The organism is Microlunatus kandeliicorticis, from assembly GCF_014137855.1.
Lineage (GTDB): Bacteria > Actinomycetota > Actinomycetes > Propionibacteriales > Propionibacteriaceae > Microlunatus > Microlunatus kandeliicorticis.
This window is the reverse complement of record NZ_JACGWT010000004.1, coordinates 1-115343: the sequence shown is the minus strand read 5'-3', so window position 1 is coordinate 115343 and position 115343 is coordinate 1. Positions and strand designations below refer to the sequence as shown.

107 protein-coding genes, 4 tRNA genes, 1 pseudogene and 1 riboswitch (1 of these 113 running past the window's edge) are annotated in these 115343 nt (G+C 73.0%); of the genes and pseudogenes, 51 read left to right on the top strand and 61 right to left on the bottom strand.

The genetic code is table 11. The features are described from left to right. Positions 1–390: the end of an MFS transporter gene (locus tag FHX74_RS12855; protein WP_220483908.1), read on the top strand. 1098 nt of this gene lie to the left of the window's left edge; 390 of the gene's 1488 nt are visible here — the last part of the coding sequence; the start codon falls outside the window, past its left edge; the stop codon is at positions 388–390. 30 nt (positions 391–420) lie between these two features. Here the strand turns inward: FHX74_RS12855 and FHX74_RS12850 are convergent, their stop codons facing one another. The 3 genes from FHX74_RS12850 to FHX74_RS12840 are packed head-to-tail and all read right to left on the bottom strand — an operon-like array spanning position 421 to position 2598. Next, a complete protein-coding gene (locus FHX74_RS12850) occupies positions 421–1041 on the bottom strand; it encodes an L-threonylcarbamoyladenylate synthase (protein WP_182560588.1) in 621 nt (206 codons plus the stop codon). A 22-nt stretch (positions 1042–1063) separates the two neighbouring features. Beyond that, a complete protein-coding gene (locus tag FHX74_RS12845; protein WP_182560587.1) occupies positions 1064–1741 on the bottom strand; it encodes an HAD family hydrolase in 678 nt (225 codons plus the stop codon). A 23-nt stretch (positions 1742–1764) separates the two neighbouring features. Further along, a complete protein-coding gene (locus FHX74_RS12840; protein WP_182560586.1) occupies positions 1765–2598 on the bottom strand; it encodes an SDR family NAD(P)-dependent oxidoreductase in 834 nt (277 codons plus the stop codon). Positions 2599–2707: 109 nt separating this feature from the next. Between FHX74_RS12840 and soxR the strand changes: the two genes are divergently transcribed. Both soxR and FHX74_RS12830 read left to right on the top strand, forming a co-directional pair. Then, a complete protein-coding gene (soxR, locus tag FHX74_RS12835; RefSeq protein WP_182560585.1) occupies positions 2708–3166 on the top strand; it encodes a redox-sensitive transcriptional activator SoxR in 459 nt (152 codons plus the stop codon). A 133-nt stretch (positions 3167–3299) separates the two neighbouring features. Next, a complete protein-coding gene (locus tag FHX74_RS12830) occupies positions 3300–4520 on the top strand; it encodes a pyrophosphate--fructose-6-phosphate 1-phosphotransferase (protein WP_182560584.1) in 1221 nt (406 codons plus the stop codon). A 237-nt stretch (positions 4521–4757) separates the two neighbouring features. Here the strand turns inward: FHX74_RS12830 and FHX74_RS12825 are convergent, their stop codons facing one another. The 5 genes from FHX74_RS12825 to FHX74_RS12805 form a co-directional block, all read right to left on the bottom strand. Further along, the gene (locus FHX74_RS12825; protein WP_182560583.1) at positions 4758–5948 is read right to left on the bottom strand and encodes a YhjD/YihY/BrkB family envelope integrity protein; all 1191 of its coding nucleotides are present in this window, start codon (positions 5946–5948) and stop codon (positions 4758–4760) included. Positions 5949–6033: 85 nt separating this feature from the next. Beyond that, positions 6034–6462 carry a VOC family protein gene (locus tag FHX74_RS12820; RefSeq protein WP_182560582.1) on the bottom strand — a complete coding sequence of 143 codons (429 nt, stop codon included), beginning with the start codon at positions 6460–6462 and terminating at the stop codon, positions 6034–6036. Between the two features lie 82 nt (positions 6463–6544). Further along, positions 6545–7621 (bottom strand): ArsB/NhaD family transporter, encoded by a 1077-nt coding sequence (locus FHX74_RS12815; RefSeq protein ID WP_182560581.1) that lies wholly within the window; start codon positions 7619–7621, stop codon positions 6545–6547. A 91-nt stretch (positions 7622–7712) separates the two neighbouring features. Next, a complete protein-coding gene (locus tag FHX74_RS21130; RefSeq protein ID WP_220483907.1) occupies positions 7713–8378 on the bottom strand; it encodes a CPBP family intramembrane glutamic endopeptidase in 666 nt (221 codons plus the stop codon). A 92-nt stretch (positions 8379–8470) separates the two neighbouring features. Then, positions 8471–9445: an NAD(P)H-binding protein gene (locus tag FHX74_RS12805; RefSeq protein ID WP_182560580.1), complete on the bottom strand. Its 975-nt coding sequence runs from the start codon at positions 9443–9445 to the stop codon at positions 8471–8473. Between the two features lie 168 nt (positions 9446–9613). On the opposite strand from FHX74_RS12805, the gene FHX74_RS12800 reads away from it, so the two are divergent. Further along, the gene (locus FHX74_RS12800) at positions 9614–9895 is read left to right on the top strand and encodes a 4a-hydroxytetrahydrobiopterin dehydratase (protein WP_182560579.1); all 282 of its coding nucleotides are present in this window, start codon (positions 9614–9616) and stop codon (positions 9893–9895) included. Positions 9896–10014: 119 nt separating this feature from the next. Here the strand turns inward: FHX74_RS12800 and gcvP are convergent, their stop codons facing one another. The 16 genes from gcvP to FHX74_RS20760 all read right to left on the bottom strand — a co-directional run bounded on the left by gcvP (position 10015) and on the right by FHX74_RS20760 (position 26925). Then, positions 10015–13050: an aminomethyl-transferring glycine dehydrogenase gene (gene gcvP / locus FHX74_RS12795; protein WP_182560578.1), complete on the bottom strand. Its 3036-nt coding sequence runs from the start codon at positions 13048–13050 to the stop codon at positions 10015–10017. An 84-nt stretch (positions 13051–13134) separates the two neighbouring features. Next, positions 13135–13224: riboswitch (glycine riboswitch) on the bottom strand. Positions 13225–13295: 71 nt separating this feature from the next. After that, positions 13296–13817 carry a MerR family transcriptional regulator gene (locus FHX74_RS12790; RefSeq protein ID WP_235970712.1) on the bottom strand — a complete coding sequence of 174 codons (522 nt, stop codon included), beginning with the start codon at positions 13815–13817 and terminating at the stop codon, positions 13296–13298. 363 nt (positions 13818–14180) lie between these two features. Next, positions 14181–15146 (bottom strand): aminoglycoside phosphotransferase family protein, encoded by a 966-nt coding sequence (locus tag FHX74_RS12785; protein WP_328823804.1) that lies wholly within the window; start codon positions 15144–15146, stop codon positions 14181–14183. A gap of 61 nt (positions 15147–15207) precedes the next feature. Beyond that, positions 15208–15735: a bifunctional nuclease family protein gene (locus FHX74_RS12780; protein WP_182560577.1), complete on the bottom strand. Its 528-nt coding sequence runs from the start codon at positions 15733–15735 to the stop codon at positions 15208–15210. A gap of 106 nt (positions 15736–15841) precedes the next feature. Continuing rightward, a complete protein-coding gene (ftsR, locus tag FHX74_RS12775; protein ID WP_182560576.1) occupies positions 15842–16624 on the bottom strand; it encodes a transcriptional regulator FtsR in 783 nt (260 codons plus the stop codon). Between the two features lie 98 nt (positions 16625–16722). After that, positions 16723–17235 carry an FHA domain-containing protein gene (locus tag FHX74_RS12770; RefSeq protein ID WP_182560575.1) on the bottom strand — a complete coding sequence of 171 codons (513 nt, stop codon included), beginning with the start codon at positions 17233–17235 and terminating at the stop codon, positions 16723–16725. Continuing rightward, the gene (gene gcvH / locus FHX74_RS12765) at positions 17235–17627 is read right to left on the bottom strand and encodes a glycine cleavage system protein GcvH (protein ID WP_182560574.1); all 393 of its coding nucleotides are present in this window, start codon (positions 17625–17627) and stop codon (positions 17235–17237) included. Before gcvH ends, FHX74_RS12770 begins: the two co-directional genes overlap by 1 nt. Before the next feature lie 136 nt (positions 17628–17763). Next, entirely contained in the window at positions 17764–18660 is an 897-nt protein-coding gene (locus FHX74_RS12760; protein WP_182560573.1) for a DUF881 domain-containing protein, read from the bottom strand. Beyond that, the gene (locus tag FHX74_RS12755; RefSeq protein WP_182560572.1) at positions 18653–18985 is read right to left on the bottom strand and encodes a small basic family protein; all 333 of its coding nucleotides are present in this window, start codon (positions 18983–18985) and stop codon (positions 18653–18655) included. Before FHX74_RS12755 ends, FHX74_RS12760 begins: the two co-directional genes overlap by 8 nt. Next, a complete protein-coding gene (locus FHX74_RS12750) occupies positions 18982–19800 on the bottom strand; it encodes a DUF881 domain-containing protein (RefSeq protein ID WP_182560571.1) in 819 nt (272 codons plus the stop codon). Before FHX74_RS12750 ends, FHX74_RS12755 begins: the two co-directional genes overlap by 4 nt. Beyond that, positions 19797–21206 (bottom strand): glycosyltransferase family 4 protein, encoded by a 1410-nt coding sequence (locus tag FHX74_RS12745; protein WP_182560570.1) that lies wholly within the window; start codon positions 21204–21206, stop codon positions 19797–19799. The genes FHX74_RS12750 and FHX74_RS12745 overlap by 4 nt, the downstream gene beginning before the upstream one ends. Then, positions 21203–22204 carry a phosphatidylinositol mannoside acyltransferase gene (locus tag FHX74_RS12740; protein WP_182560569.1) on the bottom strand — a complete coding sequence of 334 codons (1002 nt, stop codon included), beginning with the start codon at positions 22202–22204 and terminating at the stop codon, positions 21203–21205. Before FHX74_RS12740 ends, FHX74_RS12745 begins: the two co-directional genes overlap by 4 nt. Then, positions 22197–22823 carry a phosphatidylinositol phosphate synthase gene (gene pgsA, locus FHX74_RS12735; protein WP_182560568.1) on the bottom strand — a complete coding sequence of 209 codons (627 nt, stop codon included), beginning with the start codon at positions 22821–22823 and terminating at the stop codon, positions 22197–22199. Before pgsA ends, FHX74_RS12740 begins: the two co-directional genes overlap by 8 nt. Then, positions 22823–23380 carry an HIT family protein gene (locus tag FHX74_RS12730; RefSeq protein ID WP_182560567.1) on the bottom strand — a complete coding sequence of 186 codons (558 nt, stop codon included), beginning with the start codon at positions 23378–23380 and terminating at the stop codon, positions 22823–22825. Before FHX74_RS12730 ends, pgsA begins: the two co-directional genes overlap by 1 nt. Continuing rightward, positions 23380–25404: a threonine--tRNA ligase gene (gene thrS / locus FHX74_RS12725; RefSeq protein ID WP_182560911.1), complete on the bottom strand. Its 2025-nt coding sequence runs from the start codon at positions 25402–25404 to the stop codon at positions 23380–23382. The genes FHX74_RS12730 and thrS overlap by 1 nt, the downstream gene beginning before the upstream one ends. A gap of 117 nt (positions 25405–25521) precedes the next feature. Further along, the gene (locus tag FHX74_RS20760; protein WP_182560566.1) at positions 25522–26925 is read right to left on the bottom strand and encodes a glycosyltransferase 87 family protein; all 1404 of its coding nucleotides are present in this window, start codon (positions 26923–26925) and stop codon (positions 25522–25524) included. A 153-nt stretch (positions 26926–27078) separates the two neighbouring features. Between FHX74_RS20760 and FHX74_RS12715 the strand changes: the two genes are divergently transcribed. Further along, positions 27079–27933: an NAD-dependent epimerase/dehydratase family protein gene (locus tag FHX74_RS12715; protein ID WP_182560565.1), complete on the top strand. Its 855-nt coding sequence runs from the start codon at positions 27079–27081 to the stop codon at positions 27931–27933. A gap of 182 nt (positions 27934–28115) precedes the next feature. Here the strand turns inward: FHX74_RS12715 and FHX74_RS12710 are convergent, their stop codons facing one another. Genes FHX74_RS12710 through FHX74_RS12700 form a run of 3 tightly spaced genes read right to left on the bottom strand, consistent with a single transcriptional unit; the run spans position 28116 to position 31210 of the window. Beyond that, entirely contained in the window at positions 28116–28871 is a 756-nt protein-coding gene (locus FHX74_RS12710; protein WP_182560564.1) for an SDR family NAD(P)-dependent oxidoreductase, read from the bottom strand. A gap of 28 nt (positions 28872–28899) precedes the next feature. After that, positions 28900–30117 carry an MFS transporter gene (locus FHX74_RS12705; protein ID WP_220483906.1) on the bottom strand — a complete coding sequence of 406 codons (1218 nt, stop codon included), beginning with the start codon at positions 30115–30117 and terminating at the stop codon, positions 28900–28902. Between the two features lie 10 nt (positions 30118–30127). Then, positions 30128–31210 carry an acyltransferase family protein gene (locus tag FHX74_RS12700; RefSeq protein WP_182560563.1) on the bottom strand — a complete coding sequence of 361 codons (1083 nt, stop codon included), beginning with the start codon at positions 31208–31210 and terminating at the stop codon, positions 30128–30130. 398 nt (positions 31211–31608) lie between these two features. Between FHX74_RS12700 and FHX74_RS12695 the strand changes: the two genes are divergently transcribed. The 11 genes from FHX74_RS12695 (at position 31609) to FHX74_RS12645 (ending at position 42286) form a co-directional block, all read left to right on the top strand. Next, positions 31609–32715, top strand: a complete 1107-nt coding sequence (locus FHX74_RS12695; RefSeq protein ID WP_182560562.1) for a tyrosine-type recombinase/integrase — start codon at positions 31609–31611, stop codon at positions 32713–32715. A gap of 332 nt (positions 32716–33047) precedes the next feature. Then, complete coding sequence (locus FHX74_RS12690) at positions 33048–33236, top strand: helix-turn-helix domain-containing protein (RefSeq protein ID WP_182560561.1); 189 nt, start codon at positions 33048–33050, stop codon at positions 33234–33236. Continuing rightward, entirely contained in the window at positions 33233–33628 is a 396-nt protein-coding gene (locus tag FHX74_RS12685) for a hypothetical protein (RefSeq protein ID WP_182560560.1), read from the top strand. Before FHX74_RS12690 ends, FHX74_RS12685 begins: the two co-directional genes overlap by 4 nt. Then, positions 33625–33873 (top strand): hypothetical protein, encoded by a 249-nt coding sequence (locus FHX74_RS12680; RefSeq protein WP_182560559.1) that lies wholly within the window; start codon positions 33625–33627, stop codon positions 33871–33873. Before FHX74_RS12685 ends, FHX74_RS12680 begins: the two co-directional genes overlap by 4 nt. After that, positions 33870–34910: an AAA family ATPase gene (locus FHX74_RS12675; RefSeq protein WP_220483905.1), complete on the top strand. Its 1041-nt coding sequence runs from the start codon at positions 33870–33872 to the stop codon at positions 34908–34910. Before FHX74_RS12680 ends, FHX74_RS12675 begins: the two co-directional genes overlap by 4 nt. Before the next feature lie 364 nt (positions 34911–35274). Further along, the gene (locus FHX74_RS12670) at positions 35275–35658 is read left to right on the top strand and encodes a hypothetical protein (protein ID WP_182560558.1); all 384 of its coding nucleotides are present in this window, start codon (positions 35275–35277) and stop codon (positions 35656–35658) included. After that, entirely contained in the window at positions 35655–36629 is a 975-nt protein-coding gene (locus FHX74_RS12665) for a hypothetical protein (protein ID WP_182560557.1), read from the top strand. The genes FHX74_RS12670 and FHX74_RS12665 overlap by 4 nt, the downstream gene beginning before the upstream one ends. Positions 36630–36736: 107 nt before the next feature. Further along, entirely contained in the window at positions 36737–36913 is a 177-nt protein-coding gene (locus FHX74_RS12660) for a hypothetical protein (protein ID WP_182560556.1), read from the top strand. Next, complete coding sequence (locus FHX74_RS12655) at positions 36910–37293, top strand: hypothetical protein (RefSeq protein ID WP_182560555.1); 384 nt, start codon at positions 36910–36912, stop codon at positions 37291–37293. Before FHX74_RS12660 ends, FHX74_RS12655 begins: the two co-directional genes overlap by 4 nt. A gap of 198 nt (positions 37294–37491) precedes the next feature. Then, on the top strand, positions 37492–41838 hold the full coding sequence (locus FHX74_RS12650; protein WP_182560554.1) for a phage tail tape measure protein: 4347 nt from the start codon (positions 37492–37494) through the stop codon (positions 41836–41838). A gap of 4 nt (positions 41839–41842) precedes the next feature. Further along, entirely contained in the window at positions 41843–42286 is a 444-nt protein-coding gene (locus FHX74_RS12645; RefSeq protein ID WP_182560553.1) for a hypothetical protein, read from the top strand. A 536-nt stretch (positions 42287–42822) separates the two neighbouring features. Here FHX74_RS12645 and FHX74_RS21125 read toward each other — a convergent pair. From FHX74_RS21125 to FHX74_RS12620, 5 genes are all read right to left on the bottom strand, one after another. Further along, complete coding sequence (locus FHX74_RS21125; RefSeq protein WP_182560552.1) at positions 42823–43509, bottom strand: DUF4145 domain-containing protein; 687 nt, start codon at positions 43507–43509, stop codon at positions 42823–42825. A 23-nt stretch (positions 43510–43532) separates the two neighbouring features. Continuing rightward, positions 43533–43739, bottom strand: coding sequence for a helix-turn-helix domain-containing protein (locus tag FHX74_RS12635; protein ID WP_182560551.1), 207 nt, complete (start codon positions 43737–43739; stop codon positions 43533–43535). Positions 43740–43758: 19 nt separating this feature from the next. Continuing rightward, positions 43759–44058, bottom strand: a complete 300-nt coding sequence (locus FHX74_RS12630; RefSeq protein WP_182560550.1) for a hypothetical protein — start codon at positions 44056–44058, stop codon at positions 43759–43761. A 168-nt stretch (positions 44059–44226) separates the two neighbouring features. Then, a tRNA-Val gene (locus FHX74_RS12625) sits at positions 44227–44298 on the bottom strand. A gap of 96 nt (positions 44299–44394) precedes the next feature. Beyond that, entirely contained in the window at positions 44395–45321 is a 927-nt protein-coding gene (locus FHX74_RS12620; protein WP_328823803.1) for an aminotransferase class IV, read from the bottom strand. Between the two features lie 125 nt (positions 45322–45446). Here FHX74_RS12620 and FHX74_RS12615 point away from each other — a divergent pair. From FHX74_RS12615 to FHX74_RS12605, 3 genes are all read left to right on the top strand, one after another. Next, positions 45447–45519 (top strand) — tRNA-Gly (locus tag FHX74_RS12615). Between the two features lie 37 nt (positions 45520–45556). Further along, positions 45557–45627: transfer RNA gene (locus FHX74_RS12610), tRNA-Cys, on the top strand. 46 nt (positions 45628–45673) lie between these two features. Continuing rightward, positions 45674–45745: transfer RNA gene (locus tag FHX74_RS12605), tRNA-Val, on the top strand. 71 nt (positions 45746–45816) lie between these two features. Here the strand turns inward: FHX74_RS12605 and FHX74_RS12600 are convergent. The 3 genes from FHX74_RS12600 to FHX74_RS12590 form a co-directional block, all read right to left on the bottom strand. Next, positions 45817–46740 carry a phosphotransferase family protein gene (locus FHX74_RS12600; protein WP_182560549.1) on the bottom strand — a complete coding sequence of 308 codons (924 nt, stop codon included), beginning with the start codon at positions 46738–46740 and terminating at the stop codon, positions 45817–45819. A gap of 31 nt (positions 46741–46771) precedes the next feature. Next, positions 46772–47344: a dihydrofolate reductase family protein gene (locus tag FHX74_RS12595; RefSeq protein ID WP_182560548.1), complete on the bottom strand. Its 573-nt coding sequence runs from the start codon at positions 47342–47344 to the stop codon at positions 46772–46774. A 120-nt stretch (positions 47345–47464) separates the two neighbouring features. Continuing rightward, positions 47465–50005 carry a hypothetical protein gene (locus FHX74_RS12590; RefSeq protein WP_182560547.1) on the bottom strand — a complete coding sequence of 847 codons (2541 nt, stop codon included), beginning with the start codon at positions 50003–50005 and terminating at the stop codon, positions 47465–47467. A gap of 209 nt (positions 50006–50214) precedes the next feature. Here FHX74_RS12590 and FHX74_RS12585 point away from each other — a divergent pair, with 209 nt between their 5' ends. After that, the gene (locus FHX74_RS12585; RefSeq protein ID WP_182560546.1) at positions 50215–52122 is read left to right on the top strand and encodes a beta-L-arabinofuranosidase domain-containing protein; all 1908 of its coding nucleotides are present in this window, start codon (positions 50215–50217) and stop codon (positions 52120–52122) included. Between the two features lie 27 nt (positions 52123–52149). On the opposite strand, the gene FHX74_RS12580 is transcribed toward FHX74_RS12585, so the two are convergent. The 3 genes from FHX74_RS12580 to FHX74_RS12570 form a co-directional block, all read right to left on the bottom strand. After that, entirely contained in the window at positions 52150–53427 is a 1278-nt protein-coding gene (locus tag FHX74_RS12580; protein WP_220483904.1) for an MFS transporter, read from the bottom strand. Positions 53428–53558: 131 nt separating this feature from the next. Further along, positions 53559–54314 carry a class I SAM-dependent methyltransferase gene (locus FHX74_RS12575; RefSeq protein ID WP_182560545.1) on the bottom strand — a complete coding sequence of 252 codons (756 nt, stop codon included), beginning with the start codon at positions 54312–54314 and terminating at the stop codon, positions 53559–53561. A gap of 110 nt (positions 54315–54424) precedes the next feature. Then, the gene (locus FHX74_RS12570; protein WP_182560544.1) at positions 54425–55597 is read right to left on the bottom strand and encodes a sialidase family protein; all 1173 of its coding nucleotides are present in this window, start codon (positions 55595–55597) and stop codon (positions 54425–54427) included. A 164-nt stretch (positions 55598–55761) separates the two neighbouring features. Here FHX74_RS12570 and FHX74_RS12565 point away from each other — a divergent pair, with 164 nt between their 5' ends. Further along, a complete protein-coding gene (locus tag FHX74_RS12565; RefSeq protein WP_182560543.1) occupies positions 55762–56403 on the top strand; it encodes a DNA-3-methyladenine glycosylase family protein in 642 nt (213 codons plus the stop codon). A gap of 4 nt (positions 56404–56407) precedes the next feature. Then, positions 56408–57163 carry a glycoside hydrolase family 16 protein gene (locus FHX74_RS12560; protein ID WP_182560542.1) on the top strand — a complete coding sequence of 252 codons (756 nt, stop codon included), beginning with the start codon at positions 56408–56410 and terminating at the stop codon, positions 57161–57163. Positions 57164–57206: 43 nt separating this feature from the next. Here the strand turns inward: FHX74_RS12560 and FHX74_RS12555 are convergent, their stop codons facing one another. After that, entirely contained in the window at positions 57207–57935 is a 729-nt protein-coding gene (locus FHX74_RS12555; protein ID WP_182560541.1) for an MgtC/SapB family protein, read from the bottom strand. Positions 57936–57993: 58 nt separating this feature from the next. Next, positions 57994–58671, bottom strand: a complete 678-nt coding sequence (locus FHX74_RS12550) for a serine hydrolase (protein ID WP_182560540.1) — start codon at positions 58669–58671, stop codon at positions 57994–57996. Between the two features lie 498 nt (positions 58672–59169). Here FHX74_RS12550 and FHX74_RS12545 point away from each other — a divergent pair, with 498 nt between their 5' ends. Further along, entirely contained in the window at positions 59170–59946 is a 777-nt protein-coding gene (locus FHX74_RS12545) for a hypothetical protein (protein ID WP_182560539.1), read from the top strand. 23 nt (positions 59947–59969) lie between these two features. Here the strand turns inward: FHX74_RS12545 and FHX74_RS12540 are convergent, their stop codons facing one another. Next, the gene (locus FHX74_RS12540) at positions 59970–60569 is read right to left on the bottom strand and encodes a DUF6197 family protein (protein WP_182560538.1); all 600 of its coding nucleotides are present in this window, start codon (positions 60567–60569) and stop codon (positions 59970–59972) included. A 117-nt stretch (positions 60570–60686) separates the two neighbouring features. Here FHX74_RS12540 and FHX74_RS12535 point away from each other — a divergent pair, with 117 nt between their 5' ends. From FHX74_RS12535 to FHX74_RS12500, 8 genes are all read left to right on the top strand, one after another. Then, on the top strand, positions 60687–61646 hold the full coding sequence (locus FHX74_RS12535; protein ID WP_182560906.1) for a DUF389 domain-containing protein: 960 nt from the start codon (positions 60687–60689) through the stop codon (positions 61644–61646). A gap of 135 nt (positions 61647–61781) precedes the next feature. Next, the gene (locus FHX74_RS12530; RefSeq protein WP_182560537.1) at positions 61782–63713 is read left to right on the top strand and encodes an alpha/beta hydrolase; all 1932 of its coding nucleotides are present in this window, start codon (positions 61782–61784) and stop codon (positions 63711–63713) included. Positions 63714–63982: 269 nt separating this feature from the next. Further along, complete coding sequence (locus FHX74_RS12525; RefSeq protein WP_182560536.1) at positions 63983–65794, top strand: alpha/beta hydrolase; 1812 nt, start codon at positions 63983–63985, stop codon at positions 65792–65794. A 353-nt stretch (positions 65795–66147) separates the two neighbouring features. Then, on the top strand, positions 66148–67308 hold the full coding sequence (locus tag FHX74_RS12520) for a YihY/virulence factor BrkB family protein (protein WP_220483903.1): 1161 nt from the start codon (positions 66148–66150) through the stop codon (positions 67306–67308). A 262-nt stretch (positions 67309–67570) separates the two neighbouring features. After that, positions 67571–69268, top strand: a complete 1698-nt coding sequence (locus FHX74_RS12515; protein ID WP_182560535.1) for a nitrite/sulfite reductase — start codon at positions 67571–67573, stop codon at positions 69266–69268. A 196-nt stretch (positions 69269–69464) separates the two neighbouring features. After that, positions 69465–70268 (top strand): phosphoadenylyl-sulfate reductase, encoded by an 804-nt coding sequence (locus tag FHX74_RS12510; RefSeq protein ID WP_182560534.1) that lies wholly within the window; start codon positions 69465–69467, stop codon positions 70266–70268. After that, positions 70265–70900, top strand: a complete 636-nt coding sequence (gene cysC / locus FHX74_RS12505) for an adenylyl-sulfate kinase (protein ID WP_182560533.1) — start codon at positions 70265–70267, stop codon at positions 70898–70900. Before FHX74_RS12510 ends, cysC begins: the two co-directional genes overlap by 4 nt. A gap of 15 nt (positions 70901–70915) precedes the next feature. Then, entirely contained in the window at positions 70916–71734 is an 819-nt protein-coding gene (locus tag FHX74_RS12500; RefSeq protein ID WP_182560532.1) for a sirohydrochlorin chelatase, read from the top strand. Between the two features lie 127 nt (positions 71735–71861). Here the strand turns inward: FHX74_RS12500 and FHX74_RS12495 are convergent, their stop codons facing one another. Beyond that, positions 71862–72740: a PPK2 family polyphosphate kinase gene (locus FHX74_RS12495; RefSeq protein WP_182560531.1), complete on the bottom strand. Its 879-nt coding sequence runs from the start codon at positions 72738–72740 to the stop codon at positions 71862–71864. 84 nt (positions 72741–72824) lie between these two features. Between FHX74_RS12495 and FHX74_RS12490 the strand changes: the two genes are divergently transcribed. After that, a complete protein-coding gene (locus tag FHX74_RS12490; RefSeq protein ID WP_182560530.1) occupies positions 72825–73628 on the top strand; it encodes a dihydrofolate reductase family protein in 804 nt (267 codons plus the stop codon). A 4-nt stretch (positions 73629–73632) separates the two neighbouring features. On the opposite strand, the gene FHX74_RS12485 is transcribed toward FHX74_RS12490, so the two are convergent. The 3 genes from FHX74_RS12485 to FHX74_RS12475 form a co-directional block, all read right to left on the bottom strand. Beyond that, positions 73633–74529, bottom strand: a complete 897-nt coding sequence (locus tag FHX74_RS12485) for a VanW family protein (protein WP_182560529.1) — start codon at positions 74527–74529, stop codon at positions 73633–73635. Positions 74530–74708: 179 nt separating this feature from the next. Next, positions 74709–75263 (bottom strand): RNA polymerase sigma factor, encoded by a 555-nt coding sequence (locus FHX74_RS12480; protein ID WP_182560528.1) that lies wholly within the window; start codon positions 75261–75263, stop codon positions 74709–74711. A gap of 16 nt (positions 75264–75279) precedes the next feature. Then, positions 75280–76080: a hypothetical protein gene (locus tag FHX74_RS12475; protein ID WP_182560527.1), complete on the bottom strand. Its 801-nt coding sequence runs from the start codon at positions 76078–76080 to the stop codon at positions 75280–75282. A 222-nt stretch (positions 76081–76302) separates the two neighbouring features. On the opposite strand from FHX74_RS12475, the gene FHX74_RS12470 reads away from it, so the two are divergent. Then, positions 76303–77463 (top strand): serine/threonine-protein kinase, encoded by a 1161-nt coding sequence (locus tag FHX74_RS12470; RefSeq protein ID WP_220483902.1) that lies wholly within the window; start codon positions 76303–76305, stop codon positions 77461–77463. A 143-nt stretch (positions 77464–77606) separates the two neighbouring features. Here FHX74_RS12470 and FHX74_RS12465 read toward each other — a convergent pair whose 3' ends face one another. After that, entirely contained in the window at positions 77607–78689 is a 1083-nt protein-coding gene (locus tag FHX74_RS12465) for a DNA polymerase domain-containing protein (RefSeq protein WP_182560526.1), read from the bottom strand. A 113-nt stretch (positions 78690–78802) separates the two neighbouring features. Here FHX74_RS12465 and msrB point away from each other — a divergent pair, with 113 nt between their 5' ends. Continuing rightward, positions 78803–79240 (top strand): peptide-methionine (R)-S-oxide reductase MsrB, encoded by a 438-nt coding sequence (gene msrB, locus FHX74_RS12460; protein WP_182560525.1) that lies wholly within the window; start codon positions 78803–78805, stop codon positions 79238–79240. 120 nt (positions 79241–79360) lie between these two features. Here msrB and hemQ read toward each other — a convergent pair whose 3' ends face one another. The 3 genes from hemQ to hemE are packed head-to-tail and all read right to left on the bottom strand — an operon-like array spanning position 79361 to position 82710. Then, positions 79361–80059: a hydrogen peroxide-dependent heme synthase gene (gene hemQ / locus FHX74_RS12455; RefSeq protein ID WP_328823802.1), complete on the bottom strand. Its 699-nt coding sequence runs from the start codon at positions 80057–80059 to the stop codon at positions 79361–79363. 37 nt (positions 80060–80096) lie between these two features. Then, positions 80097–81566, bottom strand: coding sequence for a protoporphyrinogen oxidase (gene hemG, locus FHX74_RS12450; RefSeq protein WP_182560524.1), 1470 nt, complete (start codon positions 81564–81566; stop codon positions 80097–80099). Positions 81567–81585: 19 nt separating this feature from the next. Beyond that, a complete protein-coding gene (gene hemE, locus FHX74_RS12445) occupies positions 81586–82710 on the bottom strand; it encodes a uroporphyrinogen decarboxylase (protein WP_182560523.1) in 1125 nt (374 codons plus the stop codon). A gap of 107 nt (positions 82711–82817) precedes the next feature. Here hemE and FHX74_RS12440 point away from each other — a divergent pair, with 107 nt between their 5' ends. The 6 genes from FHX74_RS12440 (at position 82818) to FHX74_RS12415 (ending at position 90033) form a co-directional block, all read left to right on the top strand. Beyond that, positions 82818–83426 (top strand): DUF3000 domain-containing protein, encoded by a 609-nt coding sequence (locus tag FHX74_RS12440; protein WP_182560522.1) that lies wholly within the window; start codon positions 82818–82820, stop codon positions 83424–83426. After that, complete coding sequence (locus FHX74_RS12435; RefSeq protein ID WP_235970687.1) at positions 83423–84781, top strand: HRDC domain-containing protein; 1359 nt, start codon at positions 83423–83425, stop codon at positions 84779–84781. Before FHX74_RS12440 ends, FHX74_RS12435 begins: the two co-directional genes overlap by 4 nt. A 75-nt stretch (positions 84782–84856) precedes the next feature. After that, on the top strand, positions 84857–86050 hold the full coding sequence (locus tag FHX74_RS12430) for a thiolase family protein (protein WP_182560521.1): 1194 nt from the start codon (positions 84857–84859) through the stop codon (positions 86048–86050). Continuing rightward, positions 86047–88200 carry a 3-hydroxyacyl-CoA dehydrogenase NAD-binding domain-containing protein gene (locus tag FHX74_RS12425; protein WP_182560520.1) on the top strand — a complete coding sequence of 718 codons (2154 nt, stop codon included), beginning with the start codon at positions 86047–86049 and terminating at the stop codon, positions 88198–88200. Before FHX74_RS12430 ends, FHX74_RS12425 begins: the two co-directional genes overlap by 4 nt. A 118-nt stretch (positions 88201–88318) precedes the next feature. Next, positions 88319–89191: an alpha/beta fold hydrolase gene (locus FHX74_RS12420; protein ID WP_328823801.1), complete on the top strand. Its 873-nt coding sequence runs from the start codon at positions 88319–88321 to the stop codon at positions 89189–89191. 71 nt (positions 89192–89262) lie between these two features. Beyond that, complete coding sequence (locus tag FHX74_RS12415) at positions 89263–90033, top strand: RibD family protein (RefSeq protein ID WP_182560519.1); 771 nt, start codon at positions 89263–89265, stop codon at positions 90031–90033. Positions 90034–90287: 254 nt separating this feature from the next. On the opposite strand, the gene FHX74_RS12410 is transcribed toward FHX74_RS12415, so the two are convergent. From FHX74_RS12410 to FHX74_RS12400, 3 genes are read right to left on the bottom strand one after another with little or no spacing between them, the layout of a single operon-like run. Then, a complete protein-coding gene (locus tag FHX74_RS12410; RefSeq protein WP_328823800.1) occupies positions 90288–90704 on the bottom strand; it encodes a GNAT family N-acetyltransferase in 417 nt (138 codons plus the stop codon). A 13-nt stretch (positions 90705–90717) separates the two neighbouring features. Further along, positions 90718–92661 (bottom strand): 1-deoxy-D-xylulose-5-phosphate synthase, encoded by a 1944-nt coding sequence (dxs, locus tag FHX74_RS12405; protein WP_182560518.1) that lies wholly within the window; start codon positions 92659–92661, stop codon positions 90718–90720. Positions 92662–92686: 25 nt separating this feature from the next. Beyond that, positions 92687–93073, bottom strand: coding sequence for a hypothetical protein (locus FHX74_RS12400; protein ID WP_182560517.1), 387 nt, complete (start codon positions 93071–93073; stop codon positions 92687–92689). 174 nt (positions 93074–93247) lie between these two features. Here FHX74_RS12400 and idi point away from each other — a divergent pair. From idi to FHX74_RS12375, 5 genes and pseudogenes are all read left to right on the top strand, one after another. Further along, positions 93248–93857: pseudogene (gene idi / locus FHX74_RS12395) on the top strand (isopentenyl-diphosphate Delta-isomerase); the annotation flags it as partial. A gap of 63 nt (positions 93858–93920) precedes the next feature. After that, positions 93921–95138 carry a polyprenyl synthetase family protein gene (locus tag FHX74_RS12390; RefSeq protein ID WP_182560516.1) on the top strand — a complete coding sequence of 406 codons (1218 nt, stop codon included), beginning with the start codon at positions 93921–93923 and terminating at the stop codon, positions 95136–95138. 175 nt (positions 95139–95313) lie between these two features. Beyond that, positions 95314–96792, top strand: a complete 1479-nt coding sequence (locus tag FHX74_RS12385) for a phytoene desaturase family protein (RefSeq protein WP_182560515.1) — start codon at positions 95314–95316, stop codon at positions 96790–96792. Next, positions 96789–97790 (top strand): phytoene/squalene synthase family protein, encoded by a 1002-nt coding sequence (locus FHX74_RS12380; RefSeq protein ID WP_328823799.1) that lies wholly within the window; start codon positions 96789–96791, stop codon positions 97788–97790. The genes FHX74_RS12385 and FHX74_RS12380 overlap by 4 nt, the downstream gene beginning before the upstream one ends. Next, positions 97787–98836: a DUF5914 domain-containing protein gene (locus FHX74_RS12375; RefSeq protein WP_328823798.1), complete on the top strand. Its 1050-nt coding sequence runs from the start codon at positions 97787–97789 to the stop codon at positions 98834–98836. Before FHX74_RS12380 ends, FHX74_RS12375 begins: the two co-directional genes overlap by 4 nt. Positions 98837–98840: 4 nt before the next feature. Here FHX74_RS12375 and FHX74_RS12370 read toward each other — a convergent pair whose 3' ends face one another. After that, positions 98841–100499 carry an FAD-dependent oxidoreductase gene (locus FHX74_RS12370; protein ID WP_182560514.1) on the bottom strand — a complete coding sequence of 553 codons (1659 nt, stop codon included), beginning with the start codon at positions 100497–100499 and terminating at the stop codon, positions 98841–98843. Beyond that, entirely contained in the window at positions 100496–101266 is a 771-nt protein-coding gene (locus FHX74_RS12365; RefSeq protein ID WP_182560513.1) for a class I SAM-dependent methyltransferase, read from the bottom strand. Before FHX74_RS12365 ends, FHX74_RS12370 begins: the two co-directional genes overlap by 4 nt. A 310-nt stretch (positions 101267–101576) precedes the next feature. Between FHX74_RS12365 and FHX74_RS12360 the strand changes: the two genes are divergently transcribed. The 3 genes from FHX74_RS12360 to FHX74_RS12350 all read left to right on the top strand — a co-directional run bounded on the left by FHX74_RS12360 (position 101577) and on the right by FHX74_RS12350 (position 104192). Beyond that, positions 101577–102047, top strand: coding sequence for an HIT family protein (locus tag FHX74_RS12360; protein WP_328823797.1), 471 nt, complete (start codon positions 101577–101579; stop codon positions 102045–102047). 148 nt (positions 102048–102195) lie between these two features. After that, positions 102196–103866: a sodium:solute symporter family protein gene (locus tag FHX74_RS12355; RefSeq protein ID WP_182560512.1), complete on the top strand. Its 1671-nt coding sequence runs from the start codon at positions 102196–102198 to the stop codon at positions 103864–103866. A gap of 26 nt (positions 103867–103892) precedes the next feature. Next, the gene (locus tag FHX74_RS12350; RefSeq protein WP_182560511.1) at positions 103893–104192 is read left to right on the top strand and encodes a hypothetical protein; all 300 of its coding nucleotides are present in this window, start codon (positions 103893–103895) and stop codon (positions 104190–104192) included. On the opposite strand, the gene FHX74_RS12345 is transcribed toward FHX74_RS12350, so the two are convergent. Then, positions 104164–104679: an AAA family ATPase gene (locus FHX74_RS12345; RefSeq protein WP_220483901.1), complete on the bottom strand. Its 516-nt coding sequence runs from the start codon at positions 104677–104679 to the stop codon at positions 104164–104166. The genes FHX74_RS12350 and FHX74_RS12345 overlap by 29 nt on opposite strands. A gap of 101 nt (positions 104680–104780) precedes the next feature. On the opposite strand from FHX74_RS12345, the gene FHX74_RS12340 reads away from it, so the two are divergent. Next, a complete protein-coding gene (locus FHX74_RS12340; RefSeq protein ID WP_182560510.1) occupies positions 104781–105005 on the top strand; it encodes a hypothetical protein in 225 nt (74 codons plus the stop codon). 122 nt (positions 105006–105127) lie between these two features. Here the strand turns inward: FHX74_RS12340 and acnA are convergent, their stop codons facing one another. Continuing rightward, complete coding sequence (gene acnA, locus FHX74_RS12335; RefSeq protein WP_182560509.1) at positions 105128–107917, bottom strand: aconitate hydratase AcnA; 2790 nt, start codon at positions 107915–107917, stop codon at positions 105128–105130. Between the two features lie 150 nt (positions 107918–108067). On the opposite strand from acnA, the gene FHX74_RS12330 reads away from it, so the two are divergent. Beyond that, entirely contained in the window at positions 108068–109042 is a 975-nt protein-coding gene (locus tag FHX74_RS12330) for a formylglycine-generating enzyme family protein (protein ID WP_182560508.1), read from the top strand. 24 nt (positions 109043–109066) lie between these two features. Here the strand turns inward: FHX74_RS12330 and FHX74_RS12325 are convergent, their stop codons facing one another. From FHX74_RS12325 to FHX74_RS12305, 5 genes are all read right to left on the bottom strand, one after another. Next, the gene (locus tag FHX74_RS12325) at positions 109067–110542 is read right to left on the bottom strand and encodes a threonine/serine exporter family protein (RefSeq protein WP_182560507.1); all 1476 of its coding nucleotides are present in this window, start codon (positions 110540–110542) and stop codon (positions 109067–109069) included. After that, positions 110514–111224: a Pr6Pr family membrane protein gene (locus FHX74_RS12320; RefSeq protein WP_182560506.1), complete on the bottom strand. Its 711-nt coding sequence runs from the start codon at positions 111222–111224 to the stop codon at positions 110514–110516. The genes FHX74_RS12325 and FHX74_RS12320 overlap by 29 nt, the downstream gene beginning before the upstream one ends. A 10-nt stretch (positions 111225–111234) precedes the next feature. Further along, complete coding sequence (locus FHX74_RS12315) at positions 111235–111528, bottom strand: hypothetical protein (RefSeq protein WP_182560505.1); 294 nt, start codon at positions 111526–111528, stop codon at positions 111235–111237. A gap of 234 nt (positions 111529–111762) precedes the next feature. Beyond that, complete coding sequence (locus FHX74_RS12310; protein ID WP_182560504.1) at positions 111763–112989, bottom strand: class I SAM-dependent RNA methyltransferase; 1227 nt, start codon at positions 112987–112989, stop codon at positions 111763–111765. Then, positions 112986–114995 (bottom strand): APC family permease, encoded by a 2010-nt coding sequence (locus tag FHX74_RS12305; RefSeq protein WP_182560503.1) that lies wholly within the window; start codon positions 114993–114995, stop codon positions 112986–112988. The genes FHX74_RS12310 and FHX74_RS12305 overlap by 4 nt, the downstream gene beginning before the upstream one ends. 162 nt (positions 114996–115157) lie before the next feature. Here FHX74_RS12305 and FHX74_RS12300 point away from each other — a divergent pair. After that, positions 115158–115343, top strand: a 186-nt coding sequence (locus FHX74_RS12300; RefSeq protein WP_182560896.1) for an NAD-binding protein, incomplete at its 3' end; no start/stop codon positions are given.

Here is a 115343-nt window from a genome sequence, read left to right as displayed (position 1 = left end):
GTCGGGCTCAAGCTGGCCCCGGCCTTCTTCGTCGCCGGCTTCGGCGGCGGTCTGGTCGTCTCGCCCAACGTCACCCTGACCCTGGCCGAGGTCAACCCGGCGCAGGCCGGCTCGGGCGGCGGGATGCTGCAGACCGCCCAGCGGGTGGGCTCGGCGATCGGCGTGGCCATCGTGCTGGCCCAGTTCTTCGCCCAGTTGGCGGGCAACCGCGGGAACTTCGCCGACGCGCTGTCGATCTCGCTCCGCACCACCGTGGCCTTCGTGCTGGTGGCCCTGGTGCTCGCGCTGGTCGACCTGTTCCGCCGCCGGACGCCGAAGGCCCGGGCCGAGCACGTGGCCGACGAGGTGGTCCGGGTGCCCGACGCCGCCCCGCGGCACGCCGCGAGCTGACCCTCGGGGTCGGCCGCGGGTGGGCCGGTCCTACTCGAACGGCGTGGCGTCGCCGGCGCCGAGCCGGGTCACCACCGGTTCGCCACCGGACAGGTCGACCACCGTGGTCGGGTCCGGACCGCAGTCTCCGGAGTCGAGCACCAGGTCGACCTGGTGGTCGAGCGCGTCCTTGATCTCCCAGCCCTGGGTCATCGGCTCCTCCTGGCCCGGGAGCAGCAGGGTGCTGGAGAGGATCGGCTCACCCAGCTCGGCGAGCAGGGCCTGGGTGACCACGTGGTCGGGGATCCGCACCCCGACGGTCTTCTTCCGCGGGTTCTGCAAGCGCCGCGGTACCTCCCGGGTGGCCGGCAGGATGAAGGTGTAGCGCCCCGGCGTGTTCGCCTTGATCAGCCGGAACACCGCGTTGTCGATCTGCACCAGCTGGCCCAGCTGGGCGAACTCGGCGCAGACCAGGGTGAAGTGGTGCTTGTCGTCGAGCCGGCGGATGGCCCGGATCCGGTCGAGGCCGTCGCGGTTGCCGATCCGGCAGCCCAGCGCATAGCAGGAGTCGGTCGGGTAGACGATCAGTGCGTCGTCCCGGAGCGCCTGGACCGCCTGGCCGATCAGCCGCGGCTGCGGGTTGTCGGGGTGGACGTCGAGGTACCGCGCCATGCCCGGATGCTAGTCCGGGACGTCAGCGGCGGGCCTGCGGCCGCCCGGTCCGTGGCCCGCGCGCCAGCACCGCGGCCACCGCCTCGGCGAAGGTGTCGGCGGTGACGTCCGGCTCCGGACCCGGGCCGGTCCACCGGCGGCCCATCCGGATCCAGGCGGTGCGCAACCCGGCATTGCGCCCGCCGGCGATGTCGGCCTCCGGGTTGTCGCCGATCATCCAGCCACCGGCCAGCCCGTCGCGGGCTCGGTTGGCGGCCGCCGCGAACATCCGCAGGTCCGGCTTGGCCGCCCCGATCTCCTCGGAGATGCAGACCGCGTCGAGCACCGGATAGATCGCGCAGGCGTCGAGCTTGGCCAGCTGCACCCGCTCGCGGCCGTTGGTCACCACCCCGATCTTCCAGCCGGCCGCCCGGGCCGCGTGGAGCGCCGCCACGGTGGCCGGTTCGAGCCGGTAGCGGGCGGCGAAGTCGGTGCGCCAGCGGTCCAGCTGCTCGACCGGGTCGAGGTCGAGACCGCAACGCTCGGCGACGTCGGCGAAGAAGGCGATCCGGTCCCGACGACCACCGGCGTCGTGCTCGCGGAGCCAGTCGACCGTGGCCGGAGCGAGCCGGTGCCGGTCGGCGAAGTCCGCGACCCACTGCTCGAAGACGACGGCGCGCTGCACCAGCGTGTCGTCGAGGTCGACCAGCAGCAAGGGCATCGCGCCATCATGACAGCCGGCGCTCAGCCGTCTCCGGCGCCGGCGTCGAGCAGCCGCCGCGGGCCGGTCGAGCCGCCGCCGTCGACCGGCAGCGTGACCCCGGTGATCCAGGACGCGTCGTTCGAGGCCAGGAAGGCGATCGCGGCGGCCACCTCGGCCGGCTCCCCCACCCGACCGAGCGGGTAGGCCCGGGCCAGCCGCTTGAGGTCGTCGGGGCGGCCGTCCCAGACCCGGGTGCGGACGGTGCCCGGCGCGACGACGTTGATCCGGATCCCGCGCGGCCCCCATCGGACCGCCAGGTTCGCGGCGAGGTTGACCAGCCCGGCCTTGGCCACGGCGTAGGGCTCCTCACCCCAGGCGGCCAGACCGTTGACCGAGCCGACCAGCACCGCCGTCGCGCCCCGGCCGGCTGCCGCCGCAGCGGTCAGAGCCGGCTCGGCGGCCCGGAGCACCCGGGTCGCGCCGAGCAGGTTGAGCTCGAACATGGCCCGCCAGACGTCGTCGTCCGTCGCCGCGAGGTCCGCGGTGCCCGCCGAGGCCCCGGCGACGCAGACCACGTGGTCGAGCCCGCCGAACCGCTCGACGGTGCGGGCGACGGCGGTCTCCACCTGGCTGCGGTCGGTGACGTCGCACCCGAGGGCCAGCAACCGTGCGCCGCGGGCCCGGTCCGGACCGTCCGCCGGGTCGGCGCCGGCGGCCAGAGCGACGACGGTCTGCTCCGCCTGGTCCGCGTCCCGGTCGGCGACCGCCACCCGGGCACCCTCGTCGAGCAGTCGCGCGACGGCGGCGCGGCCGATGCCGTGCGCTCCGCCGGTCACCAGCGCCGTGCGGTCCTCGAACCGGCCGTTCGTGGCCATCGCGCTCCCCTTCCGGTTGCGCCGCACCCTAGCCCGGCGTGCACCCGGTGCGCGGCGCGGCCGCCGCGACGACCTCAAGTTCACTCCAGGTTGTCTTAGGCTCGCGGTCATGCACAGCACCGACCTGCTGACCATCGGCGACGTCGCCGCCCGCTCCGGGGTGGCGCCGTCGGCGATCCGCTTCTACGAGAGCCACGGACTGGTCAGCTCCGAGCGCACCGGCGGCAACCAGCGCCGGTTCCGTCGTTCGACCCTGCGCCGGCTGGCGTTCATCCGGTCGGCGCAACGGGTCGGACTCAGCCTGGAGGAGATCACCGAGGCGCTGGCGCGGCTGCCGAACGGGCGGACCCCGACCAAGGCGGACTGGGCCCGGCTGTCCCGGGGCTGGCGCGGGCGGATCGACGAACAGATCGAACGGCTGGAGCGGCTGCGCGACAACCTCGACGGCTGCATCGGGTGCGGCTGCCTCAGCCTGCAGCGCTGCGTGTTGCAGAACCCGGGTGACCGCGCTGCGCTCAGCGGCACGGGCGCCCGGTTCCTCGAGCCCGGCGACCGCGGGACCGCCTGAGCCGGGTCCGGCCGGGCGTCACGGAGGTGCCGACGGGACGCCTCGCGCGAGCCGCGTGGGGGCCTGCGTGAGCACTGTCCACCGCTTCCCCGGCCGGACGGGTGCACCCGGGGGCGCCGATAGGCTGCCGGTCATGAACCGAGTCGCGTTGCTGACCGCCGGCGGATTCGCCCCGTGCTTGTCCTCCGCCGTGGGCGGGCTGATCGAGCGGTACACCGAGATCGCCCCCGACGTCGAGATCATCGCCTACCGCCACGGCTACCAGGGCCTGCTGAGCGGCGACTCGATCACCGTCACGCCGGCGGTGCGCGAGAACGCGGCGCTGCTGCACGCGTTCGGCGGTTCGCCGATCGGCAACTCGCGGGTCAAGCTCACCAACGCCAAGGACCTGGTCAAACGCGGCCTGGTCGCCGAGGGCGTCGACCCGCTGGAGGCGGCGGCGCAGCGGCTGACCGAGGACGGGGTCGACGTCCTGCACACCATCGGCGGGGACGACACCAACACCACCGCCGCCGATCTGGCCGCCTACCTGGCCGAGCACGATTACCGGCTCACGGTGGTCGGGCTGCCCAAGACCATCGACAACGACATCGTCCCGATCCGGCAGTCGCTCGGCGCCTGGACCGCCGCCGACCAGGCCGCCCTCTTCGCCCAGAACGTGCTCGCCGAGCACAATTCCGGCGCGCGGATGCTGATCGTGCACGAGGTGATGGGACGCAACTGCGGCTGGCTGACCGCCGCCGCCGCGCGGTCGTACCGCAAGTGGATCGAGAGCCGGCAGTGGCTGCCGGAGATCGGTCTGAGCAGGGAGGCCTGGGACATCCACGGCGTCTACGTGCCCGAGGCCCGCTTCGACCTCGAGACCGAGGCGGCGCGGCTGCAGACGGTCATGGACGAGGTGGGCAACGTCAACCTGTTCGTCTCCGAGGGTGCGGGCGTCGACACGATCATCAGCGAGCTGGAGCGGTCCGGCGAGGAGGTCGCGCGCGACCCGTTCGGTCACGTCCGGCTCGACACGATCAACCCCGGCCAGTGGTTCGGCAAGCAGTTCGCCGAGCGGCTCGGCGCGCAGAAGGTGCTGGTGCAGAAGTCCGGCTACTTCTCCCGGTCGGCTGCGGCCAACGAGGAGGACCTGGCGCTGATCAAGAAGATGACCGACCTCGCCGTCGACTGCGCCCGCCGCGGCGAGCCCGGCGTGATCGGCGAGGACGAGGAGCGCGGCGGCGAGCTCCGGGCGATCGAGTTCGCTCGGATCGCCGGCGCCAAGCCCTTCGACGTCACCCAGGACTGGTACACCGAGCTGCTCGCCGCCATCGGCCAGCCCGCCGCCGAGCCGGTCCCGGTCTCGCACTGAGCGAGCCGAGCACGATGCGCTGGGGCCGTCGACGGGCGGGTCCAGCGCGTTTCGGCAGGCTCAGCGCACGTAGTTGAAGGCGCTTCGACAGGCTCAGCGCACGTCTCCCGGCGCGGCGTCACCACGGGCCCTGAGCCTGTCGAAGGGCTCAGCGCGCGTGGTTGACGGCGCTTCGACAAGCTCAACGCGCGGTCATCGAGCCTGAGCCCGTCGAAGGGCGCAGCGCGCCCGGCGAGGTCAGTCCTTGCGGCCGCGGGTGAGCCGACTCAGGCCGAGGGCGAGCAGGGCGCCGAGCCCCGCGCCGGTGGCGGTGCCGGTGATCCACCCCGCCCCGAGGCTGAGCCGGCTGGCCCGGAGGGCCACCTTCTCGGGCACCGGGGTGCCCGGGGTCCGGATGTTCCGCGGGGCGTCGGGGTCGAGCGGCTCGTCGAGCTCGGGATCCGGCGTCGGCTCACCGCGGACGTACGACTGCGCGGCGGTCCGCCGGGTCCGGTTCTCCGGCGGGATGGCCCCGGGCTCCGCACTGGTGCGCGGCTCGATCGCCGGCTCCTCCCAGGTGACGATCCAGGCCGCGCAGAACAGCACCAGCCGGGCGAACAGGTTGAAGAACAGCATGACGACGACCACCGGCCCGAACAGCTGGACCGCCTTGTTGCCGCTGAGCGCCTGGATCAGCAGCGTGGTGCCGTACTGGAGCACCCCGAGCCCGACTGCCCCGATCAGGCATCCGCGTCGCAGCGCCGGCCACGGCGCCCGCTCCTCGGGCAGCACCAGGAAGAGGTAGAGGAAGACCAGCCAACCGGCGGCGATCGAGATGACGATCGGGACCACCACCAGCACCGGCTTGAGCCAGCTGATGTCGCTCAGCCCGACGAGGTCGAGCACCGTGTCGGTCAGCGCGGTCGAGATCGAGGCCAGCGCGAAGGTGATCACCAGCGAGACCAGCAGCCCGATCAGGACGCCGAAGTTCTTGAGCGTCTTGACCACGATGTTCTGCTGCTGCCGGAACTGGACGTCGAAGTTCTCGGTCCACTGTGCGCGCACCGCGTCACGCAGGTTGCCGGCCCAGCCGGCTCCGGAGTACATCGCCGACAGCAGCCCGATGATCCCGGGCGCGGCCCAGTGCCGCAGCGCGTTCTCCACCAGCGCCAGCACCCGCCGCGAGGCGGAGGCGCCGAACGGCTGGAGTGCGCCCGAGAGCTGGGACAGCACGAAGCCCAGGGCACCGGGGTTGACCACGGTCAGCACGAAGCCGACCACCGAGAAGGCGAACAGCACGATCGGGACGATGGCCAGCACCGAGAAGTAGGTGACCGCCGCGCTGAACTGGGTGCCGAGCCGGCTGGTGAACCGGGTGTTGGCGCGCAGCAGGTGGGCGACGCCCGGACGGTCGACGAACCGCTTCGCCGCGGTGACCGCTCCGCTCACCGCCGGCTCCCCCGCTCACGGGGCTCCGCGGCGCTGCCGTCGGCCGTCGCGGGCGGGTGGGCCGTGGCCGTCGTGCTCGGTGGGGTCACCCGCTCGATTCTGCCAACCCGGCCGCGTCGGGAGCTGACGGCCCGCCGGTGTGGCAGACCGCCTCCGCGTTGTGCCCGTTCGGGTCGCGGAGGAAGACCGCGTAATAGCCCGGGTGGTACTCCGGCCACTCCCTGGGCGCGTGCAGCACCTCCGCGCCGGCCTGCACCGCCGCGCGGTGCACCGCCTCGACCTGACCGGCGTCCGCGGCCAGGGCGATGTGCAGCTCCTGGTCGACGGGCGCGCCCATGCCGCTGTGGAACCAGAGGAACGGTGCGCCGTCCCCGCCGCCGAGCCCGGCCAGCCAGCTCTCCGGTCCGGTGGGAAAACGGGTGATCTCGCGCAGCCCGAGCGGCGCGAAGACCGTGGTCCAGAACCCGACGGTGGCGTCCAGATCGGCCACCGGCACCCCGAGATGATCCAACATGCGCGAGACCTTAGAGCCGGCCACCGACAGTCGGACACCCCCTGCGCGCCCCCGACGTGCCGCGCGGGCAGCGACCGGCGGTTCAGCCGAGCAGCGCGGTGGCGCTGACGCAGCCGACGACCAGCAGCGGCACCAGCACCAGGCCGCGGAGCGCGAACGTCCGCCAGTTCACGCTGACCCCGGCCGCGCGGCAGCGGCCCGCCCAGAGCAGCGTGGCCAGACTGGCCCAGGGCAGGATCAGCGGCCCGGCGTTCACCCCGATCAACAGCGCGGCGATCCGCTGCGGGGTGTCGGCCAGCGGTTCGAGCGCCAGATAGGCGGGCAGGTTGTCGACGACGTTGGCGCTGGCCGCGGAGATCCCGCTCAGCCGGAGCAGGTCGAGCCAGCGCTCGCCGTGCCCGGCCGCGTAGCCGAGCACCGTGGACAGGCCGTGCTCCTGGGCGAACTGGACGACCACGAACAGCACGCTGACGCCGACCACCAGCTGCCAGGGCAACAGCTTCCAGCTGAGGTGGCTGCGGTTCCGGACCAGGCAGGCGACCACCATGATCACCGCGCCGACCGCGGCGGCGAGCGTGACGTCGACCCCGAGCGCGAACGCCGGGCCGAGCCCACCGCAGACCACCCCGGCCGTGATCAGCAGCGGCTTGTCCTCGACGTGCACCTCGGGCGGCTGCTGGTAGCGTCCACGGAGCTCGCGCCGGAACACGACCGCGGCGAACCCGACGGTGATCAGCAAGGCGGCCAGCGCCGCAGGCCACATCACCTCGGCGAAGCGGAAGATGCCGCCCCCGAGCCGGTTCCAGGCGAGCAGGTTGGTCAGGTTGGACACCGGCAGCACCAGCGAGGCGGTGTTGGCCAGCCAGACCGCGGTGTAGGCGAACAGCGACTGGCTGAGTCCGAGCTGGCGCGCCAGCACCAGGACCACCGGGGTGATCAGCACCGCCGTGGTGTCGAGCGACAGCACCGCCGAGGAGACGCTGCCGACCAGCACGACCAGCAGCCACAGCCCGACCACCGAGCCACGGGCGATCCTGGCCGCCTCGCGGGCCAGCACGTCGAACAGCCCGATCCGGTCGGCCAGCTCGGCAACGACGGTGATGCAGACGAGGAACCCGAGGATCGGTCCGACGCGCTCGAACAGGGCCTCGAGGTGCACCCGCCACACCCTAGAGGTCAGGTCGAGCGCGACCCTGTGAGACGAGCCGGAGACCCGCTGCCGCGGTCGGGCATCCGGTTCGGGCGTCGCGTCAGCGCAGCACGGCGGGCAGCACGAACAGCATCACCAGCGACCAGGAGAGGTGGGTGAGGATCGGTGCCAGCACGCCGCGGGTCACCGTCCGCTGCAGCGCGAGCAGCGAGCCGAGGACGAGGGCGGCGAAGACCAGCATCGGGTTCCCGGTGGCCACGGTGATCAGGGCGTAGATCAGCGTGGAGAAGACCGCGGGCCGGTGTCGGCCGAGCGCGGCGAACAGGGCACCGCGGAAGAACAGCTCCTCGGCCAGCCCGTTGCCCAGGGTGATCCCGATCACCACCGGCAGGGCGCCGGAGACGGTCGCGTGGTCGAGCACCGTGCTGACGTAGGCGCGCAGCGGTGGGACCTGCCGCACCACCAGCCCGCCGAGCACGAAGACGCCGCCGACCAGCAGTCCGAGCAGCGCCGGCGCGAGCACCGGTCGGCGCAGCACGTCCCGACGCCGGATGACCCCCAGGTGCAGGGTCCCGGAGGCGAACGCCCCGACCGCCCAGGTCAGCGCCAGCGCGACGGTCAGCACGTAGAACCGCAGCCCGCCGGGCGGGCTGTTGAGCCCGAAGCCGAGCAGCACCGCCCCGACCACCAGGGTGGCGACGGCGACGCCGATCCGCCGGGCGTTGGCCGGGTTGCCCGACGCACCCGAGCCCGGACCCGGTCGCACGGACCACTCCTGGTCCGACCAGCGCCCGGTCCGGCCGGGCACCAGCGGCCGCCCGGCCCGGGGCCGGCGGCCGGTCCGCCCGGGCGGTGCGCTCACTCCGCCCGGGTCCCCGGCGCGCCGGTCTGCTGCGCACTCCGGGCCCGCCCGCGGTCCCCCGGCCGGCCGTCGTCGGCCCCGGCGGCGGCCCGTTCGGCCAGCGCCAACCGGACCGCCTCGTCGTAGCCGATCGGCTGGCCGGGCACCACCGCGCGGATGCTGTCGTCGTGGACGACCACCTCGTTGCTCATCGAGTCGATCAGGTTCCGGCCGGTGGCCACGTCGACGTCGGTGATCAGCGCGAGCCAGTGCGAGGACAGGTTCGGGGTGAACAGCGGGACGGTGAGGATCGGGACGTCCCGCCCGTTCTGCACCTTGCCGGCCCGGCGCAGCATGTCGGAGTAGCTCAGCACCTCCGGGCCGCCGATCTCGAACACCCGGCCGACGGCGTCGGGGTGCCCGAGCACGCCCACCAGGTAGCGGATCACGTCGGGCAGCGCGATCGGCTGGCTCCGGGTGGTCACCCAGATCGGGGCGATCATCACCGGCAGGTGCTTGACCAGCTGCCGGGTGATCTCCCAGGAGATCCCGCCGTGCCCGACCACGATCGCGGCCCGGAGCACCGTCACCGGCACCCCGCCCTCGGCCAGCAGCCCCTCGACCTCGCGCCGCGACCGCAGGTGGTCCGAGAGGTCGTCGTCGTCGGACCCGAGCCCGCCCATGTAGACGATCTGCTCGACCCCGGCTTCCGCCGCCGCCCGCCCGAACGCCCGTGCGGCGGCCGCGTCCTTCTCGACGAAGTCGGACGAGCTGAGCGAGTGGACCAGGTAGTAGGCGGCCCGGACGCCCCGGAGGGCCCCGACCAGGCTGTCGGGGTCGGAGACGTCCCCGGCCACCGGCTCACCGGCCCCGGCGTAGTCCTCGGGGTGGCGGGTCATCGCCCGGACCGTCCACCCCGCCTGCTCGAGCGCCGGGCACAACCGGGAGCCGATGAACCCGGTCGCCCCGGTCACCAGCACGGTGCCGTTCATCTGCGTCCCCTTCGCGTCCGTCGCGACGTCCGTCCGGCGGTCGCCGACCTCGGCAGCCTCTCACGCCCGCTCGGGCCCGGGCTCTGGTGCCGTCCCGCCCGGTCGTCACCGGTCTAGTCGGCCGACCCGGCCCTGGCGGTTGCGGGACCGGCAGGACAGACTGGCCGCATGGCCCGACTTCTCAACGCCGACGAGATCATGCGACAGCTGTCCGAGCTCGACGACTGGAGCCGGATCGGCGACGAGATCGTCGCCGAGTTCGCGTTCGACGACTTCGCCGAGGCGCTCGCCTTCGTCAACCGGGTCGGTGACCTGGCCGAGCAGGCCCAGCACCACCCGGACATCGACATCCGGTGGAACAAGGTCCGGCTGGCCCTGACCAGCCACGACGTCGGCGGTCTCACCCAGACCGACATCGAGCTGGCCATCCAGATCAGCGCCGAGAGCTGACCTCCGCGGCGCGCCGCCGTGGGGACCGACGCAGCAGGCGCGCCACCGTCATCCCGCCGCGGCCTCGCCGTCCGCCGTCGGCCGAGTCCTGCCGGGCTCCGTGTCCCCGACGCCCCGAGTCAGGACTCGAAGGCCTCCGGCGGCGGGCACGAGCAGACCAGGTTGCGGTCGCCGTAGACCCCGTCGATCCGGCCGACCGGCGGCCAGTACTTGTCGAGCCCGCCCCCACCGGCGGCACCGAGCGGTCCGCGGTGCTGACCGGCCGGGTAGGCGGCCACACTCCGCGGGTACGGGTGGGTCCACTCGTCCGCGCTGACCGCGGCCGCGGTGTGCGGGGCGTTGCGCAGCGGGTTGTCCTCGCGGTCCCACTCGCCGGAGCCGACCCGGTCGATCTCGCCGCGGATGGCGATCATCGCGTCGCAGAAACGGTCGAGCTCGCGCAGGTTCTCGCTCTCGGTCGGCTCGACCATCAGCGTCCCGGCGACCGGGAAGCTCATCGTCGGCGCGTGGAAGCCGTAGTCGATCAGCCGCTTGGCCACGTCGTCGACGGTGACGCCGGTGGCCTTGGTCAGCGGACGCAGGTCGAGGATCGCCTCGTGCGCGACCAGCCCGCCACGCCCGGCGTAGAGCACCGGGTAGTGGTCGCGGAGCCGTCGGGCGACGTAGTTCGCGGCCAGCAGCGCGTGCTCGGTGGCCGCGGTCAGGCCCTCGGCCCCCATCATCGCGATGTAGGCGGCACTGATCGGCAGGATGCCGGCTGAGCCGTGCCGGGCGGCGGAGACCGCACCGACGTGGCCGTCGGTCAGCCCCTCGACCGAACGCGGGTTGAGCGGGTCGCCGGGCAGGAACGGCACCAGGTGCTCGCCGACGCCGACCGGGCCGACCCCCGGGCCGCCGCCGCCGTGCGGGATGCAGAAGGTCTTGTGCAGGTTGAGATGGCTGACGTCGGCGCCGAAACGGCCGGGCCGGCTCAGCCCCAGCAGCGCGTTGAGGTTGGCCCCGTCGACGTAGACCTGGCCACCGGCCTCGTGCACCGCCGCGCACAGGTCGGTGATGCCCTCCTCGAACACCCCATGGGTCGAGGGGTAGGTGACCATGATCGCGGCCAGCTCGTCGCGGTGCTTCTCGATCTTGGCGGCCAGGTCGTCGGGGTCGACGCTGCCGTCGGCGGTGGCCTTGACCACCACGACCTTCATCCCGGCCATTACCGCAGAGGCGGCGTTGGTGCCGTGCGCCGAGGACGGGATCAGACAGATCACCCGCTGGTCCTCGCCGCGGGACAGGTGGTAGCCGCGGATGGCCAGCAGCCCGGCGAGCTCGCCCTGGCTGCCGGCGTTGGGCTGCACCGAGACCTTGGCGTAGCCGGTGACCTCGGCCAGCCAGCCCTCGAGCACCCCGATCAGCTCGGTGTAGCCGGCGGCGTCCTCGGCCGGGGCGAACGGGTGCAGGTCGGCGAAGCCGGGGTAGCTGATCGGCTCCATCTCGGTGGTGGCGTTGAGCTTCATCGTGCACGAGCCGAGCGGGATCATCCCGCGGTCGAGCGCGAAGTCCCGGTCCGCGAGCGCACGCAGGTAGCGCAGCATCGAGGTCTCGCTGTGGTGGGCGTGGAAGACCGGGTGGGTGAGGTACGCGCTGGTCCGCGCCGAGTCCGCGAGCGGGTCGGGGCCGAGAGCGGCCGGGCCGTCGCTTCGGCCGTCGCTTGTGCCGTCGCTGGGTCCGTCGGCACCGGTGAGGGCGGTGACCACCGCGTCGAGGTCGGCGGCGGTCGCGTCCTCGCCGACCGCGACGCCGACGGTGTCGTCGTCCACCTGCCGCAGGTGCACACCGGCCTCGCGGGCCGCGGCCACCGCCGCGGCCGCCCGGCCCGGGACCTCGACGGCCAGGGTGTCGAAGAAGGCGTCGTGGCGGACGTGCAGGCCGGCCCCGGCGAGCCGGGACGCGAGCCCGCGGGCGTCGTCGTGGATCCGCTGGGCGATCGCGCGCAGCCCGTCCGGGCCGTGGTAGACCGCGTACATCGCGGCGGTGACCGCGAGCAGCACCTGGGCGGTGCAGATGTTCGAGGTGGCCTTCTCGCGGCGGATGTGCTGCTCGCGGGTCTGCAGCGCCAGCCGGTAGGCCTGATCGCCGTGCGCGTCGCGGCTCAGCCCGACCAGCCGGCCGGGCAGGGTGCGCTCGAGCCCGTCGCGGACCGCGAGGTAGCCGGCGTGCGGGCCGCCGTAGAACAGCGGGACGCCGAACCGCTGGGTCGAGCCGACGGCGACGTCGGCGCCCCACTCCCCCGGTGCGGTGACCAGGGTGAGCGCGAGCAGGTCGGCGGCGGCGATCACCATCGCCCCGGCCGCGTGGGCGGCGTCGGCGACAGCACCCAGCTCGTCGGTGGCCGGCAGCCGGCCCGAGGCGCCCGGGGTCTGGACCAGGACGGCGAACGGGTCGTGGACGGCGACCGCCTCGGCCAGCGGGCGGTCGGCCATCACGACGGTGATCCCCAGACCGCGGGCGCGGGTGCGCACCACCGAGAGCGTCTGCGGGAGCACGTCGGGGTCGACCAGGAAGACCGAGCCGGTCTTGACGCTGCGCCGGGCCAACGCCATCGCCTCGGCGGCCGCGGTCGCCTCGTCGAGCAGGCTGGCGCCGGCGGTGGCCAGGCCGGTCAGCTCGGCCACCATGGTCTGGAAGGTGACCAGGGCCTCGAGCCGGCCCTGGCTGATCTCGGGCTGGTAGGGCGTGTACGCGGTGTACCAGGCCGGGTTCTCGAGCACGTTGCGGCGGATCACCGACGGGATGACCGTGCCGTGGTAGCCGAGGCCGATCATCGCCCGGCGGGGCCGGTTGCGCTCGGCCAGCCCGCGGAGCCAGGCCAGCGCCTCGGTCTCGGAGAGCGGTGCGGGCAGGGTCAGCGGCCGGTCACCGGGCCGGGCACCGATCCGGATCGACGCCGGCAGCGCCTGGTCGACCAGCTGGTCGAGCCGGTCGTACCCGAGTGCGGCCAGCATGGTGGTGCGCTCGTCGGCCTGCGGGCCGATGTGCCGCTCGACGAAGGGTGCCTCCCCCGGGCGGACGGTGTCCGCGGGCGGGAACGCGGCGCGGGCCGGTGAGACCGGCGACGTGGCGTCGTGGGCGGTGTGCTGCAGGGAGACGTCGTGCGTGAGCGTCATGCTGACCGGTCTCTCGTCCGAGGGTCGTCACCGCACGGCTCGGCCGTGCGTTCCCCCTCTGTCACCCGGTGGCTCCAGAGTTGTCGGCGCGACGCGGTCTGGGTGCCTGAGAGGTTCCGGGGAGGTTGCCCCTTCGGCGCCATCGACGGTGACGGACTCTCCCGCGTCGGCGGTTCAGCTCGGGTCAGTCTAACGCCGCCGCTGCCCGTCCACGGGCTCGGCGCACGTCAGCGTGCGGTCACGGCTCAGGCGGTGCGGGCCCGGCGGCGCTGCGAGAGCTCGTCGTCGCCCGCGCTCGGGGCGACCGGCTCCTCGGCGCGCTCGCCGGGCAGCTCGGACAGGGTGCCCTCGATGTCGCGCCAGACGCCGCCGATGGCGATCCCGAACACGCCCTGACCGCCCCGGAGCAGGTCGATGACCTCGTCGTCGGAGGTGCACTCGAACACCGAGACGCCGTCGCTCATCAGGGTGACCTGGCTGAGGTCCTCGACCCCGCGGCGGCGCAGGTGGTCGATCGCGGTGCGGATCTGCTGGAGCGAGATGCCGGCGTCGATCAGGCGCTTGATCACGCGCAGGATGAGGATGTCCCGGAAGCTGTAGAGCCGCTGGCTGCCCGACCCCTGGGCGCCGCGGATCTCCGGCGTGACCAGACCGGTCCGGGCCCAGTAGTCGAGCTGGCGGTAGGTGATCCCGGCGGCGCTGCAGGCGATCGGCCCGCGGTAGCCGACGTCGGCCGGCATCGGCGAGAAGTCGCCCTCGAAGAGCAGCTCCTGGGCGCCCTCGGGCGTCGGGCCGTAGCCGCTGGTGCCGTCGGCGCTCTGCCCCGCTGACCGGATCTGCTCGTTGCCCACGTCTGCCTCCGCTGTCCTGGGTCCCCCCGGACCCCGAGGCGCTCGTCCTGCGGGCGACCTCGCCGTTCGACCTGGCGGCGACCGTCTTGGCCACTGCCGGAACTGCTGACCTGCGCTCTCCGCGAGTGTGCCCGCCATGCCGGCCGGTGTAATTCCACGGGGAGGATTACTCACGGAACGCTACGGCGGCTCTCAGCGAACGGTCAACGACACGCCGCCGCCGCGACGCCGCCGCGTACTGGTCTCAACCTCCAGGTGAGGCTTCGGTCGGCGCCGGTGTTAGCCCGCGAGCAACCGGGCGATCGTGCTGCGGCCCAGGGCGGCCATCGGCGGGTTGGTGTCGACGTAGTACCAGACCAGCCCGAGCGCCTGCTCGAGCGCCCAGCCGCGCCCGCGCTCCCAGTCAAGGTCGTCGCACCCGACCGCGTCGTCGCCGAGCGCGGCGCGGAAGGTCCGCCGGGCGGCGGCGTCGAGCAGGTGCCAGCCGGCCACCAGGTCGAGCGCGGGGTCGGCGGGTCCGGTGCCGCCGACGTCGAGGACGCCGGTCAGCCGACCCTGCGCGGGCGAACCGGGCGTCCCGGTCAGCAGGTTCGCCGGGATCAGGTCGCCGTGGCTGGTGACGTCGGGCTTGCGTCGCGGCAGGTCGCGGCAGTCGGCCCACAGCGCCCGCGCGCCGGCGACGTCGACCGCCCCGGCCAGCGGGACGCTGCGCTCCAGGCACTCCTGCACCCAGCCGTCGTGGTCGGCGAGCACCCCGCCGCGGGCCCCGCTCAGCCCGCGGTCGGCGAAGGTGACGCCGCCGGTGTCGACGCCACGCACCTCGCGGACGAACCGGGCCAGCTCGCGGGCGAACCGGTCGGCGCCCGGCCCCGTCCCCGGGACGTCGGGCGTGGCGGGGTGGCCGGGCAGCCAGCGCTGCACCGACCACGGCAGCGGGTAGCCCGGTCCGGGTTCACCGAGCGCGACGGGCGCGGGCACCGGGACCGTCGTCCGGCCGACCAGCCGGCGGGCGGCCTGCTGCTCGGCCCGGAGCGCGGCACGCACCCGGTCGGGACGGTCCGGGCGGAGCGGCAGGCGGGCGGCCAGCTCGTCCCCGATCCGGAAGATCGCGTTGACGGTGCCGCCGCCGCGCACCTCGGTGACCGGCCACCCGGCCCAGGCCGGGAACTGGTCGGCGACCAGACGCGCCACCAGGCCTGCGTCCACGGGCAGCTGGTCGTGGTGCATGCGGGCGGGGGTGGTCACCGGATCAGGTCAGGACCGGACCGAGCGCGCCACGGCGCCCGGCCTGCGGTGGTGGCCGGGCTCAGCGCTCGGGCTTGGGTTCCTCGCCGGTGACGAAGTCGTCGGGGTTGACGTGGTCGAGGAACTCGCGGAACTTCTCCACCTCGTTGTCCGAGTCGACCGGGGCCTCGTCGGTCTCCTCGGTGTCGGGTTCCTCGCCCTCGGGCACCTCGACCCCGGCCTCGTCGAGGACGTCCTCGGCGCAGTAGATGTCGGAGCCGACCCGGAGGGCGAGCGCGATCGCGTCGGACGGCCGCGCGCTCACCTCGACGCCGTCGACCAGCAGCACGGCGTAGAAGGTGCCGCCGTCGAGCTCGGTGATCTGGACCTCGGTGAGCCGGTGGCCCAGGGTGGCCAGCGTGTCGACCATCAGGTCGTGGGTCAGCGGGCGCGGCGGGACGATGCCCTCCTGGGCGTTCGCGATGGCCGACGCCTCCCCGGCGCCGATCCAGATCGGGAGGTATCGGGTCCCGCCGACCTCGCGCAGCAGCACCATCGGTGCGTTCGACGGCATCTCCACACGCACCCCGACCACGTCCAGTTCGCGCATGGCCCCACACTACGCCGCGCCCTCCGGGTCACAAGATGACCGGGGGATGTCGCCGCGAACCGTTACCCAGCAGCCATTCGCCGGTCCCCCGGCGGGCCGGAGCGGCTCAGGGCGTCATCCCGATCCGGAGCAGCGCGGCGTGCACGCTGATGATCAACTGGGTGACCTCCGCGGTCACGTCCGGTCCGCCCTTGGCCCGGCGGACGTGCGGGGCGATCGCCTGCTCGACCAGACCGATCTCGCGGTCGGCCGCCATCTTGAACGCCCGCAGGTGACGGCTGTCGATGCCGTAGACGGCCAGCCGCTTGGCCGCGACGGCGACGGCCAGGGCCTCCCGGCCGTAGTGGTGGGTGCCACGCTTGGGCTGGACCACCTGGATCCGCTCGAGCTCGGTGAGCGCCGCCTCGGTCAGTCCGCTGGCCCGGAGCAGGTCGGTGCGGGTCAGCCGGACCGGCGGCTTGCGCACCGCGGACCGGTCGACCCCGGTGGACCCGGCCGCGGGCCCGGGGTCGGCGGGCGGCAGGCGCGGCGCCGAGACCGCGGAGGCGGCCGGCGCGACCGGGTCGGCAGCGGCGGCCGGTTCCGTCCCCGGCCCGTCGGCGGCCGGTGCGGGCGGGCCCGGGACGGGCGGCTGGCCGCCCGCGTCGATCACCTCGAGGTGCTCGCGGATCACCCGCAGCGGCAGGTAGTGATCACGTTGCATCCGCAGGATGTAGCGCAGCCGTGCCACGTCGTGCTCGGCGTAGCGCCGGTACCCCGACGGCGCGCGCTCGGGCTGCAGCAGGCCCTCGCTCTCCAGGAACCTGATCTTCGAGATCGAGATGTCCGGGAAGTCGCCCTTGAGGACGCTGAGCACCTGGCCGATGCTGCGCGGTGTGGAGGCAGCCATAGGGCCCCCACGATAGGCGAGGAATTTTCACGATCCCCTGATCCGCGCCGGTGCCTTTCCTGTGACCGGCCCGGGGCCGACCCGGTGGACCGGGCCGGTCAGTCCTGCTGGCTGGCGTAGTAGACCAGCCGGAACTTCCCGATCTGCACCTCGTCGCCGTCGTGCAGCAGGCGCTCGTCGACCATCTCGCGGTTGACGTAGGTGCCGTTGAGGCTGCCGACGTCGCGGACCACGATCCCCTCCTCGCTGCGCAGGAACACCGCGTGCTTGCGCGAGACCGAGATGTCGTCGAGGAAGATCTCGGCGTCCTGGGACCGGCCGGCCTTGATCTCGTCGGTGTTGAGCAGGAAACGGCTGCCGGCGTTGGCGCCGCGCTGGACGATCAGCAGCGCGGAGCCCTGCGGCAGCGCGTTGACCGCCGCCTCGTCCTCGGAGCTGAGGCTGCCCTCGTCGCGGTCGTCGACGATCACCGGCATGGTGCGGGTGGTGTCACCGGTCGGGCCGGACGGCGCGGCGGCGGGCTTGGTCCCGCGGTTGAGCGGCGTCCCGCAGTTGCTGCAGAAGTTGCTGCCCTCGGGGTTCTCGTGCCCGCAGTTCGTGCAGAAGGGCATCAGCCGGCGCTCTCGACCTGGTCGGCGTACCCGTCGGCGTCGAGCAGCGCGTCGAGGTCGACGTCCTCGGCGGTCTCCACCTCGAAGAGCCAGCCGTCGCCGTAGGGGTCGGAGTTGATCAGCTCCGGCGTCCCGTCGAGCGTCTCGTTGACCGCCGTGACGGTGCCGGCGACCGGGGCGAACAGGTCCGAGACGCTCTTGGTCGACTCGAGCTCGCCGCAGGCGTCCCCGGCCGTCACCGTGTCGCCGACGTCGGGCAGCGAGACGAAGACGATGTCCCCGAGCTGCTCGGCGGCGTAGTCGGTGATCCCGATCCGGACCGTGGACTCGTTGCCCTCGCGCACCCACTCGTGGTCGGGGGTGTACTTCAGGTCCTCCGGATAGCTCGGCAAGGCGCTGCTCCTCAGGCTCTCGGGTGCTCGGCGGGTGGTCGTCGGGTCGCGGGCGGGTTCGGGATCAGGGTGGGGTGCGCGGCGGTGCGGGCTCGCGATCTCGCCGGATCGGCCCGGGCGGACGCGGCGCCACGGGTCAGCGCGGGGACTTCGTCGCGGTCGGTTGAGCGTACTGATGGCCCGGCGGGCTGTGCAAGGAGGTGATCCTGAGCTGGTCGACGCTCTCGAAGGCCAGGTCGGCGCCCGCGTTGGCCTTGACCTTGTCGGCGAATCCGCCGCGGAAGGTCAGCCCGGTCTGCAGGCTGTGCTGGTCGCCGATCGCGGCGATGGTGACCGGTCGGGTCAGCGTGGTGCCGTCCACCACCAGGCCGTCGGGACCGCTGCCGAACCAGCTGGAGGCGACCACCCGGACCTTGCCGTTGATCTCGATCACCTCGGCCCCGGCGTCGCGGAGCTCCTCGATGCCGTCGAGCAGCTCGGCGGCGGTGAGCTTGTCCTGCGGGTCGTTGATGGTCACCCGGATGCCGGGACCCTGGGCCGGGACGGTGCCGGCCAGGATGCCGAGAGCGTCGATCCGCTTCTGCGCCTCCTGGCGCGCCACCCGCTGCGAGCTGGCCCCGGACTGCAGGGTGCTGCGGGTCCGTTCGAGGTCGGCGATCTCGTCCTCGAGCCGGCGCGACTCGGTGTTGAGCCCGTCGAGCAGCTGGACCAGGTCGGTGCGCCGGGCGGTGCTGAAGCCCTCGTCGGACTGGTTGGACTTGACCTGCATCACCCCGGCCAGCCCGACCGCGAAGAGCAGCACCGCCGCCACCAGCTGGCCGCGCCCGGGGTGCAGGAACGCCCCGGCCAGCCGGCGCCGGGCGGCACGGGCGTCGGGCAGGCCGGTGGCCGCCGGCTCCTCCGCCGGCTCCTTCGCCTTCGGCTCCCCTGTCGCTTCCGCCGACTTCGTGTCGGTGGAGTCGCTCGGCTCCGCCGGGTTCTCGACGGGGGTCTCGTCCGGCGTCTCGTCGGGGTTCTGGTCGCGGTCAGGCACGGAACAACGCCCGTCGGATCGCGGCGACGTTGGTGAAGATGCGGATGCCCAGCACCACCACGACGCCGGTGGACAGCTGCGAGCCGACCCCGATCTGATCGCCGACGAAGACGATGGCGGCGGCGATCAGGACGTTCGAGATGAACGAGACCACGAAGACCCGGTCGGTGAAGGTGCCCTCGAGGTAGGCGCGGAAGGCACCGAAGAGCGCGTCCATGGCGGCGACGATCGCGATCGGGAGGTAGGGCTGGAGGCCCTGCGGGACGCTCGGCTCGAGCACCAGCCCGAGCAGGATGCCGAGGATCAGCCCGATGACCGGGATCACGAGCCGGCCTTCTTCGCGTAGTGCAGCACGAGCCCCGGGTCGCCGGGCAGCTCGAGCTGCTCGGAGCTCTGGATGTCGTACCGCATGCCCTCGTTCACCTCGAGAGCATTCCACCACGTTCCGCCGCTGGACTGGACGAACCGCGCCTGGAGGGTGCGCAGGTCGCCGATGGCGCGGACGGTGTAGGGCGGGCTGAGCGACCGGTAGTTGACGGTGATCGCCTGTCCGGCGGTCCGGATGGCGCTGACCGAGGTCAGGCGCTGGTCGTTGACGGTGATCGCCTCCGCGCCGGAGGCCCACAGCCCGTTGACCATGATCTGCAGGTCGGTGTCGAGCACCTGCGCCTTGCTGTCGGTGCCCGGGCCGTCGTCGACGGTGATCACCAGCCCGGGTCCGCTCACCGCGGTGGTGCCCACCTCGGGCTCGAGGGTGTCGAGCTGGCGCTCCAGGCTCCTGGCCTCGGCGTCGTCACCGAGCCCGGCCAGCCGCAACCGGGCGTTCTCCGCGGCCAGCGCGCCGGCCCGGTCGCGGAGCGCGTCCTGGTTCTGCTGCGCGGCCTTGATCCGGGCGATCAGCTCGGTGCGCTCGCGGGCGATGTCCGGGGCCGACCGGGTGGTCTGCAGCGCCGCCACCGCGAACAGCGCGCCGATCAGCAGACTGACCACCGCGAACGCGATCCGCGAACGGCGGGGCGGGCCGGGCCGGGCCGCGACGGCCGCGTAGTCGGGGTCCACCGGCTGCCGGATGATCTGGTTGAGCAGATCCATGCTCGCGTCGACCGCGGGACGCGGACCGCGCGGCGGGGCGGGACTCACCGGGTCCGCCCGGCCGCGGTGGACACCCGGCGGGACCGGTGCCCGCGGACGGCCCGGCGCCCCCGCCCGGGCGTCGGCGCGCTGCCCCGTCCGTCGCCCGCCGACGCGTCCGCTGCGTCGGCGGCGGGCGTCCTGTCCGGCTGCTCCGCGTCGACTGCCCCGGCGGCCTGGTCGAGGAGCGCGCGGGCGGCGAGCCGGAGGGCGGCGGCCTGCGGAGCGCCGACGCCGCGTCGGGCGGCCAGCCGGAGCCGCCAGCGCGCTTCGGCCACGGTCGCCGGATCGATCCCGGTCCACGGGCCCGGCGAGCGCGGACCGGTCAGCACGTCCTGGTAGACCGCCTCCACCTCGGCGCCAACCCGCGTCCAGTCGTAGCGGCGGGTGGCATGGCGGGCCCGCCGGACCAGCTCGGAGCGGTCTTCGTCGAGGGCGAGCAGGACGGCCTCGGCCAGCGCGTCGGCGTCTCCGGCGGCGAACTGGTACCCCAGCCGCTCGGGACCGGAGAGCAGGTCGACGAACGGCGGCAGGTCGGAGGCGACCACGGCGGCTCCCGAGGCCATCGCCTCGACCAGCACGATCCCGAAGCTCTCGCGGGCCACGTGCGGGGCGACGAACAGATCGACCGAGCCGAGCAGCTCGGCGCGGGCCGGGTCGTCGATCCGCCCCGGCGCCTGCACCCAGGCGGGCAGCGGCCGGTGACCCTGGCCGGCCACCACCACCTCGAGCCCGGGGTGGGCGGTACGCAGCCGCGGCAGCGCCCCCAGCAGCACCTCGAGACCCTTGCGCGGCTCGTCCAGCCGGCCCAGGAAGGCGATCCGCGGGCCGCCGGGTCGCCGCGCCGCCGGGCGCGGCCCGAAGTCGGCGCGCCGGAACCCGTTGGGCAGGATCCGCGCGTCGCGACCGAGGTGCTGGACGACGACCTGCCGCGCGGTGGCCGAGACGGCGATGCCGGCGTCGATCCGGTCGACGGTCCGCCGGAGCAGGGCGCCCGCGACGCCCATCGTCCGCGACCGCGGCGTCGCGGTGTGGAAGGTCGCCACCACCGGCACGCGGGCCGCCACCAGCGCCCAGCCGGCCACCGACGGGGTCAGCGGCTCGTGCACGTGGACCAGGTCGAACCGGCCGCGCCGCAGCCAGCGGTGCACCCGGAGCAGGCTGAGCGGCCCGAAGTTCACCGGTGCCACCGAGCCGTTGTACGGGATTCCGACCGTGCGCCCGGCGTCGGTCAGCTGGTCGCCGCGGAGCCCGAACGCGGCCAGCCGCGCCGGCTCGACCGAGCCGGGAGCGAAGACCTCGACGTGGTGACCGCGCGCGGTGAGGTGACCGGCCAGCCCGAGGACGTGGTTCTGGACGCCGCCGGGGACGGCCAGCGAGTACGGGCAGACGAGCCCGATCCGACGCGAGGTCATCGGGCCGCCCACTGTCGGCCGGTGGCCACCGGCGACCCCGCCGGGGTCCGCACCGCGGGGCTCGGGCCGCCCGGCTCGGCGGCGGCGAAGAAGGGCTGCAGCAGGTGCCAGTCCTGCGGAGCGCGGGCGATCCGGGCGGCGAAGAAGTCGGCGACCTGCTGGGTCATCGCGACCAGCCCGGCCCGACCGGGCTCGGCCGGGATCTCGGCGCCGAAGTCGATCCACATCACGCCGGGCTCGTCGGTGTCGTAGCGGCAGACCGCGGGGACCAGCGCCGCACCGCTGCGGCGGGCCACCACCGCGGGGCCGGCGGGCAGCGAGACCCGGTGGCGGCCCCACCGCACCGGCAGCCCGCTGCCGGTCAGGTCGCGGTCGGCGACCAGACAGACCAGCCGTCGTCCTCGGGCGTCGCCGACGAGCTCGGCGATGGCCTGGCGGTCGGAGTGGTCGAGCACCCGCATCCCGAGCCGGTGGCGGAAGGCGGTGAACCCCTGCGAACCCGGGCCGAGGAAGGCCTCGGCCACCGTGGTGACCGGCATCCCGGTCCCGCACGACCAGGCTCCGGCCAGGTCCCAGTTGGCGCTGTGCGGCAGCGCGACCACCGCGCCACGCTGGGCGAACGCCCGTCGCAGGGTGTCCTCACCGGTGGTCCGGACGCGCGCCTGCACCTGCGCGGGCGTCCAGCCGGGAAGGTTCATCACCTCCCACAGGGTACGGAGGTAGGACGCGTACGCCCGGCGGAGCAGCTCCGGGTCGGCCGGCGCGCCGGTGGCCAGCTCGAGGTTCTCGGCCAGCTGGGCCGGGTAGCGGCTGCCGCGGCGCCGCTCGCGCGCGAGCACCCCTCCGGCGACGCGGTCGAGCAGCGCGGACACCCGCGGTGAGCTGGTGTCGGGCAGGTGCGGGCCGATCCGCCAGCCGAGCCCGTACAGCTGGGCCAGGCCGCGTCGGTACAGGTCCCGCCCGCCCGGACCCGACGGGCCCGTCGGGCGATCAGGCATCGACCTGCTCGACCGCCTGACGCCGGACCTGCGCGATCCGCTGGACGACGGTGACCGAGCTGCCCAGGGCGAGCAGCGTGACGGCGATCTCGAGCGCCCAGGGCACACCGAGACCGGCCAGGAACGCGCCGAGCAGGATGACCAGCAGCCGGTCGGCGCGCGCGGCGAGCCCACCGACGGTGGTGAAGTTCAGGCTCTCGGCCCGGGCCTTGACGTAGGAGGTGAGCTGGCCGAGGACCAGTGCCCACAGCGCGACGGCCGCCCACACCGTCGGGTAGGGGTGGTCGACGGCGTGCCGACCGACGAAGAACAGCACGATCCCGCCGAACACGGCGCCGTCACCGAGCCGGTCCAGGCTCGAGTCGAGGAACGCGCCCCAGCGGCTCGACCGGCCGGTGCTGCGGGCCATCTGGCCGTCGACCATGTCGGCGAAGACGAACAGCGTGATCACCACGACGCCCTGCCAGAGCCAGCCGTTGGGGAAGCAGACCAGCGCGCCGACGCAGACGCCGACGGTGCCCACCACGGTGATCACGTCGGGCGACACGTTGCGGCGGACGAAGAACGCGGCGATCGGCGCGATCACCGCGGTCCAGGCGCCCCGGAAGCGTTCGAGCATCAGGCCTCGTCCTCCGGCGTTCCCCAGGCCGCGGCGATCAGCTCGCGGGTCTGGCCGAGCAGCTGCGGGACCGCCTTGGTCTGGCCGATCACCGGCAGGAAGTTGGCGTCGCCCGACCAGCGCGGGACGACGTGCTGGTGCAGGTGGGCCGCGATCCCGGCACCGGCCACCGCCCCCTGGTTCAGCCCGAGGTTGAACCCGTGCGGGGCACTCACCGCGCGCAGCACCCGCATCGCGGTGCGGGTCAGCCGGGCCACCGCCACCGTCTCGTCCTCGGTCAGGTCGGTGTAGTCGGCGACGTGCCGGTAGGGGCAGACCAGCAGGTGACCCGGCGAGTACGGGTAGAGGTTGAGCACCACGTAGGCCAGCTCGTCGCGGTGGACGATCAGGGCGTCGGCGTCCGCACGCTGCGGACTGAGGCAGAACGGGCAGGAGGCCGCGGTGCCGTCCGGCGGCTTGTTCTCGCCCGAGATGTAGACCATCCGGTGCGGGGTCCAGAGCCGCTGGAAGGCGTCCGGCACCCGGGCGTACTCGTCCGGGGGCACGGTCGGCTCCATCAGAGCTGCCGGCGCTCGGCGATCGCGTCGACGATCTCCTTGATCGCCTCGCCGATCGGCACGCCGTTCTTCTGGGTGCCGTCGCGGTAGCGGAACGACACCGCGTCGGCGGCGGCGTCCTCGCCCCCGGCGATCAGCATGAACGGCACCTTCTGCTGCTGGGCGTTCCTGATCTTCTTCGGCATCCGGTCGTCGCTGGTGTCGACCTCCACCCGCACACCGGCGATCCGGAGCTGCTCGGCGACCGCCTGCAGGTAGTCGTTGAAGGCCTCGGCCACCGGGATGCCGACCACCTGCACCGGGGCCAGCCAGGGCGGGAAGGCGCCGGCGTAGTGCTCGGTGAGCACGCCGACGAAGCGTTCGATCGAGCCGAACAGCGCGCGGTGGATCATCACCGGGCGCTGCCGGCTGCCGTCGGGCGCGGTGATCTCCAGCCCGAACCGCTCGGGCAGCATTAGGTCGACCTGGATCGTCGACAGCTGCCAGGTGCGGCCGATCGCGTCGCGGGCCTGGACGCTGATCTTCGGGGCGTAGAAGGCCGCCCCACCCGGGTCGAGCACCAGGTCGAGCCCGGTGTCGGCGGCCGCCTCGCGCAGGGCGTCGGTGGCCCGCTCCCACTCCTCGTCGGTGCCGATGCTCTTCTCGGGGTCGCGGGTGGACAGCTCGAGGTAGAACTCGTCCAGCCCGTAGTCGGCCAGCAGATCGAGGACGAACCGCAGCAGGCTCTTGATCTCGTCCTGCAGCTGGTCGACGGTGCAGTAGATGTGGGCGTCGTCCTGGGTCATCCCGCGGACCCGGGTCAGGCCGTGGACCACGCCGGACATCTCGTAGCGGTAGACGCTGCCGAACTCGAACAGCCGCAGCGGCAGCTCCCGGTAGGACCGCCCGCGGGCCCGGAAGATCAGGCAGTGCATCGGGCAGTTCATCGGCTTGAGGTAGTAGTCCTGCCCCTGCCGCTTGATGCTGCCGTCGGGGTGACGCTCCTCGTCGAGGTGCATCGGCGGGAACATCCCGTCGGCGTAGAAGCCGAGGTGGCCGGAGATCTCGAACAGCTCGGCCTTGGTGATGTGCGGGGTGTTGACGAACTGGTAGCCGGCCTCGATGTGGCGCTGCCGGGAGTAGTCCTCCATCACCTTGCGCAGCACGCCGCCCTTGGGGTGGAAGACCGCCAGCCCGGAGCCGATCTCGTCGGGGAAGCTGAACAGGTCGAGCTCGCGGCCGAGCTTGCGGTGGTCGCGCTTGGCCGCCTCCTCGAGCCGGGTCTGGTGCGCCTTGAGCTCGTCGCGGCTCGGCCAGGCGGTGCCGTAGACCCGCTGCAGCTGGGGGTTGGCCTGGTCACCGCGCCAGTAGGCGGCCGAGGACCGGGTGATCGCGTAGGCCGGGATGTAGCCGGTGTGCGGGACGTGCGGGCCGCGGCACAGGTCCTTCCAGGCGGTCGAGTCGTCGCGCCGGAGGTTGTCGTAGATGGTCAGCTCGGCGCCGCCGACCTCAACGCTCGAGCCGTCGTCGTCACTGGGCCCCTGGTCGCCGGAACCGCCCTTGAGCCCGATCAGCTCGAGCTTGAACGGCTCGTCGGCCAGCTCGGCGCGGGCCTCCTCCTCGGTGACCACCCGGCGGCGGAAGCGCTGCCGCTCCTTGACGATCCGGCCCATCTGCTTCTCGACGGCCCTGAGGTCCTCGGGCGTGAACGGCTCGTCGACGGCGAAGTCGTAGTAGAAGCCGTCGGTGATCGGCGGGCCGATGCCGAGCTTGGCGTCGGAGCGGAGGCTCTGCACGGCCTGGGCGGCGACGTGCGCGGCCGAGTGGCGCAGCACGTCGAGCCCGTCGGGGGTCCCGATGCCGACCGGCTCGACCTCGGACCCCTCGGGCAGCGGGGCGGCCAGGTCGCGCAGCTCGCCGTCGACCCGGACCGCCACCACGGTGCGGTCCGCACCGAACAGGTCGAGCCCGGTGGTGGTGGTCTCGATCGCCTGTCGCGTCGAGGTCCGCTCCGGACCCGTTCCGCTGACCACGGTGATCGACATCGACGACACGAGCCGTCCTCTCCGGTCGGATCCGGGCCCGCGGGCACCGGACGAGACGAGTGGTCGGCGGGTCGCCGACGCACCCGACACCCTAGTTGACCGGCGCCTCCCGACCGCTCAGGTCATCCCGCCCTCCGACCGCCGTCCTCGGTCCGGCCCGGTCAGCCGACCGAGCAGGAGCACGCCGGCGACGACCGCACCGGCCAGGGCGACCAGCGCGGCCAGCCCGAGCGGGACGACGTCGACCTCGCTCAGGTAGGCCGCGTAGGTGCTGATGCTGGCCAGCTGGATGGCGGCGGCGGGCACCAGCCAGCGTCGGCCGCCCGCGGCGACGGCGAGCACGGTGAGCACCTCGGCCAGGTAGAAGTAGCGCTCGTGCATCTCGGGCAGCAGCAGCGGGATGATCAAGGTCGTCGCAGCCGCCAGCAGCAGCACGTCGGCGGGGGCGAGCCGCCGGCGGCGGCGGAGCAGGACGACGGCGAAGACCAGTGCCACCGCGGCGGCCAGGACGAGGCCGACCACCTTCCAGCCGCTGCCCGCGTCGGTCGGCAGCCAGGCGTACCAGGTCGGTGCGTTGTCGGTGAACGCGTGCTGGCCGCCGGCGACGTGCAGGCCGCCTCCGCCGGGTGATCCGCCGCCCCCGGGGAAGCCGCCGGTCCCTCCGCCGCGGAAGCCGCCCGGGCCCGCCCCGTCCCCGAACGCCCGTCCGCCGCCGGACGACCGGCCGACCGCTCCCCCGGACCGCCCGCCGAACCCACCGCCGGTGCTGCCGTCGGTGATCTGGCTCGGATAGGTCATCAGCTGGGTGAGCAGGCTGCGGCCGGCGAGCCAGGCCGGCACCAGCGCCGCCAGGAAGGTCACCGGGACCGCGACCAGCGCCCGCAGCCGCATCCGGTTGACCACCAGCACCCCGAGCAGCACCGGGAGGAAGAACACCGCCTGCAGCTTGAACGCGAAGGCCAGGCCGAAGAGCACACAGGCCCGCCAGGCCCGGCCGGTGAGCAGGCACCACAGACTGCCCAGGCAGAACGCGGCGTAGATGGCGTCGCACTGGGCCCAGGCGCTGCCGTTCATGATCACCGTCGGCAGCAGCAGCACCGCGCTGGTGATGATCACCGGCCACCACCGCGAGCCCGGCCGCACCACCCGGACGATCCGGTGAGCGAAGAAGGCGAGCACCAGGTCGAAGACCACCGAGATCGCCTTGATCGCGTAGAGCTCGGGCACCGGCAGCTTCGCCACCACAGCCAGCAGCACCAGGTAGGGCGTGTTGTAGTTCGCGTCGATGTCGGCCAGCCCGGCGAACCCCTGCCGCTGCAGGTGCCGGTACCAGGGGTCGAGGAAGGCCCGGTAGTCACCGGTGACGACGTCGCGGAGCCACCAGCGGAGCCCGAGCGCGACCAGCACCGCGAGGGCGAGGACCAGGGACGGTGCCGACCGTCGGAAGAGGCCGGTGCCGTGCCCGGTCCTCGCCGCGGCGGAGCCGTCGAGGGCCGGGTCGGCCGGGAGGGTGTCGGTCATGCGTCTCCTTCGCCGGGCGCCGGGCGCGCCCGGGGCTCACCCTGACCGCGACCGATGGGTGTCGCCCGGGAGCCGGCTGTGAGCCCGCTGCGAACCCGGCGGGATCCCGCCCGGTCCGGGAATGCGGCGGCGAGCGGGCCGGTTGGCCCGGACATGCGCGTACTCCTCACGGGCGGCACCGGCCTCGTCGGTTCCGCGGTCCTGTCCGCTCTCCGCTCCGCCGGCCACGACGTGGTCGCCGTCGTCCGCAGCGACGCCTCGGCCACCAAGGTGTCCGAGGCGGGTGCCCACCCGGTGATCGGCGACCTCACCGACCGCGACTGGCTCGCCGCCCGGCTGCGCGGGGTCGACGGGGCGATCCACACCGCGACCGACAACCAGGGGCCGGGGATGGACGAGGCGGTCGTTAGCGCGGTGATCACCGCGTTCGACGGCACCGACAACCCCTACGTCCACACCGGCGGTGTCTGGGTCTGGGGCAGCGGCAGCGACCTCACCGAGGACGCTCCGCAGCAGCCGCCGGCGATCACCGCCTGGCGCTCGGGCCCGGAGTCGACGATCCTCGGCTCGTCGGTCCGGGCGACCCTGATCGCGCCCGGCATCGTCTACGGCCCGGGCGGCACCGGGATCCCGCAGATGATCGCGAACGGTCCGACCGACCCCGACGGCGCGCTGGTGCTGATCGGCTCGGGTGACCAGCACTGGACCACCGTGTCGACCGCCGACCTCGCCGACCTCTACGTCCGGGCGCTCGAACGCTCGGCCGGGCACACCACCTACATCGGCGCGACCGGGCAGAACCCGACGGTCCGCGAGATCGGGCAGGCCTTCGTCGGCCCGGACAGGACAGTCGTCCCGGGCAGCCCCGCGGAGGCGGAGGAGCGGCTCGGCGCCGGTTTCGCCGAGGCGCTGCTGCTCGACCAGCAGGCGTCCGGTGCGAAGGCCCGCACCGAGCTCGGCTGGGAGCCGACCGGCCGGTCGCTGGTGGAGGAGATCGCCGCCCGCTGAGCCGTCGAGGCGCTCGCCGAGCCCGTCGAAGCGCGCTCGCTGAGCCCGTCGAAGCGCGCTCGCTGAGCCCGTCGGGGCGCGCTCGCTGAGCCTGTCGAAGCGCGCTCGCTGAGCCCGTCGGGGCGCGCTCACTGAGCTTGTCGAAGCGCTCGCTGAGTTTGTCGAAGCGCCGGGGACCCGGGTCAGAGGTCGGGGTTGTCGGCGGAGCTGGTCAGCCAGGCCGCTGCACCGCCGTCCACCCCGAGCTCGTGCCCGGTGACGAACGACGCGTCCGGCCCGAGCAGCCACGCCACGCAAGCCGCGACCTCCTCGGAGCGTCCGAGCCGCCCGATCGGTGCGAGCCAGGCCTCGCGCCGGCGGGCGGCGTCGGGGTCGGCGGCGGCGGCGAACTTCTGCTCGTTGAGCGGCGTCAGGATCGCGCCGGGCAGCACCGCGTTGGCGCGGATCCCCTGGGCGGCGTACTCGATCGCCACCTGTCGGGCCATGGCGGTGCTGGCGCCCTTGGTGGCCGCGTAGACAAAGGTGCGCGGGGTCGAGCGGATCGCCTGGACCGAGCTGATGTTGACGATCGACCCGCCGCGCTGGTCGGGGTCGGCGATCATTCGTGCCACCGCCACCGAGCAGCCCCAGGCCGTACCGATCAGGTTGACGTCGACGACCCGGCGCAGCTCCTCCTCGGTGAGGTCGGCAGCGCTCTGGCTGCTGAGGATGCCGGCACAGTTCACCCAGCCGCGCAGCGGGGCGAGCCGTTGCGCCCGGTCGGCGGCCTGCTCGGAGGTCTCTCGCCGGCTGACGTCACCGGTCACCGTGTCGGCCAGCTTCGGGTTCTCGGCGAGGTCGAGCCCGACCACGGCCCAGCCGTCGGCGACCAGCCGCGCGGCCACCGCCGCCCCGATGCCCGACGACGACCCGGTGACCACCACGCTGCGCTCCGCCATCGGGCAAGCGAACCACGTCCGGGTCCGGTCAGCGCAGCCGACCGGCGCGCACCTGGGTGGTCCGCCACAGCGCGGCCAGCAGAGCCAGGGCCGCCAGCACCAGCAGCGGCGGCGCCACGCCGACCACCGGCCGCAGCACCTCGAGCAGCACCGGGACGCCGAATCCGAGGTAGGTAGCGGCGTAGAAGACGCCGGTGACCAGGCCGCGGCTGCGGACCGGGGTCAGCGTCTCGACGTCGACCAGCCCGTCGCGCAGACAGAGTCCGTAGGCACAGCCGAGCACCACCGAGCAGACCACGAAGACCAGCGGCGACGGGTGGTCGCCGGCCAGCGCGGAACCGACGAAGCCGAGGGTGGCGAGCCCCGAGCCGACCACCCCGGCCTGCGGGCCCCAGCCGGCCCGCCGGGCGGCGAGCTGGACCAGCACGCCGGACCCGAGGGTGAGCACTGCCGCCACGCCGGGTAGCCAGGGACGTTCACCGCCACCACCGAGCCGGGCCGAGAGCACCAGCAGCGAGATGGTCGCGGTGGAGAAGACCCACAGTGCCATCGGGATCGCCGCCGCGAGGGCGCGGCCGTTGCTGCGGACCGGACCGGCCGGGGCGGGCTGGCCGGTTCCGCCCACCCGGGCCGCACTCCCCCGCTCTCCGGCGGCGGCGTCGCCGGGAGACCGGGTGGCGACGGCCAGGGCGACCGTGGCGATCACCGTGAGCGCACTGGCCACCACGAACGGCACCGGCAGCGTGGCCGACCCGGTCAGGACCGTGGCCAGCAGGCCGGTGACCAGCGGCCCGGCCGCGAAACCGCAGGTGAGCAGGGTGCCGGCCAGCGGGGCCCCGCGCCGACCACCGAGGTCGCCCGACCAGGCCGTCCCCGCGCTGACCGCGAGACCGGTGCCGACGCCGACCACCAGCCGACCGAGGAAGATCCCGGTGACCTCGGGCCAGCCGGCGATGACCAGGTTGCCGAGCGCGGCGATCACCGCGCCGGTCACCATCACCGGACGACGCCCGAGCCGGTCGGAGAACGCGCCCCCGCCGAGCAGCCCGGGCAGCAGGCCGACCGCGTACACCCCGAAGGCACCGTCGAGGACGGCCTGGTCGAAGCCGGTGCGGCGGGCCAGCACCGGGATCGCCGAGGCGAAGTGGTTGGCGCCCCAGCCGACGGCAAAGAGCACCAGCAGGACCAGCGACAGCCGGCTCGGGGGTCGACCGGCGAGACTCACCGCGCGGTCCGTGGATGACACCGGCCGGAATCTAGTCGAGCGCCGCAGCCCTCCGGCGGGCCGTCCCGAGCGCGCGTTCGACGACGCTGACGAAGCCGGCCCCCTTGTGGGCCATCGCGGGCCGTTCGACCAGGAACCACGACCCGCCGGCGACGACCAGGGACACCGCGATGCCGAGGGCGATGAACGGCGCGACCGGGAGCAGCCCGACCGGCGTCAGCACCAGCACCTGGAAGACCAGGAAGTGGTAGATGTACAGGCCGTAGGACAGGTCGGTGCGCAGGTGGAACGCGAACGGTGACCGGACCGCCGCCTGCACCAGCAGGAAGGCGAACGCCGCGGCGCCGAGGACGCGGTACGGCTCGGCCCACACCATCGCGACCACGAAGACGAGCACGGCGGCCAGCAGCCAGCCCGGACCGGTCGGCAGCCGGTCGAGGTAGAGGTGGGCGAGGGCGCCGAGCAGGAACATCAGGGCCAGCCGCGAGCCGAGCGACGCGAAGTCGGTGACCCCGGCCGCGTTGGTGATCGTCAGCGCCCACACCGCCCCGGTGAGGACCAGCACCAGCCAGCGCCGCCGGGCCAGCACACCGACGACGCCCAGCCCGGCGACCAGCGCATAGCAGACCGCCTCGTAGAACAGCGTCCACAGCGACCCGTCGAGCGTGGTCGGGGTCGGGTTGTCCGCCAGCAGGTCGGCGATCCCGAACTGCCGCATCAGCAGGGACGCGTTGCGCACGACGTAGTCGACGGCGGTCGGCGCGGTGCTGAACACCGAGGCGGCGGGCTTGCCCTCCAGCACGGCGATCAGCGGCGCGGCGACCAGGGCGGTCATCAGCAGACACACCCAGAAGCCCGGCAGGATCCGGAGCGCGCGGTGCCAGACGAACCGGGCCAGCGAGGAGAGCCGGAGATAGCTCGAGGTGACCAGGAAGCCGGAGATCACGAAGAAGCCGTCGACGGCGTAGTCGCCGAGTCCCGTGCCGCGGTGGGTCTGCACCTCGCCGCTGCGCAGGATCGCGCCGTGGTCCACGGCGACCAGCCCGGCCAGCAGCAGGCGCAGGGCGTCGAAGCTGTTGCGGCGCGGGTCGAACCGCACACTGAGTGTCCTCACGATGCTCCCCCGAGCAGACGTGCACCGGTCCGGTGCACGTCCAACTCTACCGTCGCGGAAGGTTCACTCGGGCCCGGACCATGACGCGTCGTCGGCGAACGCAGGAAATCGCCGGGTGCGAGGGCAGCGCAAAGCTCGGGCAGAGGGAGAGGAAGCACAGCGACGGGGTCGCCGCCGGGCGCCGGTGACGGCGTCTCGAGAAGACTGCGGGTGGGCGATACTGGGTTCGAACCAGTCCCCCGCACCTCGGGGCGACACTGTGTGCTGAGCGTGAAATGCCTGGTGAAGCGCCCAACGAGATGGACAGTAGCGCCTTCGTGACGTTGACACAAGCAGCCACTCGGGGCACTAATGGACTGATATCTTGCACGTATGTCGCACGCGGGGCGGAGTTGATCATGGGAACGCGACGCTCTTTCGGCCAGTTGCGACGGCTTCCGAGCAAGCGTTGGCAGGCGGGATACACCGCCCAGGGACGCGTTCACCACGCTTCATCGACCTTCAAAGCCAAGATCGACGCCGAGGCATGGCTCACCGACGAGCGCCGTCTTCTTGAGTCCGGCATGTGGACACCGCCGTCTGATCGCGTCGCTGGATCGAAGGCCGCCCCGACCGTTGCCGCCTACTCCGAGCCTTGGTTGGCCGACCGGACGCTGAAGCCGAGGACCAGGCAGCACTATCGGCAGCTGCTCGACCGACAGATTTTGCCGGCCCTTGGCGAGCGGCCGCTTCGGTCCCTCACGCCCCTGACCATCCGGCAGTGGCACGCCGACCTCGGAAGCGCGACCCCAACGCTCCGAGCTCATGCCTACGCCCTGCTGCGGACCATCCTCGGCTCAGCAGTCCAGGACGGGCTCATCCCTTCGAACCCGGCTCACATCCGAGGTGCCGGGAACGCAAAGCGCGTCCACCGCATCGAGCCCGCGACACTCGAGCAAATCGCCGCCATCGCCGGCGCCATGCCGCCGCGGTACCGCCTCATGGTCCTCTTCGCCGCATGGTGCGGACTGCGCTTCGGCGAGCTGGCCGAGCTCCGCCGCTTCGACCTCGACCTCGAGAACCAGCGGATCCGCGTCCGTCGCGCCGTCGTCCGGGTCGACGGGCAAACGATCGTCGGCACCCCGAAGTCAGACGCAGGAATTCGCGACGTCGCCTACCCCGACCACCTCGAGCCCGTGATCCGGGCCCACCTCACAGAGCACACAGCAGCCGGCCACGACGCACTTCTCTTCCCGGCCGCCGATGGTGTCAACCACATGGCGACGTCGACTCTCTACAAGGTCTTCTACCGGGCCAGAGCGGCCGCCGGCCGCCCGGACCTCCGCTGGCACGACCTCCGCCACACTGGCGCAACGATGGCAGCCATGACCGGGGCGACGATGGCCGAGCTGATGGCCCGCCTCGGCCACAGCACACAGGGCGCCGCCCTTCGCTACCAGCACGCGGCTGCCGACAGAGATCTGGAGATCGCCCGCCGCCTCAGTGCGATGGCTCGAGGAGTCTGACCCCCTCCTACTGCATCCGTGTCTCAGCATGCGGAACTGTGGACAAGTCAGTTTTGGACACCTCACCGAGCCGTGATGACCGAACGCATTGGACACCAACCCATCCCGTCCATTTGCGCTGCCACACGCTGACAAGGACTGTCACGTGGACACCGAGGCCCCTGCATCCGTTGGACACAAAGGGAAGACGTGACCGCGTGCGACCAGGTCTCGCGTGTCACTTCCCGCTCGTACCGTAAGCGTCAGCAAGCAAAGAGCGCCCGGGCCTGACTCCGCCAAGAACCCGGCCCGGGGCGCTCACCTCCGTCTGACGAACTGAGGAGGCAGCCCTCATGGTTGCACAGCCCAACGCGCCCACCTGGCTCAAGATGCAGCCCGCATCGGACTACACGAGCCTCTCGCCACGAACACTGCGTCGGTACATCGCCGACGGGGTCCTCGTCGCCTACCGCATCGGCCCAAAGGAACTCCGCTTCAAGCGCTCCGACCTCGACGCACTGTTCGAGCGGGTGAATGGGTGAAGCGCCGGAATGCGAAACGGCGCCCGGTAAGGGGCGCCGTCTCCAGCAGCAGCAAGGTCCAGCCGACCAAAGCTGAAGCGAAGTGTAGCTTCACCCGCCGACAAATCGCGACACCGACAGGCGTCGACCTGGCCATCGAGAACGCCAGCCGCGACACCTGGTACGCCTCAGCCCGAACCGCAGTGCAGCAACTGGCCCTCACCGGCCGCGCGTTCACCGTCGACCAAGTCCTCGACCTCGTAGGCCAGCCGCCTGCCAGCGCCTACGTCGGTGCAGTCATGGCCGGCGCGCAGAGGTCCGGGCTGATCGAGCCCGTGGGATGCCAGGTCGGCGCTGGCGGGCGCCTCGTGCGGCGCTGGTGGGGTCTGTCCGACGGGACCCGAATCCGGTGAGCGTCGCCGACTACCGGCTGGCCGACACGGTCACCCGGGCAATCCAGGACGCCGTCCTCGAGGGCACCCGACGTTACTGGCTCCGACGAGCAGACCAACTCGAGGAGTGCCGTCCCCAGCCCGGCGACTTCGTCGGACTCGCTTCCGCCGAGGAGATCGCTGCCACCGACGCCCGGCTCGCCGAAGCTGCCCGGCTTTGCCGACATCGCGCCAGTCTCGCCGCCGAAAGCTGGTGCGCCCCATGACCGACGACCAGGACAACACCGAGCTCCGTCGACCCTGGCAGCCCGTCGACCTCGAGGCCGTCCTGAGCGGGACCTATCAGCGGCCCGAGCCGACCGTCGGATCCCGCACCGACGGTCGCGGGCTGTTCTACCCAGGCAAGAGCCACACCGTCGTCTCCGAGACCGAAGGCGGCAAGACCTGGTTTGCGCTCTCCGCGGCACTCGACGAGATGGCAGCCAGCCACCACGCGGTCTACATCGACTTTGAGGACGACGAAGGCAGCGTCGTCACCCGGCTCCTCACCCTCGGCGCAACCCCCGATCGGATCCGGAACCACTTCCACTACCTACGCCCCGACGCCGGCATCGGCGCCGACGACAACGCCGGAGACCTCACACAGCTCCTCGGCGACACACGCCCCCGGCTGGTCGTTCTCGACGGCATCACCGAAGCCATGGGCCTCCACGGCCTCGACCCCCTCAAGAACGCCGACGCCGCCATCTTCGGCCGCCGCGTCACCAAACGCATCACCGACACCGGCGCCGCCGTCGTCAGCCTCGACCACGTCACTAAGGACCGCGAGAACCGCGGCCGATACGCCCTCGGCGCCGTCCACAAGCTCAACGGCCTCTCCGGCGCCCAATACACGCTCACCAACCGCACACCCTTCGGCATCGGCCTCACCGGCCGCTCCACCATCAACATCGCCAAGGACCGACCAGGACAGCTACGCGCGCACGCACTGCCCTCAAGCAGCGGGCTCCACTGGTACGGCGACCTCGTCCTCGAGTCCCACAACCAGGACTTCGCCGAAGTCAGCATCACGCCACCACACCAGACCGACGAAGACTTCCGCCCCACCGAACTCATGCATCGCATCAGCGAGGCGCTGGCCGAGTACGGACCGCTCGCTCAGCGGCGGATCCTCGCCGCAACCAAGGGCAAGACCGACAGCAAGCGACAAGCCCTCGACTTCCTCATCCTCGACGGCTACGTCACCGAGCGGTCACCGCACGAGCTGATCAAGCCGTACCCGAGGAACGGACAGGCAGCATGATCGTTCCCCCGTTCCCCGACCGTTCCCCAGCGTTCCCCAGGAACGCCGTGCGTGCCCGTTACCCCGTTCCCCTCTGTAAAGGAACGGGGAACGGTAACGCCCCCACAAGCGCAACACCCGCGGCCACGACCAGGGGAACGGTCATGACCCGTTACCCCCTGCCCCATCATCCCCAGCCACTCCCTAGGGCGCTGACCGATGGGGAGGCGAAAAGAAGTGTGTACGGGTCTGGAGGTTCGACACGCCCGGGGCCCGCCGCAAAACTCAGCCTCGCGGACGGCGAGTCACCTCTCCGTCGGTCGCTGTCTGGGGGGTGGGGCTTGCCCCAGTCCCCCAGGGCTTCGGTGTGGGTGGAGGTCGGCCGGTGATCAAGGTCGAGCAGGCGCTGCTGATCTCCGCCCGGGAGGCTCCGCTCTTGAGGTATTGGCTGTCCTTCGCCAAGGATCCGCTCTGGACGGTGAACGGAATGGCCGACGATCGGTACGAGAAGTTGATGGCTGCGCTCAAGGCGATTTCCCCTAACGGAACTGCGGAAGTTCCGCCACCGCCTGATCCGGTTGACTCAGTTGTGCGAGACCGAATTGGCAGCGCGCACGCCGCTCGATTGGTAGGGGTTTCCGAGCGGCAAGTGCGCAACCTCGCCGATCAACTCGGCGGCCGCAAGGTTGGACGTTCGTGGACGTTCGACCTCGCGGCTGTCGAGGCTCTCGTCATCGACCGACAGGACCGACAGGAAGGCCGCGGATGATCCACCCGATCAAGCCGATCTCGACACCCGAGCGCAGTCGGCTGCCCCGCTACGCCTCGAACGATCCGATCCTCACCAAAGCCTTGGGTGAAATCGGAGACGTCCTGTCGACGCTGGCCATCCTCGACCGCATCGCCGCCGACACCGCCAAGATCGACCACCCGGGCGCGGCGCGGAAGCTGACCGACAAGATCTTCGCCGGCCTCACGGACGGTGACGGGCTGGCCGACAACCTGCTCGCCCAGTACGCGAAGGCCTCCGCCACCGACGCCGCCTGGGACACCATGCGCGCCGAGATGCAGACGTTGGCCGATTCCCTCGGCAGCGCTGTCGACCGCGACATCCAGGCCGGCTTCGACCAGATGTGCCAGTTTCTCGACAAGCGGGTCAAGTCAGTGTTCGCCGAGCTGCAGGGCATGGGTCGGGTGCCGGTCACGGCTGAGGCGGCAATCGACGCTGGGCAGGTCGAGCTGTACCAGACCGCCGGCCAGCTCCGCCGCGACTACCACCAGATCCGGCAGGCGCAGCGCACCCTGTTCACGCACGGCCTGACCGAGGTCGACCGGTTCACCTTCAACAACCAGCTCCGCCGGTGGTGGGACGTCCTCGCCCTGTCACCGAACCTCGCCGCTGTCTGGCCCGGGCTGCCCGAGTACATGATCGGCAACACGAACACCGGCCAGCGGGATGCCCGCGGCAACGTCGTCCGCGCCCGGCCGCCGTGGCCCGACACCACCAACTCCGACGCCACACCCGACGACGTCCTGCTGTGGATGATCGGCCGCGACGACCTTGCCGTCTGGGTGCCGACCCTCGAGCAGATGACCGAGCTCCACAACCAGCTCGTCGACGAAGCCCATGCCACCGCGCGAGCGAAGGCCAGACCGGGCCAGCAGTCCAACGATCCCGACGCCGAGGCCGCCGAACGGCGCCGCCGCACCTGGGGACACCAGTCCCTCGCCCACGCCTGACTCAGGAGACCCTGATGCCCACACCCGCCCAGCACATCGCAACCGCCGAAGCGCTCCTCGCTGACGCCGTCCGCCCCAACCGGATCACCTCCGGCACTGACTGGCTGATGATTAGCGCCCACGCCGCCCTCGGCCGGACGGCCGGCACTGGCAGCCACTACGCCTCCGCGGAGGCGGCGCTCGACCAGGCCCAAGCCCACCGCGGCGACCTCGGCAGCAACTACGGCTACGCGTCGCAGGTCCAGCTCGGCCTCGTCCACGCCCAGCTGGCGGACCCGGCATGAGCGGCATGGAGCCGTACTCAGTCCAGGACACGCTGCTCGAGCGGAACCGGCTCCGCTCCGCAGCCAAGCGTGGAGACAAGCGGGCCGAGCTCACGCTCGAGGTGCTCGACCAGGCCGCGCACGAGGCCCGATGGGCCGCGACCGAGCATCTGCGGGCCAAGGCCGCAGCAGACCGTGCAGACCGCGAAAAGCATCGCCCGCGCTCCGTCAGCGCCGTCATGCAGGAACGCCGACGTGAACGCGAAGCAGCCGAGCGCAAGCGGGCCGAGGACGCCGAGCACATCGAGGCGCAACGCGTCGCAGGCATGGACGAGCGGCAGCGCGAACGCTACGAGAAGGAGAAGCGCGGCGAGATCCTCAAGGTCAACGGGAGCTGGTAACCCGATGCCTCCCACCCCACAGACGTCGCCGCATCGCTCCGGCGACCAGGCGGCAGCCGACGGACGCGCGCGGGACCGCACTCCGTCGGCTGCCACCGCCTCCCGAGATGGGGCCGGTGCCCCAAGCACCCCCCTCACGGTCACCGCCGGTGGGGGCGCTCTACCCCGCGAAGGGTTCAAACATTCAGGAGGTCGCTGATGGCCGAGAGATCCATTGTCGCGAAGCTCCGCGCCGATATCAGCGGGTTGCGGGCCGGCTTGACGCAGGCGCAGGGCGAAATCCGCAAGACCGCCGCGGTCGCCGACGCTGCGAACAAGACGAACGCCGCTTCCGCGCTCAAGGCCGCCGACGCGGAGAAGGTCCGCGCTGCCGTCCGGACCCAAGCCGCGGCGGCAGAGGTCGCGGCGTCGGAGAAGCAGCTGATCGCGGCGCAGAAGTACGGCAAGATCACCTCGACCGTCACCGCCCACCGGGACACGCTGGACAAGGTCGGCCGCGGTTTCAGTGTGGTCGGTCTGGCGGCTGCGGCTGGCTTCGGTGTCGCGGTCAAGTCGGCCGCTGATTTCGACCAGGCGATGTCTGGGGTCGCGTCGACGGGTGCCGATGCCCGGCAGAACCTGTCGGCGTTGCGGGCTGAGGCGGTCAAGGCTGGCGCTGCGACGAAGTACTCGGCAACGGACGCAGCTGGTGGGGTTGAGGAGCTCCTCAAGGCTGGCGTGTCCGCGAAGGACGTCCTCGGCGGCGGCCTGGCCGGCGCGTTGAACCTCGCCGCTGCTGGCAACCAGTCGGTCGGCGAGGCGGCTGAGACGGCTGCGTCGGCGATGAACCAGTTCCAGCTGCGAGGTTCCGACGTCACCCACGTTGCGGACCTGCTCGCCCAGGGTGCAGGGACCGCCTCCGGTGAGGTGTCGGACCTCGCGATGGCGCTGCGTCAGTCCGGCGGCGTCGCGAAGCAGTACGGCCTGAGCATCGACGAGACCGTCGAGTCGCTGGCCCTGTTCGCGAAGCAGGGCTACACCGGCTCCGACGCCGGCACGAGCTTCAAGACGATGCTGCAGTCGCTGTACGCGCCGGTTGGGTCCGGGGCGAAGGCGCTCGACAAGCTCGGCATCTCGGCCTACGACGCGTCGGGCAACATCAAGGACATCGGTCCTCTGATGGACGAGCTGAACGGCGCCCTGTCTGGGCTGTCGGAGGGAGACCGCAACCAGGCGCTCAGCCAGATCTTTGGCTCCGACGCCATCCGGGTCGCACCCATCCTGTTGAAGGCTGGCAGCGCTGGCCTAAAGGACATGGGCGCCGAGTTCGCGAACTTCGGCACGGCCGCCGAGGTTGCGTCGACGAAGATGGACAACCTCAACGGCGACCTCGAGACTTTCCGCGGGTCCGTTGAGACCGCTTTGATCGGTGCCGGCTCGGGCGGGACCAAGGCTCTGCGGGACCTCACGCAGGGCGCGACCGAGCTCGTCAATGAGTTCAACTACCTGCCCGCGGGTGCGCAGCACGCAACCCTGATGGGCGCGGCCATCGTCGCCGCGGCTGGTCTCGGTGTCGGCGCCCTCATCAAGCTCACGACCACCGCCGCCGCCACAAGAGCGGCGCTGATCGACCTAAACAGCGCCGGCAGGCTCACGGCGCTCGCCTCGGCAGCCGGCCCTGCCGCGATCGCTCTCGTCGCGGTCGGGGCGGCCGGCACAGGGCTCGACGCCCTGGGTCAGAAGGTCGCCTCCGTTGACCAGGTCACCGACGCCCTCAGGCAGCTGGCAAAGACCGGTGACGACACCGCGCTCACTCTCGACACCATCGGCAAGACCAACGCTGCCGACGCGATCAGCGACTCGCTGTTCCAGACCACCAACCGGGTCAGCAGCCTCGGTGAGGCGCTGGCCGTCAGCAACGTCCAGCAGACCACCTCGCTCGGCAAGCTGCAGGCGGGGTACGAGACGTTCCGTGAGGCGCTGATCCCGGGCCAGCAGGGTCTGGAGAAGCAGCGCGAGGCCATCACGAACGTCGACACCAGCCTCGCGAAGATGGTGTCCGGCGGCAGCCTCGACGCCGCCGTGACCGGCTACCAGCGTCTCCTCAGGGCCTCAGGGAAGATCAACTCACACGATGTGCAGCAGTTCTCCGCTGCCCTATCGGAGTCCGGCTTCAACGCTGACCAGGTGTCGGCGATCCTGGCGGGCAAGCTGACGCCGGCCGCGATCGCGAACTCGACGGCCGTCGACGGCATGACCGATGCGCAGCGGGAGCAGACGACCGCGTTCTCCTCGGCGCGGGAAGCGCTCGAGGCGCTGTCGCGTCCGCTCGCCCGGACGGCCGAGCAGAACCAGCAGCTCGCCTCGTCGCTGTTCGACCAGGGCAACGCCTACCAGTCGACGATCTCAGCCCACTCGGCCTACGCCGCCTCAATCGACCAGGCCAGCGCCACCCTCAAGGCCAACGCCGACTACACGAACAAGGCGGGCACGGCCCTCTCCGACAACACCGCGAAGGGCCGCGAGAACATCGACGCCCTCAACGGGCTCGCCTCCGCTGGCAAGGCCTATGTGTCATCGCTGGCCGCGCAGGGAGCCGGCAACGCGAAGATCGTCGGCGCGACGAAGGCGGTGCGGGCCCAGTTCGTGAAGGCTGCCGAGGACGCCGGGCTCACCGGCAAGGCTGCCCGGGCACTGGCTGACTCCTACGGCCTCGTACCGGCCAAGGTGACCACGGAGATCGACGCGTTCGGCCTGGCCGTCCAGAAGCAGGAGGTCGAGAAGTTCAGCACCTCCCTGTCCAAGCTCCCGAAGGAGCAGCAGGCGCGCATCATCGCCGTCTGGAAGAAGGAGGGCGCGCAGGCGGCCCTGGCGGAGCTGAACAAGCTCGACAAGAAGAAGGCCAGCCCGAAGATCGACGCCCAGTCGAACGCGCCGAAGGTCTCCAAGGAGGCCCAGGGCTTCATGCGGGCGATCAAGGACGTCGACCCGAAGATCAAGACCGGCGACAACACCAAGTCGGTCGCGGCGGCCGCGCAGCGCTACCTCGACTCCATCAAGGGCAAGAACCCGAGGATCCTTACCTCCGCGCAGCTCGACGCCGCCCGGTCGGCGAAGAACCTCATCGACTCGATCCACAGCAAGTCGGTCAGCATCACCACCACCCACACGACGATCAACAACACGATCAGCCGCGTCGGCAAGAAGGCTCAGGTGGCGACCGGCGGCTACATCCAGGGCCCCGGCACCACCACCTCCGACAGCATCCCGGCGCTGCTGTCGAACAAGGAGTTCGTGGTCAAGGCCAGCTCGACGGAGAGCATCGGCGTCGACCGGTTGCAGTACATGAATGCCACCGGCCGCATGCCGGCCTTCGCCGACGGTGGCCTCGTCGGCTACGCCTCCGGCGGGCAGGTCGACTACACGACCATTCGCCGGCTCCTGACGTCCAGCAGCAACCCGCTCGGCGAGATCTCCGCCGCGGCCCGGGCAATGACACTGGCCGCGAAGGCCGTGAAGGACGCCAACCGGGCCGCCCGCGTCCCCACCGACCGGTACAACGCCGCGAAGCGGGACTACAACCGGGCCGTCGACGCACGCGACGAGCTTCGGTCTGATCATGCCGAAGAGCAGAAGCGGCAGAAGGACCGGATCGCGGTCCTGCAGAAGCGGGCCGCAGCCACCAAGGGCACCACGAAGGCCGACCGTGACCTGACCGCGGCCCGGGCGAAGCTCGCGAAGCTGGACCGCGAATACTCCGCCGACCTGCAGAAGGCGAACGACAAGGTCAAGGCGCGGGACAAGACCCGCAAGTCCGCGCAGGACGCCTACAACAAGGCCGCCGAGAAGTCGAAGGCTGCGACGGACAAGCTCAAGGACGCGCAGGCGAAGCTGCTCGAGACGCAGAAGGCGCTCGCCGACTCGGCCCGGCAGACGTCGGAGTCGTTCTACGGCGCCAACGGCGGGCAGATGGCCGGCGGGGTCCTCGACTGGCTCGACCAGATGCGGCAGGGCGCGAAGGACATCACCGCCTTCCAGAAGCAGCTCGACCAGCTCCGCAAGGCTGGCCTGTCTGAGCCGCTCGTCCAGGAGATCGCGTCGCAGGGCACCCTCGCCGGCGGTGACATCGCGACGCAGATCCTGCAGGGCGGGAAGTCGCTGGTGTCGTCGCTCGACTCGGCGCAGAAGTCGCTGCAGTCGGCGGCGGACAACATCGGCCTCAACGTGGCGCAGCCGACCGTCCGCAGGGCCGCGGGTGGCCCGATCTACGGTCCGGGCTCAACCACTTCGGACAGCATCCTCGTCGCCGCCTCCAATGAGGAGTTCATGCAGTCGGCGGCGGCGCACCGGTTCTGGGGCACCCGGTTCATGGACGACGTCAACAACCGGCGCCTGCCGCAGCGGTTCGCGTCGATGATGGCCGGGTCGCAGCCGCGAGTCGTGCAGGAGCACCACCAGCACAACACTTTCCACAACAGCTTCCCGTCCTCTCTCACCGCAGAGGCGGCGGCCGTACTCGCCGGCCAGCAAACGCTGGCCAGGCTGTCAGCGATGGGGAGACGATGAAGCCATGACCGACAACGAGATGCCCGACCCGCTCGAGATCGTCAACGAACAGGACGCGCTCAACGCGTTCTTTCCTGATGGCCGCATCGACCTGACGATCCCGGTTCAAGTCGCCGCCCTCTGGCTAGGTGGTCTCGACCCCACCGGCGACCGTGGCACCGCCGAGCAGCTGACCTACCAGCCTGCAAACTGGGATCTGGACGACGTCGCTCGGCTCACAGACGGATTCGGCGTCGCGTTGAACGCGGAACCTTCAACGGACCCCGACATCTGCTGGGTGAAGCTGCGAGCGAACACCGAGCACAACGTCCGAGCATTCGGAACTGCCCAGATTCGAGAAGGCGCCTGGCTGACCATGGTGCGCCTGGACGACGGCACCTGGCGTGTCTGGGGCATGAGCCCGCTCGACGACCGACCCACCGTCGACCGGATCTACGGACGAGGGTGACTGGCCGGCGAGCCTGCTCCCGGCCAGGCTGCCCGACGCTGGTTGCGTCAGGCGCCCGCGGCGGGTTATGCGGCCCGTGTGCGCGTCAGCAGGACCGCCAACGCGGCGCCAGCAGCGAACGCGGCTACGGAGGGCCACACAGGGCGCTCAGGGCGTCCTGGCAGGCCAGGATCGACGCCGGCGAGCTCGTCCTCTGCTGGCGGCCGGACTGCCGCCGCCCGATCGTCCCTGGGACACTGTGGCATCTGGGCCACGACGACAACGACCGGGCGGTCACTCGCGGGCCGGAGCACGTCTCCTGCAACCTCTCGGCGGCAGGCCGGGCGGCGCACCGCTAGAGCTGTTGCTCGTAGATCAAACCGCAACTCGGGCAGGTCAATTCGCCTCGCTCGGGTGGACCGGGTGGTCGAGAGATGACGCCCTCCCAAGTCGCGATCGACTTCGGCTCCGAGGGGATTGGCTTTGGCGCGGCGTCGAAGTGTGCGTAGCACGCCGGGCAAGTTTGATCGGCCATGAGCAAATGCTATTGCGAAGGGTTAGCTGTGATTCCGCTGATCGCGCTTCTCGATGGCCTCGCGTTTGGTCGCCGGAAGCGCCGCATACATCGCTGCAACAGTTTTCGGCTCCGTGATCGCTTGCTCGACGATGAGATTCACCAGGGAGAATAGAGCCGTTGCGTCGGCAGCCTCCTCGGCCTCGTCGATCTGGCCTGGATGAAGAGCGTCATTGCCCGTAACTCGGAGGACGTCACAAGCCTGCTGGACTCTCGGGGTGATTCGGCCCGAGGACAAGAGTTCTCCGATCGCGTCATTCAACTTCGCTGAGGTCCCGAGTAGCTCGAGCACTAGGGATTCCGTCGCGACACGGAGCAGGGCAGAGGCTGCCTGCGGTGAAGCGTTCAGGACCTCGCGCGCCTGCTCGTAATGCCGGCGGGCATCTGCCGGCATGTCCTCGTGGGGTGGCGGCCCGCCACGAAGCGGCCACACCTGTCGGCCGACCTTCAGTACGTCCTCACCATCGTCCGCCGAGATGAGGGCATTCACCTCCCACAGGCTCGGCTTCGAGCAGGCCCGACAGATGCACCAAGTGAAGTCGGGAAGCTGCTTGTTGCCCGATTGCACCGAGTAGCCACTCAGCCGTAACCAGTCCTGCTCGGCGACCGTGCCGCATTGCGGGCAGGTGACGGGCGAGCGCCCCAGCTCTGGCGGGATCGGGATCGGCACCGGCTGAGTCTTGCAGACTCCCACTACCGCCGGAGCGGGCGGATCGTCGCGGGCCGGGTGGTCGCCTCCTCGTACGCGGCGATGGCCTCGTCGGAGATGAGGTAGATGCGGCGGCGGGCCGACGGGTTCTGCGGCCGCCAGGCAATCTGCCCGGTCTGGCAGAGCAGCTGCACCTGCTCACGGGTAGTTCGCAGGCGCTCGGCCACCTCGGCCGTCGTGAACCACTGCACGACCGCCATCCTGCCCGCCCTACGCGCGCTCGAGCTTGACCCGGGACAGCGCGTCGGCCTGTCGCTCCTCCTCGGCCGTGAACGGATCGTGCCGGCCCTCGAGGTGCAGGTCGACGTGGGCGACCGCGTGTGCCAGCAGACGGCGGTGGCAGCCGTGGCTTGTCGCGCGCGGGTTGAGGCGGATCTCGCGGCGAGCCCACAGGATGAGCTCTGCGGGGCCTTCGGCGGCCGCGGTGACGGTCCAGCCGGGGTGGCGGTGGGTCAGGTCGTCGTGGGGGTCGTAGGTGACCGTAGGGGCGCTAGTGTTCTCCGTCAGCATGACGGTCCTCCGATACAGGTTCGTCGTGTGAGGCCTCGATCTGGTGTTCCAGCACCGGTCGGGGCCGTTTCGCGTCCGGAAGGCAGCCGCTCGATCGTTCCTGCACGTGGGCTGCACGTCGGGGGGATCACCTCGCCAGAAATCTGCTCTGACTAGGGAACATACGGGTGGGCGATACTGGGTTCGAACCAGTGACCTCTTCGGTGTGAACGAAGCGCGCTACCACTGCGCCAATCGCCCGCGGCGGAAGCACACTCTACGTGAGCCGCCGACGCCTGTCGAAACGGATCGCCACCGCCCCGGGGGTCCCTCGGGCGGACGACGCCCGCGTCCGGCTCAGGGCTCGAGGTCGGCCGGGCTTCGCTCGGCGAAGGTGCGGGCGATCCGCGCCGTGACCGGCCCGACCGCTGCGTAGCTGGTCTCGTCCCAGCGGCTGACCGCCTGGACGTCGCGGAGCGAGGAGGTGATGAACACCTCGTCGGCTGCCTTCGCCTGCTCGAGGGTGAGGTCGCGCTCGATGATCGGGCACCACTCGAGCAGCAGGTCACGGGTGACGCCGCGGAGCGGCCCGGCGGACAGCGGCGGAGTGACGACCTCGGCGTCCTCACCGGTGCCGAAGACGAAGAAGATGTTCGAGCCGGTGCCCTCGCAGACGTGTCCGGCGGTGTTGAGGAAGATCGCCTCGTCGGCGTCCCGGTCGGTGGCGAAGGCCAGCCCGCGGACGTTCTCGGCGTACGAGGTGCTCTTGATCCCGGCCATCGCGCCGTTCTCGTTGCGGGTCCAGGGCACGGTGACGATGGTGGCCACCGGGTCCGAGACGACGCGGGAGTCGGCGGCGACGACCAGCGTGGTCGGGCCGAACGCGGCTTGCGAGCCGAGCGGTCCGCGGCCCCCGGTGTAGGTGATCCGGATCTTGCCCTCCTCCCAGTCGCGGTCGGCGAGCACGGCCTCGATCCCCTGCCGGACCAGGTCGTGGTCGGGAGCCGGGAGGGCGAGCGCGGCGGCCGAGCGGGTGAGCCGGTCGAGGTGCCGCTGGACGCTGAACGGACCGCCGGCGACCACCTTGAGCGCCTCGAAGACGCCGTCGCCGACCACCAGCCCGTGGTCGACGGCCGAGACCCGCGCCTCGGCCGGCCGGTCGTGGAGCTCGCCGTTGACCCAGACCCGCAACGCGTCGGTGATCGGGGCCAGGCTGGCCTCGGCCGGATCGGTCTCGCGGGTGCTGCCGGCGGCGCTGGACGGGCTCATCTCCGTGGTGGACACGACCCCATCATCGCCGACGCCGAGCCGCCGGATCGAGCCGGTTTGTTTCGCCGTCGGGCGCTCGGCTATGGTTGCTCACCGCACCGCAGAGGGGCCGACCGAGAGGCCGGAACCGAGGTGGTCGCGCGGACGTGGCTCAGTTGGTAGAGCATCACCTTGCCAAGGTGAGGGTCGCGGGTTCGAATCCCGTCGTCCGCTCGGAGCGGGTCTCCACTCCAGGAGGTCTCCCAGACACGGTGGGTTGGCCGAGAGGCGAGGCAACGGACTGCAAATCCGTGTACACGGGTTCAAATCCCGTACCCACCTCGCAGCACGGCACAACTCCATCGGTGGAGCGCGACTCCACCAGCACGGGCGATTGGCGCAGCGGTAGCGCGCTTCCCTGACACGGAAGAGGTCACTGGTTCAAACCCAGTATCGCCCACCTCGACGTCTCCCCCGCCCGGCGTGTTCCCGGGCCTCACGGACCCACCACATCGGCGCTACCTCCTCCCGCTACGGGAGCAGCGCTTGCAGCTGCGGCAGCCGCTCGTACAGCTCGGGCAGGCCGCTCACCCCGTCGGCGACGATGCGATGCGACATCGCCAGGTCAGGGCCCGCGACGGCCGCCTCCCCGCTGAGGCAGCGGAGCAGGTTCAGCCGGGTGTGACCCAGCCACCCGCCGAGCGTGTGGACGAACCAGCCGGGGCCCGACGGCGGCAGCGTCCCGCCCGCGTCGACGTAGCCGTCGAGCACCGCACGGAAGCTGGCCGGCCGGACGGTGTCGAGGCCAGGACCCTTGGCAAGACCGAGGGCGGTGGACCCCAGCTCGGCGGCCAGGTCGAGCCGACCCGCGAGCTCCCAGTCGAGCAGCACCGGCGCCCCGTCCTGGGACAGCAGGTTCCACGGCTGGACGTCCCGGTGGGTCAGGACCACCGGTCCGGGCCGCGGGCAGCTGTCGACGAAGGCGGCGATCGCCTGGAACGTCTCCGCTTTCGCGGCGAGCTCCGCAGCCCAGGGCTGCCCGGAACGCACCGCCCGCGCGGCCAGCCCGGGCCAGTCCCGCGGGACCGGTGACGGCTCCGGATCGGCGGGCCAGTCGACGTCGAGGGCGTGCAGCCGCGCGAGCAGTCGTCCGACCGCGGCGCCGAAGTTTGGCGACACCGGCGCCTCGGGCACCGCGACGCCGTCGACCCAGCGGTGCACCAGGGTGTCCGCCGACGCCGCGATCGGCTCGGGCATCGGGATCCCGGCGGCGAACGCTGCCTGCTCCAGCCGGAACACCGCCGCCGCGCGGTACGGCTCACGCCGGTCGGTGAGCGCAAGCGTCTTGACCGCGAACGACCCCTGGTCGGTGTCGAGCCGCTGCAGCCGGTTGGCGAAGCCGCCCCCCACCTCCACCATCGGTCGGGTCGGCTCGCCGAGCACCGTCAGGTCCACGTCCGCACCCTGGGGCCGTCCGCGGACACCGTCAACCCTGCGGTCGGCGACGCGGCACGTACCGCCGGGCCACCGCTCCCGATCCGAACGCGTGCTCCGCGACCTGGTCGAGGACGAGCCGCTCGCGCACTCCGCCGAGCAGCGTCGGACCGTGTCCGGCCACCACCGGATGGACCACGACCGTGTACTCGTCGATCAGCCCGAGCGCGGCCAGCGCCGACGGCAGGGCGACGCCGCCGACCGACAGCCCTCGACCCGGCTGCTGCTTCAGTTCCCGGACGGCCCGCTCGAGGTCACCACGCACCAGCTCGGCCCGCCAGTCGACCTCGCTGAGCGTCGACGAGACGACGTGCTTGGGCATCGCGTCGATGGTCTCGGCGAACGGCGTCTCCCAGCTCCGCATCCAGTCCGGCCACCCGCCGCTCGCCGGCCGTCGCCAGGCCGACCGCATCATCTCGAAGGTGGTGCGGCCGTAGAGCAGCGCGTCGGCCCGGGCGAGCTCGGCTGTCCAGAAGCGCATCGACTCCTCGTCCGGGGGCAGCCCAGCCTCGTGGTGGCAGCACCCGTCGAGGGTGGCGTTGATCGCGTACCGCAGGGGTCTCATGTCCTCCGCCTTCGTCGTCGACTCTCGGCTCCCACGACCGCTACGACCCCGACCCTCACCGGTTCTCATCGGCCCGGCCGCGTCGATCACGGTCTGATGATCATCACGGTCCTGCGATGATCACGGCCGCCGGGTCGGCACCACGGTCGACGACCGGTGATCATCGGGCGACTCCCCCACCCGGACCAGGACCAGCCGCTCGCCGGAGTCCGTGTCGAGCGTGAGCAGCGCGTTCTCCGGTCCGTCGAGGCGTTCGGCCGGGACGCCGTCACGCTGGACCTGCGTGGGTTCGGCCCAGGGCTTGCGGACCCGCAGCAGGCCGCCGAGCCGCGACTCGACCTCGACATAGCCGATCCGGCCGCCGGTCATCGCCGACGCGACCAAGAAGCCGCCCCTGGCGAGCAGCCGGTAGCGGACGTCGTGATCACGCGGCCAGGCCGGGAAGACGCGCACCACCGGATCGCCACCCGGACGCGGGGCGAGGCTCTGCTGGAGTGCCTCCTGCACGGCCGTCACGAAGGTGCCGAAGCCCTCGATCGAGTAGTAGTCGCCCTGGTCGAACAGCAGGTTCGGCTGCTCGCCGTAGGTCGAGAAGACGCCGTACTGGGTCGCGAGGATCCGGTCGAGGTCGTCGGCCCGACCGAGCCGGGCGGCGTCCACGTGGAAGCGGCTCGAGCCGTTCCGGTCCACCTCGTCACCGCTGACCTGGTTCAGGTAGCCGGGCGCGTGCCGGAAGGTGTTCTGCGCGATCGCCCAGTCGCCGCCGTCGAGGCCCTGGTCGCGGGTCTCGAGGGTGAGGACGTCGTACTTTTCGATCATCTTGAGCACCGGGCTCTCGGTGCCATGCAGGTCGCGGACGAACACCGCCGGCTCGAGGCCCTGGGCCCAGGCCGGTTCGGGGCTCGCCAGCCGGTCGGCGAGCGTCGGGTTGGTGGTCGCCGCCCACAACGCCCCCGGATCGGTGCGCCGCGGGTAGGGCGCCAGGTGATCACGGATCAGGGCCCACTGCTCACGGAGCTCCGCGTCGAGGTCGAGCAGCTCGGCGGCCGCCACCGCGACGCCGAACGTCCCCCGGGCCAGGGCGAGGTCGTCGATCACGTCGCGACCACCCCAGATGTGCTCGTGCAAATTGGTGCCGGTGACGTGGAACAGGCCGTCGTCCTCCCGCCGCAGCCCGGGGAAGGTCCGGTACAGCTCGGCGGCCCCGGCGATGAACGGATAGGCGACCTCGCGCAACCAGTCCAGGTCGAGGGTGTGGCCGTAGACCGTCCACAGGTGCTCGGCGGTCTCCTGCGTGGCCACCAGAGTGTGCGTCACGTACCCGGCCGGTCGCTCGACACCGTCGACGTACCAGTTCCACGGGACCAGGAACCGGTTCCGCCGAGCGGTCTGCTCCCGGAGCGCCGGACCGGGCACCGGCCTCCGGAACCCGTAGTAGTCGCGCAGCTCGTCGGCGACGTCGTCGGCCAGCACCTCCCAGCCGAGAACACCGACGGTCTCGCCGATGAACAGCCCGTCGGCGCCCCACAGCTGCCTCGCAGCCGCCCGGTAGCGCGGGAGCGCGGCGTACCGCATCCGGATCAACGGGAACAGCAGCTCGAGCTGGTCGGCGGCTGCCAGCGGCTGGTAGAGCGGGTCCTGGTTCCAGTTCCAGTAGAAGCTGCCCCAGTCGCGACGGTCCTCCTCCCCGATCCACAGACCGCCGTTGTACTTGCCCGGGAATGCACCGCCGTTGGCGATCGCCGACAGGTAGAGGAAGTAGGTCCGGCGCTGCTCGTAGTCGGGACGGTCGGGCAGGTACACGAACGACCGGTCCCAGAAGTCCTCCCACCAGGCCAGCGCGGCCTCCCGCACCGCTGCGGGGTCGACCGGAGCCCCGATGCCGGCCAGCACGGCCCGGCACGCGCCGGTGTCGGAACCGACCACCGCCGCCCCGTTGATCATGATCATGGTGGTGCCGGAGGCCGCCGGCAGCTCGAGCCGCAGACAGTCCCGCTCGCCGACGCGACCCGGAGTCACCGCGGTGACCACCCGGTCCGGCACGCTCACCGACAGGACGGTGGACACGGCGAAATCGTTCCCGGCCACTGCGCTGTCGGCCGGTTCGGTGATCGACTGCTCGAGCACGGCCGACCGGCCGAGTGTTCGCAGCACCGAACTCGCGCGGTGCTCACCCCAGTGCTGATCGGCCTCACGAACCAGGGTCAACGCGACCGTGACCGGCGCCGGCTCCGCCCGCTCGTCCCGGACCATGATCATCACCCGGTCGCCGACCGGGTCGCCGGACACCTCGACGTGCACCCCGGCACCGTCGACGGTCAGGGTGCCGCGGTGCAGGGCGAGCCGCTGGGTGGTGTCCGGCCCGAACACCGGGCCGCCCAGGTCGACGTGCACCCGTCCGAGCGCGCCCCCGCCGGCGTTCGGGTGGTCGGACGAGGCCGCCGAGGCGTCACCGAACATGAATGCGTCGGTGTGGTTGAGCTGCAGGCTGAGCGTCCGCTCGTCGCTCTGCCAGACCGGCCCGCCGAGCCGGCCGGAGCCGACCGGGAAGCCTTCCGGGCCGCGGCCGACCGTTCCCCGGTGCTCCAGATCGGACCGTCCGACCAGAGCGGCCACGTCCGGCGCGAACAGCCACGGTCGCCCGCGGTCGCCGCGGGTCACGGTGGGCAGGATCCTCGGGGTCGCCGCCCCGCCGTTGGGTGTCACGAGCGCTCCGGTGATGGTAGGTGGGTCGGGAGTCCGGCCTCGGTCGTGACCGACCGGCAGCCGCGGGGAGTCCGTGCGGCAAACGTAGGATCTCTGGCTCCGGCCGACCGTCGCGCGCGGGGGTCGGTGCACGCAGCCGTCACCGTCGACGCCCAAGGAGAACGATGCTCGCGTCCCACCAGCAGGTCGGGTCCTGGGGTCGGTTCGAGCCGGGGCCGCTGCGCGACCGGTGGTCACGCAACCGCGACTACCTGCTGAGCCTGCGGCCCGACAACCTGCTGCGCCCCTACCGCGCCGAGGCCGGGCTGTGGAGCTACAACGGCTCGCTGGGCACCAGCGTCGGCGAACCGGACCCGGACGGACCGGGAACCTGGCACTGGGGCTGGGAGGCCCCGACGAGCGAGGTGCGCGGCCACATCCTCGGGCACTGGATCTCGGCCGCGGCGCGGATCGGACGCGACGAGCCCGAGGCCGCGGTCCGCGTCGACACGGTGCTGGCCGAGCTCGCGCGCTGCCAGCAGGCCAACGGCGGCGAGTGGCTCGGGCCGTTTCCCCGCTCCTACCTCGACCGTGCCGCGGCCGGGACGCCGGTCTGGGCCCCGCAGTACGTGCTGCACAAGCTGCTGGCCGGGCTGCTCGACGCCGACCGGCTCGGGCACGACGGTGCGCTGCCGCTGGTCCGACGCTTCGCGGACTGGTTCGAGCGGTGGACGCGGCCGTTCAGCCGTGACCAGCTCGACGACCTGCTCGACGTCGAGACCGGCGGGATGCTGGAGGTCTGGGCCGACCTCTACGCCCGGACCGGCGAGGCCCGGCACCGCGAGCTGATGGACCGCTACGACCGCCCGCGGCTCTTCGACCGGTTGCTGGCCGGCGAGGACGTCCTGACCAACAAGCACGCGAACACCCAGATCCCGGAGATCCTCGGTGCGGCGCGCGCCTGGGAGGTCACCGGTGAGGACCGGTGGCGCGACGTCGTGCACGCCTTCTGGCGCCAGGCGGTGACCGAGCGCGGCACCTACTGCACCGGCGGCAGCACCAGCGGCGAGGTGTGGCAGCCGCCGTTCCGGCAGACCTCGCGGCTGGCCGCGGTGCAGGAGCACTGCGTCGTGCACAACATGATGCGGCTCGCCGAGACGCTCTACCGGTGGACCGGCGACGCCGTCTACGCCGACCACTGGGAGCGCAACCTGGTCAACGGCGTGCTCGCCCAGCAGCACCCGCGAACCGGCATGATCAGTTACTTCCTGCCGTTGGCCGCCGGCAGCCGCAAGACCTGGGGAAGCCCGACGTCCGACTTCTGGTGCTGCCACGGCACGTTGATGCAGGCGCACGCGTGGTGTCCCGACGCCGCCGTCCACCTCGAACGCCCCCCGTCGGACGAGCTGGACCGTCCTGGTGGCGGGTCCGGACCGGTCGACACCCTGCGGGTGACCCAGTACCTGGGCTCGACCTCGCGGTGGTCCGCCGGGGGGACCGAGGTGACGGTCACCGTCCGCAACGACGCCGGGCACGGCCCGGTGGGCGGCCAGCGGCAGACCGCCGAGGCGTCGGCCCACATCCAGAGGCTCGACGTCGAGCCGCACCCGATCGACCGCCCGGCGGCCGAGGTGCACGAGGTGGTGGTCGACTGCGCGACCGAGACCGAGCTCACCCTGGCGCTGCGGATCCCGTCGTGGGTCAGCGGTCCGGTGCGGGTGACCGTGGACGACGAACCGGTCCCGACCGAGCCGTCGGCGGGGTTCGTGCGGCTGCGCCGCCGGTGGCGTCACCAGACCGTCCGGATCGAGCTGCCGAAGACGATCACCACGGTGGAGCTCGGGGGCGCCCCGGGCACGGTCGCCTTCCTCGACGGTCCCCAGGTGCTGGCCGGCCTGGTCGACGAGGAGCGGACGCTCGTCGTCGGCGACGGGGCTCCTGCCGCGGTGCTGGTCGCCGACCAGGAACGCCAGCACGGCTGGTGGAGCGTCGGCAGCTACCGGGTCGTCGGTCAGGACCGCGGGTTCCGCTTCGTGGCCCTCAACCAGGTCACCGACGAGACCTACACCGTCTACTTCCCGACGCGCCCCTGAGTCAGGTCCTGGGCGCGGGCCGCGGGATCAGGCCGGACCGTTGGGCACCGCGGGCGCCGCGGGTGCCGGTCGGCCGCGCACCGCCCCGGCGAACAGCGCGGTGGCGGCGACCACGACCATCACCACCAGCATCGCCTCGCGGAGTCCGACGTGCTGGCCGAGGAACCCGAGGATCGGCGGCCCGATCAGGAAGGCGGCGTAGCCGGCGGTGGCCACCGCGCTGGCCCGGCGCGCTGCGTACCGCGGATGATCACCGGCGGCCGACAGCGCCACCGGGAAGCCCAACGAAGCGCCGATCCCCCACAGCAGCACGCCGATCGCCCCGACCCAGAGCGTCGGCGCCACCACGACGGTGGCGATCCCGACGGCACCGATCAGCGCGCTGACCCGCATCACCGCGGTGCGGCCGAACCGGTCGATCGCGCGACCGCCGTTGAGCCGGCCGACGGCCATCGCCGCGCCGAAGAAGGCGTAGACCACCGATCCCACCGCGGCGGTCGAGCCGTACCCGTCGACGACGATCAGCGGCAGCCAGTCGGTCGCCGAGCCCTCGGCCAGCGCCATGCCCAGGATGATGAACCCGAGGGCGACCAGCCGCCGGTCGACCCAGGCCAGCCGCCGGCTGTCCTCGGGTGCGGTATCCGGCGCGGGATCGTCGTTCTGGGCCGAGGTTTCGGTCGACGGGGCCGTCGCGGCAGCGGGGGCGGGCAGGTGCCGGCCGATCAGTGCGGTGACCGCAGCGATCACCACCGCTGCGACGGCCAGGTGCAGCACCACGGGCAGGTCGAGGTGGTTGGCGACCAGTCCCAGCAGCGCGCCGATCACCGTCCCGACGCTGTAGAGCCCGTGCAGCCCGGGGATCACGCTGCGGGCCATCGCCCGCTCGAGCTCGACCCCGGACACGTTGGTCCCGATCTCGCTCGACCCGAAGCCGTAGCCCAGCAGCGCCAGCCCGCCCGAGACCACTACGGGTTGGGCGATCGCGGCCCCGAGGGCGACGACGCCGAGGCCGATCGCGACCGCGCCGATGCCGACGAGGACGACGAACCGGGCCCCGCGCCGCTCGACCACGACGCCGGCGATCGAGATGCCGACGAACGATCCGATCGAGGTGCCGACGAGCACCAGACCCATCTCGGCGGTGCTGGCGCTCAGCGCGTCGCGGATCGCCGGCGTCCGCGTCACCCAGGTCGCGACGGCGATGCCGTTGAGGAAGAACACCGAGGCCAGGGCGATCCGCCAGTTGCGCAGCCGCCGGGCGGCGTCCGTCCCGGTGCGCGGGACCGTCCGTGAATCGGTGGCCAAAGCCGGCGCCTTCCTGAGTCGAGGCCCCGACCGGACGGAGGGGCCCGCTCAGCCTACGCACAAGATGACGGCCGGCCACGGGCGCGACACCGTGCGGTCACCCACCCGGAACGCCACGGGCCCGAAGCGCCTCAGCCGGTGAGCGTGGCCTTCCACAACTCCTCGCTGGGCCAGCGGGAGGCCCAGTCGGCGGTCACGTAGTCGAACTCGCTCGGGCTGTCGGCAGGCACGACGATCTCGGTCAGCTCGTCGACCACGAAACCGCACCGGCGCAGCAACCCGATCATCGCGCCGGTGGGCAGCTGGTAGTTCACGCTGCCGTCGTCCTGCGCCAGCCGGGGCAGTTCGGCGAGCCCCCGCACCAGCGTGGTGCCGACGGGTTCGTCGCCGTGGTCACAGAGCGTGAGCAGCGTCGAGTTGCGCAGGAAGATCAACTGCCCGCCGGGCCGCAGCAGCCGGGCGGCCTCCGGGATCCAGAGCTCGGGATCGCACCAGCCGATCGCCCCGTGCTCGCTGATCACCACGTCGCAGCACGCATCGGGCAGCGGGACCTGCTCGGCGCTGGCGTGCACCAGCGGGAAGCTCGGTCCGTGGGCTTCCTGCAGCGCCCGGGCGGTTGCGAGCTGCACGGACGAGTTGTCGACACCGACCGGACGCGCCCCGCGGCGGGCAGCCCAGGCCGAGACGTAGCCGGTGCCGCAGCCGAGCTCCACCAGGTCCCGGCCGTCGAGCGAAGGGAACACCCGGAGCTCGGTCTCGGGCCGCTCCCACAGTCCCCAGCACGGGTCACCGGTCCACAACCGCTCGGCCCGGCCGCCGTACCAGCTGCTGTGCTGCTCGTCCCACACCGCCCGGTTGGCCGCCGCCTGCGGCGTGAGCTCGGTCATGTCCCGAGTGCAGCATGCGGTCCGAACGGCGGCAACAGGATTGAGGGGATCGCCGGGGCGGATCGGGCCGCGAGTTCGCGGCGGATCCGCCCCGCTCATGGATCAGCGGGTCAGCCGAGGATCCGGGCCAGCGCGAGAGCGCGGAAGTCGATCCGCTCGGTCCAGTTCGACCGCCCGGTCTCGTAGAGCAGCCCGACGGTGGCGCCGTCGAGCTGGGTGAGGTCGGAGTAGGCAGCGGGATGACGCCCCGGCTGCACCTGCACCGGCTTCCGCCAGACCCGACCGACACCGCTCCCCCGGCTGACGAACACGCCCATGTTCTCGCGGCGGCCGGCGGTCCTTCCGGTGGGCGAGCTGAACAACAGCATTCCCGCGTACCGTCCGGTGAGCGCCAGCGAGCTGCCCTGGACGGCGACGGTGGGCAGCCCGGCGTTCCGGAGCCCGCCGGACAGTCGGGTCCCGGCGCCGACGGCGAACCCGGAGACCCGCGCCTTGCCGGCCGCGGTCGCCGAGTTGCGGTTGCGGTAGCTGATCCACACCCGGCCGTCGGGCAACTCGGCGGCGGTGCCCTCGATCGGCCCGAACGCGCTGGTCTGCTTGTAGCCCACCGACCAGGTGCGTCCGTGGTCGTCGCTGATCACCGCGTACCCGCCGTAGCGGTTGTCCTGCTTGAAGCCCATCGGCACCACGATCCGCACCGGGTGCCCGCCGGCCGCCGACCGCAGCTGGATGGCGTGCCCCGGACCGGTCAGCCCGCCGGCCCAGCGCGGGGTCCCGGCCAGGTCGACCCCGGCCCTGCGGTACGGCGTGAACGTCCGGCCGTCGTCGCTGCTGCGCTGGACGTGGAAGCCGTGGTTGGTGGTGCCGCCCCTCGGTCGGTAGACGCTGAACAGCAGCACCTGCCCGGTCACCCGGTCGACCACCGGCGCCGGGTTGCCGACGGTGCCGCCGCCCAGGTCGGCGATCACCCGCGGACGGCTCCAGTGGCAGCCCCGGTCGGTCGACCGGGCGGTGACGATCTCGGTGTCGGAGACGTCGGAGGCGGCGCCGGTGCTCCGCCGTCGCTCGGCGAACGCGACCAGCGTGCCGCGTCCGGTCGTCACCAGCGCGGGGATCCGGTACCAGACCCGCTGCGAGGGCACGCTGCGGAAGACGGTGGCCACGCACGCCGTGGTCGCGGCGCGACGGGCCGGGGTCGCGGACGCCGGGGTCGGCCCCGGCGCCGCTGTCACCAGACCCGCGGTGAGCAGACCGGCCAGCGCCACCGCGACGGGCTGGCGCACGCCGTGACGATGGGGGGAGGTCATCACGCCGGGACGGTAGGCAGCCCGCCCGGGCCCTGGCCAGGGGGCGCGGTGAAGGTTTACCGCCCGCACACCGACTCCTCAGCCTGCCGCCGGACCGGCTGCCGGCCGGGCCGTCTTCGGTCGCTCCGTACGCTCGGCGCGTGGACCAGACCGCGTTCGAGGCCGACGTCGCGACCCTGGTGGCCACCGACCCCGATCTGGCCCGGGTGGTCGACGAGCACGGGGTCCCGCCGCTCTGGCGCCGGCCGACCGGCTATCCGAGCCTGGTGCTGTTCATCCTCGAGCAGCAGGTCTCGCTGGCCTCCGCCGCCGCGGCCTACCGGCGGATCAAGGACCGCCTCGGCACCATGACGCCGACCGCGATGCTGGCCACCACCCCCGAGGAGCTGCGGCTCGACGGCGTCTCCCGGCAGAAGGACCGTTACCTGCGGGCGCTGTCCACCGCGGTGCTCGACGGCAGCCTCGACCTCGACGCGCTCGAGCAGGTCGACGACGACGAGGTGCGGAGCCGGCTCACCGCGCTGCCGGGGATCGGCCGCTGGACCGCCGACGTCTACCTGCTGGCCTGCCTGTGCCGGCCCGACCTGTGGCCGGTCGGCGACCGGGCGCTGCAGGTCGCGGTGGCCGAGGCGCTCGCGCTGGAGGCCGTGCCGACCCAGCCCGAGCTCGAGCCGATCGGCGACCGCTGGCGTCCGCTGCGGTCGACCGCCGCCCGGGTGCTGTGGCACGGCTACCTGGGCCGGCGGAACCGGGTCGAGACCCCGAACGACCTGTTCGGCTGAGCCGGTGCGCACCCCCGACTGGCGGCTGATCGTCCGCACCGACTTCGACGAAGCCGACCTGCCGGCCGGACCGCTCTGGCAGACCGGCACCCGGCCGGAGGACGCCGGGCTGTTCCCGGCCGGCAACCCCTGGGCGGCAGTGCTCAAGGGCAAGGCGGACGGTCCGATCGGGAACGGCGACCTCGGCCACTACGCCTGCGCCGCGACCCATGCGGTCCGTGACTCCTGGCTCCGCATCCGCAACCACCGTGCCGACGACGGCCGGTGGCTGTCCGGTTCGGTCAAGCCGGTGCTGCCGGGACCGAACGCGGTCGACCGCACCTTCCTCCGGGTCCGGTTCCGGGCCCGGCTGACCGGCGACCCGCACGCCGGCGCGGTCGCGACGCTGATCAACCCGCGGACCTGGGACGGCCGCCCGGCCGGCGTCCCGAACGGCGGGGAGGTCTGCTTCCCCGAGATCCGCCCGGGTGGCGGGCACCAGGGCTTCTTCCACCCGGCCCGGCTGGGCATCGACCCGCGGACGTCGCGTCGGCTGCCGCTGCCCGGCGCGGTGGGCGAGCCGCACGTCTACGACCTGGCCTGGACCTCCGACGCGGTCCGCGGGCTGGTCGACGACGTCGAGGCGTTCCGGCTCACCGAGGACGTCCCGCAGACCGCGCTGGGCTGGGTGATCCAGACCGGCTGGCCGCAGGAGCCCGAGCGGGCCGACGCCGAAGCGGTGTTCGCCGTGGACTGGATCGAGGTCTACGACCTCGGCTGACCGCCGCCGTCCATTGCGGACCAGCTCGCGGCCGGCGACGGGGTCAGTCGTCGTCGCCCGCGGTCCGGACCCCGACCACCCCGTCGAGCTCGGCCAGCCGGAGCGTCAGGTCGGTGGTGGGCCCGCGCCCGGAGAGGGTGAGCTCGACCTCGACCAGCGGTCGGTCGCCCGGCGCCCGGTCGGCGCGGGCCGGGACGGTGTCCAGCCGGGTCAGGGACCAGCCCTGGCCGGTGCAGGCGGCGACCACGTCGCGGAGCACGCCGCGGCCGTCGAGGTAGGTGCAGACCAGCTCGGCCACCTCGCGGCGCCCGCGGGTCAGCACGCTGACCGCCGGGGTCAGCGCGTAGAGCACCAGGAAGTAGCCGGCCGTGCAGGCGACGGCGATCAGCGGCAGGCCGGCGGCCGCCGCGGCGGCGATCGCCGCGACCAGCCAGACGGTGGCCGCGGTGGTCAGACCGCGGACGGCGTCGCGGCGGACGAAGATCAGACCGGCGCCGAGGAAACCGAGCCCGGAGACGATCTGTGCGGCCACCCGGGACGGGTCGAGCACGACCCGACCCGGCTCGAGCACGTCGGTGAAGCCGTACTTGCTGATCAGCAGGAACGCGGCGGCGCCGAGGCCGACCACGGTGTGGGTGCGCAGACCGGCCGGCTTGTGCCGCAGCTGGCGCTCCAGCCCGACCAGCGCGGACAACAGCAGCGCCAGTCCGAGTTCGACGAGCTGCCGCCCGCCCTGCCCGTACGCATCGCCCCAGTGGAACACCGGTCCCATCCTGCCCGGCTCCCCTGCCGTGGTCGCCGGCGGCTGGGGATCCGCTCAGCTCGGCCGCTCAGCGGCAGCGCCGTTCCCAGTCGAGCCGCGACGCCAGCCGGCGGGCGAGCGCGTCCATCCCGGTGACGTGCGCGTCGTCGCCGTCGGTCTGTCTGCGCACCGGGCCGGCGTCGGTGCTGATCGCCACCGCCCAGCCGTCGACGAGTCCGACCTGCCGGGTGGCGGTGTCAGCCCGCAGCCAGCCGCCTTTGAACGCCGTCGCCCCGATCCGGCCGAGTCCCCAGCGGTGCTCGGGCACGGGGCGCAGCTGGTCGAGCAGCCACCGGCTCGCCGTCGGCGAGACCACCCGGCCGGCGTCGAGGGCGGCGGCGAACCGGACCTGTTCGCGCAGACTCCACCGCATCAGCCCCTGGTAGCGGTCCGGCGCGACGGTCTCCCGGTCCCCGACCGACCGGAGCACCCGCGTGATCACCGTCCCCGGCCGACCGACTATCCGGGCCCGGACCGCGACGACCGCGTCCTCGTCGGACCGGGTGAGGGCGGCCCGGATCAGCCGCCGGTCCGCGGCCGGGATCCGTCCGGGGTCGCCGCCGACCCGGCTCTGCAGGTACCCGGCCACCACCAGCACCTTCGACGTCGACCACGCCCGCTCGTCGCCGACCCGACCGGCGGTCCGCACCCGGTCGGGACGGTCGAGCCGGGCAAAGGCCCACGCCTGGTGGTCCGGGTCCGCCACCGTCGGGGCCGGCCCGCAGCGATCCGCCGTCGGCCTTGTTCCCGACGGAGATCTCGACGGAGACCCCGTGGCCGGGGGTGCCGAGGACGTCGTCGAGGAAGCCACCGAGCTCGAGGAGGACCGGACCGCGGTCGGACTCGCCCCCGTTTCGCTCGGACCGGTCTCCGAAGGGCTGGTCCCGGGTCCGGCCGCGCAACCGCCGGCGAGCACCGCGGCGGCCAGCAGACCCGCCAGACCGGCAACCGGCCAAGTGGCCGACGCCCTCACCGGGCGTCGCGGACGAACCGCTGACCTGGCCACGGACCCTCCCCTCCCGGTCAATCGACGGCTGCTGATCATGAACCGGCTGGGAACAGGGTAAGAACTCCCCGAGACCGTCCGGCACGCGTGTCGACAGCTTGCCCGGACCCTCCCCTTGGCCGAAACTGAGCGCGATGCAGGGGGCATCACGGGGTACCGGGGGACTACGACGTCCAGGCTCCAGCCCGAAAGACCACGATGACTCTGCTGATGTTCCCGACCTCGGCGACCGAGGCGCAGGCTCCGACCGTTCCGTCGCTCGACGCCGAGGCGTTCGTCGCCGGCACGCTCACCGACTACACCGCGGACGGTGCCCCGGGAGCGACCTGGTTCGCCCGGCACCCGGTCCGCACCGCCCGGCTGGTCCGCGAACTGCACCGGCTGCCCGTGCTCGAGGCGCGTCCCGGCCGCAGCTCCGGCGGCCGCGTGCTCCGCGCCGTCCTCCGACGCCCGCTCGGACCGTCACGAGCCCTCGGTCACCGCTCGGTGCTGGAGCTGCCGACCACGATCGGCGGATACCTCGAAGGCCGCGCGCGCCACACGCTGCGACGCAAGATCCGCCAGGCCGAGCAGCTCGGTCTGGGCTGGCGGGTGGTCCGTGACCTCGGCGAACGCCGCCGGCTGCTGGTCGCGGCGGCGGTGCGGGACCGGGCCACCGGCGGCACCGGGGACCTCGGTGAGCTCAACGAGCACGACCTCTGGCTGGCCGCCTACAACCGGTTCGGGACGCCGGTGCTGCTCGCGGTGCTCGCGGTGGACGGCCCGTGGGCGGTGCTGCACCACTGCCGCACCCTGGGCGACGGGCCCGAGCACGGACTGGCGCGCTACCTGATCATGAAGCCGGTGGTCGAGCAGCTGCTCGACCGCGGTGCGCAGTTCCTGGTCGACCCGGTGCCACCCGCGACGCTCGGCAACGGCGCCCGCAACTTCCGCCGGATGCTCGGCTTCGCCCCCCGGCGGGTGCGGGTCCGCTGACCGCAACGGACCGGGTCCTCTGCTCAGGACACGCAGGCGGCGATGGTCCGCGAGATCGACCGGTTGAGCAGGTCGACCACGTCCCCGACGTGTCGCCCCGGTGCGTCGTTCCACGCCGTCAGCACCCGCAGGTGGTGACGCCGGTCGGCCGGTGACCAGACGTGCCCGGCGGGCCAGCCGGTGTGGCCGGCGCGTTCGTGCACCGACTCGTACAGCGCGTCGGTGGCCTGCCAGACGTCCTCGTGGGTGTGCGCGGTGTCCTGGTCGTCGGCCAGCAGCAGCATGGTGCCGACCAGGCAGGCCGCGCCGGCCCCACCCGGCCGGGCCAGCAGCGCCCGCACCTCGCCGAGCCCGGCCGTCGTCGAGCTCCCGGATCGGGTCGAGGCCATCCAGCCGCCGGCGACCCAGCCGGTCTCGCCGATCCGGTGCCGGGTCGCCTCGAGCAGGTCGAGCACGCGCTCCTGCCGGTGCACCCGCCAGGCCTGCGGGTCCAGCCGGGAGGGCGGCGTCTGGTAGTCGGGGGCGGGCCGGGTGGTCAGCTGCCGCCACCGGCGCCGGACCGCGGCGACCAGGTCGGCGAGCAGGTCGGGGCCGGCGACGCCGGTGCTGTGCTGATCGGTCATCGACCACCTCCTGCCGGGCGGCGCGGCGGCCGGCTCCGACCCGGTCAGCGTACGCCCGGCCCGGGTGGGGCGGAGGTCTCTCGGACGACCGCCGGCGCCCCTAGGGTTCGTCCGGTGATGCACCTCCGCCTGATCGCGCCGGACGACGTCTCCGGCAGTCTGCGCGACCGGCTCGTCGACGACCCGTGCGTGACCAACGTGGTGTTCCTGCCCGGCACGGCGCTGTCCCCGGCCGGCGACGTCCTCCACTGCGACGTGACCCGCGAGGCGGTGGCCGACGTCCTCGACCTGGTCCGCGGCGCCGGGCTCTACGAGCGCGGCGCGGTCGCGCTGTCCACGGTCGACGCCGCCCCGTCGGCCAACGCCGCCCGGACTGAGCGCTCCGCGCCCGGCGCGCCCGACGACGCGCTGGTCTGGGACCAGGTGCTCGACCAGGCCAACGGCGAGGTCCGCGGCTCGTGGTCGTACTACGTGTTCCTCACCCTGGCCACCCTGATCGCCTCGGTGGCGGTGATCACCGACTCCTCGGTGCTGGTGGTCGGTGCGATGGTGGTCGGGCCGGAGTTCGCCGCGGTCTCGGCGCTCGCCCTCGGCGTGGTGCTGCTCGACCTGCGCCTGAGCGGCCGGGCGCTGCGCCTGCTGGTCCAGGGCTTCGCCGTCGCGGTGCTGGTCGCGGCCGCTCTCGCGCTGCTCGGGCGGGTCACCGGGGTGATCACCCTCGAGGACGTGACCGGGCCGCGTCCGTTGACCGGGTTCATCTGGCGACCCGACCTGTGGTCGGCGGTGGTGGCCCTGCTGGCCGGGACGGCCGGCGTGCTGTCGCAGACCGCCGGCAAGACCAACGCGCTGGTCGGGGTGTTCATCTCGGTCACCACCGTCCCCGCGGCCGGCGACCTGGCGCTGTCGCTCGCCTTCGGCCAGCCCACCCAGCTGGCCGGGTCGGCGGCCCAGCTCGGGATCAACCTGGTCGGGATGCTGGTCGCCGGCGTCCTCACCCTGCTCGTCCAGCGCGCCCTGTGGGCCACCGTCCGGAAGCGCCGGCGGGCCGCCCAGCGCGGTGCGACCGGCACCGGCTGACCTCACGGTCAGGTCTCGGCCGGCTCTCGATCCGGTCCCGATCGGCGGCGGTTCCGCGTCGTCCCTGCGGACGTCAGTGCCGGCCCGTAGCATCGCCGGCACTCCCCCCGCTCGCAGCAGACCCACAGGACCGCCATGCCTCGCCGCACCCTGCCCCTCTCGTCCCGCCGGAGGACGGCCGCGCCGTCGACGGCGGGGCCGTCGCCCGCCTCGCCGCGCCCGACCGGCCCGGTGCGCCGGGCCGGTCGGGGCGCGCTGGTGCTGGCCGCGGCGGTGCTGCTCGGTCTCGGCGGGCCGGTGCTGCAGGCCCCGGCGGCCCCACCGCCCCCGCCGAAGTCGCTGCCCGGGCACCGGCACCAGCGACCGGCGTACGACCGGACGTCGCTGCTCGAGGCCCGCCGGGTCGACCGGGTGCCGGCACCGAAGCTGGCCTGGTACGGCTGCGGCGGCGACCTGCGCTGCGCGACCGCGAAGCTGCCGATGGACTACGACCAGCCCCGCGGGGCCACGACCGAGCTGGCGCTGGTGAAGCTGCCGGCCCGGAAGCCGTCCAAGCGGATCGGCACGCTGTTCCTCAACCCGGGCGGGCCGGGAGGCTCGGCCACCGAACTGGTCTCCGACGCGGCCGGCTTCCTCGACCCCTCGCTCCTCGACGCCTTCGACATCGTCGGCATCGACCCGCGCGGGGTCGGCTACAGCGACCAGGTGCGCTGCTTCGCCGACGCCCGCACCCAGGCGCCGTCGCTCAAGGTGCTGCAGAGCACCCCGTTCCCGTACGGGGCGACGCAGGAGAAGAGCTACCTGGCCGCCAGCGCCCAGCTCGCCCGCGGCTGCAGCACGACCGGTGAGCCGCTGTCGGCGTCGATGTCGACCGCCGAGGTGGCCCGCGACATGGACGTGCTGCGGCGCAGCGTCGGGGACAGCAAGCTCAACTACCTCGGCTTCTCCTACGGCACCTACCTCGGCGAGGTCTACGCCAACCTGTTCCCGGACCGGATCCGGACGATGGTGCTCGACGGGACCATCGACCCCGAGGCCTGGGTGGGTCGCGGCTCGAACCGGCTGATCGACGAGCGGCTCGGCTCGGCCGCCGGCTCCTGGCGGGCGCTGCAGGAGATCCTGCGCCGCTGCGACAAGGTCGGGCCGCGCTACTGCCTCTACGCGGCCGGTGACCCGGTGAAGAACCTGGCCGCGCTCGCCGACCGGCTGAAGAAGAAGCCGCTGGTGCAGACCGACCCGTTCAGCGGCGACACCTACACGCTGCACTACGCCGACCTGGTCGGGAACCTCAGCCAGCTGCTCTACTCGCCGACCGCACCCGACGACGTCACCCAGGTGCTGTCCGACACCACCGAGCTGGCGAACGAGCAGGACCGTCCGGCCGCCCGGCGCACCGGCGCCGAGCAGGCTGAGCTGCAGGCGGCCAGCGCCCGGCTCGCCGCCACCCTGCGCACCCTCGACGCGCTCCGCACGCGGCAGGCGAGCACCCCCGGGCAGCGCCGGGCCTTCCCCTACGACAACAGCCTCGACGCGTACAACGCGGTGCTCTGCACCGACGCCCAGCACCCCACCTCGCCGCAGACCTGGGTCCGGGCCGGTGCCGCCGACGACAAGACCTCGCCCTACTTCGGCCGGCTCTGGGACTGGGCCTCGGCGGCCTGTGCCCGTTCGACCTGGACGGCCACCGACGAGGACGCCTACCGCGGGCCGTTCACCAAGCGCACCGCCAACACCGTGCTGATCGTCGGTGCCGACTGGGACCCGGCCACGCCGTACCGCGGGGCGAAGGCCGCCGCCGCGCTGATGCCGACCTCCCGGCTGCTCAGCGCCGACAACTGGGGCCACACCTCCTACGGGTTCTCCACCTGCGCCAGCGACAAGATCGACACCTACCTGCTGACCCGGCAGCTACCCCGTCGTGGGCTGGTCTGCCACACGGCCTACCGGCCGTTCAGCCAGCCGGTGCTCTCCGGGCAGGCGCGCACCGCCCGCAGCGGGCTGTCGTGGCAGGGTGTCCGGCTCGACCCGCTGGCCGAGGCGCTGATCCGCGCCAACGGCGTCCGCTGAGAGCCCGGTGAGAGCGGCCGGGCGGCTGCTCAGGGCATTCCGACCCTGAACGAAACCCGGCCGATCCTCACCCGGCGCTGGGCGAACCGTGACCCAACCGAGTCCGTCCGGGGTGGGCAGCCGCCGGTCCGGTTGAGAGACTGCGGGTGGGTCGACTCCCCCCGTCCGCCCGGCTCCGCGTCGACGCGCGCCGCTCGCCCCTCCCGCTGCCCCGAGGTCCGCGCCGACGTCCGGCTCCCTCCGCTCCGACCACAGATCGAGGTTCCCGCATGCGCGTCCCGTCACGCCTGCGCCCGTCCCCCCACCTCCTCGCCACCGGGCTGCTCGCCACCGGGCTGCTCGCCGGCAGCCTGCTGGCCCCGTCCCCGGTCGCCTCGGCCACCCCCGGTGCGGGCGCTGCGGCTGCGGGCGCTGCGGCGTCGGCGACGCGCGCCGCCACCGCCGCCACCGCCGCCACCAAGCCGAAGCCGGCGAAGACCTCGGCCACCGAGGCGCGCCGGCTCTCCCGGGTGAAGACCCCGAAGCTCGGCTGGACCCGCTGCCCGTCCTCCTACCGGGACAGCCGGCTGCGGTGCAGCTGGCTGACGGTGCCGCTCGACTACGACAAGCCGACCGGCGCCAAGCTGAAGGTGCGGCTGCTCAAGAACCCGGCCACCGACCGCGCCCACCGGATCGGCTCGCTGTTCGTGAACCCGGGCGGACCGGGCGGTTCCGCGGTCGAGCTGGCCGCCGAGGCGTCCTCGATGTTCTCGCCCGCGCTGCGTCGCCAGTTCGACATCGTCGGCATGGACCCGCGCGGCACCAACGCCAGCAGCCCGCTGCGCTGCTTCTCCAGCACGGCGGCACAGACCAGTGCGCTGAGCGGATTCGCCGTCGGCTTCCCGGTCACCGCGGCCGAGCAGAAGGCCCACCTCCGGTCCGCCGCCGCGCTGGCCAGGGCCTGCGCGAACCGTGGCCGCGCCACCGCGTCGGCGATGTCGACCGCCGAGGTCGCCCGCGACATGGAGCTCGCCCGCCGCGCGGTCAAGGACAGCAAGCTCAACTATCTCGGCTTCTCCTACGGCACCTACCTCGGCGAGGTCTACGCCAACCTGTTCCCGGACCGCTTCCGGGTGCTGGCCATCGACGGGGTGATCGACCCGACCACCTGGGCCGGCACCTCGGCCAACCGGAACACCCCGCTGACCGCCCGGCTGCGCTCCGCCGAGGGCAGCTGGAAGGCGCTCAAGGAGCTGATGCGCCGCTGCGACGCGGCCGGCCCGACCCGGTGCGACCTGGCCGGCGGCACCCGGACGGCGCAGCAGAAGTTCGCGCTGCTGGCCGACCGACTGCGCGCGCACCCGCTGCAGACCACCGACGGGACGATCAGCTACGCGCTGTGGATCAGCTACGTCGGTCAGGAGCTCTACGACTCCACCGCCGGGCCGCAGCTGATGACCACCACCGCGCAGCTGCTGGCGGCCACCGACAGCAGCGCCGCACGGTCGGCGTCCACCGCCGCGCTCCAGCGCGCGCTGGCCCGCACCCTGCACGAGGCCCGCCAGATCCGCGGCCTCGGCTACGACGACAGCCAGGAGTCCTACTCCGGCGTCCAGTGCAGCGACGGTCTGGAGCCGTCCTCGCCGTCGGCGTGGGCCGGCGCCGCCCGCAAGGCCGACGCCGCCGCCCCGTACTTCGGCGCCTCCTGGACCTGGGCCTCGGCGCCGTGCGCGACCGCGACCTGGAAGGCCCACGACGAGGACGCCTACCGCGGACCGTTCACCAAGCGGACGGCCGCGACCATCCTGGTGGTCGGCAACACCTGGGACCCGGCCACCAACTACGCGAACGCCCAGCGCGTCGACACCCTGATGCCGAACACCCGACTGCTCTCCAGCCGGTCCTGGGGCCACACCGCCTACGGGACCTCCTCCTGCGTCACCCGCGCGGTCGACCGCTACCTGCTGACCCGCAAGCTGCCGGCCTACGGCACCACCTGCACCGGCGCCTACCAGCCGTTCGCCGGTTCGGCGTCGAGCCGGACCGCGGCCACCCTGCAGAAGAGCATCGCTGCCGACGCGGCCGCGGGGCCGCTCGGCTGAGCCCGCCCCCACCGGGCGGGTCACCGGCTCCGGAGACGACGCAGGGCACCGTGGAGAACCACGGTGCCCTGCGCGTTGCCGGCGGTCGGTGCGGCGGTCGCCTCTCGGCGAGGTGCGCAACGCGGTACCGGTCTACCGGTGTGGTCCGCGAAGGCGTTGGTTGAGGCCCGGGGACACTGTCCCGCACCGACCGACCAGCACAACCGCGACCCGAGGACCGCTATTCCGGGTCCCGTCGGATCTTTTCCGGACTGCTCCGTGGGGCCCGACCGGAACCGGCCGGAGCCCGGATCGGGGGCCGCCCGGCGCGCAGATCCTCCGGGACGGCCGGACGCGCCTCTACCGTGGACGTCATGGCCGACCGGACCCCGCACCACGGACTGCGGTCGCGGCTGGCCCGGGTCGTCCCGGCGCCGGTCCGCCGGGTCGGGGCGACGGTGGGCCGGATGGCCGCAGCCACCTTCACGGTCTGCTTCCGCTACCGGGTGACCGGGCTCGCCGCGGAGGCTGCCTTCTTCGCGATCCTGTCGCTGCCGCCGCTGATCTTCGGCCTGGCCGGCGCGATCGGCTTCGTGGCCAGCCAGTTCCGCAGCGCCGATGTCGCCGGCTTCCAGACCCAGATCCTCTCGCTGGCCTCCCGGGTGCTCAACCCGAGCACCGTCGAGGCCGTCCTCGCGCCGACGCTGTCCGACGTCCTCACCTCGGGCCGCTACTCGGTGATCTCCATCGGCTTCGTGCTGGCCCTGTGGTCGGGCTCGCGCGCGCTCAACGTCTTCTTCGACACCATCACGATCATGTACGGCCAGGGCGGCGTCCGGAACCTGGTCCGGACCCGGGCGCTCTCGTTCGTCTCGTACGTGATCTTCCTGCTGCTCGGGGTGGTGCTGGTGCCGCTGGTGCTGGCCGGTCCCTCGCTCGTGGCCCGGCTGCTGCCACGCCGGCTCGAGCCGATCGGGCTCCTCTACTGGCCGGTGATGGTGCTCGGCTCGGTGCTGTTCCTGATCGCGCTCTACCGGATCGCCGTCCCGGCCCGGACCCGGTGGCGCGGTCACCTGCCCGGCGCCGCGCTGTCGCTGGCCATCTGGGTGGGCGGCAGCGTGCTGCTCCGCTACGTGCTGGGGATCAGCTCGGGCAGCACCACGATCTACGGCCCGCTGGCCGCCCCGATCGCCATCCTGATCTGGCTCTACGTGATGTCGCTGGCCGTGCTGATCGGGGCCGCGCTCAACTCCGCCGTGGCCACCCTGTGGCCCGCGGTCTTCGGCCACGGCGAGAGCCACGAGGTCGCGGACGCCGCCGGGACCGAGCGCGCCGGCGAGGATGCTGCAGGCGGCGCCGAACCGGCCGGGACCTCCGGCCCGGACCCGGAGGCGGCTGCCGCGATCGAGCGCCTCCGCGCCACCGACCGGGCGGTGGCCGCCGCCGACAGCCCGCTCGAGGCCCGGCTGGCGGCCGGGCTCGCCGCCGTTCCCGACACCCGCGCGTCGGACCGGCGTCCAAAAGACGAGACCTGATCTCATATTCTGGGAAACCAACTTGATCGGGCGGGACGTCTGGCCAAAGGTGAGGTCATGCGCACCGCCCCGACCTGGGAGATGACCTGGCTCTCGCCGGATCATCAGGTCGTCCGGCGTTACGTCGACTTCGGTCGTACCAAGTCGATGATGTGTCCTCTTTCCCGCTCGTACCGCTGACGCACCCGGGCCCCTGCGCGAATCGGAACCCTCGCGTCGCGCCGAGCCCGCACCCCGCCCGGACCGCACCCGAAGAGGACCGATGACCGTCGCAGACTCCCGCCCGACCCGCCCTGCCCGCGCCGGCTCCCCGCGCCGCGCCAAGGGCGAGGGCCAGTGGGCGCTCGGGTACCGCGAGCCGCTCAACCCCAACGAGCAGGCCAAGAAGGACGACGACGCGCTGCACGTCCGGAGCCGGATCGAGAACATCTACGCGGTCCGCGGCTTCGCCAGCATCGACCCCTCCGACCTGCGCAACCGGTTCCGCTGGATGGGTCTCTACACCCAGCGCCGGCCCGGGATCGACGGCGGCAAGACCGCCACCCTCGAGCCGCACGAGCTCGACGACAGCCACTTCATGCTCCGGGTGCGGATCGACGGCGGGGCGCTCACCACCGAGCAGCTGCGGGTGGTCGGGCAGATCAGCATCGACTTCGCCCGCGGCACCGCCGACGTCACCGACCGGCAGAACGTCCAGCTGCACTGGATCCGGATCGAGGACGTGCCGGAGATCTGGCGTCGGCTCGAATCGGTCGGGCTGTCGACGATGGAGGCCTGCGGCGACTGCCCGCGGGTCATCCTCGGCTCCCCGGTGGCCGGGATCGCGGCCGACGAGATCGTCGACGGCACCCCGGCGGTGCGGGAGATCGCCGAGCGCTACATCGGCAGCGAGGAGTTCTCCAACCTGCCGCGGAAGTTCAAGACCGCGATCAGCGGCCACCCCAGCCAGGACACCGTCCCGGAGATCAACGACGTCGCGTTCGTCGGCGTCGAGCACCCCGAGCACGGCCCGGGCTTCGACCTCTGGGTCGGCGGCGGGCTGTCGACCAACCCGATGCTCGCGCAGCGGCTGGGGGCCTGGGTGCCGCTCGACGAGGTCGCCGACGTCTGGGCCGGAGTGGTCCGGGTGTTCCGCGACTACGGCTACCGACGGCTCCGGACCAAGGCCCGGATCAAGTTCCTGGTCGCCGACTGGGGCCCGGAGAAGTTCCGCCGGGTGCTCGAGACCGAGTACCTGCACCGCCCGTTGGTCGACGGGCCGGCCCCGGCCACGCCGGTCGCCCCGGGCGACCACGTCGGGGTGAACCGGCAGCAGGACGGCAACTACTTCGTCGGCTTCAGCGCGGTGGCCGGCCGGGTCAGCGGCGAGAAGCTGGTCCGGCTCGCCGAGCTGGCCGAGGCGCACGGCTCGTCCCGGGTCCGGACCACGCCGATGCAGAAGCTGCTGGTGCTCGACGTCGCCGAGGACCGGGTGCAGCCGTTGATCGAGGCCGTCCGGACCGAGCTCGGCCTGACCGCCGACCCGACGGCCTGGCGCCGCTCGGTGCTGGCCTGCACCGGGATCGAGTTCTGCAAGCTGGCCATCGTCGAGACCAAGGGCCGCGCCGCGGCGCTGGTCGACGAGCTCGAGCAGCGACTCGGCAACCTCGACTCCCCCATCACCGTCAACCTCAACGGCTGCCCCAACTCGTGCGCCCGGATCCAGGTCGCCGACATCGGGCTCAAGGGCCAGCTGGTGCCCGGGCCGGACGGCCACCAGGTCGAGGGCTTCCAGGTCCACCTCGGCGGCGGGCTCGGCCTCGACGCCGGGTTCGGCCGCAAGCTGCGCGGCCACAAGGTGGTCGCCGACGACCTGCCCGACTACGTCGAGCGGCTGGCCAAGGCCTACCTGGCCGAGCGCACCGACGGCGAGCGGTTCGCCCAGTGGGTGGCCCGCGCCGACGAGACGGTGCTGGCGTGACCGGCAGCACGAGCAGCGGTCCGAGCCCGGTCCGGGCCGGCTCTAGGCACCAGGCGATCAGCTACTGCCCCTACTGCGCCGAGGAGACGCTCTTCCCGCTGGAGACGGGATGGGAATGCCGCAGCTGTCTGCGCGCGTTCTCCGTCACGTTCCTGGGTCTGACATCGGCAGACCCGTCCCCGAGGGAGAGCAGTCGATGACCGTGGACCACCTCCTCCGTCCGAGCCACCTCGCCGGGTTCGCGAACCCGTTCGGGCCGCGATCGGACAAACTGACCAGCCAGCCCTACTCGGTGCGGCGACCGGTCCGGCAGCGCAGCACCGACAAGCTCGAGACCATCGCGCGGGACGCCAACATGCGGCTGGCGCACGCGTCGGCCCAGGAGATCCTGGCCTGGGGCTTCGAGCAGTTCGGGTACCGGATGGCCGTCACCTCCTCGATGGCCGACACCGTGATGGTGCACCTGGCCGAGCAGGTGGCGCCGGGGATCGACGTGATCTTCCTCGACACCGGCTACCACTTCGCCGAGACCATCGGCACCCGCGACGCGGTCGAGGCGATGTTCGACGTCCACGTGGTCAACGTGACGCCCGAGCAGACGGTGGCACAGCAGGACGCCGCGCACGGCAAGGACCTGTTCGCCACCAACCCCGACCTGTGCTGCAAGCTGCGCAAGGTCGAGCCGCTCAACCGGGTGCTGGCGCCCTACGACGCCTGGGCCACCGGCGTCCGGCGGGCCGACAGCCGGTCCCGGGCGCGCACCCAGGTGGTGTCGTACAGCCCCAGCAAGAACATGATCAGGATCGCCCCGATCGCCGGCTGGAGCGACCAGGACGTGGCCGACTACATCGAGCGGCACGGCTTGATCATCAACCCGCTGCTCGAGGACGGCTACCCCTCGGTGGGCTGCGAGCCGTGCACCAGCCGTCCGGTCGGGGACGACCCGCGCAGCGGTCGGTGGGCCGGGCTGGGCAAGAGCGAGTGCGGGATCCAGCTGTGAGCGGTCAGGTCGCCGAGCGGGCGACGACCGGTACGCCGGTCGCCGGCCGCCGGCCCGGGGCCACCGTCTGGTTCACCGGGCTGCCGTCGGCCGGCAAGTCGACCATCGCCCACGCCCTGGCCGACCGGCTGCGCGCCGACGGGACCGACGTCCGGGTGCTCGACGGCGACGAGGTGCGCCCGCACCTCTCCCAGGGCCTCGGCTTCAGCCGCGCCGACCGCGACACCAACGTCCGGCGGATCGGCTGGGTCGCCCGGCTGCTCGCCGAGCACGGCGTGGTCACCCTGGTCCCGGTGATCGCGCCCTACGCCGCCGCCCGGGACGCCGTCCGCGCCGACCACCTCGACCACGGTGTCGCGTTCGCCGAGGTGCACGTCTCCACCCGGCTCGAGGTCACCGAGGCCCGCGACGTCAAGGGTCTGTACGCGAAGGCGCGCCGTGGCGAGCTCTCCGGCCTGACCGGGGTCGACGACCCCTACGAGGCGCCCGCCCGCCCCGAGCTGGTGCTGGACACCGAGCAGCTGGCCCTCGAGGACGCGGTCCGGCGCAGCCAGGCGCTGGTCGACGCGCTGGTCGACGGCACCCACCCGATCTCCACCTCGCCGGGATCCGATGCCCGGCGGTCCGAGTAGAACCGAGGACGCATCATGACTGCTCCTTCCCTCGTGCTCCTCTCCGCCGGCGGCGACGACGCCCGCGCGGCCGAGGTCAGCCGCCAGATCCGCGCCGGGCTCACCGAGCTGCGGCCCGACCTCGACGTCCACGTGGCCTACGTCGACTCGCCGGTCGGGATCGGCAGCACCACCCCGTCGCTGCTCACCGTGATCAACAAGCTGGTCCGGCGCCGGGTCACCGAGGTGGTCCTGGTGCCGCTGGCCCTCGGCGAGCGCGGCGTCGTCCAGGACGGTCTGCCGCAGCTGCTCACCGCGGCCCGCGCCGCCCACCCGTCGCTCCGGCTGATCGCCGCCCGCCCGCTCGGGCCGGACCCGGCCCTGCTCGGGGTCCTCGACCGCCGGCTCCGCGACGCGCTCCGGGTCCGCCGGGTCAGCGAGCTCGACGCGCTGGTCTTCGCCTCCGCCGGCGGCAGCAACATCCGCAGCAACGCCCTCGTCGCCCGCCGCGCCCGGCAGTGGGCCGGCCACCACAAGCTCCCCTGCGTGACCGCGTTCGCGCACGACAGCGGGCCGAGCCCCGCCGAGGCGATCCGCACCCTGCGCGCGCAGGGCCGCCGGCACATCGCGGTCGGCAGCTGGTTCCTGTCGCACGACGAGGACTACCGCCGGATCGCCGAGCTGGCGCGCGAACACGGCGCCGTCGCGGTCTCCGACCCGCTCGGGGCCGGCGAGGAGGTCACCTCCGCCGCGCTGACCCGCTTCGTCGTCGCCGCGATCGAGCTGGTCGACCTCGAGCCGCTGATCGCCGACGAGCCCGCGCCGGTCCGCCACCTCACCGTCGTCGGCGCCTGACCCGGTCCGCGCGCCAGAACGTGCGCTGAGCCTGACCCGCAACGCGCGCTGAGCTCGTCGAAGCGCCCTCGATGCGCTTCGACGGGTTCAGCGCGCGTCGTCTCGTCTCAGCGCGCGTCGGGGTGGCTCAGAGCAACCGCGAGCGTTCGGTCTCGACGTCGAAGTCGGCCGGCGGCCACTGCAGGTGGAGCGCCTCGAGGTGCTCGAGCAACAGCGCGGCGACCGCCCAGTTGCGGTACCACTTGCGGTCGGCCGGGACGAGGTGCCAGGGCGCGCCGGTGGTGTTGCACTGCTCCAGCGCGTCCTCGTAGGCCCGCAGGTAGCTCGGCCAGAGCGCCCGTTCGTCGACGTCGCCCGGGTTGTACTTCCAGTACTTGCTCGGGTCGTCGAGCCGGGCCAGCAGCCGCTGCCGCTGCTCGTCGGCGGAGATGTGCAGATAGCACTTGAGCACCGTCGTCCCGGCCGCGGCCAGCTCCGCCTCGAACGCGTTAATCTGCTCGTAGCGAGCGGACCATTCGCTCTCGGGGACCAACTCGTGCACCCGGACGATCAGCACGTCCTCGTAGTGCGAGCGGTCGAAGATCCCGATGGTGCCGGGTGCGGGCGTCCGGCGTCGGATCCGCCAGAGGAAGTCGTGCCGCTTCTCGGCGCGGGTCGGCGCCTTGAACGCGCTGATCTGGACGCCCTGCGGGTCGACCAGCCCGATGGCGTGCCGAATCACCCCGCCCTTGCCCGAGGTGTCCATCCCCTGCAGCACCACTAGCACGCTCGGCACCGGCGGCCCGTCCACCCCGGTGCCGGCCCGGCCGGCCGCGAACAGCCGCTCCTGCAGGTCGTCGAGCCGCGGAGCCAGCGCCGCGGTCGCGGCGGGCGCCTGCTTCTTCCCGCCCACGAAGCCCGGCGTCGCGCGCGGGTCGTACCGGCCGAGGTCGACCGGACCCTGCGGCAGCCGGAGCAGGTCGGAGAGCCGGGTCGGGTCGGCGGCGTTCTTCGGGGTCTTGGCCATGCGTCATTCTCGCCGGTCCGGGCTCCGGGTGGGCGGCGGCCCGGCGCAGGTCAGCGCCCTGGGCCGCCTGCCTAGGCTGTGGCCGTGCCGAGCGAGCAGCAGCGCCCCGACCTCGACGACCCGATCGTCGCCGACTTCGTCCGGGACGGGTCGGTGGCCCCGGGTACGACCCTCGGACCGGACGAGCTCGAGACCCTCTACGACCACCCGGCCCCGGCCCGCGGGTGGCTGCGGACCAACTTCGTGGCCAGTCTGGACGGCTCGGCGGTCGGCGACGACGGCCGCTCCGGCACCATCAACACCCCCTCGGACCGGCAGGTCTTCGCGGCGCTCCGCGCCCACGCCGACGTGGTGCTGGTCGGTGCAGCCACGGTCCGCACCGAGGGCTACCGGGCCATCACCCTCGAGCCGTGGCAGGTGGACCTGCGCCGGCGGCTCGGCCTGGCGTCCTATCCGCGGCTCGCGGTGATCACCTCCAGCCTCGACCTGGACCCGGAGCTGGCCGACGCCGGCGCGCCCGCCGGGCCGGTCACCGTGCTCACCACCGAGGGGCAGGACCCGGACGCGCTGGCCCGGTTCCGCGACCACGGCGTCGACGTCACCGAGTTCCCCGGCGAGCACGTCGGAGTGACCGAGGCGGTCGCGCACCTGGTCGGGACCGCCGGACCGCGGCTGCTCTGCGAGGGCGGCGCCGGGCTGCACCGACGGCTGATCGACGCCGGCCTGGTGGACGACCTCTGCCTCACCATCGCCTCCCGGCTGGTCGGGGGCGACGGTGGCCGGATCGTCACCGGCGGGCCGCTGCAGCCCAACCCGGTGGCCGAGCTGGCCCACCTGCTGCACGCCGACGACGGCTCGCTGTTCACCCGCTACCTGATCCCCCGCTGACCGGTCAGCCGCCGCGGTGGGGACGTCCGTCGTCGTCGAGCTCCGGCTCGTAGGTGACCAGCGCGCGGTTGCGCTTGAGCAGCTCGCGCCCGACCCGGTCGCCGGTCCGGCGGTCGATGACGTCGCGCCAGATCTCGTTGTGCCGGTACCAGCGGCCGTCGACCCGGTCGAAGCCCTCGCCGACCGCGTAGACCGAATAGGAGTGCGGCACCGGTGCCGCGGCGCGGAGCTCGCCCTCGAGGTAGCGCTCGCCGACGCGGGTCCGGAGCTGGAAGGTCACGTCGGTGTCGTTGCGGAACCGCAGGTCGACGTAGTTGTAGTAGACCGCGCAGCCGACGCCCCACGGCAGCACCCGACCCTGGTCGGGGAACGGGTCGAAGGAGTGCTCGGACCGCTCGGTGACGGTGAGCGGGCTGTGCAGCACCATCCAGTGCAGCAGGTTGGCCAGCTGGCAGATCCCGCCGCCGACGCCCGCGGTGGCCCGGCCGTTGTCGAGCAGCATGCCCTCGACGTACCCCTTGCGCGCCGTCGCCTTGCCCACCGTCCGGCAGAACGAGAACTCCTCGCCGGGCCGGATCAGCAGTCCGTCGACCGCGGCGGCGGCGATCCGCAGGTTCGTCACCTTGTTGTGCTGCAGCCGCATCTCGGAGTCGCCGAGGGTGCGGAGCAGCAGCGACTTGTGCCGCAACACCCGGACCGGCAGGTCCTCGGCGCCCCGGGACCGGGCCAGCACGGTCGCGCCGCGCAGGTCCTGACGGAGCCAGACCGCCCGGCGGCGCAGCCGGTGCACCTCGACGGCCAGCGGATAGAGCGCCGGGAACCGTTCGGCCCAGCGGCGGCGCACCCGCGGCCGGTCGGTCGCAGACGCCTCGGCCTGCGTGCGGCTGGTCAGTGTGGACATCCGTACCCCCGTCCGGATGGGCCTCGGACCCCATCCCCCTGACTAGATGCGGCCCGACACCGAGAAGTTGCCGACCATCCTGGCCTGCTCCGGCCCGCCGCACGCGAGAACGGGGGTGATCCGCACCGATGTCGGTGCGGATCACCCCCGTTGTCGTCCCTGGGTGGGTCGGCCGTGGCTCAGAGCCGGGCGATCAGCCGCTCCCGGACGAACCGGCGGCCGTCGTGGATCCGCGCCTTGACGGTGCCGAGCGGCGCGGCGGTCTGCTCGGCGATCTCGGCGTAGCTCAGCCCGCTCAGATCGCGGAGCACGACCGGGTCGACCAGCTCGGGGTGCTGGCGCTGGAGCTCCTCGAGCGCGTCGAGCAGGTCGAGCCTCGAACCGGCGATCACGCTGGTCGTCCGCGGGTCGACCGGCTCGGGCAGTTCGTCGCTGGACCGCTCGTTGAAGCGGCGGCGCAGCGACCGGTAGGTCCCCCGGGCGCTGTTGGAGGCGATCACGCTGACCCAGCCGAGGAAGCTGCCGCGGCCGGCCCAGCTGCCGAGGTTGCGGGCCAGCGACAGCAGCGCGTCCTGCGCCGCCTCCTCGGCGTCGGCGCGGTGCGGCAGCACCGCCGAGCACCGGCGCTGGACGAGCGGGGTGACGGCCGCCAGCAGCCGGTCCATCGCGTCGGCGTCGCCCTCGAGGGCGCGTCGGCGCCACTCCAGCAGCTCGGACTCCTGCTCGGCGGACACGGTCGTCTCCCTCTCCTCAGACCAGCCGCTGACCGGCCACGGTCAGCACCGCGGCGATGTCGGTGGTCCCGCCGGGCTGGGTGTTGTCGGGGTCGCTGTCGGGCGAGCTCATGGTCAGGTAGGCGATCCGGTCCTGGGCCCGGACGATGCCGATGATCCCGCGTCCGCCGTCCGAGGAGGTGGTGTTCCACCACTGGACGTTGTCCACGCCGTCGGCCTCGACCGTGCGAGAGGACTCGCTGACCGCCAGCTTCGGTTCGTAGGCCGAGTCGGCGCAGTTGGCCACCAGGTTGACCAGCTGGCTGTACTCGCGCTGCGCGGCCGACTCGCTGGAGAAGCGTGCGACCAGCTCGATGGCGCCGGTGTGGCTGCTGGCGTACCGCGCCGCGTACCCCTCGACCACCCCGGTGTCGCCGGTGGTGATCTCGGCGCACGGGGTGATCGCCCCGCCCGGCAGGCCGGCGTACCGCTTGTACATCTCGGCGGACTTCCAGCCGTTCGCGGTCAGGTTGGCGGGCTGCAGCAGCGCCCGCTCGGTGAAGGCCGGCGTGCTGTCGTCCGAGGGCTCGGCCGAGGCGCTCGGGCTCGGGGTCGTCGCGGTGGGCGTCGCCGTCGGCGTGGGGCCGGTGGATCGTCGCGGCTTCGGGGAGGCGCTCGCGCGGGCCGTTCCGCTCGTGCCCGGGCTCGCGTCCGCCGCCTCGGCGCCGGTCCCGGCCAGACCGAGCGGGTCGGGACGCCAGGCGTGCAGGCCGATCCCGGTCGCGCCACCGGCCAGCACGGCCGCGAGCACGGCGGCGACCACTGCCCCGCGTTCCACCCGCTGCCTCCTCGTCCCGTCGTGCACGACCGTCCGGCGCGCCCACGCTATCGGCGGGCGGCACCCGCGTCCTCGCCCCGGGAGCGGATACCGTTTCCTCCCGGAGGTGGACGCCCGCACCTCCGCCGTCAGGTCAAAGTATGACAAAGGAAGCGGTCGGCCGGGGAACAATTCACTCGGGACCTCACACGGAGACCCCGACCGGACGACAGGACGACACGGGTGCGAACGGAGCTGATGGACGCGCAGGGCGGGGCGACCGACACCGGGCGGATCGGTCGCTACGCGACCCGCCGGGTGCTCGGCACGGGCGCCTTCGCGACCGTCTGGCTCGGCCGCGACGACGAGCTCGACGCCTGGGTCGCGATCAAGGTCCTCGCCGACAACTGGGCCCACAACGCCGAGGTCCGCGGCCGGTTCGTCGAGGAGGCACGCACGCTGCGGCGGATCTCCGACGCCCGGGTGATCGGCGTCCACGACATCGGGACGCTGCCCGACGGACGCAGCTACTTCGTGATGGATCACGCCGACGGCGGCACGCTGGCCGACCGGCTCGGTCGGCTGACCCGCGCCGAGGCGCTCGGCTACGCGGTGGAGGTGGCCCAGGCCGTCCAGGTGCTGCACGACCACGGCGTCCTGCACCGCGACCTCAAGCCGAGCAACCTGCTGCTGGCGAAGCGGGCGGGCCGGACCGACCGGTTGATGGTCGCCGACCTCGGGACGGCCAAGGCGCTGGCCGAGGCCTCGGGTCTGACGCTGTCGGCCGGCACCCCGGCCTACATGGCCCCCGAGCAGGCGCACGGACGCTGGGGGCTCGACCAGCGCGCCGACGTCTACGGGCTCGGGGCGGTCACCCACGCCCTGCTGACCGGACACCCGCCGTTCCCCGGCGAGCGCGACCTCGCCGCGGTGGCCTTCCGCGACCCGGCGACCCGGCCCGAGCCGGTCGACGGTGGCGGACCGCTCGACGAGCTGCTCGCCTCCGCACTCGCCTTCGACCCGGCGGACCGGCCGCAGGACGCCCAGGAGTACGCCGACGCGCTGGTCCGGATCGCGGTGGCCGAGGCGGCCGGCCGGATCGACGACCGGCCGACCCAGCTGATCCCCCGTGCCGTCGACCCGGCACCGCGGACCACGGCCTCCGGCACGACGTCCGGGACCACCCGACCGCCGGTGCCGCCGCCGCGACGAACCGACGAGTCCGCGGTCTCGGCCCGGACCCCGTGGGAGGCGCGCGAGGAGGCGGCGCCGGTCGAGCCGGTCCGGCCGTCGGCTCCGGAACCGGCCCGGGCAAGGTTGTCCGCCGGCGGGCTGGTCTCCATCGCGCTGCTGGTCTTCGTAGTGGTCGCGGTGGCCACCTGGCTGCTGCTCGCGGTGTTCTGAGCCTGCCGAGCGCACGCTGAGCCCGCACGCTGAGCCTGTCGAAGCGCCAGCCACGACCTTCGACGGGCTCAGGGCACCGTGATCACACCCTTCGACGGGCTCAGGGCACCGTGACCACGCCCTTCGACAGGCTCCGGGGACGGTCAGGCGAAGTCGGGGTTGTCGGCGCGGGCCCGGCTGGGCTGCACCCGGGACGGTTCGCCCGGCATCTTCGGGTGGTCGGGCGGATAGGGCATCTCGGCGCCGCCGTACTTGCCGGTCCCCATCGTCTCGACGTCGCGGTCGTAGAGGGCCAGGGCGGCGTCCAGGGTGCCCGGCGGCTCGGCGTAGAACGGCGCCCAGACGTCACCGCGGTCGGCGAACCGCTCGGGCATCGTCTGCACGGTGAACTGCTCCGGGCGCACCTCGCTGAGCTCGTCCCAGGTCAGCGGCGCCGAGACCACCGCGGTAGGGGTCGGCCGGATCGAGTAGGCCGAGGCGATCGTCCGGTCCCGGCACATCTGGTTGAAGTCGACGAAGATCCTCGTCCCCCGCTCTTCCTTCCACCAGTTGATGGTGGCCCGGTCCGGGATCCGCCGGCCGAGCTCGCGGCCGAGCGCGATCACCGCGTGCCGGGCCTCGACGAAGCCGTAGGTCGGCTGCACCGGGACGAAGACGTGCACTCCGCGCCCGCCGCTGGTCTTGGGGAAGCCGGTCAGCCCGGCGTCGGCCAGCACGCCACGCAGCTCGTGGGCGACCGCGGCGGCGTCGGCGAAGTCGGTCCCCGGCTGCGGGTCGAGGTCGATCCGCAGCTGGTCGACCTTGTCCGGGTCGGCCCGCTTGACCGGCCACGGGTGGTAGCGCAGGGTGCCGAGATTGGCCATCCAGACCACCGTGGCCAGCTCGGTCGCGCAGACCTCGCGCGCCGTCCGGCCGGAGGGGAAGGTGATCTCGACGCTCTCCACCCACTGCGGGACGCCCTTGGTGGGCACCCGCTTCTGGTAGAACGCGTCGCCGAAGCCGTCGGCCCGGGTGCTGAGCTTCGCGTCCGGGGACCAGCCGCCGGGCCAGCGCTCCATGGTCACCGGCCGGTCCTGCAGGGCGGCGAAGATCCCGTCGCCGACGGCGAGGACGTACTCGATCATCTGCAGCTTGGTGATCCCGACGTCGGGGAAGTAGACCTTGTCCGGGCTGCTGACCCGGACCGCCCGCCCGCCCGCGTCGACCTCGACCGCCGTAGTCGGCATGCGCTTCACCCTAGCGGGCAGACTGGGCGGGAACAGCGGACGAGGTCGCGGGCGTTGACGTCCGTGCAGACGACCGCGGTCACAGCCGTGACCGCGGCGACAGAGGAGGACCGATGACCGACACCACGAAAAACCCGGCCGCCACCGTCGGCAAGGTGATCAAGTCCGAGGACGAGTGGCGCCGCCAGCTGAGCCGCGCCGAGTACCACGTGCTCCGCGAGGCGGGCACCGAGCGGCCGTACACCGGCGAGTACACCGACAACAAGGCGGCCGGCGTCTACCGCTGCCGGGCCTGTGGGTACGAGCTGTTCCGCAGCGACGAGAAGTTCGAGAGCCACTGCGGCTGGCCGAGCTTCTTCGCGCCGCTGGCCGAGGACCGGGTGCGCTACATCGAGGACCGCTCGCTCGGCATGCGCCGAGTGGAGGTGCGCTGCGCGCGGTGCGACAGCCACCTCGGGCACGTGTTCGAGGGCGAGGGGTACGACACCCCGACCGACCAGCGCTACTGCATCAACTCGATCAGCATGACCTTCGAGCCCGCCGGGGCCTGAACGTCGCGGCTGGTCGGCCCGCGGCCGTGCGGGCCGGCAGCCGACAGCCGACGAGCGACCACGCAGAACGGCCCGTCCCCGACCGGGGGCGGGCCGTTCGACGTCAGCGGTCGCCGAGGCTCACCAGGAGGCCAGCAGGTCGGCCAGCTCCCGGCGGCGTCCGGTGTAGAACGGGATCTCCTCGCGGGTGTGCCGACGGGCGGACGCCTTGCGCAGGTCGCGCATCAGGTCGACGATCCGGTGCAGCTCGTCCGCCTCGAAGGCGAGGATCCACTCGTAGTCGCCGAGCGCGAACGAGGCCACCGTGTTGGCCCGGACGTCCGGGTAGGGCCGGGCCAGCTTGCCGTGCTCGACGAGCATCGCCCGGCGCTCCTCCTCGGGCAGCAGGTACCACTCGTAGCTGCGGACGAACGGGTAGACGCACAGGTGCGCCTTGGGGTCCTCGCCGGACATGAACGCCGGGACGTGGCCCTTGTTGAACTCGGCCGGGCGGTGCAGCGCGACCTGCGACCAGACCGGCTCCAGGCTGCTGCCCAGCGTGCCGCGGCGGAGCGCGTGGTAGGCGTCCTGCAGCGTCTCCGAGGTCGGCGCGTGCCACCAGACCATCAGGTCGGCGTCGGCCCGCAGCCCGGCGACGTCGTACCAGCCGCGGACGGCCAGGTCGGCGTCCGGGGTGGCCGACTCGATCTCGGCCAGCGCCGCCTCGGCGACCTCCTTGGGGTCGCCGTCCGGACGCCCGGTGCGCCGGAACACCGACCACATCGTGTAGCGGATGGTGTCGTTGATCTCCCGTGCCTTGACCGCACCCTCGACCCGCACTGGGTTCTCTCCTCGTCTCGTTCCGGTCACGTCCTGGTCAGGCCGACCCGGCCAGCAGCTCGCCTGCGGCCCGGTCGCCGCTGGCGATGCAGGCCGGCAGGCCCGTCCCGTCCAGATAGGCCCCGCAGAGCGCCAGACCCGGGATCGGGTCGACCGCCGCGCGGAGCCGGGCCACCCGTTCGCGGTGCCCCACCAAGTATTGCGGCAGTCCCCCGCCCCACCGTTGCACCCGGGAGTCGACCAGCTCGGCCCCGGACCAGCCCGGCACCGCGGCCAGCTCGGCCAGCGTCTGGGCGACCAGCTCGGCGTCGGGGTGCTGGAGCCCGCCGACCTCGCCGTAGCGGCCGAGGCTGGCCCGCACCACCGCCGGCGGTTCGGGTCGGTCGGGGTAGGCGCGGGCGGCGGCCTCGGCGACCCAGCCCCACTTGTTGGACGCGTAGGTCAGCGCCTTGACGCTGGGCAGCTGCCCGGGCGGCACCAGCAGGCCGGACCCGCTCAGCTCGGCGCCGCGGACCACCAGCGTGATCACCGCCACCGAGGCGTAGGGGATGCCGGCCAGCTCGGCCGCCGCCTCCGGGGCGACCTCGAAGGTGAGCCGGGCCGCGGCGCCCGCGGGGACGGCCAGCACCACGGCGTCGGCCTCGAGCAGCTCGGGGTCGGTGTTCGCGCCGACCTCGCAGACGAAACCGCCGGAGCCGCGCGGCCACATCAGCCGGACCGGGCAGCCGGTCCGCAGCGCGACGCCGTCGGCGCGCAGCGCGTCGGCCAGCGCGTCGACCAGCCCGGTCACCCCGCCGGCCAGTCCGGTGAAGACCGGCCCGGCGCTCCCCGGCACCGGCACCGGCCCGGCCAGCGCGCGGGCCGCGGCCAGCAGCGACCCGCCGGCCGCGGCGCGGGCCCACAGCGTCGGGTTGACCGCCGCGAACGACAGCTCGCGCGCGTGCCCGGCGTAGACCCCGCCGAGCAGCGGCTCGACCAGCCGGTCGGTCACCTCGGGGCCGAACCGCTCGTCGACGTAGCGCCCGATCGGGACGTCGGCGGTCAGCGGCGGCGCCGGCAGCCCGGGCTCCTGTCGGGCACGCTCCAGCCCGGCCGGGCTCAGGTAGCCCTCGAGGGCGTCGAGGTCGACCGGGACGCCGAGCAGGGTCCGCGGCAGCCGGCGGATCTCGCCGTCGATCAGCACCTGGGGGGCGGCCGGGGTCGGGCTGACCTGGCGCTCGGCCAGCCCCAGCTCGGCGATCAGCGCCGGACCCTCGGGCCGGCGGGCCAGCATCGACTCCGCCCCGCTGTCGAGCACGAGATCGTCGGCCAGGCCGGGGCCGCGCAGGCCGTCGGGTGCGCCGGTGTCGAACACGGTCCGGGCCAGCTTGCCGCCGAGCCGGGACGACCCCTCGAGCACGGTGACCCGGACGCCGGGATCCCGGGACAGCCGCCGGGCCGCGACCAGCCCGGAGAGACCCCCGCCGACGACGAGGACGTGGCGGCCCGCGGGGCCGGTTCCGGTCACCGGCAGGTCCCCGGTCGGGTCACGACGAGGCGCCCAGCCCGAGCTGCTCGCGGACCTCGGCGCGGATCTCGGCACCCTCGGCGTGCACCAGGTCGACCACCCGGGCCAGCATCTCCGGGTCGCTCTGCGGACCGACCCCGTGGCCGAGGTTGAAGATGTGACCGGGCGCCTCGGCGCCCGACCGGAGCACCTGCCGGGTGCGCTCGGCGACCACCGGCCACGGCGCGGCCAGCACCGCCGGGTCGAGGTTGCCCTGGACGGCGTACCCCCGGCCGATTCGCCGGCTCGCCTCGGCCAGCGGGAGCCGCCAGTCGACCCCGACGACGTCGGCCCCGGCCGCCCCCATCAGCCCGAGCAGCTCGGAGGTGCCGACACCGAAGTGGATCCGCGGCACGCCGAGCTCGGCGATCCGGCTGAGCACCTGGCGCGAGTACGGCAGCACGAACCGGCGGTAGTCGTCGGCGCTGAGCGCCCCGGCCCAGCTGTCGAACAGCTGGACCGCCGAGGCCCCGGCGCGCACCTGGACGGCGAGGAACTCGGCGCTGATCGCGGCCAGCCGGCTGCACAGCTCGCCCCACAGCCGCTCGTCGCCGAGCATCAGCGCCTTGGTGCGCGCGTAGTCCTTGCTCGGGCCGCCCTCGACCAGATAGCTGGCCAGGGTGAACGGCGCGCCGGCGAAGCCGATCAGCGGGGTGTCGCCGAGCTCGCCGACCAGGATCCGCACCGCCTCGGTGACAAAGTCGACGTCGTCGGGCTCCAGCGCGCGAAGCTGGTCGAGCCCGGCGGCGTCGCGGATCGGCGCCGCGATCACCGGCCCGGTGCCGCTGACGATGTCGAGGTCGACCCCGACCGCCTTGAGCGGCACCATGATGTCGCTGTAGAAGATCGCCGCGTCGACGCCGTACCGGCGGACCGGCTGCAGGGTGATCTCGGCGACCAGCTCGGGCCGGGTGCAGCTGACCAGCATCGGGATGCCCTCGCGGACCTTGCGGTACTCGGGCAGCGAACGGCCGGCCTGGCGCATGAACCAGACCGGGACCTCGGTCTGCCGGTGCCGGCACGCGGCCAGCAGCGCGGGCTCGGTCGGCGGCGGGCTCTCGGCCTGCTGCTGAGGCGTGGTGGACGGGACGGGCACGGGCGTCATCTTCGCACGCGACCCAAGGGCGTCCGGGGGCTCGCACCGGCCCGGCCGGGCCGACGGATCGGCGCGTCGGGCCAGCGCGCCCGGCGCCCGGTGCGTACTGTCAGGGGGTGGCCGTTCACACCGGATCCGCGGCGGCTCCGGACCTCTTCCGGCGGGTCGCCGCCGAGCTGGCCGCTGCGCCCTGGCGCGCCGAGCTCCAGGTCGAGGAGATCCCTGCTCCGCAACGGATCGCGCCGCACGCCGCCGCGATCACCGCCGACGTCGTCATCGCCGACCGCGAGATCGGCAGCGGGCGGCTGGTGCTGCTGCACGACCCGGCCGGGAACGCGGCCTGGGAGGGCACCTTCCGGTGCGTCACCTTCGCCCGCGCCGACGTCGACCCGGAGATGGTCACCGACCCGCTGCTCGCCCAGGTCGGCTGGAGCTGGCTGATCGACGCGCTGGAGGCGCACGGCGCCGACTACGTCGCGCCCAGCGGGACGGTCACCTCGGTGAGCAGCGAGTCCTTCGGCGGGATGGAGTTCGACCCGCCGCGCGCCGAGGTCGAGGTCCGCGCCTCCTGGACTCCCGAGCTCGGCACCACCGGCTCGCTGCTGCCGCACCTCGAGGCCTGGGGTGAGCTGCTCTGCACCACCGCCGGACTGCCGCCGCTGCCACCGGGCGTGGTGTCGATGCCGTCGCGCCGCGGTCCGCACGCGCGAAGTCGCCCCCGTTGACCGTTCCCCCCGCCTCCTTCCCCGCCGCCTCCTCTCCCGGGTCCCCCGAGGAGTCCGCCGGAGAGCTCCCCGGCGCGTCACCCGACCCGCCGTTGCTGACCGCGCCGGCCGAGGGCGTGCCCGAGGTCGTCCGCACCGTCGACGCGCTGGCCGAGGCGACGGCCCGGCTGGCCGGCGGGCACGGGCCGGTGGCCGTCGACGCCGAGCGTGCGCACGGCTTCCGCTACAGCCAGCGCGCCTACCTGATCCAGTTCCGCCGGGCCGGGTCCGGGACGGTGCTGATCGACCCGGTGATGCTGGCCGCCGACCAGCACCGCGCGCCGGGGTCGCCGGCCGTGCCGACCGTGGCCGGGCCCGAGACGCCGGCCGACCTGTCCGGGCTCGGCTCCGCGCTCGCTGACAGCGAGTGGGTGATCCACGCGGCCACCCAGGACCTCGCCTGTCTGGTCGAGGTCGGGCTGGTCCCGCCGCGGTTGTTCGACACCGAGCTGGCCGGCCGGCTGCTCGGCTATCCGCGGGTCAACCTCGGCACCCTGGTCGAGCAGCTCTTCGGCGTCCGGCTGCTCAAGGAGCACTCGGCCTCGGACTGGTCGGTGCGGCCACTGCCGGACGCCTGGCTGGTCTATGCCACCCTCGACGTCGAGCTGCTGGTCGAGCTCCGCGACGCGCTGGCCGCCCAGCTCGTGGCCGCCGGCAAGGACGACTGGGCCCGGCAGGAGTTCGACCACCTGGTCGCCGGGGCGACCGCCCCGCGCGAGCCGCGGGCCGATCCTTGGCGGCGCACCTCGGGCATCCACAAGATCAGGACGGCCCGCGGGCTGGCCATCGTGGCCGAGCTCTGGCGGGCCCGCGACGCGATCGCCCAGCGCACCGACCGGGCGCCGGCCCGGATCCTGCCGGACTCGGCGATCGTCGAGCTCGCGCTGCACCGGCACCCGAGCCGCAAGGTGCTGCAGAGCCTGCCCGGCTTCACCAAGCGGCCGGTCCGGCGCTGGGAGAACAACTGGCTGCACGCCCTCGACACCGCGCTGGCGCTGACCCCGGACCAGCTGCCGCCGCTGCACCGCAACACCGACGCCCCGCCGCAGGCCCGGATCTGGGCCAGCCGCGACCCGGTGGCCGCCGCCCGGCTGCAGCGGGTCCGCAGCGTGCTGATCACCGAGGCCGAGCGGCTGGGGCTGCCGATCGAGAACCTGGTCACCCCCGAGTACGTCCGGCGGCTGGCCTGGACCCCGCCGGAGCCGGCCACCGAGGCCGCCGTCGACGCCTTCCTGGCCGAGCAGGGCGCGCGCCCCTGGCAGCGCGCGATCGTCGTCCCGCTGATCACGCCGCGGCTCCCCGACCCGCGTCCCTGACGGCCCGCTCCGCGACCGCCCCGGTGGCGTTCTCGGGGTGACAAGCCTTTGTTACTCGTGAGTAATATACGGCGCATGCCACGCACCGCACGCGAGGTCGTCTTCGTCGACGGCGTCCGCACTCCGTTCGGCAAAGCGGGTTCGCTGTACGCCGAGACCCGGGCCGACGACCTGGTGATCGCCTGCATCCGCGACCTGCTGCGCCGCCACCCCGAGCTCCCGCCCGAGCGGGTCGACGAGGTCGCCGTCGCCGCCACCACCCAGATCGGCGACCAGGGGCTGACCATCGGCCGTTCGGCCGCACTGCTCTCGGGGCTGCCGAAGTCGGTGCCCGGCTTCGCCATCGACCGGATGTGCGCGGGCGCGATGACCGCGGTGACCACCACCGCCTCCGGGATCTCCTTCGGCGGCTACGACGTGGCCATCGCCGGCGGGGTCGAGCACATGGGCCGGCACCCGATGGGCGAGCAGGTCGACCCGAACCCGCGGATCGTCGCCGAGAAGCTGGTGGACACCTCCGCGCTGGTGATGGGCTCGACCGCGGAGAACCTGCACGACCGGTTCCCGGGGATCACCCGACAGCGCGCCGACGCCTACGCGGCGACCAGCCAGGCGCGGGTCGCCCAGGCCTACGCCGACGGCGTGCTGCAGGAGGCGCTGGTGCCCGTGGCCACCCGCAGCAGCGAGCTCGGCTGGGGTCTGGCCACCGTCGACGAGCCGCCGCGACCGGGCACCACCGTCGAGACGCTGGCCGGGTTGCGGACGCCGTTCCGCCCGCACGGCCGGGTGACCGCGGGCAACGCCGCCGGGCTCAATGACGGCGCGACCGCCTGCCTGCTGGCCGCCGAGGACGTCGCCGCCGAGCTCGGGCTGCCGGCCGCCATGCGGCTGGTCGCCTTCGGCTTCGCCGGGGTCGAGCCCGAGGTGATGGGGGTCGGCCCGGTGCCGTCCACCGAGAAGGCGCTCCGGGCCGCCGGCCTCGGCATCGACGACATCGGCGCGATCGAGATCAACGAGGCGTTCGCCGTCCAGGTGCTGGCCTTCTGCGACCACTTCGGGCTCGCCGAGGACGACACCAAGATCAACCCGTACGGCGGCGCCATCGCGCTGGGCCACCCGCTGGCCAGCTCGGGCGTGCGGCTGATGATCCACCTGGCCCGGACCTTCCGCGAGCACCCCGAGGTGCGCTACGGCCTGACCACGATGTGCGTCGGGCTCGGCATGGGCGGCAGCGTGATCTGGGAGAACCCGAACTGGAGCGACCGATGAGCGACCTGCAGCAGCTGATCGAGCGCGCCTCCGCGCTCACCGAGGGTGAACTGGTCACCCGCGCGCTGGCCCGCGACGTCGCCCTGCCGGGCGGCGGCGGTGACCGTCCCGGCACCGCGGTGCTGATCACCCTGGACAACGGCCAGGACCACACCAGGCCGAACACCCTCGGACCGCGCAGCCTCGGCGAGCTGAACACCGCCCTCGACACCGCCCTGGCCCGGGCCGACGCCGGCGAGATCAGCGCGATCATGATCACCGGCAAGCCGTTCATCCTGGCCGCGGGGGCCGACCTGACCGGCGTCCCCAAGATCACCGACCGCACCCAGGCCGGCATGATCGCCGAGCTCGGTCACGCGGTGTTCGCCAAGCTCGGGGACACACCGGCCGACCACGGCGTGCCCACCTTCTGCTTCGTCAACGGGCTCGCGCTCGGCGGCGGGCTGGAGATCGCGCTCAACTCCACCTACCGGACGGTCTCCGCGGCCGCCCGCGGCATCGGGCTGCCCGAGTGCTTCCTGGGCATGCTGCCCGGGTGGGGCGGCGCCTGGCTGTTGCCCAACCTGATCGGCGCCGAGCGCGCGATCGGCGTGATCATCGAGAACGCGCTCAGCCAGAACCGGATGCTGTCGGGTCCGCAGGTCGCCGAGCTCGGCATCGCCGACGCGATCTTCGACGGCGCCGACTTCCTGGCCGCCTCGATCACCTGGGCGGCGGGCGTGGTCCGCGGCGAGATCACCGTCGAGCGGCCCGCGGTGGACCGCGGCGAGGCCTGGGACGCGGCGGTGGCCGCCGGCCGCCGGTTCGCGGTCTCCAAGATCGGCAAGGCAGCCCCCGGACCGCACCGCGCCCTCGACCTGATCGCCGCGGCGAAGACCTCCACCCGCGACGAAGGGTTCGCGGCCGAGAACGAGGCCCTGGCCGACCTGCTGATGAGCGATCAGCTGCGCGCCGGGCTCTACAGCTTCGAGCTGGTGCAGAAGCGCGCCCGCAAACCCGCCGGTGCGCCGGAGTCGTGGCTGAGCCGCGACGTCGGCAAGGTCGGAGTGGTCGGCGCCGGGCTGATGGCCACCCAGCTCGCGTTGCTCTTCGCGCGTCGGCTGGGCGTCCCGGTGGTGATCACCGACCTCGACCAGGGTCGGGTCGACGCCGGGCTGGCCCGGATCGCCGGTGAGCTGGACGGGCTGGCCGACAAGGGCCGGATCAGCACCGACCAGCGGAACCGGTTCGGCGCGCTGGTCAGCGGAACCACCGACTACGCCGACTTCGCCGACTGCGACTTCGTGATCGAGGCGGTGTTCGAGGAGCTCGGCGCCAAGCAGCAGGTGTTCGCCGCGCTCGAGCAGCACGTCGGCGCGGAGTGCGTGCTGGCCACCAACACCTCGTCGCTGTCGGTGACCGCGATGGCCGAGGGGCTGGCCCACCCGGAGCGGCTGATCGGGTTCCACTTCTTCAACCCGGTGGCGGTGCTGCCGCTGCTCGAGGTGGTGCGGACGCCGTCGACCGACGACGCCACCACTGCGACCGCGCTGGCCGTGGCCAAGGGGCTGCGCAAGAACGCGGTGCTGGTCAAGGACGCGCCGGCGTTCGTGGTCAACCGGCTGCTGACCCGGATGATGGGCGAGGTGCTCGGCGCGATCGAGGAGGGCACCCCGATCGAGGTGGCCGACACCGCACTGCGTCCGCTCGGCCTGCCGATGTCGACGCTGACGCTGCTCCAGCTGGTCGGGCCGGCGGTCGCGCTGCACGTCGCCGAGACCCTGCACGACGCGTTCGGTGACCGGTTCGGCGTCTCCGCCGGGCTGCAGAAGCTGGTCGCCTCAGGCCGCAGGACGATCGCCGACGTCGGGCCGGACGGCACGCCGGTGATCCCCGACGAGGTCCGGGCGATGTTCTCCGGCGGCACGTCGCCGAGCACGCCGGAGCAGATCTGCGACCGGGCGCTCGCCGCGCTGACCGAGGAGGTCGGGCTGATGCTCGCCGAGGGCGTCGTGGCCGCTCCGATGGACATCGACCTGTGCCTGATCCTCGGCGCCGGCTGGCCGTTCCACAACGGCGGCATCGTCCCGCTGCTCGACCGCGAGGGCTGGACCGAGCGCCTGCTCGGCCGTCGGCTGCTCCCGCCGGGCGCCGCCAGCGTCGCCGCCTGAGCCCCTCGACGGCGCGCCTGAGCCCGCCGACGGTGCCCTGAGCCTGTCGAACCTGTCGAAGTGCCCTGAGCTTGTCGAAGGGCCCGGGAACGGAGCACGAGGGTGTGATCATGGCCGGGTGACGGACCCGACCATGATCACGCTCCCGGACGGCGTACGGCTCCGCACCTGGACCGCCGGGACGACCGACGGCGCTCTGCCGGTGCTGATGATCAACGGCGGCCCCGGGCTGCCGTCGTACCTGCAGGACGTGGCGGCGCTCGTCGACGACCTGACCGCGGTGACCCGGTACGACCAGCGCGGCACCGGCGGCTCGCCCGGGGACGGCCCCTTCACGGTGGCCGGCCAGGTCGCCGACGTCCTCGACCTGCTCGACGCCCTCGGACACCCGCGGGCGGTGCTGGTCGGGCACTCCTACGGCACCGACCTCGCCTGCCAGGTGCTGATCGCCCGTCCCGAGCGGGTGGCGGGGCTGGTGCTGCTGGCCGGTCCGTTCACCGAACCGTGGCGGGCCGAGACCCGGGCCACCGAGCACGCGCGCCGCTCCCCGGCCCAGCGGCGACGGCTGGCGGAGCTCGACGCGCTGCCCCACCGGACCGAGGACGAGGAGACCGAGTTCCTCGCGCAGAGCTGGTTCACCGACCACGCCGACCCCGAGCGTGCCTGGACGTGGGCGCTCGAGTCAGCGCGGATCCAGCGACCGGTCAACTATGCGATGAACGCCCAGCTCAACGCCGACAAGAAGACCGTGCCGCTCGAAGACCGGATCGAGGTCCTGCGGAGGCTGCTCCCGGCCGGATCGATGATCATCGGCGGCGCCGGCGACCCGCGCCCGGCCTCGGCGCTGCGCCGGATCGGCGCCGCGCTCCGCTGCGAGGTGGTGATCATCGACGGCGCCGGCCACGACCCCTGGCTCGAGCGCCCCGACGCGTTCCGGAGCGCCTTCCGGACCGCCGTCTCCCGTCTGGTCCGGCCCGCGTCGGGGATCTGACCGGGTCCTCGCGGTTGGATCCCCGACACGAGGCGAGATCCACTGTCGGTGCCGCCCGGTAAGACGGGCCCGTGGAGCAGACCGAGCGACCGCGCGTGGTGATGAACGTGCGAGCCAGCGTCGACGGCAAGATCGCGCTGACCCCGGAGCAGACGCTGATGCAGGTCCCGAGCGCGGCGCTGTGGAACGCGCTGTTCCCGTCCGGCGACCCGTTGACCGCGGACCCCTTCGTCCAGGCACAGCAGGCCTACCGGTGTGGCGCCACCCTCGAGGGCGCCAACAGCCTGGTGCCGGTCGGCGTCGACCCCGAACCGTTGCCGGACTTCACCGGCGACCCGGAACCGCTGTACGAGCACTTCCTGCCGCACCGCGAGACGGCCGGTGACTCACCGCCGCACCTGTGGTTCGTGGTGGTCGACGGACGCGGCCGGGTGCGCTGGTCCGAACGTCATCCCGGCTGGGACGTGCTCGCGCTGGTCTGCCGGTCCACCCCGGCGGACTATCTGGCCTCGCTGCGCGAGAACGCGATCGACTATCTGGTCACCGGCGAGCACCGGGTCGACCTGCCGGAGGCGCTCCGGGCGCTCCGCTCGCTGCTGGGCGTCCGTTGCCTGGTCTCCAGCGCCGGCGGCGAGCTCAACGCCGCGCTGCTGCGCGCCGGTCTGGTCGACGAGCTGGTGCTGACCGTCGCCCCCGCCGCGATCGGTGGAGCCGCCACCCCTGGTGTGCTCGGCGGCCCTGCGCTCGCTACCGGCGAGCACCCCGTTCCGCTCCGGCTGCTCTCAGTCCACACCGACACCGCCGGCCTGGTCCGCCTCCACTATGCCGTCGGCGCCCCCTGAGCCGGTCCGAGAGGCTGTCCGGGCTCGCGCTCCGACAGGCTCAGCGCGCGTTCTGTCCGCGAGCGCTTCGACAAGGTCAGCGCGCGGTTGGCGCGTGACGTCACCACCGTGCCCTGAGCCTGTCGAAGGGCTTTCGCCGCCGCCCTTATGCGCTTCGACAGGCTCAGCGCACGTTCTGTCCGCGAGCGCTTCGACAGGCTCAGCGCACACGTACCGTCCGCGAGCGCTCCGACAGGATCAGCGCACGGAGCCGGTCAGAGGTCCCAGGTGAGCACGACGGCGTCCTCGCGGGCGGCGCCGGCGGCGGTGTAGGTGGCCAGGGCCGGAGCGTTGTCGGGTTCGGTCAGCACCCAGACGCCGCGGTGGCCGTCGCGCTCGGCCTGCTCGCGGACGGCGGCGAGCAGCGCAGTGGCCACGCCACGACGCCGCCAGTCCTCGTCGACCGCGAGCTCGTAGACCAGCACCTCGGGACGCTTGTCCGGGTGGGCGACCAGAACGGTCGAGCAGAACCCGACCGGACGACCGTCGTCGGCGTGGACGAGCAGCACGGCCTGCCCGGGCCTGGCGAGGTAGTCCGCGGCCGAGTCCGGCGTCACCGGCTCGTCGAACAGGTGGGCCGCGGCGACGAGCTCCTCGGCCCGCGTCGCGGTCCGGACGACCCAGTCGAGCACGACCGGTCCCGCGTCAGCCCTCGGCCGGAGGCCGGTCGGCCTCGACCAGCGGCGGGTGCGCCGGCTCGCCGGTCGACCCGGCCACCAGCTCGATCACCGAACGGGCGATGTCCTGCGGGGTCAGCCCGAGATCGCTCAACAGCTCGCCGCGGGAGGCGTGCGGCAGGTACTCCTGCGGGATGCCGAAGCAGCGCACCGGCGTCATCACCCCGGCCTCGCTCAGCACGAGCAGCAACCGCGAACCGCAGCCACCGACCACCAGGTTGTCCTCGATGGTGACCACCAGCTCGTGCGACCGGGCCAGCTCGACCAGCGCCGGGTCGACCGGGAGCGCCCACACCGGGTCGACCACGGTGACCCCGATGCCTTGGTCGACCAGCCGGTCGGCCACCCCGAGCGCGGTGCCAACCAGCTGGCCGTAGCCGACCACCAGCACGCCGGACCCGGCCCCGTCGCCGGCGGGCGAGCGCCGCAGCACGTCGACGCCGCCGACCCGGTCGACTGCCGGGACGTCCTCGGGCACCTTCTCCTTGCTGTAGCGGATCACGCTCGGCGCGTCCGCGATCGTCACCGCCCGGTGCAGCGCCTCGCGCAGCCGGGTGGCGTCCCGCGGCGCGGTCAGGTGCAGCCCGGGCACCAGCTGCAGCATCGACATGTCCCACATGCCGTTGTGGCTGGCCCCGTCGTTCCCGGTGATCCCGGCCCGGTCGAGCACGAAGGTCACCCCGAGCCGGTGCAGACCGACATCCATCAGCACCTGGTCGAAGGCCCGGTTGAGGAAGGTCGCGTAGAGCGCCACCACCGGGTGCATCCCGCCGAGGGCCAGACCGGCGGCCGAGGTCACCGCGTGCTGCTCGGCGATGCCCACGTCGTAGGTCCGCTCGGGGAAGCTGGCGGCGAACCGGTGCAGGCCGGTCGGATAGAGCATCGCGGCGGTGATCGCGACGACCCGATCGTCGGCCCGCCCCAGCCGTTCGAGCTCCTCGGCGAACACGTCGGTCCAGGTGGTCCGCTCGCTCACCGACAAGGGCAGACCGGTCACCTCGTCGATCTGGCCGACGGTGTGGAACTGGTCCTCCTCGTTGTTCTCGGCCGCCGGGAAACCACGCCCCTTGTGCGTGAGCACGTGCACCAGCACCGGCCCGCCGAACTGCTTCGCCTGCTGGAGCGCGCGCTCGACGGCGAGCACGTCGTGACCGTCGATCGGCCCGACGTACTTGATCCCGAGGTCGGAGTACATGCCCTGCGGTGCGAGGACGTCCTTGAGCCCGGCCTTGATCCCGTGCAGCACGTCGTAGGCCGCGCTGCCGACCAGCGGCGCGCGGTTGACCTGCCGCTTGACCACGTCGAGGACCTGCTCGTAGCGCGGGCTGGTCCGCAGGCCGGTGAGGTGCCGGGCCAGCCCACCGACGGTCGGGGTGTAGGACCGGCCGTTGTCGTTGACCACCACGACCAGCGGCAGGTCGTCGTCGGCGGCGATGTTGTTGAGCGCCTCCCAGGCCATCCCGCCGGTCAGCGCCCCGTCGCCGATCACCGCGACCACGTGGTGCCGGTTGCCGCGCAGCCGGAAGGCCTTGGCCAGGCCCTCGGCGTAGGCGAGCGACGCGGACGCGTGCTGGTTCTCCACCCAGTCGTGCTCGGACTCGGCCCGACTCGGGTAGCCCGACAGACCGTTCTTCTGCTTGAGGGTGGGAAAACCGTCGCGGCGCCCGGTGACGATCTTGTGCACGTAGCTCTGGTGGCCGGTGTCGAAGATGATCGGGTCGGCCGGCGAGTCGAACGTCCGGTGCAGCGCCAGGGTCAGCTCGACCACGCCCAGATTCGGGCCCAGGTGACCGCCGGTGCGGCTCACCTGGTGGATCAGGAAGGCCCGGATCTCCTCGCTCAGCTGGGTCAGCTGCTCGGCCGAGAGACCGCGCAGGTCGCGCGGACCGTTCACCGTGTCGAGCAGGGACATGCCGGCCAGTGTATTCAGCGCTCCGTCACAACCGGCGCACGAACACCTCACCGCGGATCGCCTGCTCGACCAGACCGACGGCGCGACGCGTGCGGACGAGCTGCGCCTGCTGCTCCTGCCAGGCGTCGGCGGCCCGGTCGACCACGGGTTCGGTGATCTCGCCGCTCCGGACCAGGTCGCGCAGCGCGGTGCGGATCTCGGCCAGTCCGGTGGTCGCCGCCTCGGCCTGCGCGGCGACGAACCGGTCGGCGAACCGGGCGAGCACCGCCGGGTGCCGGCGCAGCTCCGGATAGCCGCGGAAGTCCGGTGGGCAGCAGTCGAGCAGGAAGGCGACGGCCGTCGGCAGCCACCCCTCGCTGCCCGGTGGACGCACGCCGTCGGGCCACCCGGGCGGCAGGTAGGCGCCGCTCACCACGGCCTCGCGAGCGCCGTCGACGACCGCCGTCCCATCGAATCGAACACAAAGTCGAATATATCCCGAGTTGTCCCGGCTCGATAGTGTGCGGCGCATGGCAGTCGACACGCGCCCCGGTGCGAACCGGTGACGCTCACCCGCGGCCTGGAGGCCGGCGACGGGACCACATCGATCCCTGACGCGCCCGGGGACCCCACGGAGGAGTCTGCCGAGTACGTCGTCCTGGTCGACGCCGACGGCCGCCCGTCGGGCCGCGAGCTGAAGTCGGTGGTGCACACGGCGACCACCGCACGGCACCTGGCCTTCTCGCTGCACCTGTTCGTCGGCGAGCCGCTGGCTCCGGGCTCCTCGGTGCTGCTGACCCGCCGGGCGCTGGACAAGAAGACCTGGCCGGGGGTCTGGACCAACAGCTGCTGCGGTCACCCCGGCCCCGGCGAGAGCGCCGAGTCCGCGGTCCGCCGCCGGGTGCAGGACGAGCTCGGCGTGGCACCGGACGCCTGGACCGGTCTGCGGTGCGTGCTGCCCGACTTCGCCTACCGGGCCACCGACGCCTCGGGCATCGTCGAGAACGAGGTCTGCCCGGTCTACGTGGCCGAGCTCGCCCCCGGCGTGCATCCGGATCAGGTGGTGGCGGCTAATCCCGCCGAGGTCGCCGAGTGGGCCTGGGTCGAGTGGTCGGCCGCGACCGCGTCGATCGTCAACACGCCGTTCGCGTTCAGCCCGTGGGCCGTGGGGCAGGTCGAGGATCTGATCGCGGGGTCCGGACCGTCCACTGCTCCGACGGGCGGCTCCGGGTCGACAGCAACACCGCGCAGCCCGCTGCGTGGCCAGAGGGGGTAACCGGGTGACCGACACCGTCGACCGCGAGCGCACCAGTCCGCCGACCCGATCGGTCGCGCCGCACCCGCGGAGCGACGCCGCCCCGGCCGGGAGCCGGGGCGCCGAGCTCTCGGTGGTCGCGCCGGCGGTGGCCGTGGCCGCCGCCGAGCTCGAGGGCGTCGCCGAGCACCTCGGCCTGGTCGACCAGCTGCTGGCCGAGACCTGCGCCGACCTCGACCACCTGTGGACCTCGCAGCTCGCCGAACGCGCCCCGGTCGACATCCTCGAGACCGACGACCTGCCCACCCTGCTGTCCTCGCTGATCACCCAGGGCGGGAAGCGGTTCCGCCCGGTGCTGACCTTCCTCGGCTGGCTGGCGGCCAACGGCCGCGCCCGCGAGGTCGGCCACGTCGACGTCGTCCGGGTCTCGGCCGCGCTCGAGCTGCTGCACGTCTTCGCGCTGATCCACGACGACGTGATGGACGAGTCCGACTCGCGCCGCGGCCGGCCCACCGCGCACGTGCTCGCCGCCGGCCGGCACCGCTCGGCCGACGGGCACGGCGACGCCGACCGCTTCGGCGAGAGCGTGGCGATCCTGCTCGGCGACCTGGCGCACGCCGAGGCCGACCACCTGGCCGCCGAGCTGCCGCCGGAGATGCGCAAGCTGTGGCGGGTGCTGGTGGTCGAGCTGGTCTGCGGACAGCGCCGCGACCTCACCGGCGGCGCCGCCGGTCGACGCGACCTGTGGCACGCCCGGCAGGTGGCCCGGATGAAGTCCGGCGCCTACACCGTCGAGCGGCCGCTCGAGCTCGGCGCAGCCGCCGCCCAGGCCGCCGACGTCGTGGTGGCCAGCCTGCGCCAGTACGGCCGCGAGGTCGGCGAGGCGTTCGCGCTCCGCGACGACCTGCTCGGCGTCTGCGGCGACCCGACGATGACCGGGAAGCCGGCCGGTGACGACCTGCTGTCGGGCAAGCCGACGGTGGTGCTCGCGCTGGCCGAGAAGCGGCTCCGCGGCGGCGCCCGGGACGTGCTGGCCCGGGCCGGCAGCCCCGAGCTCACCGCCGACGACGTCGCACTGCTCCAGCAGGCGTTCGCCGACTTCGGGGTGATCCGGGCCGTCGAGCAGCGGATCACCCGGCACGTCGAGCGGGCCACCACCGCCATCCAGGGCCGCACGCTCGACCCGGTCGGGGTCGAACAGCTGACCCGGATGGCCCACCAGATCGCCTGGCGCGACAAGTAACCGCCCGCGGGCGGCCGGCCACCGGGCGCGGTCAGCGGCGACGACGCCGCATCCGAACCGCCCGGTCCGAGCGCATCGGCACGGGAGGCCCGCCGCGGCCCGTCCCGAGCAGAGACACGAGAGAACACGAGGATCCAGTGAACGCGCGTCCCACCACCGGCCGGACGGTCCGGGCATGAACCACGTCGTCGTCATCGGAGCCGGGCTGGCCGGGCTCTCCGCCGCCTGCCGGCTGAGCGGCCAGGGCTACCGGGTGACCGTGGTCGAGCGCGACGACCGCCCCGGCGGCCGGAACGGGCTGCTCCAGCGCGACGGGTTCTCCTTCGACACCGGTCCCTCGGTACTGACCATGCGCGACCTCGTCGCCGACGCGATCGGCAGCGCCGGCCAGTCGATCGACGACCTGCTCCCGATGCGCCGGCTGGAGACCGCCTACCGCGGGTGCTTCGCCGACGGCAGCACGATCTTCGTCCGGCACGGCGTCGAGGCGATGCGGGCCGAGATCGCCGAGACCTGCGGGACCGACGACGCGGACGCGTTCGTCGACTTCGTCGGCTGGCTGCGCCGGCTCTATGCGATCGAGATGCCGAACTTCATCGACCGCAACTTCGACTCCCCCCTCGGCCTGGCCTCGCGCCCGTCGGCGGCGGCCGCGCTGCTCCGGCTGCGCGCGTTCGGGCGGCTGGGGCCCGAGGTGCGACGCCGGTTCCGCGACCCGCGGCTGCAGCGGCTGTTCAGCTTCCAGGCGCTCTACGCCGGGCTGCCGCCCGAGACCGCGCTCAGCCTCTACGCGGTGATCACCTACATGGACAGCATCGAGGGCGTCTGGTACCCCGAGGGCGGCATGCACGCCATCCCCGAGGCGCTCGCGACCGCGGCCGAGAAGGCGGGCACCGAGTTCCGCTACGAGTCCGAGGTCAGCGAGATCCTGCGCAGCCCGACCGGTCGGGCCGCCGGAGTGCGGCTGGCCGACGGCGAGCGGCTCGCCGCCGACGCCGTGGTCTGCACCCTGGACCTGCCCACCGCCTACCGCGCCCTGCTGGCCGACCTGACCCCGCCGCGCGCGGTCCGCAAGGCCCGCTACTCCCCCTCTGCGGTGGTCTGGCACGTCGGCGTCCGCGGCGTCCCGCAGCCGCCGACCGCCCACCACAACATCCACTTCGGCGAGGACTGGAACGACGCGTTCACCGCGCTGATCGACCAGGGCCGCCTGATGCCCGACCCGTCGCGGCTGGTCACCATCCCGACCCTCGACGACCCGGCCCAGGCCCCGGAGGGGTGCTCGACCTACTTCGTCCTCGAACCGGTGCCGAACCTCGACGGTGTCGTCGACTGGACGACCGAGGCCGCCCCGATGCGCGACCGGCTGCACCGCTTCCTGGAGACCTCCGGCTACCCGGCCGAGGTGGTCACCGAGGAGCTGGTGACCCCGCTCGACTGGCAGGCCCAGGGGATGGCCGCCGGGACGCCGTTCGCGCTGGCCCACACCTTCGCCCAGACCGGCCCGTTCCGGCCGCCGAACGTCGAGAAGCGGTTGCCGGGCCTGGTGTTCGCCGGTTCGGGTACGGTGCCCGGCGTGGGCGTGCCGATGGTCCTGATCTCGGGCAAGCTCGCGGCCGAACGGGTCCGCGACTACCTGCCGGTGGGCCGGTGACCGGCCTGAACACCTCGTCGCACCCGTCCCGGAAGTCCACCGAGCCGCTGAGCGACCCGCACCTGGTCGAGGGCTACCGGCGCTGCGCCGAGCTGACCACCCGCTACGGCACCACCTACCGGTGGGGTGCGCTGCTGCTCCGGCCCGAACGCCGTCGCGACGTGCACGCCGTCTACGCCCTGTGCCGGCTGGCCGACGACATCGTCGACGACGCGGCCGCCCGGTCCCGGACCACCGACGAGACCCGCGCCCTGCTCGAGGGCTTCGCCGCCGACTTCCGGACCGCCGTCGACACCGGCACCAGCCCCGACCCGGTGCTCGCCGCGGTGGCCCACACCGTCCGCGAGCGCCGGATCGAGCCCGAGTGCTTCGACCGGTTCTTCGGCGCCATGGCGATGGACCTCACCACCACCCGCTACCGCACCTGGGACGACCTCTGCGGCTACATGGAGGGGTCGGCGGCGGTGATCGGCGAGATGATGCTGCCGGTGCTCGAGCCGCTCGATTCGGCGGCGTTCGCCCCGGCCCGCTCGCTCGGGCTGGCCTTCCAGCTGACCAACTTCCTCCGCGACGTCGGCGAGGACCTCGACCGCGGGCGGATCTACGTCCCGACCGACGACCTCGAACGGTTCGGCGTCGATCCCGAGGCGCTGGCCGACCCGTCGGTCCGCGGCCGTCGGGTCACCCCGGCGTGGCGGGCGCTGATGAGCTTCGAGATCGCCCGCAACCGCGAGCTCTACGCCCACGCCGACCAGGGGCTCGCCCTGCTCCCGCCGCGGTCGAACCGCTGCGTCGGCGCGGCCCGGATCCTCTACGCCCGGATCCTCGACCGGATCGAGCGCGCCGACTACGACGTGTTCGCCGCCCGCGTCCGGGTGCCGACCTGGCGCAAGGCGCTGACGGCCGCCCGGGTGATGGTCACCGGGGTCCGCCGCCCGACCGGCGACGGCGCGGGTGCCGGGCGCTCCCTGCCCGCCGCCGAGGGGAGCGCCCGGTGAGCCCCGGTCGGCGGGTCGCCGAGACGGTCCGTCGCGAGGTCGCCGCCCGCAACCCGATCCGGCGGATCCCGCAGCCGGCCGAACCGCAGATGGCCCCGAGCTGGCGGCAGGCCAAACCGGGCCGGATCGCCCGAGCGCTCGAGACCGCCCTGCAGCAGAACTCGGGCGGGTGGTACGTGGCCGGCAAGAGCGGCGACGTGCCCGCCGAGCGCTCGATCACCCGCACCGTGGGCGGTCGCGAGGTCGTCTTCTTCCGCGACACCCGTCCCCCGTCGGCCGACGCGGCGACCGGGCCCGGCGGCGGTCTGGTCGCCGGTCCGGGCGCCTGCCCGCACCTCGGCGCGCTGATGACCGACTGCGTGGTCGCCGAGGGAACGCTCTACTGCCGCTGGCACGGGCTGGCACTGACCCGGGACGGCGACCCGACCTGGTCGCCCTACCGGGCCTACGACGACGGCGTGCTGATCTGGGTCCAGCTGCCGACCGCGGGTGAGACCGAGACCGACGCCCCGAGGCTCCCGGCCCGGCCCCCGCTGGACCGGTCCCTGGCCGCGGTGGTCAGTCGCCCGGGGATCTGCGAGCCCGACGACGTCATCGCCAACCGGCTGGACCCCTGGCACGGCGCCTGGTTCCACCCGTACAGCTTCAGCCACCTCGAGGTGGACGACGCGGCCAGCGACGACGACACCCTCACCGTCGACGTCACCTTCCGGCTGAGCCGGACCTACGGCGTCCCCGTGCGGGCGGAGTTCACCTGCCCGGACACCCGCACCATCGTGATGACCATCGTCGACGGCGAGGGCGCGGGCAGCGTGGTCGAGACCCACGCCACCCCGCTCGGCACGGACGAGCGCGGCCGGGCCCGGACGATGATGACCGAGGCGACGATCGCCTACTCCGACCGGCCCGGGTTCCGGGTGGCGAAGTGGCTGAGCCCGCTGCTGCGTCCGGCGGTGCAGCGCACCCAGGGCCAGCTGTGGGTCGACGACCTCGCCTACGCCGAGCGGCGCTACGAGCTGCGCCGCCGCGGCGAGTTCCCGGGCTGAGCCGCTAGCCGGTCACGCTCCGGGTCCGGACCCGCCGGGTGCGGTCCATCGCGCGCCGGAGCGGGGCCGAGACCCGGTGCCGTGCGCCGGTGGGCACGCTCCACAGGTCCTGGCCCGGACGTCCCCACCCCGCGAGCAGGGTGTTGGCAGCCTGGAACCCGGTGGTCGCGGCCCGCTCCATCAGCGCGACCGGCAGCTCGCAGCGGATCCCGTCACCGGCCAGCAGCAGCCGCGGGTCGGGGGTGCTGACGCCCGGACGCGACACCCACGGCTCGGTGCCGATCATCGGGCAGTCGCCCAGCAGCAGCCACTCCTCGGCCAGCGCGCGGGTCTCCGCCAGCTCGGGGTAGACCCGGGCCGCCTCGGTCCACATGCTGTCGCGGAGCGCGGCGATCGCGGCCTCCGACCCGTCGCCGACCGGCGCGGCGTAGGCGTGCAGCTCGACCACCGCTCCCCCGGTCTCGGACACCCAACGGCGGGCGCCGGCCTCGAAGCGCTGGAGCACGGTGACGTTGTCGAGCGGGCCGAACCCGCTGGTCCCGACGAACGGCGGCCGCGACGCGGCTACGGGCCGGTCCAGCCAGCGACGCCAGACAGCGAACGGTGGGGCCGGCCGGAGCCGCTCGAGCCGGTCGTGCCAGTCGTCGACCGCATCCGGGCGCGCCCCGGCGCGGACCCCGGTGGCGCCGGCGGCCAGCGTTTGGGTGGTCACCGGGTCGGCGGCGAGCACGACGGCGTCGGCCTCGATCCGCTCGCCCCCGTCCAGCTCGACGACGGCCCCCGCCGGCCCGTCGGGCTCGCCGGCCGGATCACCGCGGAAGGCGATCGACGTGGCGGTGGTCCCGGTCCGCACCCGGACGCCGAGCCCGGCCAGGTAACGGCCGAGCGGCGCCCACAGCGCGGTGTCGTAGTCGTCGTCGGGGACGTCGAACAGCAGGCCCTCGGCCGAGCCGAGGAAGTAGGTGTGGAACATCGCCACCAGCTCGCCGGCGGAGAACTCGCGCGGGTCGGCGAAGAAGCTGCGGGCGAACACCTCGAGCGCCAGGTGCCGCGCGGCCGGCGGGAACCGCAGCCGGTCGAGGAAGGCGGCGGCGCTCTCGCCGTCGTAGCGACCGAAGGTGGCCGGGAAGTCGACGTCGAGCAGCTCGAGCGCGGCGCCGACGTCGACCCGGGCCAGGTCGCGCGCGGTGAAGCTCGGGCTCTGGGCGACGAAGCTGATCAGGTTGAGCGGCGGGGTCCGCGGGATCCCGGTGAAGCTGTCGGTGTAACCCGCGGACGACGTGAGCGGGTAGTCCTCGACCGGCACCAGCCGCTCGAGCGCCGGATCGGTCCGGCGCAGCAGCGCGCGCAGGTTGTAGTACTGCCGGAAGAAGGCGTGGAAGCCGCGGCTCATGGTCCGGGGCGGCTCGCCCGGCGCGGTGTCCACCGACCAGGCGCCGACCCGGCCGCCGAGCTGGTGCTCGCGCTCGAGCACGGTGACGGCGACGCCGGCCTCGGCGAGCGCGGTGGCCGCGGCCAGACCGGCGATCCCGCCGCCGACCACCACGACGTGCCGCGACCGGCCGGCAGACCGACGTCCGTCGCCGGCGGCGAAGGGACCCGGGTGCCGGACCGCGCGCGGGTCGCGGCCGGGACGCCACCCGGCGCGGGTGCGGGCGCTCACGGTCGCCGCGCCCGGAAGGTGTGCAGGATGTTGCGTTGCCAGCCGCCGACGGTGCGGACCTCGACGTCGACGAACCCGGCCCGGGTCAGCCGTTCGCAGAACCGCTCGACCGAGTCGAAGTCGAGCACGCTCTGCCACAGGTAGCGGTAGATCGAGCTGCGGCCCGAGGTGAGCAGGCTGAGCGGGATCACCACCAGCCAGCACACCAGGCTGAACACCCGCCGGGCGGCCGGTCGGTCGGCCACCGAGTACTCCTGGGTGACCAGGTAGCCGCCGGGCCGGATCACCGCGTGCACCGCGGCCAGCGTCGCGTCGCGGTCGGCCACGTTGCGGAACAGGTAGGCGGCCAGCACCCCGTCACGGAGCCGGCCCAGGCCCCACTCGGCGCGGCGGACGGCCACGTCCTCGGCCAGCCCGTGGTGGAAGCTCACCCCCGCCGGCCAGCTCTTGGCCGCCGCCTCGGCGAGCATCCCCGAGGAGGCGTCCACCCCGACGATCTCGACCCGGTCCGGGGCCGGGTGGCTGTCGAGCAGCGCGCGGGTCGAGGCACCCGAGCCGCAGCCCAGGTCGGCCAGCCGGAGCGAGCGTCCGGCCGGCAGCTTCTCGATCAGCGCGGTGGCCGCCTGGCGCAGGTGCCGGTGGTAGCCGGGGTTGAGCGCGACCATCAGGTCGTAGCGCCGGGCCGCCTTATCGAAGCTCTCCCGGACCCGGCCGGTGAGGCCGGGGCGGAGGTCGGTGGTCGGCACGGCCCGCGTCGGTGCGGTCATCGGGTGGCCCCTTCCTTCGGCGGGCTCCCCGGCCGCACGGTGCCCGACGGGGCAGCCTCCGGCCGGGCACGCAGGGTGCAGGTGGGCAGGCTGCCGGTGGGCAGGCTGCGGATCGGGTGGGTCACGGGCGGTGTCGACCCCTCGGACGGCGACGCTGCGGGCGGGTGCGGGCACCGGCGCACGCCGACGTCTGCTCTGGGCCGATCTCGGTGGTCCTTCCTCGCGCCGCCTCGGCGTCGCGCCGGCGGTCCCCTCTCCGTGTCGCCAGCCTAACCGGCTGGCACAGGGGTCGGCGTGAGAGCGTGGCCGGGTGACCGGTCCCGACCTGACACGCGCACAGGCAGGCGAGCAGGCAGCCGAGCTCCACCAGGACGTCGTCTGCCGGATCGTCCGCAGCGAGCTCGAGGCCGCGGTGGTGTTCCGCACCGACGCGCTGATCGGCTTCCTCGACCACCACCCGGTCTTCAAGGGCCACGTGCTGGTCTGCCCGGTCGTCCACGTCGACGACCTGCTCGACTGCCCGGACACCCTGACCGGTCCGTTGCTCGCGGCAGCCCGCGCGGTGACCCGGGCGCAGCAGCGCGCGCTCGGCGCCGAGGGCAGCTTCTCGGCGATCAACACCGTGGTCAGCCAGTCGGTGCCGCACCTGCACCTGCACGTGGTGCCGCGGGTCCGCAAGGACGGGCTGCGGGGTTTCTTCTGGCCCCGAACCCGCTACGCCGAGGGCGAGGCCGCCGACTACGCCCGCCGGCTGCGCGAGGCGCTCGACCTGTCGGCCTGAGCCGCGAGCCGCACCCTCGCGACGGGCGGACCCACCGACCGCCCGGCGACACGCACGACGGCGATCACGGGGTGCCCTGTTCGCGCGGATGATCTTGCCCTAGGGTCAGGCTGTTCGGCCGCTCTCAGGCTGGGGCAAGGAGGTCCTCATGACCCGTCTCGACGTTAACTTCGTCGACTACGGCATTCTGCTCGTCTACTTCGCGCTGGTCGTCGCGATCGGCATCCTGGCCCGCCGGGCGGTGGCCACCAGCGAGGACTTCCTGCTCTCCGGGCGGTCACTGCCTGCCTGGGTCACCGGGCTGGCGTTCATCTCGGCCAACCTCGGCGCGATCGAGATCCTCGGCATGGCCGCCAACGGTGCCCAGTACGGCATCTCGACCGTGCACTTCTACTGGATCGGCGCCGTACCCGCGATGGTCTTCCTCGGCCTCGTGATGATGCCGTTCTACTACGGGTCGAAGGTCCGCAGTGTGCCCGAGTGGCTGCGACGGCGGTTCAACCGGCCGACCCACCTCTGGAACGCGTTGACCTTCGCCGCCGCTTCGGTGCTCACCGCCGGCGTCAACCTCTACGCGCTGTCGCTGATCATCCAGGCGCTGCTCGGCTGGCCGCAGTGGGTCTCGATCGTCGTCTCGGCCGGCTTCGTGCTCGCCTACATCACCCTGGGCGGTCTGTCGGGGGCGATCTACAACGAGGTGCTGCAGTTCTTCGTGATCATCGCCGGGCTGATCCCGGTGGTGATCATCGGCCTGACCGACGTCGGCGGCTGGTCCGGGTTGGAGAGCAAGATCCGCGCGAGCCGTCTCGGCGAGCCCGGGCTGTCGTCGTGGGGCGGCACCGCGGTCGGCAGCTGGACCAACCCGCTCGGTGACTGGATCGGCATCGTGATGGGTCTGGGCTTCGTGCTGTCCTTCGGTTACTGGACGACGAACTTCACCGAGGTGCAGCGGGCGCTGTCGGCCAAGAACCTGTCGGCGGCCGAGCGGACGCCGCTGATCGGCGCCTTCCCGAAGATCTTCATCCCGGCGCTGACCATCATCCCGGGCCTGATCGCGGTGGCGGTGATCCCGAAGTTCGGCGAGGGCAACACCACCTACAACGACGCCATCCCGCTGCTGATGAACAAGTACCTGCCGAACGGCACCCTGGGCATCGCCCTGGCCGGTCTGCTGGCCGCGTTCATGGCCGGCATGGCGGCCAACGTCAGCTCGTTCAACACCGTCTTCACCTACGACATCTGGCAGACCTACATCCGCAAGCACATGCCGGACGGGTACTACCTCAACGTGGGCCGGATCGTCACGGTCGTCGGCATCGTGATCGGCATCGGGACGGCGTTCATCGCGTCGCAGTTCAGCAACATCATGAACTACATCCAGACGCTGTTCAGCTTCTTCAACGCGCCGGTGTTCGCCACCTTCCTGATCGCGCTGTTCTGGAAACGCACCAGCCCGTGGGGCGGCTTCTTCGGTCTGGTGACCGGCTTCTTCGCCGCGCTGGCCTTCCAGTACCTGATCGGTCCGAACATCGCCTACTTCTACCCGGGCGGCGACACCAGCAAGGACATCAACGCCCAGATGCTCAACTTCTACGGCGCGATCACCGCGTTCGTGGTCGACGCCGTGGTCACGGTGCTGGTCACGCTGGTGACCCCGCCGAAGCCGCTGAGCGAGCTCAAGGGCCTGATCTGGGGCGTGCCCGACCCCGACGCCGGGGACCCGCACGAGGGCCACGTCCGGCGCTGGTGGGAGTCGCCGAAGCTGCTCGGCTTCACCGCCCTCGGTCTCGTCGTCGTCCTGTCGATCATCTTCGTCTGAGCCCGACCGCCGAGAGGAGAAGCACCATGAGCGACCAGGAGACGTCCGAAGGCGTGAAGTCGGCGGCCTCGAAGCTGTTCGACATCCGCCTGCTGATCGGGGGGCTGTTCACCTTCTACGGGGTGGTCCTGATCATCTACGGGTTCGTCACCACCCCGGCCGAGATCGCCAAGGCCGCCGGGATCAACATCAACCTCTGGCTGGGCATCGGGATGCTGGTGCTGGGACTGCTGTTCCTGCTCTGGCGCCGGTTGAACCCGGACGCGAGCCACGCCGAGGCCAACCCGACCGACGACGTCAGCCGGCCGTCCGGCCGAGGGCACTGAGCACTCCGGCCAGGTTGGCGGCCGGGTCGTCGAGCGAGTCGACCCGGATCCGCGGCGCGGTCCAGGCGGCCAGCCGTTCGGCCCGTGCGGGCAGGCTGTCCCAGCTCGGTTCCATCGCGACCGGCAGGTCGCGGCGCCGGCTCTCCAGCCGCTGCCGGTGGACGTCCGCGTCGCTGCAGAAGACCTCGACCCAGGCCAGCGCGGCACCGGTCCGGTCGGCCAGTCCGGTCCACTGGGCCCGGGCCTCGGGGACGTCGTTGACGGCGTCGACGACCACTCCCGACCCCAGGCGCAGCTGGTGCTCGGCCAGCACCTCGACCACCACGTAGGCCGCGATCCCGGTCGGCTGGTCGCGGTCGATCCCGACCGCCCACATCGCCGACTCGACCGGGTCGACGCTGAGCACCGGCCAGCCCAGCGCCGCCCCGAGGTCGTCGGCCAGCCGGCTCTTCCCGGCCCCCGGCAGGCCCGCCATCACGATCAGCACCGCTCCGCTCCCCTCCCCGTCCGCTGGTGATCATGATGCAGTGCGACGATGACGGCTCGGCAGCGGGACGAGAGCCGGCGGAACGAGACGAGGAGGCGGCGGTGGCCGACGACCAGGACCAGCCCACCGAGGGCGACGAGCAGACCACGGGCGACCGACCGGAGACGACGGACGGCGGCGCTCTGGACCGGGCGCAGGAGGCAATCGACGACGCGCGGTCGGCGGTGCCGGACGCGCTGCCCTCGGACCCGCTCGAGGGCGTCTCGCAGGAGGACGAGCGGCTCACCGCCGGCGAGCAGGCGGCCGCCGAGGAGGACCCGGCCTGACCGCCCTTCGACAGGCTCAGGGCGCGGTGGGGCCGACGGGCTCAGGCACCGTGGGGGCCGACGCGACGATGCCCCGGGGACCGTTCGGTCCCCGGGGCATCGCTGTTCTCGGGCGGCCTGTGTCAGCGGCGCAGCAGCGAGCGGAGCACGTACTGCATGATCCCGCCGTTGCGGTAGTAGTCGGCCTCGCCCGGGGTGTCGATCCGGACGACCGCCTCGAAGGTCACGTCGCCGGCCTGGACGGTGACGGTCTTCGGGGTGCGGCCCTCGTTGAGCGCGGTCACGCCGGTGATCTCGAAGGTCTCCTCGCCGGTCAGCCCGAGGCTGTCGGCGCTCTCCCCCTCCGGGAACTGCAGCGGCAGCACGCCCATGCCGATCAGGTTGGACCGGTGGATCCGCTCGTAGGACTGCGCGATGACCGCCTTGACGCCGAGCAGCGCGGTGCCCTTGGCCGCCCAGTCGCGCGAGCTGCCCGAGCCGTACTCCTTGCCGGCCAGCACCACCAGCGGGGTGCCCGCGGCCAGGTAGTTGACCGACGCCTCGTAGACGCTGGTCTGCTCCCCGTCGCGGGTGAAGTCGCGGGTGACGCCGCCCTCGGTGCCCGGGGCCAGCTGGTTGCGGAGCCGGATGTTGGCGAAGGTGCCGCGGATCATCACCTCGTGGTTGCCGCGCCGCGACCCGTAGGAGTTGAAGTCGCGCCGCTCGACGCCGTGCTCGGCCAGGTAGGCCCCGGCCGGCCCGTCGGCCTTGATCGACCCGGCGGGGCTGATGTGGTCGGTGGTCACCGAGTCACCCAGCTTGAGCAGCACCCGGGCCCCGGCGATGTCGGTGACCGGCTCCGGCTCGGCGGGCATGTCGTCGAAGTACGGCGGCTTGCGGACGTAGGTCGACTGCTCGTCCCAGGCGAAGGTCTCGCCTTCCGGCGTGGGCAGCGACTGCCACTGCTGGTCGCCGGCGAAGACGTCGGCGTAGTCCTCGGCGAACATCTCCGAGCCGATCGAGCTGGCGACGAGCTCGTCGATCTCCGCCTCGGTCGGCCAGACGTCCTTGAGGAAGACCGGCTCGCCCTGCTCGTCGGTGCCCAGCGGGTCGTGGAGCAGGTCGATGTCCATCGTCCCGGCCAGCGCGTAGGCCACCACCAGCGGCGGGCTGGCCAGGTAGTTCATCTTGACGTCCGGGTTGATCCGGCCCTCGAAGTTCCGGTTGCCCGAGAGCACCGAGACCACGGCCAGGTCGGCGGCGTTGACCGCCTCGCTGACCTCGGGGATCAGCGGACCGGAGTTGCCGATGCAGGTGGTGCAGCCGTAGCCGACCAGGTTGAAGCCGATCTTCTCCAGGTACGGCGTCAGCCCGGCGCGGTCGTAGTAGTCCATGACCACCTTGGAGCCCGGGGCCAGCGTGGTCTTGACCCACGGCTTGCGGTTCAGGCCCTTCTCGACCGCCTTCTTGGCCACCAGCGCGGCGCCGATCATCACGCTCGGGTTGGAGGTGTTGGTGCACGAGGTGATCGCGGCGATGGTGACCGCCCCGTGGTCGATCTCGAACCGGGTGCCGTCCTCGAGAGTGACCGGGGTCTTCTTCGACGGCCGCCCGATCAGGGTCGGGGCGTGCTCGTGCCCGGCCGGCGCGTCCTCGCCGTTCCCGTCGTGCGACGGGGCGTCCGAGGCCGGGAAGGTCTCGGCGACCGCCTCGTCGTAGCCGTTGACGCCCTGCTCCGCGTCGTCGACGTAGGCCTTGAGCGCCTCGCGGAACCCGGCCTGGGCCTCGCTCAGCGCGACCCGGTCCTGCGGCCGCTTCGGGCCGGCGATGCTCGGCACCACGGTGCCGAGGTCGAGCTCGAGGTACTCGGAGTAGGCGGGCTCGCGGTCGTCGTCGTGCCAGAGGCCCTGCTCCTTGGCGTAGGCCTCGACCAGCGCGATCTGCTGCTCGCTGCGCCCGGTGAGCTTGAGGTAGTCGGTGGTGTGGCTGTCGATCGGGAAGACCGCGATGGTCGAGCCGTACTCGGGGCTCATGTTGCCGATGGTGGCGCGGTTGGCCAGCGGCACCTGCGAGACGCCGGGCCCGTAGAACTCGACGAACTTCCCGACCACGCCGTGCTGGCGGAGCATCTCGGTGATGGTCAGCACCAGGTCGGTGGCGGTGGCGCCCTCGGGCAGCGAGCCCGACAGCTTGAAGCCGACCACCCGCGGGATCAGCATCGAGACCGGCTGGCCGAGCATCGCGGCCTCGGCCTCGATGCCGCCGACGCCCCAGCCGACCACGCCCAGGCCGTTGACCATGGTGGTGTGGCTGTCGGTGCCGACGCAGGTGTCGGGGTAGGCCTGGGTCACGCCGCCGACCTCGCGCGGGAAGACGACCCGGGCCAGGTGCTCGATGTTGACCTGGTGGACGATGCCGGTGCCGGGCGGGACGACCTTGAAGTCGTCGAACGCGCCCTGGCCCCAGCGCAGGAACTGGTAGCGCTCCTTGTTGCGGCCGTACTCGATCTCGACGTTGCGGGTGAACGCGTCGGCGGTGCCGAAGACGTCGGCGATCACCGAGTGGTCGATCACCAGCTCGGCCGGGGCCAGCGGGTTGATCCGGCTCGCGTCGCCGCCCAGCTCGGCCATCGCCTCGCGCATCGTGGCCAGGTCGACGATCGCCGGCACCCCGGTGAAGTCCTGCATGATCACCCGGGCCGGGGTGAACTGGATCTCCTTGCTGGGTTCGGCTTCCGGGTCCCAGTCGGCCAGGGCGCGGATGTCGTCGGCGGTGATGTTCGCGCCGTCCTCGGTCCGCAGCAGGTTCTCCAGCAGCACCTTGAGGCTGTAGGGCAGCCGGTCGGCGCCCTCGACCGCGTCGAGCCGGAAGATCTCGTACGACTCGTCCCCGACCTGGAGTGTGGCCTTCGCCCCGAAGCTGTTCTCGCTCATCCGCCCTCCGCACTGTTCGCCAAAGTATCTTGACGTCAAGATATCACGCCTGTCGTCGCCGTCGAGCCTGTCACGCGCGGACCCCGGACCACCGGTGAGGCTGACCTAACCCCGACGGCGGCGGCGACGGACGCGTCCTAGGTTGGGGCCGTGCCGTCCGACCCCGCACCCGCCTGCTGCTCCCCCGGCCGCGACCCGCGCGCGCCGGTCCCGGACGGCGCCGAGCCGACGTCCGCAGCGTCCGTGGCCGGGACGCCGGCGCACCCGATCGAGCAGGTGACGGTGCCCCCCGGGACGTTCGCCATGGGCGACGCGCACGGCGACGGCCGTCCCGACGACGGGGAGGGACCGGTGCACCCGGTCGAGCTCGACCGCTTCACGATCGACGCCTCCAGCGTGACCAACGACGCCTTCGCGGCCTTCGTCGCCGCCACCGGCTACCGGACCGAGGCCGAGCGCTTCGGCTACTCGGCGGTCTTCCACCTCGTGGTCGCGGCCGACCGGGCCGACGTGATGGGCCCGGCCACGGGGACGCCGTGGTGGTACGGCGTCCGCGGCGCCGACTGGGCGCACCCGGCCGGTCCGCGCTCGTCGCTGGAGGGGATCGGCGACCACCCGGTCACCCACGTCAGCTGGAACGACGCGGTCGCCTACGCCGACTGGGCCGGGCGGCGGCTGCCCACCGAGGCGGAGTGGGAGCGGGCCTCGCGCGGTGGGCTGGAGGGCGCCCGCTACCCGTGGGGTGACGAGCTGCTCGACCACGACGGCGAGCGGCCGGCCTGGCGGTGCAACATCTGGCAGGGCCGGTTCCCGGCCACCAACAGCCGCGCCGACGGCTGGCTGACCACCGCGCCGGTGCGCAGCTACGCCCCGAACGGGTACGGCCTGTGGCAGACCGTCGGCAACGTCTGGGAGTGGTGCGCGGACTGGTACGGCCCGCGCTACTACGCCGCCTCACCGCGACGGAACCCGACCGGCCCGCGCAACGGCGACCGCCGGGTGCTCCGCGGCGGCTCCTACCTGTGCCACGACTCCTACTGCAACCGCTACCGCAACGCCGCCCGGTCGCAGAACACCCCGGACTCGTCGATGGGCAACGCCGGCTTCCGCACCGTCGCCCGGTGACCCGCGGGGTGGCGTGGGGCAGGGTCAGGGTCGCGGGGACGAGCCGCCGCGCCGGGGCCGCCGGACGGCCTGCCAGCGGATCGGCCCGACCAGCCGCGGTCCGCTGAACCGGCGCTCCAGCCGGCGCACCTCGGTGGTCAGCGGCTGGGCGACGTACTCACCGAGGATCACCCCGGCGGCCAGGGCGAGCGCGATCGAGCCGGCCAGCACCATGTTGAGGATCCCGGTGGCGACGTCCTGCGCGGGCCCGATGCCCCCGGTGGCGGCGCTGGTCCGGCCGGTGCCGACCAGGGTGAGCCCGCGGTAGATGGTCAGGCCGGGCAGCAGGGCCACCACCGAGGAGATCACGACGACCAGCGGTGGAACCCGGAACCGGCGCGCCACCGGATAGGCGACCAGCCCGACCAGGAAGGCCGCCGCGGCGACCCCGAACACCCGGCCGACCCCGACCTCGTCGAGCAGCCTCGCCAGCAGCACCGCCCCGGCGCCGAGCGCCCCGATCGGAGCCAGCACCCCCTTCCGGGCCCGGGAGGCGTAGCCGAACCCGACGGCGGCGAGCGCCGCGCCGACCACCAGCGCGACCACCGAGAGCGGGGTGTCCAGGGTCGGGCTGAGCTGCTCGACCGGGGCGCCGATCAGCCGGGCCAGCGCCAGCCCGGCCGCGACCCCGGCGATGATCCCGGCGGTGGACAGGATCACCTCGAGCAGCCGGGCGGTGCTGGTCAGGTAGTAGCCGGTCAGCGCGTCCTGGAGCGCGCCCATGAACCCGACGCCGGAGAGCAGCATCACGATGTTGGCGCTGACCACCAGCGTGGGGTCGGCGCCGAGCCCGAGATAGGACACCGCGACCGCGAAGACCATGGCCACGAACCCGCCGAGCACCTGCTGGTAGAAGGTCGGCAGCCGGCGCCGGTCGAGCAGCTGCTGGCCCTGCTCGATCACCGCCCCCGCAAGCAGCGCGGTCAGCACCACGACCAGGTTCCCGCCGAGCACCAGCGCCACCCCGGCGCACATCGCGGCCCACCCGGCGTTGACCGCCCAGCGGGACCGGCGGCGCCCGGTGCTGCCGATCCGGGTGACCCGGCGGCGGGCCTCGGCCAGGTCGAGGTCGTCGGTGAGGATGTCGGCGACCAGGTGGTCGGTGCTGGTCAGCTCGTCGAAGTCGACGGTGCGGCGCTTGACCTGCCGGATCAGCGAGGCGGACGGGCCGTCGGGCGCGGCGTAGCCCATCGACAGGCTGATGAAGGTGACGTCGATCTCGGCGTTGCGGAGGCCGAAGTGCCGGGCCAGCGAGTCCATGGTGACCGCGACGTCCGCGGCGCCGGCGCCGTTGGAGAGCAGCAGCTCGCCGGTCCGCAGGCAGAGGTCGAGCACCTCGGTGATCCGGCGCTCGGCCAGCGCCGCTTCCCGGGGGTCGGTCTCCCCGGCGTCGGGCGGGACGGGGTCGCCGACCCGCTCCGGGCCGGGCGGGTCACCCGGCGCGTCCGACCCCCTGCTCACGCCCGGACATGCTGCCAGCCGGATCGGCCGCCGGGGCCGACGGTCTCGCCCCGGGCGGGCGGGGCAGCCGTCGGTCGCCGAGCAGGGCCAGCGCCTCGAGCACGAGGAACAACACCGTGACCCCGAGACAGGTGGCGGCCACCGCGGCGCCACCGCGGACGCCCAGGTTGAGGAACGGGTAGGGGTACCAGCCGGTGGCCTGGGCCTGCAGCAGGATCACCACCAGCCAGAGGATCGGCCAGATCAGCGCCAGCCCGAGCACCCGGAGGGTCAGCCGCGGTCGCGGCCCGAAGACCAGCCAGCCGACGACGATCAGCAGCGGCGCGACCACGTGCAGCAGCTTGTCGGTGGCCCAGGCCAGCCCCTCGAGGTGCAGCAGCGGGCGGAGCAGGAACCAGTGCACCAGGCCGGTCACGGTCATCCCGAGCACCGCGTCGATCCGCACCACCCGCCAGACCGGACCGTCCCGGTCCGGGCGCAGGGCCAGGCTCAGCGCGGTGAACGCGGCCAGCAGGTTGGACTGGATGGTGAAGTAGCCGAAGAACTGCCCGAGCCGCGGCCCCAGGCCCAGCGGCTCGCTGATCAGCACCTTCGAGCCGACGAAGACCAGCACCAGCTGGACGACGATGGCGAGGAGGCCGACCGCGGCGGTCAGCGTGTGGAAGATCCGTGCGGCGCGCACCGGCCCGCCCTCAGAACGCCAGCCAGACGGCCACGACCAGCGCGACCGAGACGATGACCGGAACCAGCAGCAGACCCCACGAGCCCGGGTCGATCTCGGTCCGCGCGACCGGTCCACGGACCAGCGCGGCCAGCTCGGCGGCGCTCGGCTGCGGCGCGCGCGTCCCGGGCGCCGGATCGACCACAGGACCGATCAGCGGACCGGTCACCGGACCGACGGCCGGGGCCGGGATCCCGTCGGTCGCCGGAGCCCCCGACGGTGTCGTCCACCAGGAGGTCTGGTCGGTCTCGCGCAGCGGTCCCACGGTGCGTCTCCTTCTCGCGGGCCGGCCGGCCCGGATGCGTCCGGTCACACGCGCCACGACCGTAACACCGGATCGGCGCGCCTCCGGGGTACCGGCACAACGATTGGGTCACGAGAGATCGCTGCACGAGAGATCGCTGCACGAGGGATCGCTGCACGAGGGATCGCTGCACGAGGGATCGCTGCACGAGGGATCGAGGGGCGCCCGCGAGAACGGGTCGCGCACGCCGGGTGCTCAGTCGCGGACCAGCGTGGCGACCGCCTCGAGGTGCTGGGTCATCGGGAACAGGTCGAACGCCCGCAGCCCGGCGAGCCGGTAACCGAGCCGGGCGAAGGTGGCCAGGTCGCGGCCCAGTGCGGCCGGGTCGCAGGCGACGTAGCCGACCGCCCGCGGCCGCCGGGCGACCACCTGCTCGACCACCGCACGGCCCGCGCCGGAACGCGGCGGGTCGAGCACGACCAGGTCCCAGCGCCGGTCGAGCGGGCCGCCCCGACGTCCGAGCGCCCGGTCGACCCGACCGGCCACCAGGCGGACCGCCGGCGCCTGGTCGGCGCCGGCGGCCGCGGCCAGGTTGGCGCGCGCGTCGTCGACCGCCGCCCGGGAGGCCTCCACGCCGGCCACCGGGTCGCACCCGGCGGCCAGCAGCCCGGCGGCGAACAACCCGACGCCGCAGTAGAGATCGAGGGCGCTCTCCCCCGGTTGCGGGTCGAGCGCCGTGACCACGGTCCGCTGCAACAGCGCCGCCGCGGCCGGGTGCACCTGCCAGAAGCCCGCCGCGGCCAACCCGAACCGCCCTCCGCCGACCTCCTCGACGATCCGGCCGTCGGGCGCGCCGACGCCCCAGACCGCCGGACCGGTGCTCGGCCGGACCCCCTCGGCGGGCGCGTGCGGAGGACGGGCCAGCTCGGGCACCGCGATCCGGCAGCCCTCGGCGGGCAACGGCACCAGCTCGTGACTGCGGTGCGCGAGCATCGCCGGACGGCCCTCGGCGTCGGCGCGGTAGTGCACCCGGGTGCGCCAGCCGAGGCCCTCCCCGGGCGCGCCCGGCGGGTCGGGCAGCGCGTCGACGGTCCCCGACCAGACCGCGGCCTCGACCAGCCGGTCGACGTCGAGACCGCCGAGCCGGGTCAGCTGCTCGGCGAGCACGGCCGCCTTGAGGCGTCGCTGGGCCGCCGGGGCCGCATGCTGGAGGTCGCAGCCGCCGCAGCCGCCGGGCCCGGCCACCGGGCACGGCGGGGTGACCCGGTCCGGGTCGGGGTCGAGCACCTCGACCGCGTCGCCGCGCCAGAACCGGTCGTGGCCGGTGTCGGTGATTTGCACCCGGACCCGCTCGCCGGGCAGCGCGTGCCGGACGAAGACCACCCGGCCCTGGTGCCGGGCCACGCAGTGGCCGCCGTGGGCGACCGGGCCGACCTCGACCTCGAAGGTCGCCCCGACGCCCTCGCCGGGTGCCGCGGTCACGTGCGGGTGGTGAAGTTGCTGCGCCGCACCTGGTCGCTCAGGTCGGAGCGCTCGAAGCGCTGCTCCGCCTTGCCCGAGGAGGCCAGCAGGAAGGGCACCGAGGTGACCATCACCCCCGGGGTGAACAGCAGCCGGCCCTTGAGCCGCAGCGCGCTCTGGTTGTGCAGGATCTGCTCCCACCAGTGCCCGACCACGTACTCGGGGATGTAGACGGTGACCACGTCGCGCGGGTTCTCGCTGCGCAGGCTCTTGACGTAGTCGAGCACCGGGTTGGTCACCTCCCGGTACGGCGAGGCGACGACCTTGAGCGGAATGGACAGCCCCGCTTCCTCCCAGACCTTGGTCAGCTTCTCGGTCTCCTCGGTGTCCACGTCGACGGTGATCGCCTCGAGGGTGCTCGGCCGGGAGGCCTTGGCGAAGGCCAGCGCGCGCAGCGTCGGCTTGTGCAGCTTGCTGACCAGCACCACCGCGTGCACCCGGCTGGGCAGCATCTTGTCGGCCGTGGGCTCCCAGGCCGTCTCCTTGGCCACGTTGTCGTAGTGGCGCCGGATCAGCTTCATCAGCACGAAGATCACCACCATGGCGATGATCGCGATGTAGGCGCCCTGGAGGAACTTGCTCAGCAGCACGATGATCAGCACGGTGCCGGTCATGGTCAGGCCGATCCCGTTGATCACCCGGGAGCGGAGCATCCGGCGGCGGACCAGCGGGTCCTGCTCGGTCTTGAGCAGCCGGGTCCAGTGTCGCAGCATGCCGGTCTGGCTGGTGGTGAAGGAGACGAACACCCCGACCACGTAGAGCTGGATGAGCGCGGTCACCTGGGCGTCGAAGCTGACGATCAACACGATGGCGAAGAAGGCCAGCAGCACGATGCCGTTGCTGTAGGCCAGCCGGTCGCCGCGGGTGTGCAGCTGGCGCGGCAGGTAGCCGTCCCGGGCCAGGATCGAGCCGAGCACCGGGAAGCCGTTGAAGGCGGTATTGGCGGCCAGGAACAGGATCACCGCGGTGGCGGCGACCACGAAGATCACGCCCGGGGTGAAGCCGGAGAACACCGCGTGCGCGAGCTGGCCGATCGCGGTCTGCTCGACCACGTCGACCCGGCGGCCGTCGAGCGTGTAGTGCGAGTAGGGCGCGTCGACCAGCTTGAGCCCGGTCAGGTTGGCCAGGGTGATGACGCCGAGCAGCATGGTGATGGCCACCACGCCGAGCAGCAGCAGGGTGGTGGCGGCGTTCTTGCTCTTCGGCTTCTTGAAGGCCGGGACGCCGTTGGAGATGGCCTCGACCCCGGTCAGGGCCGCACAGCCCGACGAGAACGTCCGCGCCAGCAGCGCGACCATGAAGAAGCCGGTCATCGCGGTGTAGCGCGGGTCGCCCTGCACCCCGTACTTGGCGCTGTCGGCGGTCACCTGGTCGCCGAGCACGAAGATCCGGAACAGCCCCCAGCCGGTCATCAGCAGCACGCCGGCCATGAAGCAGTAGGTCGGGATGGCGAACAGCGTGCCCGACTCGCGGACGCCGCGGAGGTTGAGCGCCATCAAGATCAGCACCGCGACCGAGGCGATCAGCGCCTCGTGGCCGTCGATGAACGGCAGCACCGCCTTGGCGTTCTGCACCCCCGAGCTGATCGAGACGGCCACCGTGAGCACGTAGTCGACCAGCAGCGCGCTGGCCACGGTCAGCCCGGCGTTCGGCCCGAGGTTGACCGTGGCCACCTCGTAGTCCCCGCCGCCGGAGGGGTAGGCGTGGACGTTCTGCCGGTAGGAGGCGACGACCACCAGCATCACCACCGCGACGGCGATGGCGATCTTCCAGCTGAAGGCGAACCCGGCTGCGCCGGCCAGCGACAGGGTCAGCAGGATCTCGTCGGGGGCGTAGGCCACCGAGCTGAGCGCGTCCGAGGCGAAGACCGGGAGGGCGATCCGCTTGGGCAGCAGCGTCTCGCCCAGCTGGGCGCTCCGCAGCTTGCGACCGATCAGCAGTCGCTTCGCCGCGTCGGACAGGCTCACGAGCCGAAACTCTAGCCCGCGCGAGGACGCGCGAAGGACAACGGCCGTCGCCCCGTAGTAGCGTCGCCCCACCGGCCGCCCGCGGCCGGGAGCCGTGATGTGGGAACCGCCCGAGGACCGCCCGCCGACCGCCCCAGGAGGGCCCGAGTGCACATCGTGATCATGGGCTGCGGCCGGGTCGGCTCGACCCTGGCCCGCGGCCTCGAGAAGCGCGGCCACACGGTCGCGGTGATCGACGTCAACGTCGAGGCGTTCCGCCGGCTCGGGCCGGACTTCGACGGGCAGACGGTCAAGGGCGTCGGGTTCGACCGCGAGGTGCTGGTGGAGGCCGGGATCGACAAGGCGACG

Coding starts and splice junctions, on each gene's coding strand:
- FHX74_RS12850 (WP_182560588.1), bottom strand. CDS start 1,041: ATGGCGCGGTACCTCGACGTCCACCCCGACAACCCGCAGCCGCGGCTG.
- FHX74_RS12845 (WP_182560587.1), bottom strand. CDS start 1,741: ATGCCCTTGCTGCTGGTCGACCTCGACGACACGCTGGTGCAGCGCGCC.
- FHX74_RS12840 (WP_182560586.1), bottom strand. CDS start 2,598: ATGGCCACGAACGGCCGGTTCGAGGACCGCACGGCGCTGGTGACCGGC.
- soxR (WP_182560585.1), top strand. CDS start 2,708: ATGCACAGCACCGACCTGCTGACCATCGGCGACGTCGCCGCCCGCTCC.
- FHX74_RS12830 (WP_182560584.1), top strand. CDS start 3,300: ATGAACCGAGTCGCGTTGCTGACCGCCGGCGGATTCGCCCCGTGCTTG.
- FHX74_RS12820 (WP_182560582.1), bottom strand. CDS start 6,462: ATGTTGGATCATCTCGGGGTGCCGGTGGCCGATCTGGACGCCACCGTC.
- FHX74_RS12805 (WP_182560580.1), bottom strand. CDS start 9,445: ATGAACGGCACCGTGCTGGTGACCGGGGCGACCGGGTTCATCGGCTCC.
- FHX74_RS12800 (WP_182560579.1), top strand. CDS start 9,614: ATGGCCCGACTTCTCAACGCCGACGAGATCATGCGACAGCTGTCCGAG.
- gcvP (WP_182560578.1), bottom strand. CDS start 13,050: ATGACGCTCACGCACGACGTCTCCCTGCAGCACACCGCCCACGACGCC.
- FHX74_RS12780 (WP_182560577.1), bottom strand. CDS start 15,735: ATGCGCGAACTGGACGTGGTCGGGGTGCGTGTGGAGATGCCGTCGAAC.
- ftsR (WP_182560576.1), bottom strand. CDS start 16,624: ATGGCTGCCTCCACACCGCGCAGCATCGGCCAGGTGCTCAGCGTCCTC.
- FHX74_RS12770 (WP_182560575.1), bottom strand. CDS start 17,235: ATGCCCTTCTGCACGAACTGCGGGCACGAGAACCCCGAGGGCAGCAAC.
- FHX74_RS12745 (WP_182560570.1), bottom strand. CDS start 21,206: ATGACCTCGCGTCGGATCGGGCTCGTCTGCCCGTACTCGCTGGCCGTC.
- FHX74_RS12740 (WP_182560569.1), bottom strand. CDS start 22,204: ATGCCTGATCGCCCGACGGGCCCGTCGGGTCCGGGCGGGCGGGACCTG.
- pgsA (WP_182560568.1), bottom strand. CDS start 22,823: ATGCTCGAACGCTTCCGGGGCGCCTGGACCGCGGTGATCGCGCCGATC.
- FHX74_RS12730 (WP_182560567.1), bottom strand. CDS start 23,380: ATGGAGCCGACCGTGCCCCCGGACGAGTACGCCCGGGTGCCGGACGCC.
- thrS (WP_182560911.1), bottom strand. CDS start 25,404: ATGTCGATCACCGTGGTCAGCGGAACGGGTCCGGAGCGGACCTCGACG.
- FHX74_RS20760 (WP_182560566.1), bottom strand. CDS start 26,925: ATGACCGACACCCTCCCGGCCGACCCGGCCCTCGACGGCTCCGCCGCG.
- FHX74_RS12715 (WP_182560565.1), top strand. CDS start 27,079: ATGCGCGTACTCCTCACGGGCGGCACCGGCCTCGTCGGTTCCGCGGTC.
- FHX74_RS12710 (WP_182560564.1), bottom strand. CDS start 28,871: ATGGCGGAGCGCAGCGTGGTGGTCACCGGGTCGTCGTCGGGCATCGGG.
- FHX74_RS12695 (WP_182560562.1), top strand. CDS start 31,609: ATGGGAACGCGACGCTCTTTCGGCCAGTTGCGACGGCTTCCGAGCAAG.
- FHX74_RS12690 (WP_182560561.1), top strand. CDS start 33,048: ATGGTTGCACAGCCCAACGCGCCCACCTGGCTCAAGATGCAGCCCGCA.
- FHX74_RS12675 (WP_220483905.1), top strand. CDS start 33,870: ATGACCGACGACCAGGACAACACCGAGCTCCGTCGACCCTGGCAGCCC.
- FHX74_RS12665 (WP_182560557.1), top strand. CDS start 35,655: ATGATCCACCCGATCAAGCCGATCTCGACACCCGAGCGCAGTCGGCTG.
- FHX74_RS12660 (WP_182560556.1), top strand. CDS start 36,737: ATGATTAGCGCCCACGCCGCCCTCGGCCGGACGGCCGGCACTGGCAGC.
- FHX74_RS12655 (WP_182560555.1), top strand. CDS start 36,910: ATGAGCGGCATGGAGCCGTACTCAGTCCAGGACACGCTGCTCGAGCGG.
- FHX74_RS12650 (WP_182560554.1), top strand. CDS start 37,492: ATGGCCGAGAGATCCATTGTCGCGAAGCTCCGCGCCGATATCAGCGGG.
- FHX74_RS12645 (WP_182560553.1), top strand. CDS start 41,843: ATGACCGACAACGAGATGCCCGACCCGCTCGAGATCGTCAACGAACAG.
- FHX74_RS12630 (WP_182560550.1), bottom strand. CDS start 44,058: ATGCTGACGGAGAACACTAGCGCCCCTACGGTCACCTACGACCCCCAC.
- FHX74_RS12595 (WP_182560548.1), bottom strand. CDS start 47,344: ATGAGACCCCTGCGGTACGCGATCAACGCCACCCTCGACGGGTGCTGC.
- FHX74_RS12585 (WP_182560546.1), top strand. CDS start 50,215: ATGCTCGCGTCCCACCAGCAGGTCGGGTCCTGGGGTCGGTTCGAGCCG.
- FHX74_RS12575 (WP_182560545.1), bottom strand. CDS start 54,314: ATGACCGAGCTCACGCCGCAGGCGGCGGCCAACCGGGCGGTGTGGGAC.
- FHX74_RS12555 (WP_182560541.1), bottom strand. CDS start 57,935: ATGGGACCGGTGTTCCACTGGGGCGATGCGTACGGGCAGGGCGGGCGG.
- FHX74_RS12545 (WP_182560539.1), top strand. CDS start 59,170: ATGACTCTGCTGATGTTCCCGACCTCGGCGACCGAGGCGCAGGCTCCG.
- FHX74_RS12540 (WP_182560538.1), bottom strand. CDS start 60,569: ATGACCGATCAGCACAGCACCGGCGTCGCCGGCCCCGACCTGCTCGCC.
- FHX74_RS12535 (WP_182560906.1), top strand. CDS start 60,687: ATGCACCTCCGCCTGATCGCGCCGGACGACGTCTCCGGCAGTCTGCGC.
- FHX74_RS12530 (WP_182560537.1), top strand. CDS start 61,782: ATGCCTCGCCGCACCCTGCCCCTCTCGTCCCGCCGGAGGACGGCCGCG.
- FHX74_RS12525 (WP_182560536.1), top strand. CDS start 63,983: ATGCGCGTCCCGTCACGCCTGCGCCCGTCCCCCCACCTCCTCGCCACC.
- FHX74_RS12520 (WP_220483903.1), top strand. CDS start 66,148: ATGGCCGACCGGACCCCGCACCACGGACTGCGGTCGCGGCTGGCCCGG.
- FHX74_RS12515 (WP_182560535.1), top strand. CDS start 67,571: ATGACCGTCGCAGACTCCCGCCCGACCCGCCCTGCCCGCGCCGGCTCC.
- FHX74_RS12510 (WP_182560534.1), top strand. CDS start 69,465: ATGACCGTGGACCACCTCCTCCGTCCGAGCCACCTCGCCGGGTTCGCG.
- FHX74_RS12500 (WP_182560532.1), top strand. CDS start 70,916: ATGACTGCTCCTTCCCTCGTGCTCCTCTCCGCCGGCGGCGACGACGCC.
- FHX74_RS12495 (WP_182560531.1), bottom strand. CDS start 72,740: ATGGCCAAGACCCCGAAGAACGCCGCCGACCCGACCCGGCTCTCCGAC.
- FHX74_RS12485 (WP_182560529.1), bottom strand. CDS start 74,529: ATGTCCACACTGACCAGCCGCACGCAGGCCGAGGCGTCTGCGACCGAC.
- FHX74_RS12465 (WP_182560526.1), bottom strand. CDS start 78,689: ATGCCGACTACGGCGGTCGAGGTCGACGCGGGCGGGCGGGCGGTCCGG.
- msrB (WP_182560525.1), top strand. CDS start 78,803: ATGACCGACACCACGAAAAACCCGGCCGCCACCGTCGGCAAGGTGATC.
- hemE (WP_182560523.1), bottom strand. CDS start 82,710: ATGACGCCCGTGCCCGTCCCGTCCACCACGCCTCAGCAGCAGGCCGAG.
- FHX74_RS12430 (WP_182560521.1), top strand. CDS start 84,857: ATGCCACGCACCGCACGCGAGGTCGTCTTCGTCGACGGCGTCCGCACT.
- FHX74_RS12425 (WP_182560520.1), top strand. CDS start 86,047: ATGAGCGACCTGCAGCAGCTGATCGAGCGCGCCTCCGCGCTCACCGAG.
- dxs (WP_182560518.1), bottom strand. CDS start 92,661: ATGTCCCTGCTCGACACGGTGAACGGTCCGCGCGACCTGCGCGGTCTC.
- FHX74_RS12385 (WP_182560515.1), top strand. CDS start 95,314: ATGAACCACGTCGTCGTCATCGGAGCCGGGCTGGCCGGGCTCTCCGCC.
- FHX74_RS12365 (WP_182560513.1), bottom strand. CDS start 101,266: ATGACCGCACCGACGCGGGCCGTGCCGACCACCGACCTCCGCCCCGGC.
- FHX74_RS12355 (WP_182560512.1), top strand. CDS start 102,196: ATGACCCGTCTCGACGTTAACTTCGTCGACTACGGCATTCTGCTCGTC.
- FHX74_RS12350 (WP_182560511.1), top strand. CDS start 103,893: ATGAGCGACCAGGAGACGTCCGAAGGCGTGAAGTCGGCGGCCTCGAAG.
- acnA (WP_182560509.1), bottom strand. CDS start 107,917: ATGAGCGAGAACAGCTTCGGGGCGAAGGCCACACTCCAGGTCGGGGAC.